The 115343-nt window shown below is 54.8% G+C and carries 111 protein-coding genes and 4 pseudogenes (2 of these 115 running past the window's edge); 66 read left to right on the top strand and 49 right to left on the bottom strand.

Features of this window, described 5'->3' with window-relative positions; genetic code table 11:
* The 14 genes and pseudogenes from CKA81_RS13300 to CKA81_RS13235 all read left to right on the top strand — a co-directional run.
* A protein-coding gene (locus CKA81_RS13300) for an acetyltransferase (protein ID WP_128355709.1) crosses the window boundary here: on the top strand, positions 1 to 622 show its 3' portion. It extends 38 nt beyond the left edge of the window; 622 of the gene's 660 nt are visible here — the last part of the coding sequence; its start codon lies off the left edge, out of view; it ends in the stop codon at positions 620 to 622.
* 13 nt (positions 623 to 635) lie between these two features.
* Entirely contained in the window at positions 636 to 1685 is a 1050-nt protein-coding gene (locus CKA81_RS13295) for a nucleotidyltransferase family protein (protein WP_128355708.1), read from the top strand.
* A complete protein-coding gene (locus CKA81_RS13290; protein WP_128355707.1) occupies positions 1682 to 2689 on the top strand; it encodes a Gfo/Idh/MocA family protein in 1008 nt (335 codons plus the stop codon). Before CKA81_RS13295 ends, CKA81_RS13290 begins: the two co-directional genes overlap by 4 nt.
* Complete coding sequence (locus CKA81_RS13285; protein ID WP_128355706.1) at positions 2686 to 3369, top strand: acylneuraminate cytidylyltransferase family protein; 684 nt, start codon at positions 2686 to 2688, stop codon at positions 3367 to 3369. The genes CKA81_RS13290 and CKA81_RS13285 overlap by 4 nt, the downstream gene beginning before the upstream one ends.
* Positions 3369 to 4130 (top strand): oxidoreductase, encoded by a 762-nt coding sequence (locus CKA81_RS13280; RefSeq protein WP_128355705.1) that lies wholly within the window; start codon positions 3369 to 3371, stop codon positions 4128 to 4130. Before CKA81_RS13285 ends, CKA81_RS13280 begins: the two co-directional genes overlap by 1 nt.
* Positions 4131 to 4227: 97 nt before the next feature.
* On the top strand, positions 4228 to 5070 hold the full coding sequence (locus CKA81_RS13275; RefSeq protein ID WP_128355704.1) for an aldolase/citrate lyase family protein: 843 nt from the start codon (positions 4228 to 4230) through the stop codon (positions 5068 to 5070).
* Positions 5054 to 6361 carry a lipid II flippase MurJ gene (locus CKA81_RS13270; protein WP_164878404.1) on the top strand — a complete coding sequence of 436 codons (1308 nt, stop codon included), beginning with the start codon at positions 5054 to 5056 and terminating at the stop codon, positions 6359 to 6361. The genes CKA81_RS13275 and CKA81_RS13270 overlap by 17 nt, the downstream gene beginning before the upstream one ends.
* Positions 6345 to 6899: a sugar transferase gene (locus tag CKA81_RS13265; protein WP_128355702.1), complete on the top strand. Its 555-nt coding sequence runs from the start codon at positions 6345 to 6347 to the stop codon at positions 6897 to 6899. Before CKA81_RS13270 ends, CKA81_RS13265 begins: the two co-directional genes overlap by 17 nt.
* A 1-nt stretch (position 6900) precedes the next feature.
* The gene (gene asnB / locus CKA81_RS13260; protein WP_128355701.1) at positions 6901 to 8682 is read left to right on the top strand and encodes an asparagine synthase (glutamine-hydrolyzing); all 1782 of its coding nucleotides are present in this window, start codon (positions 6901 to 6903) and stop codon (positions 8680 to 8682) included.
* 42 nt (positions 8683 to 8724) lie between these two features.
* On the top strand, positions 8725 to 9735 hold the full coding sequence (locus CKA81_RS13255) for a hypothetical protein (RefSeq protein WP_128355700.1): 1011 nt from the start codon (positions 8725 to 8727) through the stop codon (positions 9733 to 9735).
* Positions 9736 to 9862: 127 nt separating this feature from the next.
* On the top strand, positions 9863 to 11728 hold the full coding sequence (locus CKA81_RS13250; RefSeq protein WP_128355699.1) for a polysaccharide biosynthesis protein: 1866 nt from the start codon (positions 9863 to 9865) through the stop codon (positions 11726 to 11728).
* Positions 11729 to 11958: 230 nt separating this feature from the next.
* The gene (locus CKA81_RS13245) at positions 11959 to 13716 is read left to right on the top strand and encodes an NHL repeat-containing protein (RefSeq protein WP_128355698.1); all 1758 of its coding nucleotides are present in this window, start codon (positions 11959 to 11961) and stop codon (positions 13714 to 13716) included.
* Positions 13717 to 13991: 275 nt separating this feature from the next.
* Complete coding sequence (locus CKA81_RS13240; protein WP_128355697.1) at positions 13992 to 15635, top strand: hypothetical protein; 1644 nt, start codon at positions 13992 to 13994, stop codon at positions 15633 to 15635.
* A 101-nt stretch (positions 15636 to 15736) separates the two neighbouring features.
* Positions 15737 to 16119: pseudogene (locus tag CKA81_RS13235) on the top strand (transposase); the annotation flags it as partial.
* A 29-nt stretch (positions 16120 to 16148) separates the two neighbouring features.
* Here the strand turns inward: CKA81_RS13235 and CKA81_RS13230 are convergent.
* From CKA81_RS13230 to tnpA, 4 genes are all read right to left on the bottom strand, one after another.
* A complete protein-coding gene (locus tag CKA81_RS13230; RefSeq protein WP_128355696.1) occupies positions 16149 to 16766 on the bottom strand; it encodes a plasmid pRiA4b ORF-3 family protein in 618 nt (205 codons plus the stop codon).
* Positions 16721 to 18244, bottom strand: a complete 1524-nt coding sequence (gene tnpC, locus CKA81_RS13225) for an IS66 family transposase (protein ID WP_128355695.1) — start codon at positions 18242 to 18244, stop codon at positions 16721 to 16723. The genes CKA81_RS13230 and tnpC overlap by 46 nt, the downstream gene beginning before the upstream one ends.
* Positions 18245 to 18335: 91 nt before the next feature.
* Positions 18336 to 18680 carry an IS66 family insertion sequence element accessory protein TnpB gene (gene tnpB / locus CKA81_RS13220; protein ID WP_128355694.1) on the bottom strand — a complete coding sequence of 115 codons (345 nt, stop codon included), beginning with the start codon at positions 18678 to 18680 and terminating at the stop codon, positions 18336 to 18338.
* A complete protein-coding gene (gene tnpA / locus CKA81_RS13215; protein ID WP_128355693.1) occupies positions 18677 to 19081 on the bottom strand; it encodes an IS66-like element accessory protein TnpA in 405 nt (134 codons plus the stop codon). Before tnpA ends, tnpB begins: the two co-directional genes overlap by 4 nt.
* A gap of 612 nt (positions 19082 to 19693) precedes the next feature.
* Between tnpA and CKA81_RS13210 the strand changes: the two are divergent.
* Positions 19694 to 19951 (top strand): annotated as a pseudogene (locus CKA81_RS13210) (ATP-binding protein); the annotation flags it as partial.
* Positions 19952 to 20065: 114 nt separating this feature from the next.
* Here CKA81_RS13210 and CKA81_RS17365 read toward each other — a convergent pair.
* The 18 genes and pseudogenes from CKA81_RS17365 to CKA81_RS13125 form a co-directional block, all read right to left on the bottom strand.
* Positions 20066 to 20649: pseudogene (locus CKA81_RS17365) on the bottom strand (transposase); the annotation flags it as partial.
* A 103-nt stretch (positions 20650 to 20752) separates the two neighbouring features.
* A complete protein-coding gene (locus CKA81_RS13205) occupies positions 20753 to 21679 on the bottom strand; it encodes a hypothetical protein (protein WP_128355692.1) in 927 nt (308 codons plus the stop codon).
* 1196 nt (positions 21680 to 22875) lie between these two features.
* The gene (gene rffA / locus CKA81_RS13200; protein ID WP_128355691.1) at positions 22876 to 24045 is read right to left on the bottom strand and encodes a dTDP-4-amino-4,6-dideoxygalactose transaminase; all 1170 of its coding nucleotides are present in this window, start codon (positions 24043 to 24045) and stop codon (positions 22876 to 22878) included.
* A complete protein-coding gene (gene rfbA, locus CKA81_RS13195; protein ID WP_128355690.1) occupies positions 24042 to 24926 on the bottom strand; it encodes a glucose-1-phosphate thymidylyltransferase RfbA in 885 nt (294 codons plus the stop codon). The genes rffA and rfbA overlap by 4 nt, the downstream gene beginning before the upstream one ends.
* 115 nt (positions 24927 to 25041) lie before the next feature.
* Positions 25042 to 25662, bottom strand: coding sequence for a class I SAM-dependent methyltransferase (locus tag CKA81_RS13190; protein ID WP_128355689.1), 621 nt, complete (start codon positions 25660 to 25662; stop codon positions 25042 to 25044).
* Positions 25663 to 26553: a class I SAM-dependent methyltransferase gene (locus tag CKA81_RS13185; RefSeq protein ID WP_128355688.1), complete on the bottom strand. Its 891-nt coding sequence runs from the start codon at positions 26551 to 26553 to the stop codon at positions 25663 to 25665.
* A complete protein-coding gene (locus tag CKA81_RS13180; protein ID WP_128355687.1) occupies positions 26553 to 26918 on the bottom strand; it encodes a DMT family transporter in 366 nt (121 codons plus the stop codon). The genes CKA81_RS13185 and CKA81_RS13180 overlap by 1 nt, the downstream gene beginning before the upstream one ends.
* A gap of 62 nt (positions 26919 to 26980) precedes the next feature.
* Entirely contained in the window at positions 26981 to 27670 is a 690-nt protein-coding gene (locus CKA81_RS17575) for a metallophosphoesterase family protein (protein ID WP_128355686.1), read from the bottom strand.
* Positions 27651 to 28625: an ATP-grasp domain-containing protein gene (locus CKA81_RS13170; RefSeq protein ID WP_128355685.1), complete on the bottom strand. Its 975-nt coding sequence runs from the start codon at positions 28623 to 28625 to the stop codon at positions 27651 to 27653. Before CKA81_RS13170 ends, CKA81_RS17575 begins: the two co-directional genes overlap by 20 nt.
* Before the next feature lie 177 nt (positions 28626 to 28802).
* Complete coding sequence (locus CKA81_RS13165) at positions 28803 to 29738, bottom strand: glycosyltransferase family 2 protein (protein WP_128355684.1); 936 nt, start codon at positions 29736 to 29738, stop codon at positions 28803 to 28805.
* Positions 29735 to 30430, bottom strand: a complete 696-nt coding sequence (locus CKA81_RS13160; RefSeq protein WP_128355683.1) for a WbqC family protein — start codon at positions 30428 to 30430, stop codon at positions 29735 to 29737. Before CKA81_RS13160 ends, CKA81_RS13165 begins: the two co-directional genes overlap by 4 nt.
* A gap of 194 nt (positions 30431 to 30624) precedes the next feature.
* Positions 30625 to 31719, bottom strand: a complete 1095-nt coding sequence (locus CKA81_RS13155; RefSeq protein ID WP_164878402.1) for an LPS O-antigen chain length determinant protein WzzB — start codon at positions 31717 to 31719, stop codon at positions 30625 to 30627.
* Positions 31720 to 32273: 554 nt separating this feature from the next.
* A complete protein-coding gene (locus tag CKA81_RS13150; RefSeq protein ID WP_164878401.1) occupies positions 32274 to 33080 on the bottom strand; it encodes an NAD-dependent epimerase/dehydratase family protein in 807 nt (268 codons plus the stop codon).
* Positions 33081 to 33191: 111 nt separating this feature from the next.
* Positions 33192 to 33914: a class I SAM-dependent methyltransferase gene (locus tag CKA81_RS13145; protein ID WP_128355680.1), complete on the bottom strand. Its 723-nt coding sequence runs from the start codon at positions 33912 to 33914 to the stop codon at positions 33192 to 33194.
* A gap of 177 nt (positions 33915 to 34091) precedes the next feature.
* On the bottom strand, positions 34092 to 35006 hold the full coding sequence (locus tag CKA81_RS13140) for an SMP-30/gluconolactonase/LRE family protein (protein ID WP_128356798.1): 915 nt from the start codon (positions 35004 to 35006) through the stop codon (positions 34092 to 34094).
* A gap of 6 nt (positions 35007 to 35012) precedes the next feature.
* Complete coding sequence (locus CKA81_RS13135) at positions 35013 to 36320, bottom strand: TRAP transporter large permease (protein ID WP_128355679.1); 1308 nt, start codon at positions 36318 to 36320, stop codon at positions 35013 to 35015.
* Entirely contained in the window at positions 36317 to 36880 is a 564-nt protein-coding gene (locus tag CKA81_RS13130; RefSeq protein WP_128355678.1) for a TRAP transporter small permease subunit, read from the bottom strand. The genes CKA81_RS13135 and CKA81_RS13130 overlap by 4 nt, the downstream gene beginning before the upstream one ends.
* Positions 36867 to 37868, bottom strand: a complete 1002-nt coding sequence (locus tag CKA81_RS13125) for a TRAP transporter substrate-binding protein (RefSeq protein ID WP_128355677.1) — start codon at positions 37866 to 37868, stop codon at positions 36867 to 36869. Before CKA81_RS13125 ends, CKA81_RS13130 begins: the two co-directional genes overlap by 14 nt.
* A 172-nt stretch (positions 37869 to 38040) precedes the next feature.
* On the opposite strand from CKA81_RS13125, the gene CKA81_RS13120 reads away from it, so the two are divergent.
* From CKA81_RS13120 to CKA81_RS13110, 3 genes are read left to right on the top strand one after another with little or no spacing between them, the layout of a single operon-like run.
* On the top strand, positions 38041 to 39300 hold the full coding sequence (locus CKA81_RS13120) for a four-carbon acid sugar kinase family protein (RefSeq protein WP_128355676.1): 1260 nt from the start codon (positions 38041 to 38043) through the stop codon (positions 39298 to 39300).
* A gap of 19 nt (positions 39301 to 39319) precedes the next feature.
* Complete coding sequence (pdxA, locus tag CKA81_RS13115) at positions 39320 to 40327, top strand: 4-hydroxythreonine-4-phosphate dehydrogenase PdxA (protein WP_128355675.1); 1008 nt, start codon at positions 39320 to 39322, stop codon at positions 40325 to 40327.
* A gap of 7 nt (positions 40328 to 40334) precedes the next feature.
* Positions 40335 to 41105, top strand: coding sequence for a DeoR/GlpR family DNA-binding transcription regulator (locus CKA81_RS13110; protein WP_128355674.1), 771 nt, complete (start codon positions 40335 to 40337; stop codon positions 41103 to 41105).
* Here the strand turns inward: CKA81_RS13110 and CKA81_RS13105 are convergent.
* Positions 41069 to 41842 carry a FadR/GntR family transcriptional regulator gene (locus CKA81_RS13105; RefSeq protein WP_128355673.1) on the bottom strand — a complete coding sequence of 258 codons (774 nt, stop codon included), beginning with the start codon at positions 41840 to 41842 and terminating at the stop codon, positions 41069 to 41071. The two genes, CKA81_RS13110 and CKA81_RS13105, sit on opposite strands and share 37 nt — an antisense overlap.
* Positions 41843 to 41999: 157 nt before the next feature.
* Between CKA81_RS13105 and CKA81_RS13100 the strand changes: the two genes are divergently transcribed.
* The 12 genes from CKA81_RS13100 (at position 42000) to CKA81_RS13040 (ending at position 52424) form a co-directional block, all read left to right on the top strand.
* Positions 42000 to 42440, top strand: a complete 441-nt coding sequence (locus CKA81_RS13100; RefSeq protein ID WP_128355672.1) for a RidA family protein — start codon at positions 42000 to 42002, stop codon at positions 42438 to 42440.
* Between the two features lie 49 nt (positions 42441 to 42489).
* The gene (locus CKA81_RS13095; protein ID WP_128355671.1) at positions 42490 to 43548 is read left to right on the top strand and encodes an ABC transporter substrate-binding protein; all 1059 of its coding nucleotides are present in this window, start codon (positions 42490 to 42492) and stop codon (positions 43546 to 43548) included.
* On the top strand, positions 43545 to 44324 hold the full coding sequence (locus CKA81_RS13090; RefSeq protein WP_128355670.1) for an ABC transporter ATP-binding protein: 780 nt from the start codon (positions 43545 to 43547) through the stop codon (positions 44322 to 44324). The genes CKA81_RS13095 and CKA81_RS13090 overlap by 4 nt, the downstream gene beginning before the upstream one ends.
* Before the next feature lie 83 nt (positions 44325 to 44407).
* Positions 44408 to 45145 (top strand): ABC transporter permease, encoded by a 738-nt coding sequence (locus CKA81_RS13085; RefSeq protein ID WP_206750834.1) that lies wholly within the window; start codon positions 44408 to 44410, stop codon positions 45143 to 45145.
* Positions 45142 to 45927: an ABC transporter permease gene (locus tag CKA81_RS13080; protein ID WP_128355668.1), complete on the top strand. Its 786-nt coding sequence runs from the start codon at positions 45142 to 45144 to the stop codon at positions 45925 to 45927. The genes CKA81_RS13085 and CKA81_RS13080 overlap by 4 nt, the downstream gene beginning before the upstream one ends.
* A gap of 66 nt (positions 45928 to 45993) precedes the next feature.
* Entirely contained in the window at positions 45994 to 46779 is a 786-nt protein-coding gene (locus tag CKA81_RS13075; RefSeq protein ID WP_128355667.1) for a fumarylacetoacetate hydrolase family protein, read from the top strand.
* Between the two features lie 350 nt (positions 46780 to 47129).
* Positions 47130 to 48095: a C-terminal binding protein gene (locus CKA81_RS13065; RefSeq protein WP_128355666.1), complete on the top strand. Its 966-nt coding sequence runs from the start codon at positions 47130 to 47132 to the stop codon at positions 48093 to 48095.
* Positions 48096 to 48134: 39 nt separating this feature from the next.
* Positions 48135 to 49121 carry a TRAP transporter substrate-binding protein gene (locus tag CKA81_RS13060; RefSeq protein WP_128355665.1) on the top strand — a complete coding sequence of 329 codons (987 nt, stop codon included), beginning with the start codon at positions 48135 to 48137 and terminating at the stop codon, positions 49119 to 49121.
* Between the two features lie 21 nt (positions 49122 to 49142).
* Positions 49143 to 49628, top strand: coding sequence for a TRAP transporter small permease (locus tag CKA81_RS13055; RefSeq protein ID WP_128355664.1), 486 nt, complete (start codon positions 49143 to 49145; stop codon positions 49626 to 49628).
* Entirely contained in the window at positions 49621 to 50898 is a 1278-nt protein-coding gene (locus tag CKA81_RS13050; protein WP_128355663.1) for a TRAP transporter large permease, read from the top strand. Before CKA81_RS13055 ends, CKA81_RS13050 begins: the two co-directional genes overlap by 8 nt.
* Positions 50899 to 50905: 7 nt before the next feature.
* Complete coding sequence (locus tag CKA81_RS13045) at positions 50906 to 51661, top strand: FadR/GntR family transcriptional regulator (RefSeq protein WP_164878399.1); 756 nt, start codon at positions 50906 to 50908, stop codon at positions 51659 to 51661.
* Positions 51651 to 52424, top strand: coding sequence for an acetoacetate decarboxylase family protein (locus CKA81_RS13040; protein WP_128355661.1), 774 nt, complete (start codon positions 51651 to 51653; stop codon positions 52422 to 52424). The genes CKA81_RS13045 and CKA81_RS13040 overlap by 11 nt, the downstream gene beginning before the upstream one ends.
* A gap of 308 nt (positions 52425 to 52732) precedes the next feature.
* Here the strand turns inward: CKA81_RS13040 and CKA81_RS13035 are convergent, their stop codons facing one another.
* On the bottom strand, positions 52733 to 53596 hold the full coding sequence (locus CKA81_RS13035; protein WP_128355660.1) for an HpcH/HpaI aldolase/citrate lyase family protein: 864 nt from the start codon (positions 53594 to 53596) through the stop codon (positions 52733 to 52735).
* 149 nt (positions 53597 to 53745) lie between these two features.
* On the opposite strand from CKA81_RS13035, the gene CKA81_RS13030 reads away from it, so the two are divergent.
* Genes CKA81_RS13030 through CKA81_RS13000 form a run of 7 tightly spaced genes read left to right on the top strand, consistent with a single transcriptional unit; the run spans position 53746 to position 60233 of the window.
* Positions 53746 to 54726: a TRAP transporter substrate-binding protein gene (locus tag CKA81_RS13030; protein WP_128355659.1), complete on the top strand. Its 981-nt coding sequence runs from the start codon at positions 53746 to 53748 to the stop codon at positions 54724 to 54726.
* Positions 54723 to 55223, top strand: a complete 501-nt coding sequence (locus tag CKA81_RS13025; RefSeq protein WP_128355658.1) for a TRAP transporter small permease — start codon at positions 54723 to 54725, stop codon at positions 55221 to 55223. Before CKA81_RS13030 ends, CKA81_RS13025 begins: the two co-directional genes overlap by 4 nt.
* A 1-nt stretch (position 55224) precedes the next feature.
* Entirely contained in the window at positions 55225 to 56481 is a 1257-nt protein-coding gene (locus CKA81_RS13020) for a TRAP transporter large permease (RefSeq protein WP_128355657.1), read from the top strand.
* A gap of 12 nt (positions 56482 to 56493) precedes the next feature.
* Complete coding sequence (locus CKA81_RS13015; protein ID WP_128355656.1) at positions 56494 to 57531, top strand: cyclase family protein; 1038 nt, start codon at positions 56494 to 56496, stop codon at positions 57529 to 57531.
* A gap of 26 nt (positions 57532 to 57557) precedes the next feature.
* Positions 57558 to 58778, top strand: a complete 1221-nt coding sequence (locus CKA81_RS13010) for a CaiB/BaiF CoA transferase family protein (RefSeq protein WP_228255721.1) — start codon at positions 57558 to 57560, stop codon at positions 58776 to 58778.
* A 32-nt stretch (positions 58779 to 58810) separates the two neighbouring features.
* Positions 58811 to 59542 (top strand): cysteine hydrolase family protein, encoded by a 732-nt coding sequence (locus CKA81_RS13005; RefSeq protein ID WP_128355654.1) that lies wholly within the window; start codon positions 58811 to 58813, stop codon positions 59540 to 59542.
* A 1-nt stretch (position 59543) separates the two neighbouring features.
* The gene (locus CKA81_RS13000; protein ID WP_128355653.1) at positions 59544 to 60233 is read left to right on the top strand and encodes a GntR family transcriptional regulator; all 690 of its coding nucleotides are present in this window, start codon (positions 59544 to 59546) and stop codon (positions 60231 to 60233) included.
* A gap of 54 nt (positions 60234 to 60287) precedes the next feature.
* On the opposite strand, the gene CKA81_RS12995 is transcribed toward CKA81_RS13000, so the two are convergent.
* A complete protein-coding gene (locus CKA81_RS12995) occupies positions 60288 to 61559 on the bottom strand; it encodes a Zn-dependent hydrolase (protein WP_128355652.1) in 1272 nt (423 codons plus the stop codon).
* A gap of 109 nt (positions 61560 to 61668) precedes the next feature.
* On the opposite strand from CKA81_RS12995, the gene CKA81_RS12990 reads away from it, so the two are divergent.
* The 7 genes from CKA81_RS12990 to hutG all read left to right on the top strand — a co-directional run bounded on the left by CKA81_RS12990 (position 61669) and on the right by hutG (position 68138).
* Positions 61669 to 62577, top strand: a complete 909-nt coding sequence (locus CKA81_RS12990) for a LysR family transcriptional regulator (protein ID WP_128355651.1) — start codon at positions 61669 to 61671, stop codon at positions 62575 to 62577.
* 96 nt (positions 62578 to 62673) lie between these two features.
* Complete coding sequence (locus CKA81_RS12985; RefSeq protein WP_128355650.1) at positions 62674 to 63696, top strand: TRAP transporter substrate-binding protein; 1023 nt, start codon at positions 62674 to 62676, stop codon at positions 63694 to 63696.
* Entirely contained in the window at positions 63683 to 64294 is a 612-nt protein-coding gene (locus tag CKA81_RS12980; protein ID WP_128355649.1) for a TRAP transporter small permease, read from the top strand. The genes CKA81_RS12985 and CKA81_RS12980 overlap by 14 nt, the downstream gene beginning before the upstream one ends.
* Before the next feature lie 58 nt (positions 64295 to 64352).
* Entirely contained in the window at positions 64353 to 65654 is a 1302-nt protein-coding gene (locus CKA81_RS12975; protein WP_128355648.1) for a TRAP transporter large permease, read from the top strand.
* A gap of 80 nt (positions 65655 to 65734) precedes the next feature.
* Entirely contained in the window at positions 65735 to 66490 is a 756-nt protein-coding gene (locus CKA81_RS12970; RefSeq protein WP_164878398.1) for an alpha/beta fold hydrolase, read from the top strand.
* The gene (locus CKA81_RS12965) at positions 66459 to 67310 is read left to right on the top strand and encodes a 5-oxoprolinase subunit PxpA (RefSeq protein ID WP_128355646.1); all 852 of its coding nucleotides are present in this window, start codon (positions 66459 to 66461) and stop codon (positions 67308 to 67310) included. Before CKA81_RS12970 ends, CKA81_RS12965 begins: the two co-directional genes overlap by 32 nt.
* A 9-nt stretch (positions 67311 to 67319) precedes the next feature.
* A complete protein-coding gene (hutG, locus tag CKA81_RS12960; protein WP_128355645.1) occupies positions 67320 to 68138 on the top strand; it encodes an N-formylglutamate deformylase in 819 nt (272 codons plus the stop codon).
* Positions 68139 to 68209: 71 nt separating this feature from the next.
* On the opposite strand, the gene CKA81_RS12955 is transcribed toward hutG, so the two are convergent.
* From CKA81_RS12955 to CKA81_RS12935, 5 genes are read right to left on the bottom strand one after another with little or no spacing between them, the layout of a single operon-like run.
* The gene (locus CKA81_RS12955; RefSeq protein ID WP_128355644.1) at positions 68210 to 69505 is read right to left on the bottom strand and encodes a TRAP transporter large permease; all 1296 of its coding nucleotides are present in this window, start codon (positions 69503 to 69505) and stop codon (positions 68210 to 68212) included.
* The gene (locus tag CKA81_RS12950; protein ID WP_128355643.1) at positions 69505 to 70023 is read right to left on the bottom strand and encodes a TRAP transporter small permease subunit; all 519 of its coding nucleotides are present in this window, start codon (positions 70021 to 70023) and stop codon (positions 69505 to 69507) included. The genes CKA81_RS12955 and CKA81_RS12950 overlap by 1 nt, the downstream gene beginning before the upstream one ends.
* A gap of 8 nt (positions 70024 to 70031) precedes the next feature.
* Positions 70032 to 71051 carry a TRAP transporter substrate-binding protein gene (locus CKA81_RS12945; protein WP_128355642.1) on the bottom strand — a complete coding sequence of 340 codons (1020 nt, stop codon included), beginning with the start codon at positions 71049 to 71051 and terminating at the stop codon, positions 70032 to 70034.
* Positions 71052 to 71090: 39 nt separating this feature from the next.
* The gene (locus CKA81_RS12940; RefSeq protein ID WP_128355641.1) at positions 71091 to 72278 is read right to left on the bottom strand and encodes an alpha-amylase family protein; all 1188 of its coding nucleotides are present in this window, start codon (positions 72276 to 72278) and stop codon (positions 71091 to 71093) included.
* Positions 72275 to 73456 carry an alpha-hydroxy acid oxidase gene (locus CKA81_RS12935; protein ID WP_228255720.1) on the bottom strand — a complete coding sequence of 394 codons (1182 nt, stop codon included), beginning with the start codon at positions 73454 to 73456 and terminating at the stop codon, positions 72275 to 72277. The genes CKA81_RS12940 and CKA81_RS12935 overlap by 4 nt, the downstream gene beginning before the upstream one ends.
* Before the next feature lie 238 nt (positions 73457 to 73694).
* On the opposite strand from CKA81_RS12935, the gene CKA81_RS12930 reads away from it, so the two are divergent.
* From CKA81_RS12930 to CKA81_RS12870, 12 genes and pseudogenes are all read left to right on the top strand, one after another.
* Positions 73695 to 73997: a Dabb family protein gene (locus CKA81_RS12930; protein ID WP_128355639.1), complete on the top strand. Its 303-nt coding sequence runs from the start codon at positions 73695 to 73697 to the stop codon at positions 73995 to 73997.
* Between the two features lie 17 nt (positions 73998 to 74014).
* Positions 74015 to 74803 carry an IclR family transcriptional regulator gene (locus CKA81_RS12925; protein ID WP_128355638.1) on the top strand — a complete coding sequence of 263 codons (789 nt, stop codon included), beginning with the start codon at positions 74015 to 74017 and terminating at the stop codon, positions 74801 to 74803.
* A gap of 285 nt (positions 74804 to 75088) precedes the next feature.
* Positions 75089 to 75769, top strand: coding sequence for an ABC transporter ATP-binding protein (locus CKA81_RS12920; RefSeq protein WP_128356796.1), 681 nt, complete (start codon positions 75089 to 75091; stop codon positions 75767 to 75769).
* A 42-nt stretch (positions 75770 to 75811) separates the two neighbouring features.
* Positions 75812 to 76951, top strand: coding sequence for an ABC transporter substrate-binding protein (locus CKA81_RS12915; protein WP_128355637.1), 1140 nt, complete (start codon positions 75812 to 75814; stop codon positions 76949 to 76951).
* Between the two features lie 106 nt (positions 76952 to 77057).
* Positions 77058 to 77858, top strand: coding sequence for a branched-chain amino acid ABC transporter permease (locus CKA81_RS12910; RefSeq protein ID WP_237183390.1), 801 nt, complete (start codon positions 77058 to 77060; stop codon positions 77856 to 77858).
* Complete coding sequence (locus CKA81_RS12905) at positions 77855 to 78841, top strand: branched-chain amino acid ABC transporter permease (protein WP_128355635.1); 987 nt, start codon at positions 77855 to 77857, stop codon at positions 78839 to 78841. Before CKA81_RS12910 ends, CKA81_RS12905 begins: the two co-directional genes overlap by 4 nt.
* A complete protein-coding gene (locus tag CKA81_RS12900; protein ID WP_128355634.1) occupies positions 78838 to 79620 on the top strand; it encodes an ABC transporter ATP-binding protein in 783 nt (260 codons plus the stop codon). Before CKA81_RS12905 ends, CKA81_RS12900 begins: the two co-directional genes overlap by 4 nt.
* A gap of 39 nt (positions 79621 to 79659) precedes the next feature.
* On the top strand, positions 79660 to 81696 hold the full coding sequence (locus tag CKA81_RS12895; protein WP_128355633.1) for a hydantoinase/oxoprolinase family protein: 2037 nt from the start codon (positions 79660 to 79662) through the stop codon (positions 81694 to 81696).
* Positions 81663 to 83341: pseudogene (locus tag CKA81_RS12885) on the top strand (hydantoinase B/oxoprolinase family protein). Before CKA81_RS12895 ends, CKA81_RS12885 begins: the two are co-directional and overlap by 34 nt.
* Before the next feature lie 23 nt (positions 83342 to 83364).
* The gene (locus CKA81_RS12880) at positions 83365 to 83775 is read left to right on the top strand and encodes a hotdog fold domain-containing protein (protein ID WP_128355630.1); all 411 of its coding nucleotides are present in this window, start codon (positions 83365 to 83367) and stop codon (positions 83773 to 83775) included.
* 42 nt (positions 83776 to 83817) lie between these two features.
* Positions 83818 to 85458, top strand: coding sequence for a class I adenylate-forming enzyme family protein (locus CKA81_RS12875; protein ID WP_128355629.1), 1641 nt, complete (start codon positions 83818 to 83820; stop codon positions 85456 to 85458).
* Between the two features lie 98 nt (positions 85459 to 85556).
* On the top strand, positions 85557 to 86381 hold the full coding sequence (locus tag CKA81_RS12870; protein WP_237183389.1) for a MurR/RpiR family transcriptional regulator: 825 nt from the start codon (positions 85557 to 85559) through the stop codon (positions 86379 to 86381).
* Between the two features lie 105 nt (positions 86382 to 86486).
* On the opposite strand, the gene CKA81_RS12865 is transcribed toward CKA81_RS12870, so the two are convergent.
* From CKA81_RS12865 to dctP, 7 genes are read right to left on the bottom strand one after another with little or no spacing between them, the layout of a single operon-like run.
* Entirely contained in the window at positions 86487 to 86828 is a 342-nt protein-coding gene (locus tag CKA81_RS12865) for a carboxymuconolactone decarboxylase family protein (RefSeq protein WP_128355627.1), read from the bottom strand.
* 2 nt (positions 86829 to 86830) lie between these two features.
* On the bottom strand, positions 86831 to 88516 hold the full coding sequence (locus CKA81_RS12860) for an AMP-binding protein (RefSeq protein WP_128355626.1): 1686 nt from the start codon (positions 88514 to 88516) through the stop codon (positions 86831 to 86833).
* A gap of 10 nt (positions 88517 to 88526) precedes the next feature.
* On the bottom strand, positions 88527 to 89258 hold the full coding sequence (locus CKA81_RS12855) for an enoyl-CoA hydratase/isomerase family protein (protein WP_128355625.1): 732 nt from the start codon (positions 89256 to 89258) through the stop codon (positions 88527 to 88529).
* Positions 89255 to 90406 carry a CaiB/BaiF CoA transferase family protein gene (locus CKA81_RS12850; RefSeq protein WP_128355624.1) on the bottom strand — a complete coding sequence of 384 codons (1152 nt, stop codon included), beginning with the start codon at positions 90404 to 90406 and terminating at the stop codon, positions 89255 to 89257. The genes CKA81_RS12855 and CKA81_RS12850 overlap by 4 nt, the downstream gene beginning before the upstream one ends.
* A gap of 20 nt (positions 90407 to 90426) precedes the next feature.
* Entirely contained in the window at positions 90427 to 91803 is a 1377-nt protein-coding gene (locus CKA81_RS12845; protein ID WP_128355623.1) for a TRAP transporter large permease, read from the bottom strand.
* Positions 91804 to 91834: 31 nt separating this feature from the next.
* The gene (locus tag CKA81_RS12840) at positions 91835 to 92320 is read right to left on the bottom strand and encodes a TRAP transporter small permease subunit (protein ID WP_128355622.1); all 486 of its coding nucleotides are present in this window, start codon (positions 92318 to 92320) and stop codon (positions 91835 to 91837) included.
* A gap of 41 nt (positions 92321 to 92361) precedes the next feature.
* On the bottom strand, positions 92362 to 93501 hold the full coding sequence (dctP, locus tag CKA81_RS12835) for a TRAP transporter substrate-binding protein DctP (RefSeq protein WP_128355621.1): 1140 nt from the start codon (positions 93499 to 93501) through the stop codon (positions 92362 to 92364).
* 206 nt (positions 93502 to 93707) lie between these two features.
* Here dctP and CKA81_RS12830 point away from each other — a divergent pair, with 206 nt between their 5' ends.
* On the top strand, positions 93708 to 94271 hold the full coding sequence (locus CKA81_RS12830) for a TetR/AcrR family transcriptional regulator (RefSeq protein WP_128355620.1): 564 nt from the start codon (positions 93708 to 93710) through the stop codon (positions 94269 to 94271).
* Here the strand turns inward: CKA81_RS12830 and CKA81_RS12825 are convergent.
* Genes CKA81_RS12825 through CKA81_RS12800 form a run of 6 tightly spaced genes read right to left on the bottom strand, consistent with a single transcriptional unit; the run spans position 94259 to position 100420 of the window.
* Positions 94259 to 95167 carry a LysR family transcriptional regulator gene (locus tag CKA81_RS12825; protein WP_128355619.1) on the bottom strand — a complete coding sequence of 303 codons (909 nt, stop codon included), beginning with the start codon at positions 95165 to 95167 and terminating at the stop codon, positions 94259 to 94261. The genes CKA81_RS12830 and CKA81_RS12825 overlap by 13 nt on opposite strands.
* 51 nt (positions 95168 to 95218) lie before the next feature.
* Positions 95219 to 96862: an AMP-binding protein gene (locus CKA81_RS12820; protein ID WP_128355618.1), complete on the bottom strand. Its 1644-nt coding sequence runs from the start codon at positions 96860 to 96862 to the stop codon at positions 95219 to 95221.
* Complete coding sequence (locus tag CKA81_RS12815; protein ID WP_128355617.1) at positions 96859 to 97347, bottom strand: Zn-ribbon domain-containing OB-fold protein; 489 nt, start codon at positions 97345 to 97347, stop codon at positions 96859 to 96861. Before CKA81_RS12815 ends, CKA81_RS12820 begins: the two co-directional genes overlap by 4 nt.
* A complete protein-coding gene (locus CKA81_RS12810; protein ID WP_128355616.1) occupies positions 97348 to 98571 on the bottom strand; it encodes a thiolase C-terminal domain-containing protein in 1224 nt (407 codons plus the stop codon).
* Positions 98568 to 99395, bottom strand: coding sequence for a TauD/TfdA dioxygenase family protein (locus CKA81_RS12805; protein ID WP_128355615.1), 828 nt, complete (start codon positions 99393 to 99395; stop codon positions 98568 to 98570). Before CKA81_RS12805 ends, CKA81_RS12810 begins: the two co-directional genes overlap by 4 nt.
* Before the next feature lie 32 nt (positions 99396 to 99427).
* Positions 99428 to 100420, bottom strand: coding sequence for a Bug family tripartite tricarboxylate transporter substrate binding protein (locus CKA81_RS12800; protein ID WP_128355614.1), 993 nt, complete (start codon positions 100418 to 100420; stop codon positions 99428 to 99430).
* 397 nt (positions 100421 to 100817) lie between these two features.
* On the opposite strand from CKA81_RS12800, the gene CKA81_RS12795 reads away from it, so the two are divergent.
* Positions 100818 to 101585, top strand: coding sequence for an SDR family NAD(P)-dependent oxidoreductase (locus CKA81_RS12795; RefSeq protein WP_128355613.1), 768 nt, complete (start codon positions 100818 to 100820; stop codon positions 101583 to 101585).
* 110 nt (positions 101586 to 101695) lie between these two features.
* Here CKA81_RS12795 and CKA81_RS12790 read toward each other — a convergent pair whose 3' ends face one another.
* On the bottom strand, positions 101696 to 102520 hold the full coding sequence (locus CKA81_RS12790; RefSeq protein WP_128355612.1) for an enoyl-CoA hydratase/isomerase family protein: 825 nt from the start codon (positions 102518 to 102520) through the stop codon (positions 101696 to 101698).
* 124 nt (positions 102521 to 102644) lie between these two features.
* Here CKA81_RS12790 and CKA81_RS12785 point away from each other — a divergent pair, with 124 nt between their 5' ends.
* The 8 genes from CKA81_RS12785 to CKA81_RS12750 are packed head-to-tail and all read left to right on the top strand — an operon-like array spanning position 102645 to position 110847.
* Positions 102645 to 103088, top strand: a complete 444-nt coding sequence (locus CKA81_RS12785) for a PaaI family thioesterase (protein ID WP_164878396.1) — start codon at positions 102645 to 102647, stop codon at positions 103086 to 103088.
* Between the two features lie 15 nt (positions 103089 to 103103).
* Positions 103104 to 104198 carry a thiolase C-terminal domain-containing protein gene (locus CKA81_RS12780; RefSeq protein ID WP_128355610.1) on the top strand — a complete coding sequence of 365 codons (1095 nt, stop codon included), beginning with the start codon at positions 103104 to 103106 and terminating at the stop codon, positions 104196 to 104198.
* Positions 104195 to 105397 carry a thiolase family protein gene (locus tag CKA81_RS12775; RefSeq protein WP_128355609.1) on the top strand — a complete coding sequence of 401 codons (1203 nt, stop codon included), beginning with the start codon at positions 104195 to 104197 and terminating at the stop codon, positions 105395 to 105397. Before CKA81_RS12780 ends, CKA81_RS12775 begins: the two co-directional genes overlap by 4 nt.
* A 16-nt stretch (positions 105398 to 105413) precedes the next feature.
* Positions 105414 to 105884, top strand: a complete 471-nt coding sequence (locus tag CKA81_RS12770; protein WP_128355608.1) for a Zn-ribbon domain-containing OB-fold protein — start codon at positions 105414 to 105416, stop codon at positions 105882 to 105884.
* 6 nt (positions 105885 to 105890) lie between these two features.
* Positions 105891 to 107489: an acyl-CoA carboxylase subunit beta gene (locus CKA81_RS12765; protein ID WP_128355607.1), complete on the top strand. Its 1599-nt coding sequence runs from the start codon at positions 105891 to 105893 to the stop codon at positions 107487 to 107489.
* A 12-nt stretch (positions 107490 to 107501) separates the two neighbouring features.
* Positions 107502 to 109535, top strand: coding sequence for an ATP-binding protein (locus CKA81_RS12760; RefSeq protein WP_128355606.1), 2034 nt, complete (start codon positions 107502 to 107504; stop codon positions 109533 to 109535).
* A gap of 44 nt (positions 109536 to 109579) precedes the next feature.
* Complete coding sequence (locus CKA81_RS12755) at positions 109580 to 109996, top strand: MaoC family dehydratase (protein ID WP_237183388.1); 417 nt, start codon at positions 109580 to 109582, stop codon at positions 109994 to 109996.
* Positions 109996 to 110847 carry an HpcH/HpaI aldolase/citrate lyase family protein gene (locus tag CKA81_RS12750; protein WP_228255718.1) on the top strand — a complete coding sequence of 284 codons (852 nt, stop codon included), beginning with the start codon at positions 109996 to 109998 and terminating at the stop codon, positions 110845 to 110847. The genes CKA81_RS12755 and CKA81_RS12750 overlap by 1 nt, the downstream gene beginning before the upstream one ends.
* A 46-nt stretch (positions 110848 to 110893) precedes the next feature.
* Here CKA81_RS12750 and CKA81_RS12745 read toward each other — a convergent pair whose 3' ends face one another.
* The 5 genes in view from CKA81_RS12745 to CKA81_RS12725 are tightly spaced (at most 4 nt apart) and all read right to left on the bottom strand, a layout consistent with a single transcriptional unit that may run on beyond the window.
* Positions 110894 to 112528 carry an AMP-binding protein gene (locus CKA81_RS12745; RefSeq protein WP_228255717.1) on the bottom strand — a complete coding sequence of 545 codons (1635 nt, stop codon included), beginning with the start codon at positions 112526 to 112528 and terminating at the stop codon, positions 110894 to 110896.
* Positions 112529 to 112532: 4 nt separating this feature from the next.
* A complete protein-coding gene (locus tag CKA81_RS12740) occupies positions 112533 to 113237 on the bottom strand; it encodes an ABC transporter ATP-binding protein (protein ID WP_128355603.1) in 705 nt (234 codons plus the stop codon).
* Positions 113230 to 114012, bottom strand: coding sequence for an ABC transporter ATP-binding protein (locus tag CKA81_RS12735; protein WP_128355602.1), 783 nt, complete (start codon positions 114010 to 114012; stop codon positions 113230 to 113232). Before CKA81_RS12735 ends, CKA81_RS12740 begins: the two co-directional genes overlap by 8 nt.
* The gene (locus CKA81_RS12730) at positions 114009 to 114959 is read right to left on the bottom strand and encodes a branched-chain amino acid ABC transporter permease (protein WP_228255716.1); all 951 of its coding nucleotides are present in this window, start codon (positions 114957 to 114959) and stop codon (positions 114009 to 114011) included. The genes CKA81_RS12735 and CKA81_RS12730 overlap by 4 nt, the downstream gene beginning before the upstream one ends.
* A gap of 2 nt (positions 114960 to 114961) precedes the next feature.
* On the bottom strand, positions 114962 to 115343 hold the 3' portion of the coding sequence (locus tag CKA81_RS12725) for a branched-chain amino acid ABC transporter permease (RefSeq protein WP_128355600.1). The gene runs 491 nt beyond the window's last position; the window shows 382 of its 873 coding nt (coding positions 492–873); its start codon lies off the right edge, out of view — the gene reads right to left on this strand; the stop codon is at positions 114962 to 114964.

The following is a 115343-nucleotide window of genomic DNA, read 5'->3' as shown; positions in this document are numbered from 1 at the left end:
CGGACACGCTAAGGTATTGTTGTCCCTGATGGTTAGCCTTGGCCGTGAGATCATAGGGGTTTGCGATCCTGACCTGGTAAAACGAGGAACGTCAAAATGGCGCGGTATTCCTGTTTTAGGCGACGATTCTGCGCTCGAGAGCATTGATTGTTGCGCAGTGGACGCCGTGAATGGAATTGGATGCTTGCCAGGCAGCGTAGCTCGTCGAGCACTCTACCTGCATACCGTAGGCCGAGGGTTTCGATTCGCGACTCTTGTGCACCCAAGCGCCTACGTCGACTCGACCGCCATACTAGGGCCAGGAACCCAGGTAATGGCAGGGGCCGTCGTTCAAGCCGACGCCGCCTTAGGTGAGAACTGTATCGTGAACACTGGAGCAATTATCGATCACGATTGCTTGGTGGGAGACCACGTTCATATCGCGCCTGGCGTCACGCTAGCGGGCGGCGTCAGCATCGGTAGTGGGGCTTTCATTGGTGCTGGTGCTACCGTAATTCAAGGTGTCGAGATCGGCAGTGGTGCGATCATCGGCGCGGGCACAGTGGTGTTGAAAAGAGTAGACGCTAATCAAGTGTTTGTTGGGCGTCGCTCCGACGGTGGCGCTGTACTGGAACGGTCTTAGTTGGATTGAAGTCATGAATTCGTGGAAATCAATTTTAGTGCCACCTGATCAGAGCCTTGAAGCGGCGATTGCGATACTTGATCGCGAGGCGCTCCGAATAGTGCTGGTGGTCGATGAGAATCGGAAGTTATTGGGAACCCTGACCGACGGTGATGTACGTCGTGCTTTACTGAAACGATTACCGCTTACTACCCCGTTACGAGCCGTGATGTGTGATAAGCCACAGGTGGCCCAGGAAGGCTGGAGTAAAGATCGGATACTCGCGCTGATGGACAGCACGCAGCTTTTACAATTGCCCGTTATAGATGCATCCGGACGTGTTGTGGGCCTACAAACCCTGCAGGGACTCGTAAATCGGCCTCAAAGGAATAATCCTGTATTTCTCATGGCTGGCGGATTCGGCACCCGATTGCATCCATTGACGAGTGAATGTCCGAAGCCACTGCTCAAAATAGGTGAAAAACCTATTTTGGAAATTATTCTGGAAAGATTCATATCGGCTGGTTTTCATCGTTTCTTCATTTCGACTCATTACTTACCGCATATGATTGAGGAATACTTTGGCGATGGAAGTCGCTGGGGAGTGTCCATCCGTTATGTTCACGAAGAATCTCCTCTAGGAACCGGCGGCGCGATCGGGCTATTACCGCATGAAGAAATTGATAGTCCCATGTTCATGATGAATGGTGATTTATTGACCACGCTGAACTATCAAAGACTATTAGAGTTTCATAATACTCAAGATGGCGTCGCTACAATGTGCGTGCGAGAATACGAGTACCAGGTTCCTTACGGTGTAATACAAAGTAAGGGGCTTCGCATCACATCGATGGTCGAAAAACCCGTGCAGCGATTTTTCATTAATGCGGGAATTTATCTTTTAGACCCGGAAGTGGTCAAAAGCATTAAACCCCATACCCGGATTGACATGCCGGCCCTGCTGGAAAGCCTTATCGCAAAGGGAGACGAGGTGAACGTCTTTCCAGTACACGAATACTGGCTGGACATTGGGCGTATTGAGGACTTCAAGCGTGCCCAATATGAGGTAGGCAACCTGCTATGACCCCAAGGCGCTTTTTAGTTGTGGGAAGTGGTAGCATCGCCCGGCGACATATTGATAATTTGCGTCTTTTTTTTCCTGGATCATCGGTCGGCTGTGTTTCCGCGTCGGGACGACAGCTTAGCGGCGCGGATGTCGGCGTTGAGACGGTCCGGTATGTTTCAGTTGCTGAGGCCGTAAAGTCAAGGCCAAGTTTCGCTATTGTGGCATCTCCCGCACCCCTTCACGGCCTACATGCAGCTGAACTCTTACGTAACGATATTCCAGTCCTTATCGAGAAGCCCTTATCGAGTTCGGTTGAGACGCTCAAAGATCAGCTAAACGTATTGTACGAGAATGAGCATAGAGTCGATATAGCTTATAACCTTCGCAATCTGCTAGCTGCGCAAAAAGTTAAAACTATTATCGAATCGCAACAGTTAGGACGAATTTACAGCGTATTGGCCGAAGTAGGCCAATACCTGCCGGATTGGCGTCCCAAAAGTGACTACCGGAAAAATGTCTCGGCGCGCAAAGAGCTCGGAGGCGGGGTGTTATTAGAGCTGAGCCACGAGTTAGATTATATTAGCTGGTTGTTCGGCGAGGTCGAGCGCGTATATTGCGTAGCCTCAACTAGCGGAGCATTGGAAATAGATGTTGAAGACAACGTAGACGCAATATTAAATTTAAAGAGCGGCTTGATAGTCAATCTTCATATGGATTTCTTGCAGCGATCGCCCGAGCGTCGCTGCAAAATTATCGGACAGAACGGAACTGTTATCTGGGACGTACTGCACAACAGCATTATTCTATCGAGCGGAGGACGGTCCGAAGAGCTGTTTCGTGACGAATGTTACGACCGAAACGATATGTACATGGAAGAAATAGTGCATTTTGACAAAGTAGCGTCGGGGAACGCAAATCCTAAGGTGGGGCTGCGACATGCTTTGGCGGTGTTGTCGGTCGTCGACGCGCTTCATTTGTCATCGCAAACAAAAATGCCAGTAGAAATCGGTACTGTCGAATGAAAGTATTCGCGTTCGTATTCGCTCGTGGCGGTTCAAAAGGGCTACCTGGAAAGAACATCAGACCCCTTGGAGGTGTGCCGCTAATCGCTCACAGTATCCGTCTCGCTGCTGAGCTCAGCACGGTGTTAAAAACTTATGTGTCCACGGATTCGGAAGAAATCGCAGCTGTCGCGAAGAGTTATGGGGCGGAAGTTATTATGCGGCCTGAGCACCTAGCGACGGATTTTGCGAGCGAATGGCATGCATGGCAGCACGCCATAGCATTCCTACATGAGAGAGGGGAGCAGTTCGACGTTTTCTTAAGTTTACCGGCAACAAGTCCACTTCGTGCTCGGGAGGACATTGAGAACTGCCTTACGGCCTTGGACGATACATCGGATGTAGTCATAACGGTGACGCCAGCTTCGCGAAGTCCTTATTTCAATATGGTCACGCGTAAAGCTAACGGTGATACTCACATCGCGATTAGTGGGGCAAGTATCACTCGACGACAAGACGCTCCGGAGGTTTTCGATCTTACTACCGTCGCATATCTGGCGCGCCCCAAATTCATTTTGGAAAGTGCAGGCATTTTTGATGGAAGGGTGAAATCGGTCATAGTGCCAAAAAGTAGAGCAGTAGATATCGATGACGAGTTAGATTTTGCATTTGCTGAGGCGTTGTATAAAGGAAAGCAGTAATGGACTTGACAGGGAAGGTCGTCATAGTAGTTGGAGCATGCGGCCGCTTGGGTCGGGAAGTGGTTCTGAGCGCGTGGCAGAGCGGCGCGACCGTTCTCGCTGCCGATACGGATAGAGATCAATTAGAGGAGATGAAGAAGCAGTTCATCGATAGAATTTCGGTCTATGTGTGTGACATCACGAGTACCGCTTCAGTGCAAGAATTGCTCTCCTTCGGTGTGGCCACCTACGGGCGCCTTGATGGCGCCGTCAATGCGGCCTACCCTCGAAATACCTCATATGGGCGTCACTTTTTCGATGTGAGCATCGAAGATTTTTGTGAAAACGTTTCCCTTCACCTAGGTGGCTATTTTCTGTTCATGCAACAGTGCGCTAAGTACGCTGTAGACGGCGGTGTTAAATTTTCACTCGTAAATATCTCGTCCGTGTATGGAGTAATATCTCCGCGATTCGACGTGTACCAGGGTACGGAAATGACCATGCCTGTGGAGTATGCCGCGATCAAGTCCGCCTTGCAGCATATCTCGAGATACACAACCTCTTACACCAAGGGATCGCAATTCCGTGTCAACTGTGTCAGCCCCGGTGGCATCGAGGCGGGGCAAGATCCTACCTTCTTGCAGCGCTATCGCCAGCTTTCCGGTAGTAAGGGAATGCTTGATTCTCGCGATGTGGTCGGAGCCGTACGCTTTCTATTGTCTGATGCATCTGAATATGTGTGCGGGCAAAATATAGTGGTTGATGACGGCTTTTCCACGTGACTCGTTTCTTGATGCTTTATGCCTTGACCGCTAAGCGTTTCGTGCTTCACCGCGACGCGTCGCGCAACTACTACATATTAGCCTCAGTACGGACACCATGAATTTTTACTTCATCACAAACTCGGCATCAGTAGCCGCCTATGCCGCGAAGAATGGTGTGGATCGCCTCTTTGTTGATCTGGAAATATTAGGGAAAGATGAACGGCAAGGCCATCTCAATACGGTTATCAGCCGCCATACCTTCGAAGATCTCGAGAGAGTGCGCGCGGCCGCGCCTAGCACTGAGCTTGTGGCTCGTTTAAATCCGATCAATCCGGACACTAGAGCAGAAGTAGATCGTGCCGTCCGGTGTGGCGCCAATACGCTTATGCTGCCCATGTTTCACTCCGCCAGCGAAGTGGAGCTGTTTAGCTCTTACGTTGCAGGACGGGCGAAAATCTGCTTGCTAGTGGAAACCATAGGAGCGATGGATACACTTCGGGATTGCGTGGCGGTGCCGGGGGTGATCGAGGTCCATATCGGCTTAAACGATCTTCACTTAGCGATGAGACACGCATTTATGTTCGAACCTCTGACAAATGGATGCGTCGAGGAGATGGCGAGACAGTTGAGAGAGGCGAACATCCCATTCGGCATAGGGGGAGTTGCGAGGGTAGGTGAGGGAATGCTACCTGCGGAGCTCATACTGTCGGAGCATGCAAGGTTGGGCTCTACTGCGGCAATCCTGTCACGTACATTCCACAGGGACGCGAAATCAGTTGAAGAGATCGAGGCGGATATGGATTTCTGCGGAGAGGTAGAAAAGCTTCGCGGCGCGTATCTCCGGCACTGCGAGTCCGATGTTGCTCAACTGCTTAGAAATCAAAAAGAAGTGAAGCGCTTGGTAGAAGAGATTGTCCGACATCTCCAGGCGAAAACTCGTAGTGATAGTAACTCGTAAGCTTCTCGGCTCCACCACGCTCATATTGGGCCTCGCACTGCTTGCTGGGCGGGCATCAGGCTTTGTGCGGGAAGTCTTAATCGCGCGCGAATTGGGCTTGAGTGCGCAAGCAGATATTGCTGTCATTTTGCTCACGCTGCCCGATCTTTTTGTCAATATACTCCTCGCGGGAGGCCTGACGGCGGCGCTTGTGCCACGGCTTAGCGTTCTTTCGTCCTCCGCTCGGTCAAAGCTATTTTGGCAAAGCACAGTGTTCGCCGCTGCCGTCTTCACGATCATTGCTTTGATAGTCGGGGCCGCGCCAGACTCCGTATTGGCTCTAATTGCCCCGGGTTATGTCGGCGCTCTCGACGAGCAGGCCAGATTCTTGTTTGCTGTCGTGTGTATTGCGATTCCCTTCACGGCTTTATCAGGGATTTCGACTGCTCTACTCAACAGCCAGGGTCGGTTTTTCTTGGCAGGAACGGGTACTCTCATATTCAACGTCATCGTAATCGGCGGCGTGGTCATTGGCTCTTCGCGCGGACAAACACTTGTATGGCTTGCTTGCGCTATTGCAATGGGTGCGTTCGTGCGTTATGGCTCCCAACTGCTAGGAATTATTGACAAAGTGGAGTTTAGGATTGGGCGCGCCTTGTACTTTGATAGACGATTGGGTGCCAGCTTTACTTACGCACTTATCGCCACATCGGCAACATTATTGGTGCCAGTGCTCATGCGTTCATTGGCTACACTGCTTGGTAGTGGTAGCCTAGCTGGGTTTAGCTATGCAACAAAAATTGTTGAGCTCCCTATTGGAATATTGATTACAACCTTCGGAACCGTCGCGCTCCCCAGACTATCTAGGATGGTGGACGCCGCTGATACCGGTGCCGCTGTTGCGTTCTACAATAGAAGCTGTGCTAAGGCGACGGGATTGGCAATTGCAATCGCTATACCGGCCATCATTGTGAGTCGGACCATAGTGGGGCTGGTGTTAGGTGAGGATTCATTCTCCGCAGCGGATCTCAACTTGATCTCCGAGTTGGTACGAATCGGGCTCATTGGTTTGCCTCTGGTTGCTGTTAGCAGCATGGCGACTGCCGCGCTGAACGCTCAAGGACGGCAAAATTTGTTGCTTAAGCGCACCGCTCTAAGTGCCATGTTTTTGCCATTTCTCGTTGTTCCTGGTTTGGTACTGGACGATATACGTCTATTGATGGTTGCGCTAGTTGCCTTCCAGGCTATCTTGGCATTCAGCTTATGGAAACTGGTAAAACAAAAAAAGTTTGAACATGAAAAGATTGTTTGACGTAACTGCGGCGATTACCACACTGCTTTGTAGTGCACCATTGCTTTTAGCAGTCGCAATAATAATTTATGCAGGTGACCGTGGCCCAGTCATTTATCGGCAGACTAGGGTGGGACAAGCTGGGCGTACTTTCTCGATGCTGAAGTTCAGGAGTATGGTTATAAATGCGGAGAACCTAGGCGGCTATGCTACGGCACATCGCGATCCGCGTATCACGCGATTCGGAAGAGTTATACGGCGGACCAGCATCGACGAATTGCCACAGCTGCTGAATGTATTGATGGGGCACATGAGCATAGTGGGTCCACGGCCCGATGTACCGCAACAGCGACCTCTTTATTCCGATGAAGAGTGGCAGCTCAGAACGAGCGTACGTCCCGGGCTTACTGGCCTAGCGCAGGTGTCAGGCCGATCCCAGGCAACTGAGGACGAGCGTAAGCGTCTGGACCTCGAGTATGCAAGAACTAACTCATTTAAGCTGGACATGAAAATTATTGCAATGACAGTTAAACAGGTTGTAGCCAAAGGCGGAAACTGATATGTGTGGAATATTTGGCTACTACAACCGACAAGGAAGATCTGTAGATTCCAGTACGCTTATCAGTATGGGGGATGCTATTAGGTACCGAGGCCCTGATGATCGCGGCTTGTACGAGGGTGATAGCTGGGCTCTAGGCAATCAGAGGCTTGCTATTATCGACATCGCAGGGGGCCATCAACCCTTCATCTCTGACGACGGTCGTATTGTAGTGGTACAGAATGGGGAAATATTTAACCATGTCGAACTTTCTAAAGAGGCTAGTCGCCGGGGTAATCCCTGTCGAACCCAGTCGGACACGGAGGTAATACTTCGCCTATATGAGCTCGAGGGCATAAACTGCCTACATAGACTGAACGGAATGTTTGCAATCGCTATCCACGATGCAAGCCAAAATATAATGTTCTTAGCTCGCGACAGAGTGGGCGTGAAGCCACTATACTTCCATGATGATGGAAGGCAGTTAACCTTCGCATCAGAAATAAAGTCTATTCTCCAGGATCGCCATATTGACAGTTCGCTGGACGAGGAAGCTCTTCATCATTACTTGACATTCAATTACGTACCGCCGCCCCATACGATATACCGTGGGATCAGGCACCTGATGCCTGGTCATTACATGAAGATAGGCTCAAGACGAACTGACGTAAAAAAATGGTGGGATTTAGCCGATGTAGAGCCGGTATATGGCCGTACCGAAGAGCAATGGATAGAGGAATTTAATTTCACCTTAGATGATGCCGTCCGATTGCGTTTACGCAGCGACGTTCCGTTTGGCGCGTTTCTATCCGGGGGGGTGGACTCCAGCTCCGTGGTGGGCTTAATGGCTCGCCATATGACTGAGCCGGTCAAGACCTTCTGTATCGGGTTTGATGATCCTCGCTATGATGAATCCAGCTTCGCGCAGGAGGCCGCTGAACGTTTCTCTACGGAACACGTTATGAAGAGGGTGTCGCCAGACATGCTCGACATTTGGCCGTTCGCGACCCATCATTGTGATCAACCGCACGGAGATATCTCGTTTCTTCCTACCTATCGCGTTTCGCAGCTCGCGGCCGAACACGTTAAGGTGGTGTTGACCGGAGACGGTGGCGATGAATTGTTCGCTGGATACGACAAATACCAGTCTTTCTTCTCACGCCCGGGGATCAATAGTATGACGGATGCTGAGTTTGAACGAGAATATTTTGCCAGCATCTCATTGTTCTCCGACCAGGCCAAAGCATCTGTAATGGCCCCAGCATTTCGGGAACGCATGACAGGGAATAACTCGTTTGAGGTCGTGCGCCCTTATTTTGCTGAGCTAAAGCATCAAGATCGGATAAACCAAGCTTTGTATGTAGATATGCAGTTGCTATTGAGCGGTAATAATCTTGTGAAGCCGGATCGTATGGGCATGGCGATGTCTTTGGAGGCGCGCACACCATTTTTAGACTACCGCATGATGGAACTTGCCTTTCGAATGCCCGGCCATTTGAAGCTAAAAGACGGCGTAACCAAATATATATACAAAAAGGCGGTCGCTCCGTTGATTGGTGCAAAGCTCGCTTATAGAAAGAAACAGATGTTCACGGTACCTGTCGGCGACTGGTTCAGAACGACTAAGCTTGCTTATTGCCAAGAGAAGCTTAAGACGCTCGACAGCCAAGGCGGTCTATTTTCCACCCCGTATATTACGGACATATTGAACCGGCATGTCGCAGGCGAGGACTTTACCCGGCAGTTGCGCGCGTTAATAGCTTTTGCAATATGGCATGATGTGAACAAGCCGACTTTAGCATGATGCCCGGGTCGACCATTCTTTTATACGCATGGACGGCTATTGATGCGCCTCGTTGTCGATAAAAAGGTGTTTGTCTGGGTAATGCTAGCCGCGATTTGTGCAGCCTGCAACATGTTGGTCTTTAAACACCAATACGTTGACTTTTATAGCATTTTTCAAGGCATCGACTCAACGGATGGGTTTAACAATCAGCTGGTCGATGCTTATCGAGCGATCAGAAGCGGCTTCGACTTTACTCCATACGGTAAGGACGAATGGCTAGGATATGTCCACGTTGTTAGGTTGATTACTACTACGCCGTTCTTCGTTCTGGAAAAGCTCTTCGGGGCCCCAGGTCAAACCATCGCGATGTATTATGTAGTTTGCGTCAGCATATTTACAATTCGTCGCAGCGCTAATATTTACTATTTTCTACCGCTACTGATTTTCCCTCTGGTAATGTCCTGGCGTTCTGCGCTAGTGTTTCTTTCGATCATAGTGTTTCTCTCATATTATGTTGATAAACATTCTGGTGTGCTCCGATTGATAATGGGCGCTACGCTAGCCTCGCTGAGCTCCGCCTCGTTGGTATTTATATTTATTGCCACATTGTATTTGGCTTACGGGCGTGCGCGCCGATTGGGCGCTTTGGGTTTGATTTTTATCTTGTACTTGGGTTTCATGGTATGGGCAGTGGTGGAGGCAAAGATATATGGTTTCTACAGCGGATCAGTGGGGTATTCGTTGAATGATGCGGGACCGCTCCAGTCCATAATCATGAGGTCGACAGTAGTCGTAAAAATCGGTCAAGGCGCTCCCTTGAAGGCTGCAATATTTGCGTTATTTGCGCTTTTTCTGATGTTTAAAGCCTTGAAGGTCCTATTCCCCAGACGGCGTACCATTGTAAATCGCTTATTATTATTCTCAATGTTTGGCGTTCTCGTGGAAGGCCTAGGCGTGATGGTCATTGGCGCTATGCTGTTGCTGAGCTACTCGGGCTTTCGTATCGAACCCGATATGGGCCGGTTGCCCCGTCGAACCGGTGGTAGCTCTCAACTTGAGTTGACGAATTAATGGAGCGGGCTTCGCGGGGAAGGCGTGTACCCTTTGTCAACGCTATGTTTTAAGAGTGAATGAGAAATGTTGAGGAAAGAATTATCTGCGATCTATGACGCAGGCCGTCTAGGACTGGCCAACTGAGATGGACAGACGCTCCACGCTACGTTCATGGTTCGCTATCCTGTTTGATTTGGCTGCGGTGCCGGTCGCCTGGATAGGAGCATTCTTAATCCGCTTTAACTTTGCGTGGCCGTTCGGGTACGAGAAGGAGATATGGATCGGGCTGGCATTGTTAATGGCGATTCATTCTTTTGTACGTCGATGGGCAGGGCTACACCGCGGAATGTGGATATTCGCGGGTGTTTCAGACCTCCGCCGGGTGGTGGTGGCAGTATCGATCTCCACTGCAGTGCTGCTGCTGTTTGTTGTTCTTGCTCGGCATCAGTTGGAAGTGCCGCGATCTGTCGTGCTTCTGTATCCCATCTTGTTGGTATTGTTGATGGGCGGAGGGCGCATTGCATGGCGGATTTGGAGTGAATATCTTTTGTACGGTAAGCGGCATCCCAACGCGCTACCGGTGATAGTCGTAGGGGCGGGAACGGCTGGCGCGATGTTGGTTCGAGAGTTGGACCGAAGCGCAGACTGGCAAGTCGTTGCGCTAGTCGATGACGACAGAGGTAAGTGGGGGCTGGAACTTTCTGGGCGAAGAGTAGAGGGTGGAACTGACATGCTTCCGTCGATACTGGAACGCTACGGCGTGAAGCACGTGATTTTAGCCATGCCATCAGCGAAAGCGGAGTCTCTTCAAAGGGTTAGCGTCGTTGCGGCGCAGGCCGGCGCCAATCTGTTCACCGTACCCGGCTTGGGCGAACTTATGAGTGGCCGAGTGGCTATCAATGTGATGCGTCCGGTGAAAGTTGAAGACTTGCTCGGTCGCAAATCGGTCCGAATAGATAGTGGCGATGTAGAGACTATGCTGAGTGGCAAGTATGTCCTTGTTACCGGCGCGGGCGGGTCAATTGGTAGTGAACTGTGCCGTCAATTAGCACGATTTTCGCCTGCTGCAATTATCCTATTAGAGGCAAGCGAATTCGCACTTTACATGGTCGAGCAGTGGTTTGGTGAGCACCGGCCTGAGATTGATGTCATTGCCTTAGCTGGCGATGTAAAAGACGACTCGTGCATGCAACAGATATTTCGCACGTATAAGCCGGCGATTGTCTTTCATGCGGCTGCTTATAAGCACGTTCCTTTGATGGAAGTGAGGAACGCATGGCAAGCCGTACGCAATAATGCGAAGGGTACGCTGGTTGTGGCCAATTGCGCAAAGCAATATGGGTCCGAACGGTTCGTACTAATCTCAACAGATAAAGCTGTAAACCCAACCAATGTGATGGGTGCTTCGAAACGACTGGCCGAAATGATCTGCGAAGTATTGCATTGCACCGGCGGCGCCACCCGTTTCCAAATGGTCCGCTTTGGTAATGTACTGGGCAGTACTGGTAGTGTCATACCCAAGTTTAGATCGCAGATAGCGCAAGGCGGACCTGTAACCGTAACTCATCCCGAAATTACTCGGTTCTTCATGTCAATACCCGAAGCGGCTCAACTCGTGCTGCAGGCCGCCGCCATGGGAAAAGGCGGCGAGGTTTTCGTCCTCGACATGGGAGAGCCTGTGAAGATTGTGGACCTAGCCCGAAATATGATTCGTCTGTCCGGGTTCACTGAACAGGAGATTCCGATACAGTTTACTGGTTTGCGTCCCGGTGAGAAGCTGTTCGAGGAGTTGCTAGCAGACTCTGAAGAGACCCTTCCGACTCCACACGAAAAACTCCGTATAGCGCGTTCGAGGCCCGTCCCAGAGGGATTCTTTGTCGATATTTCGGAATGGCTCCAGCACTCTCAACCTGTTACGGATAGCCAAGTACGCGCAAAGCTGAAGGAGTGGATTCCTGAGTATCAACCCCGGTGCTTTGAATCCGAGGTGTCAGAGGATACGATCGTCTGACTTGAGGTCAAGGGCTGTAAGTCAGTTGCGCCACTCCATTCCGCCTCTTGCATTGGTGACCCGTCTGCGATGATTGTTATAGTAGCGGCTAATACAAACTGTCATAGGCTGCAAAAGAATGAAATTCAAGGTGCTGAAGTGGGCCTTCGGCCTTGGCGTTGTGGGCGCTATATACTTCCTAGTCATCGTATTCCAAGTTCCCTTGGTGCATCACATCCCCCAGATTGTGTTTGGCTCCACCAGATGACGAACACTCTTATCTCGCGGCAAATCTGGCGCTTCCTGAAGACGCTATTGAATTGACTCCAGGTTTCTACGTGGTGGCGGACACTCAGAATAGCTATATACGCCGTGTCGAGAACAATACCGTATCTGTCCTCGCCGGAAACGGTGCAGATGTACCAAGTGAGAAGTTGCTGGAACTCCCGACCCCCCAAAAAGCTTTTCCAGTTCTCGCACTAGCGCCTTACCGGAACGGATTCCTTTCCTTTTCTTCGCGCGGCGCCGGCGTTAACTTTCACTACCAAAATGAAGTAAAATTCATCGGAAACAGCTACATGCTCGGAGGCGAGAAGGTAGGCCTGAATTTCGTAAAATTCGCGCAGCGGCGCGGTGATGACGTAATAGCGCTCGACGGTACAGACGCAAGGAATGTCTTCGTTCGTGTCTCCGAAGATGGTATCGAACCCATGCTGCTCCGTCCGGATATTGCTGTTCTCGATATCATGGGCTTTGACTTCTGCGGCGATGATCTAATAGTCGCATACTCTCGCCCGGCCGGCGATGTAGCTTTCGAGAAGATTAATGCAGCAGGTCGACAGCTACTATTCACTGATCGACCATATTCCAACGCTATATTTTGCTTCGGAACAGATGACTTCGCCTATGGTGCGCGATGGGAATTAAAACGCTATACGGCAGAAGGCGTGAAAGTAGTAGCGGGGGATTTTGTTCACATTGCGTCGATCCGCACGACTTTGGATGGCCTCGGGTTATTGATAACAGACTCTGACCAAGAGACAGTGTCCCGCCTAACGCTGAGCGGCGAAAGAACGACGATCGTCGCCACGACCGGGCAGATCCTTTCCGACACCATAATTAAGATGCAGAACGTTGGCAAAAGCGTCCTAGCCATAACTCCCGACGGTACAATGGTCGAACTTAAGCCCGACGAAGGCTCCATCGAACTGATATTCGACTCCAGCGGGGGCGGTAAATGGGGCCACTATCTCAACGGCCATAGCTTTACAACGTTGAGGGCATTCGCCTTTGACGATGTAGGATCTAGGTTATTTCTAGGTTCCAACCATGGCATCTTCCTGTTAAACCTGGCGACTGAAGAATTCGACTTGTATGCCGGCTCTGAAGACGAGTATGGCGACTTGGACGGGACGGCGGTCGATGCGAGGTTTGCTGTAATTAGAGATTTGAAGTTTCATGCCGGTATGTTGTATGTTGCAGACGCATGGAATGACAAGGTTCGCGTCATCGATACAAATACTAAGCTGGTGTCGACCCATGTTGGGTCCGGCCGTAATGAATTAAACTATCGAAACTCTATGTGTGCGCCAAATAGGTCTTACAACCTCAATAGACCTGTCGCATTGGAAATATTCGCGAAGAAGTTAATTATTGTCAACGGCTACAGCCATGACCTAATCGCGAGCCCTCTCAAAGGAGATGGAGAAACCTGCCTCTTCGCGGGCATACCGGATCCCCAGGAGGGCCAGTACGGCGGTGGCTACGTGGACGGCCGTCGTGGAAAGTCGCGATTCAGCGGTCCCGCCCACTTATTTGCAACGGACCGTGGGCTAATCGTTGCTGATATGTGGAACAACGCGTTGCGGCTGGTATCTGACAAAGGACATGTGTCGACAGTTTTCTCCCATCCCGATATAGGGCGCATGATGACATCAGCGGTAGTGAATGGGAGCAAAATCTACTTCGCGTCGGCTGATGCGACCGTAAAGGCCATCCCGTTTCCATGAGCCGACTACGCATTTAAAGATCACTCACCCAATATTTCGAAGCGCCTAATCAATCCTGATATGCCAAAGATTGTATCTTCGGTTTGCTGAGAGGATGTGGCGCAACTCACGCCTAAATGCTTCGCGAAGTCGGTGGCTGCCTTTCCTCTGTCGGGCTCTGCGCCGGTGTTGTCCAGTGAGCTAGCGGGCCGCTCCAATCGCTCGCTACTATAACTGTATAGCCTACGCTACGAGAATCCAGTGGCCCGCTACCGCGATATTTTGCAAGAGCACCAATGCCAGACTATTCAATGAAGCTTGAGTCCTTAAAAACTATCCCAACAACCCACGTATTGGCTATATCGCTAGCCTATATGTTGTGCCACCTTCCGATGCTTTTTCTTGGGGACCAAGTGAGTTGGGACGACTGGATTATTTATCGGGAAACTCCACAAAATCTTGCGGTTTTAGCTCAGAAAATTGGGGCGCCATGGTTGACTGAATATTTTGAACTGATGAGCTATTCGAGGCCTGAGATAGTAAGGTTGGCGCAATTCTTGATCTTCCTCTGGTGTTCAATATTTATCTACGGAACGTCTTCCAACATTGGTAGTGGTAAGCAGCATGCATTCATGGTCGCTATTGTATTTGCGGTCGCACCACTAAATAGTTCTAGATTTCTATTAATCACTTTCTTTTACTCGATTTCTACGTTATTTTTCTTTTTGTTTTTTTATCGGGCATCAATTCGATTGTCGAAAATCACCGGCCTCGGTCATTTAGTCAATACTTTTATCCTTATAATTGCATTCCAGACAAAATCATATCTGGTTCTGTTCTACGCTTACTTCGCATACGTAGTGTTTATAGGATATTCGAGCACGGAAAACTCCAAGGGTAGAGAGTTTCTTTTAAAATACAAGTATTATCTTTTCCTTCCCATCCTATACTACATTCTATTGCAGGTTTTCTCATTGCCTGCCAAGGAATATGCTGATTATTATGAAGTAAAAATCTCTCCTACGTTATGGCTGCAACGGTTTCTAGATAGTTTGGTGGGGTTGCTTAGAGCTGTTTATCAGCGAGATCCTCAAGCGGTAGTTGTCACGCTGATAGTTTGCATTTCATTGATTGTCTTCACGCTCCATAGCCTATCTTCTGTGATTTCGGTAAATCTACATAGACGGAAACTTATGCAGCCTATGACAGCTGGCCAGCCGGCTGTCCGTCCGTGCGTGGGGCCTGTAGTCGGCATAGCTCTTATCGCTGCAGGGCTTTTTCCGTATCTGGCAATTGGCGTCATACCGGAGTTTGGTCACTATAGTTCACGGCACCAGCTGGGCTTGATGCTTGGGTTTTCTGTTCTAACTGCTGGACTACTTTCCTCAGCCATATCGCCTCTCCGGAGATACATAATAGTCATAATCGTGCTTAGTTCGATCCTTTCGTGGTGGACGCATTATTTCGACGCACATGTCATGTATAGCAAGCAACGATCAATTATCGCGCAAATCCGGTCTTTAGAGCCCTTACAGTTTACGGACGTGATTGTGCATGACGATACGGAACATCTGAATCTTTGGGAGACGCCTTTTAACACCAATGAGTGGCATGGTATGTTCGCCGCTGCGACGGGCCTTAGGAACTTGTGTATCAAGCGCTTCGGACCTTCCGCTTGGGAAGATGATAATTACATACTAAGAAATCAGCCAGAGATTTTCGCAGATTGTGACGGTAGCGTGTACGCCAAGATGGACCAATACAAGCCACGCGGTAATCTCGGGCGCATTTACATCACAAGCGAACATGAGCGGGAGAGTTATCGTCCCAAGCTACAAGCGTTTCTTATTGATCTCCTAACGTCCTCCCGAGTACCACTGTCGTTAGAGCTTCGTAAGAGGGTAATTATCGCAGATGCGCCTATGGATCGGCCGCACTAGTAAGCATCACAGCCGGATCGCGCGCATAGTGGGCAATCCTCCCGAAAAAGGAGCGGTCTTAAAGGTAGAATTTTCTAACAGCAGTATTTAGGGAATTTTGCATGAAGACCTCACGCTTTACCGACAGCCAAATCATTGCCATCCTGAAGCAAGCCGAAGCGGGTACGCCCGTGCCAGAGCTTTGTCGTGAGCATGGCATGAGTAGCGCCTCGTTCTATAAATGGCGCGCCAAGTACGGCGGCATGGATGCCGGTCTGATGTCACGTATGAAAGAACTCGAAGCGGAGAATGCCCGCTTAAAGAAGATGTATGCAGAGGAACGGCTGAAGGCAGAAATCCTGAAGGAAGCCATTGAAAAAAAGTGGTGAAGCCATCTCACCGTCGTGAGATGGCGCAACGAGCCGTCCAGCAATATGCAGCCAGTATTCGCCTGACCTGCGATGCGTTTAGCATCAGCGAGAAATGCTATCGCTATCAGGCCAAGTGTAAGCGTCCGCTCAGCACCGTCTTGCGCTACAGCTGGATTTCCCTCAGGCGCTGATTTACCTCGTGCAGATCGAAGGCTGCTGGGTCGAATTGACCGCCGCACCACTGCCTCATATATGCATACTCGGGGTGTGAGGGGTTCGCCATGACCTCAAGGAAGTCTTCATAGCCGGGTATGCCGCCCACATCCTCGGGCGGACAAGCGTTAGCGCCATCCAAGCACCATGGTGAGTCCAGAGGACCTTCGAACTGGGTTCGCTCTACCAGCGTAACGCGATGCCACCAGGCATCGCCATAATCGTAGAGATAGTCGAAGGTACGCGCACCTCCCAATGCTTTTTCCAGGCGTACCCGTTGCTCGTTTTTTAGATCGTGCTCGGGGTAGTCAGGGTCGGGCTCACCGTAGTGCGTGCCGTTGATGATGAACTCATGCAAATGCCCACCTTGCCACCCCATTGCCCAGAGTAAGGTCACGTGCAACTTACGCAAGGTAATGTTGGCCGGCACCAGAATCGTTCGGTAGATCAGCGGAGCGCTGTCACGCAGTTCAATGCGTAAGACTAGAGCCTCACCGCCTAAGACTGTGAGCTTGTCAGAGGTTACGCGGCGCAAGCCAGAGCGGTGCAGTGTGAGTTTAGATTCCATGGCAACAATTCGTCGATTCGATTCACGGGATGCTCGGCGATACGGGCCAGCACCTCACGCAAGTAAGCCATGGGTTCAATGCCGTTCAGAGCCGCGCTACCAAGCAGGCTATAAATAGACGCAGCGCTGTGGCCGCCTGCATCGGATCCGGCAAATAGATAATTCTTACGTCCAAGGGCGACCACGCGCAGTGCCCGCTCAGCTGCGTTATTATCGATGTCGATGCGGCCATCGTCTACATAACGCGTCAAGGCAGCCCAGCGAGTGAGCGCATAGCGGATAGCCCCGGCTAAGTCGGACTTGCGTGAGACGGATCGTAAGGTGTTATGCAGCCAGTCGTGCAGTGCGTCCAGTCGGGGGCCCGCACGTGCCTGACGCGCCTGGCGTCGCACCTCGGGTAATCCGCCCCGCACTTGTGCTTCGATCGCATAAAGTTCAGCAATGCGTCCGAGAACATGCAAGGCCTCGGGGCTGCTTTGTTGCTCGGCAATATCGTAGAACTTGCGTCGAACATGGGCCCAGCAAGCCGCTTCTTTGACCCGGCCACTGTCGTACAGGGCATTGAACCCGGCATACCCATCGGCCTGAACGATGCCCTGGAAGTCTTTAAGGTGACGCTGGGGATGTTCACCTTTGCGATCCGGTGAGTATCCGAACCACACTGCCGCCGGTTGCTCGCTAGCTGCGGCTCGGTCATCGCGCACATACGTCCACAAACGCCCGGTGCGGGTCTTGCCACGGCCTGGCGCCAACACAGGCACCGGGGTGTCGTCGGCATGCACCTTGTTGCCACCCATGACATAGCGATGCAGCGCCTGCACCAATGGGCGCAGCAATTGACTGCTGCCAGCCACCCAATCGGCCAAGGTCGAGCGCGACAGCGTTACACCGTGCCGGGCATAGATCGCGCTTTGGCGATACAGCGGTTGATGGTCGCAGTACTTGACTACGAGCACCTGAGCCAGCAAGCCCGGGCCCGCCAAGCCGCGAGCAATCGGCCGAGACGGTGCACCCGCTTGCACAATGGTGTCGCAACGCCCGCACGCTAGCTTAGGCCGCACGGTGCGAACGACCTTAAAGCTGGCGGGAATGAATTCGAGGGTTTCGCTGACATCTTCACCCAGGAACTTGAGCGCACCGCCGCATGCCGGGCAGTCGCATGAATCATTCGCAGCAAGCACATGCTCTTCGCGAGGTAAAAACTCGGGCAAGCTATGACGCTGAGAAGGGCGAGTCTGCTTCTTGGGTGTGGGCTTATGGAGATCGACGACATGGGCTGGAGATTCTGCTACGGTCACGTCATCGAGCGACAACGGCAACTGAGCCAATAGATCGCCAGCCCGTTCACTACTACGCCCGAAGCGTTCACGTCGAGCTTTGGCCAACTGCAAGCGCAAGTAGTCGTTCTCTTGCTTCAACGCCTTGATCACCGCCAACAAGGCAGTGGTGTCAGTAGCGGTGTTAGTGGCGTTTTGCATGGCGGCTATTTTATCAAACAACGGCCACCAGAAGTATGCTTTACAAGCTTAGAGCCCAATAAATATGCGGGTTTGCGAGCTTATGGAGGCGTCAAACGCGGGCCGGGCGATGGGTGCGTTGGGGCCTGCGCCAATCAATGCCTTCAAGCAGCATCGACAACTGTGCCGGCGTTAAACACACCGAGCCTGATTCGGCTTGAGGCCAGACGAAATGGCCTTGCTCCAGGCGCTTGGCCAGCAGGCACATGCCATCGCCGCTCCACCAGAGCACCTTGATGCGATCCCCTTTGCGGCCACGGAACACAAACACGTGACCACTGAAGGGATACTCTGCAAGCTTGGACTGCACAATGGCCGCCAGGCCATCGAAGCCTCGGCGCATGTCCGTGACACCGGCCGCCAGCCAGACGCGAGTTCCCGCCGGTAAGCCAATCATTCTCGTAGCGCCTGAACGAGGCAACGTAACGTAGGCAGATCGGCCGCCCCATGGACCACCACGCGTGCGTCGGGGAAGATCAGCTCAATGTGCCCTGAGCTGACGCCGCGATCTTGGCCGTCAATTATCTTGGCCGGTTGAGGCTTCGCTTGCGCCGACACGGCTTTAATCTGCACTGGCAGCAAGACCGGACCTTCGGTGATGGGCCCAAAGTCGCCGCGCCGAGATTGCCAGCGCCAGTTATGCAGTTGGTTGGCATTGAGCCCATGGGCCATGGCAACACCGGCAATGGATGCACCGCTGGCCATCGATTCCTGCACGACGTGCCGCTTGAAATCGACTGTGTACCGACGCCGATAGCTACTCGGCACAGATGCAAGAGAAGGAGAGAATTCGCTCATTAAAATAAATGTCCATTTACCCAAATTAATGGACACTTATTTTGATGAGACTCCAACGAGAGCGCTAGACGGTACTGGGCGTACGCTTACGCTTCAAACGCAAAACGTCTTTTATCTTACGCATAGTGATCCTTGATACCGGCACGCTGTCTCCAAGCAAAAGCTGGCAGCGTACCCGGTTGGTTGCTATATGCGTAACATCACTCGGGCGCGGTACGACGTCATTCCGGTATCGTGACCACGGATTCCGGCATCGTGACCGCCGATTCCGGTGGCCCCCGAAATCGGTCACGATAGACCGGAATGGCTGGTCACGATGGACCAGAACGACCGGTCACGATAGACCGGAATCACTGGTCACGTCAGGCCGGAATACCCACTCAAGCAATCAACGATGATGGCAAACAGGTCAGACCGTGGTTGGCAAAGCCCGGAATCCCCCCAGCGCAGTAAGCGCGTAAAAACGATTGGGGCACCAACCAGCACATTCCATCAGGGACAAAGGCTTAGGCTTTAGCGAAAGTCCGAATGTACGGGTGCAATCTTTACCTTAAACCATTACGAATTGAGAGCTTGGCAAACTGGGAGCGTCCATGTAAGGGAGGATTACCGGGCATGGGCGCCATCGACAGCATGACGCGCTCGGACCTGCTGGAGATCATTGATGACCGGGCCGGCAACAAAGCGACGATCATTACCAGCCAACTACCGGTCGAACACTGGCATGCGTGGATCGGAGACGCCACCATTGCCGACGCCATTCTGGACCGCATCATGCAGTGCAATCACCGACTCACACTGACCGGCGATTCTCTACGAGCTGAACCGCCTAAATTAAGCAAAAAGGAGAAAACCAGCGACCTATCGTGACCGCAACCTATACAATCTGAACGCGTAACATCATCGAATGCGCAGCGGTCACGATAGACCGGAATCGGCGGTCATCTTCACCGGAATACGCAGTTCAATATAGGCATTTTGCTGAGCTTGGCGGTTATAGTCATTAATGGCGTTGAACGATCGGATGCTGCGGCCATCGCCTAACTGGTCGTGCATAAAATCCATGGGCCATATTTCATTGATGGACTAGCACGGTTACAGGTTTTGGCTGCGCGGACCAGACGTTAACGCGGCTTGATGCGCATGTTCAGCTCCAGCTCTCGGTAGATACGGTATATGCGCTTGTGGTTCCGTTTCAAGCCTCTGATGCTACGGAGGTACAAATAACAGAGGCCAAAGCCTTAGTTCCGTTAGTTGTGGGTCAGCCGAAGCAGCCAGTCTGCAATCTGCTGATTGACGGCTCGTTGTGCTATCTCACTACGGTGAGATGGCGTCACCACTTTTTCCAATGGCCTCCATTAGGATTTGGGCCTTCAGTCGCTCTCCCGTATACATCTTCGCTAGGCGGGCATTCTCCGTTTCCCGTTCCTTCATACGCGACATCAAACCGACATCCCTGTCGCCGTACTTGGCGTGCCATTTTTAATATGTGGCGCTACTCTGGCCATACTCGCGACAAATCTCTGGCACGGGGTACCCGCTTCCGCTCGCTTCAAGATGAGGTTGATTTAGCTTTCCGTAAAGCGCGAGGTTTTCATGCAAAACTCGCTAAAATACTGCTTCTAGAGAATTCTACCTTCAAGGCCGCTCGTTTCTATGGATGATTACCATTCACTGTAGTAATGCTTCTGTGTCGATGTCTATTGACTGTACGCCTAATACAAATTGCGGGAACATAGAATTGCAGGAGTTCACGCACATCTCTTCCTTATGTTGTGTGATGTCGACCAAGAGTGTGCTGACATTTCCGTTTCGTGCAAACCCGGCGGCTTTGTAGTGCGCCGAAAAAAAATCATCATACTCACCGCTTTGATATGCGATTAAGTAAGATGGCTCCATTACAAATCGACCCTGATTGCCATAGGCTTGTTCAAAAATACCGTTCCATTCATAAAAGGCATAGGTGCGATTTCTGGCATTCAAATACTTAGTCCTGTCGTTGATTATAACTAACGTCGCTTTCGCTATCTTCGGATTTCGAGCTAAGGCGGCGACTAGTGCCTTCTGTTTGTTCCAGTCAATAAAGTATGAAATATACGTCGTTATATTGTAGCTCAACGCACTGCCTATAATAACTGAAAACGCCAAACGCCTCATTCCGCTATTTTTCGAAAAGAACACAGCGGCTATTGTCAGGGCAACACCTAATGGCAGCAGCAGCTGGTGGCGCGACCCCCACTCTTTAAATACTGGAACATGTCCCACAATAAGGTATGGAAAGCTCCCGAGTATGATAGCTAAATTTCCAATCAAAAAGGCCGAGATTCTGACAGTACCCCTTGTATGGGGCATATTGCGAGGAGGCTTTGTTATCAAGAAAGTAAATACAATTAAGGTGATACATGTTGGCCAATGGATCTCGAGCATAAACTCTTTCAGGTCTGCGAGAATCCATAATATCTTGAAATATAGGTCGTCTAAATTATAGCTTTGGTTATAGCCTTCGTAGAGTCCATAAGGCTTAAAGAAATTAGTCTTAATGGTAAAATAGACTAGCGGACAAAGGATGAAGGCTACATTATTTCTTGCGAATCGCATGATTAGCCTCCAGTTCTGGAGATACCCATTACGATAGGCTAGATCGAGCATTGGGAGAGCATAAAAAAGCAGTAGCGAGTTTGTGTTGAAACTGAAGAAAAAAAGCATTAGTGCTGGATATCTTCGAGTATCAATCCACTTCCAAGCAAGGAAAAACGCAAAGTAGCATAGCGCATAAGGTAAAGTTATTAAGGCGACGCGCGCGGAGTTTAGTGGTAAAACAAGAAATAAAACTACAACGTAAAATATGAACTCACTATTGAGACTGGCGTTTCTCACCAATATCGCGTGTAGTAAGAGGCCCGATATAAGCATTACAAATAATGTAAGAACTCGATAGGCCTCAGGTCCAATATATAACATGCCCAGGTGTAAATAGCCGGCCCAGTTGAACATTACTCCAGCTTGGTTGAAGGTGTCTAAAAGTACTGCAGGTTCGCTTCTATACAGTACCCAATCATCCCAGTAAATCGAAGGCAACAGTGCTAAGATTCCTCCATGTGCTAGGAGATAGAACAGGCCGTATAAGGCAATCTGTCTTATGGGAAAAATCGTTCTGGTCGTTGGAGAAGGGCTGTTTGCCATTTTATAGGTTGGTCATTCTCTAGCATTGGGTGGTGCGCACGATGAGGAATATTAGACTAACAGCGCTACCACTATATTCGAAATTAGGTGTGTAAGGCTTAGGGGAACATTTGGTCGCTCAATATTGCAGAGTACTAAGGCTGACCGCCCGAGGGCGGCCACCTTTTCAAAAGGCTGGGAGTGACGAAGCGATGGTCCGCGTAGACTGTCGCATTCGGCCTTCCCAGATACCCAAATGGGAAAAGGTAGTATGGATTTAGTGTGGTTTACTGATTTAAGTTAGATCTCTGCGGTGTTAATTCCGTGATTATTATCCGCATATTGGGCGTAAGATTTTGGCCATCGGGCACAACTCAAGTGCGTTGCCAATGAAACCCTAGAGCCGGCTACCTTCGACGGTGGTTTCCCCGGAATAGTCTCGAGCGCCAGAGTGCGCTTATGCTTAGGTGTCTTTCGTGGGACTTCACCCGCGTCTTCGTGCTCTTGGCAAATTTTTAAGCTATCGGCCAATTCAATGAGTCGACGCTCGCAAAGCTCCAGTCGGCGCAAGACCGCCTATTCAAATTGCCCTGAGTCGCAGCTGCTAGGTGAGGAGGCGAAGTCAAGCAATTCTACATAACCCGAGCTTGTCGCCAGTTGCTTCTGCCCAAGACCTTCGCTAATTGACCAACGACATAGTCCTGCTCAGCGTGGCTCAATCCGACCCATAACGGCAAGCGAATAATGCGCTCTGCTTGCATATCCGTGATTTCCATACCCCCAGCAATGCGGCCGTAGCGCAGCCCTCCAGGCGACGAATGAAGCGGCACATAATGAAAAACTGAGTAGACTCCGTTCTCTTTAAGCTGGTGCAGGACGGATTGACGATCAAAATCCGATGACAGCAGAACGTAGTACATATGTGCATTATGTTCGCAGTCGCTCGGGACGATGGGTCGGCGGATGACCCCTTGCCGTTCGAGAGTGGCCAGGGAGGCATGATAGTACTCCCAGGAGGCCACGCGACGTTGCGTAATGTTGGCAGCTTGTTCAATCTGTGCCCATAGAAAGGCAGCGATGATCTCCCCGGGCAAGAAAGAGGAGCCCACTTCTTGCCAAGTATACTTATCCACCTCACCTCGGAAAAAGCGGCTGCGATCTGTTCCCTTTTCTCGAATTATTTCCGCCCTTACCGCAAGGCCGGGTTCATTAACGAGCAAGGCTCCACCCTCACCAGAGATTATGTTCTTAGTCTCATGGAAGCTGTATGCGCCTAGATCCCCCAGACTCCCTAGAACCTTCCCTTTATATTTGGCCATCACCCCTTGAGCGGCATCCTCCACAACACTCAGTTTGTGCTTAGCGGCTATCCTCATAATCGAATCCATCTCGCATGCGACACCGGCATAGTGAACGGGTACGATAGCCTTGGTTCTGGAAGTAATGGCCGCTTCCAGAAGCGATTCATCAAGATTTAACGTATCTTCCCGAATATCCACGAATACGGGTACACCACCTCTAAGGACGAAAGCATTAGCCGTCGAGACGAATGTAAACGATGGCATGATGATTTCATCGCCCGGCTGAATGTTTAGAAGTAAAGCTGCAATTTCCAATGCTGCTGTGCAGGAATGAGTAAGTAACGCCTTGGTGCTACCTGTGTGTTTTTCGAGCCAGCCGTGGCATCGTTTAGTGAAAGGGCCATCGCCGGCTAGCATATTTCCGTGCTGAGCCTCGGCAATAAACCCGAACTCGTCGCCTGTTAAATAAGGGCGATTGAAGGGGATACTCTTCGGGTTCACTTTACTCCTCCAAGCCTTCGGCTCTCGGCCGCTACATTTTTCAGGTAGGTACGATATTCGCAATCCGGCATATTCTGGAGTAAGGCTTCAAACTGCTCAATTCCTATAAAACCGCGCACCAATGCCGCCTCCTCTGGGCACCCGATCTTTATACCCTGTCGACGTTCAATAGCCTCCACGTACGCAGATGCTTCTTGCAGCGCCGTGCTCGTACCGGCGTCCAACCAAGCGAAGCCTCGGCTCAACCGGTGCACCCGGAGTTGATTGCGCCGTAGATACTCGAGGTTAACGTCGGTAATTTCGAGCTCCCCGCGAGGCGACGGTCGAAGAGCGCGGGCTATCTCCACAACTTGGTTATCGTAAATATAGATACCGGGCACAGCAAATCCGCTTCTTGGACGGGCTGGCTTTTCCTCCAGTGTCAAGGCCAAACCGTTTTGATCGAACTCAACCACCCCGTAGCGTTCTGGGTCACTCACGTGATACGCAAAAATTGCCGCGCCCTCTTGTAGTTGAGAAAGTGCTCGCGGGAAGTCATCACTTCCGGAGAAAATATTGTCTCCTAGCATCAATACAACACGGTCTTTCCCAATGAAGTCTTCAGCGATCAGAAAGGCTTGAGCGATTCCACCAGGATGCGGCTGCTCGCGGTAGTCAAAACTGACGCCCCATCTTGCGCCATTGCCAAGTAATTGACGGAATCTCGGTAGATCCTGCGGAGTCGAAATAAGACAAATCTCTTGGATTCCGGCGGCAAGGAGGACCGTGATCGGATAGTAGATCATTGGTTTATCAAAGACCGCCTGCAGCTGTTTGCTAGAAACTTGGGTCAGCGGGTACAAGCGCGAACCGTTCCCTCCTGCCAGTACGATTGCTTTCATGTGCGTAAATGGAAACTAGTTGAAGTCGGGCTTACCGCGCGACGGAGACCAGCAAAGGTCGCACGGCCAGCGCGCCAATTGAGTTTGGGAATTGAACGTTTAGAGGCATGGGTATTCATGGAGCTCTGGTGGCCTCTATGAAACAGTGCGTGTACGGCACCCAGCGCCTATGGCGCACCGCTATTTCGTAGATGCTGAACGAGGGTCGGATTAAGGCTTCGTATCCTTGTTTAGTGCGCACGTTCTGTCCTCGATCACGTCGAATTAAGTAATGTGCCAGTGGGCTTTGGCCGACTTCAAAGCATGGATCGAACGTCAGCAAACGCCCTCCTGGCCGTAGCGCTTTGCAAGCCATTGCGATCAGGCTTCGCGCTGTGTCATCATCAAGATGGTGGATGAGGCCCATCGCCAATACAACGTCGAAGGAAGGCTTGTCTTCAAAATCGGACGTTCGGAGCTCTTTGCAAAAGAAATTCCCCTTGGGGCCGAAGGTTGTCTTTGCATGTGCGATGTACGCTTCGCTCGTGTCGAACCCCCAATATTCGACTCCGTCCATATGGTTCAAGACGTCAGCGGGTCCACAGCCAATATCCAGAATCTTCATGCCGCTATACGGCCTGATATGATTTTGTATAAATTCTTTCCTGAACGCTTCAGCGCCCAGTAGGTTCTGAAAGGCAGAATACACTCGGGGATTGGAAAGAGCTGCCCGGAGGCCGTGCGTAATTTGTCCCATTTAGCGACTCCCGTCTTTCTTAATAGTGCAATCAATGATAGGTTGAACTGCAGCAGGTACTAGCATGAGAGAATGGTGAAGGCGTAGCCGTACAACTAATCTAATCAGCATTCGCATCCAAGCAGAACGGCGTGCGGCAAAAGCTTTATCATCATTTACCCGTTCAAGCGTTTGAGTCAGAAAGCCACGATTGAATGTGGCGCGCAACGTTTTGCTACGCCGAGTGCATTTCTTGATCTGCAAGACGTTAATCCAGTTCAGAGAGCGCCAAGTTCCCGAGGGATCAGTCAGGTGGGAGGCGTTGAAAATATAGCCGTTTAGCAATCTCTCGGTTAGCGACTTAGAAAACAACGTCGGCATATTAAAGTGCGGTTCGTAGGGAAATAGATAATTTGGACAAGTAAAGCGGTACTTGCCTCCCAGCCTAAGGCTGCGGCCTATATTCTCGATAGAAGATTCGACGCTATCAACATGCTCCATTACATTCACTGAAAAAGCAAATGAAAATTCCTCTGACATTACGAGGGCTTCTGCGGGGAGTTCGATGATATTCGGGCGGCAATCCAGTTGATCCGCGCAGTATAAGGCCAAGCTACGCAAACAAGAGAAATGAGAAAAGCCCGCCCCAGTAGGCTCAAGCGCTGTGATGTTAAAGCCCTCTCTCGCCAACTGGCAACTAAGAAGCATTGCACCGGCGCCAACTTCCAGCACGTTGTCGCCTGGGTCGAGCAGCTGTAGTTCTTCGTCAATATACCTACGCCCGAAGCGCGCTTCGTCGGCATAAATATTATATATGGGCAACAAAGCGGGAGCCTGTTCCTGAACTTGAAGATAGACCAGATCTAGCCACTCATTCATATGGGCGATAGTGCGGGCGTCCGGCTCTAGCATTAGGGGCGAATTCCAAGCGCAACGCCTACTAGAATCAAAAATGCCGCAATGATCTTCGTCACCGTGAGCACCTCCCCAAGAAATAGCCAGCCCCCAGCCAGCACCATCAAGAAAGTTACACCGATATAGACCGGGAATGCGGTGGTAAGAGGCAGCTTGGTTACTACGAAAAGCCATGCAAACGAGGCGATGAGAGCGGCGCAATAGGCAGATATAATCCAAGGGTCTGAAATGAATGAGAGCAACCGATTAGCGCTGCCTCCTTGTGTCATCGTGAGGCTGTTTTGCTGGCTCTGAAGCTTCACGATCAATTGACTATACGCAATTAAAAATGCTACCGGAAGGATGAGTAGATAAGATCGCATAAATTCATTCAGGAATACTGTGCTCGTCCGGAGCATTACGGTGCGTTTTCAAGTCGGAAAGGCTAAAGTTCGATTTGCAATCTATCGATTCGTCCTCCAATACGTGCGCCGATCGCAAGATTCTCATAGAAATACGCTGAGAACCCCGCCGCTGCCATCAACTTCTGCATCTTGGCGTAGTCATACTCAACGCGGTAGAGGGAAAAGATGCCATCACATAGTACGGCAAAGGAGGCTCGCGGGTCGCCGTCGCGGGGTTGGCCAACTGAACCCGGATTGCAATACACCTGACGACCATTGGACCAGATGCATGGAACATGCGTATGCCCTGACGCGAAATGAGTCCCCGAGAGAAGTCCAAAGTACTCCGAGGACGGCCTGATATATTCGTCTAGAGGGTCGTTCCAGCCCCCATGGACTATATTGAGCTCCCCGACTTTTGCTTGAGGCCGCAAGGAGCTAAGCCACTGCTTGTTTTCTTCCGTGATTACTGTGCGCTGGTATTCGAGGCAGGCATTGGCACTACTGGATCGTGGGCAACCTTCATCGGTTGCGAGATACCAGTCATGGTTACCCATTAGCGAAAATATTCGGCGCGACCGCAATTCCTCACAGCATTCATTAACTTGGCAATAATACCCCCCTATATCTCCTAAGCAAATAATCCTAGTGACGCCCATTTCATCAAGTCGCGACAGTACTCGTGAAAGCGCAACATAATTGCCGTGAATATCAGATATGATTCCGATCATACACTATATAATCCTCGATATAACGAACGGCAAAGCCTTGCTTGATCGGAGGCTGAGAGGGCAACTGGCCGTTTAAGTAAAAGTCTACAGTCATCGCAGCTTCGTTGTAACCAAAAGCTGTTCGCAGCGAACTAGTTGAAGAAATCCTCGGATTGATCTCGAGAAGCTTCCAGCCCGATTGATCCTTGCGGAATTGAAGATTGGTGGGGCCGAGTGGTTTAAAGAGCGCACACAAGCGCATTACTGTCTCGTCAAGGCTGGCATGATGTCTGATCCACGCTTTAGCGGTGGAGCCATCATTAGCGAGCCGGCGTTGCATACTAATAGAAGCGCAGATATGCCCTTGTCCGTCACCAAACACGCCTACGGTAAATTCATTATCATCCGAGCCGACAATCGGTTGCGCAATTAAGTGCTCGCCCAACTGATGCTCGTAGGCACTAAAGTCATGCTCGTTATGCACCTGTACTATCCCTTTGGAGGCGTAACTTCTTCGCGGTTTAAGGAGGAACGGCAAGCCGAGCAATTCCGATAAAGTCGTAAAGGTGCCGCCGTAAAAACTAGGAATCCGCGCCGGCTCTGCGAATTCTAACAGCGCTCGGTCCAGATGCCATTTATCGCGCGACAGATCAATGAGCTCCTTGCGATTAATTGCTAACTTGCCCCTCCCTTCTGAGAAATAATCGCGGTTATCAGATAGCCTATGAACGTCCTGTTCGATTCCTGGAACTATTAGGTCTACTTGGTGCCTTCTCGTTGTATCCAGTAGCCATTCTAAATAGTTTGGACTTGAAGTCAACGGCGCTTGTTCAAAAAAATCACACCACGCCCTTCCCACCGCTTCAGGATAAATGTCGGTCCCGATTAGTATTATTTCGGGATCGGCCGCTCGAATCGAGCGTAGCAATCCATATCCCATGATTGCACCGACTCCAGTAATCAAGACTGTTGTCATAAGTTAACCGTCCGGGTGCGCCTGCAACGCGTTCTAGTATGTTTAGCTAAGACTGCTGCACTTGGTCCGCCCTTGCTAATATTCCGAAAAACGTCCGTGTGCAAACAAGCGTTCTGCAGCCTGGTTGGCGCGAGCACTTCGAGGCATTCGTAGGGGCTCTTCAGGCTATTACTCATATCAATCTTTGGAGAAATGATTGCGAACTAAGTATAGAGGTCGCCGCTTTACTTCCTGGAAAATTTTGGCCAGATATAAGCCCAGGATTCCAAGAAATAAAATAATAGTTCCACCGATAAACCAAAGAGAGAGCATAACTGCAGTGAAGCCCGACAGAATTAGATCTGGATAAATAGCCTTTTCTATTAAGAGAGCAGCCGCAAAAAGCAGAGAGCCCAACCAGACCGTAAGTCCTACAAAAAATATCAAGGTAAGAGGGGCTATGCTGAACGAAGCAAAGGAGTCAACTACCTGAACAAGCTTGCGGGATAGACTATATGATGACTTATACTCTTTAGGACGGGGGCTCTTCTTAAGAGGTATAGCGGTTTGCTTAAAGCCAGCCCAAGCAAATGCCCCAGCCAAGTAAAGCACTCTATCACCGATCTCTAACAGAGATTCCACATATTGCTTAGTCATTAATCTACATGTCATGGGACTATGTGGAATACTGACGCTCGACATCAAGTTCAGAGCGGACCAGAACAGCTCGCCAAAAAAATTGGAGTTCCGTGACGATACCCTTTCGGCTTGGACGCCGAATACGACGTCACTTTGTGTCTCAATCTGTGTTTTGTAGAATAGGGACAACCATTCAGGTTGCTCTTCTAGGTCGCAGTCTATTAAGAACACTTGATCGCCTTGACAGTGGGATAAACCCGCGATGATGGCCGCGTGATGACCAAAGTTCCTTGACAGTTCTATAACGTGAACTTTCGGATCGCTTGCCTGGATTTCGAGCGCAAGCGACAGAGCGTTATCAGGAGAGCCGTCAACTACAAAAATTAACTCGTATTCTTCGTTAGCTTTCTGAGAGGCCGTGCGACTGATTCGGTTATAAAATTCTTGGATGAACGGCTCGGAATTATACAAAGTGGTGATAATAGAAAGCTTCATGCCTTTGTGTACCTCATGTAGCTGGACGAGTCTCTTCCGCAGTTAAATAGCAGATCTAAGATTGATACTTCGTGAACGAAAGTTCCCCAAAGCTGCGGATACTCGGGATAGCGACCATAGTCGAACCATGTCAATCGTATGTTTCTACTGGAAAAAAGGCTCTCATCGATATATGCCTTAGCTGCTGGTCCGGATATATATTCGTTGCCGTCCGCTTGGGTGCATAAATCAACGAGGCGCTCGGTCTGGCCTTCAGACAGTTCATAGTCCCATGAGTTTCTTATTCGTGTCTTAATTTTCAAATACCAACAGATCGTCTCGATAAAATGTCGATTAAGTTGAGATAGGTGAGAATATCTTTGCTCAGTATATAGAGGCTTCAGCCAGGCTGAAACTTCCTTGAAGTGATGTGCTTTCGTATAGTTACGCTCGAGCGTACCCCAATGCTTCGTTAGCCATGATTGATCATCAATAGTGACATCCCGAATTCGGCGTTTTATGTTTTGACCCACTGGTATTGTTAGCCAAGTAGAGCCTTGAGACGTTTTTATCTTGTTTCTGTTACGCCAATCATTTTTTGTAAACTGGACGTCGTCATAGAGAATAAACTCATCTACCGCTGCAATGAGGTCGAAATAGCCCTTCCAGGGGATATAGTTAGACTGGAGTATCGCTATCTTTTTGTTTTTCATGTCACTGAGTCAGCTAGGATCGATTCCTCACTTAAAAGGATTTCGCGTCATCGTTGCTGTGCGGGTGGACGCGTGTTTTGTCCGTACGCCTTCTTCGTGCACCGATACCTACCGCAAGCTATGTTAATTGTTACCGAGCTGCTGATTATAGAGGTATTGTAGTTGCTTCCGCATCAGCGCAAGCTTATTGGATATTAAGTTACGGGCTTGCGGAGTCTAAATAGATAGCTTGAGATCACTAAAAACGCTCCGAACGACAGGCCCAGTAGCATTCCGGCTAGCACTATTCGCTTTTTACGTGGCTCAACAGGGCTCTTCGGGGTGGTCGCTTCTGTCTCTAAACTTGCAACCTCAATGCTTACTTCTGAGGGATTCAAGGTGGCCAATAAAGTCTTGTTTGTTAGTAGCAACGGCAGTTCAGGGATATAAGCGTCATCCTGCTCCCTGTGCTCGAGTTGTTCTAATTCTGCGTTCAGCGCGCTGGCGCCACGCAGGTATAGTGCAGGTGTTGCCCCAGTTGAGTCTCCGGTCGTAAAAACAATTGGCCACTCTGGGGGCGGTTTGATCAACCCAATCGACTCCGCAATAGCAAGCGCGTCGTGAAGGCGTGTGATACGGTAAAGTCGAGCCTTTCGAGCAACTTCGCGTACTGCCTCAATTTGGCGGTCTATTGCTTGCACTTTGCCATCCACTTTGCTGGTCAAACTCGCGAGCACTAATGCATTTGTCTCAGATATAGTAAATTTGACAAAGCGATTCGCCCATTCCGCAAGCGAGCTTGGGTCTGCTCCTCGCATCGTTACCGTGGTGACACGGCCGCCTGTAACGATCGGTGTCTCGACTACTAAGCTGGAGTTAAAGGTCTGCCATGCAGCATCAGGGGTACCGGAATCAGCTTGGCTGCTTAACGAGGGAAAATAATGCTTTTCGAAAAACTTGCGACGTATCGCGTGAGAGGATAGCTGCTCTACGAAATGGCCATACGCTAGGTCAGGAGTGATATGGTTAACGTCCCCGAGCTCAAACGGTCCGGTAGGGGGACCGGCCTGAAATACACTCGGGTAAGCGCTTACGAATAAGTTGTATTCCTTGACTGCCATCGTCGCAGGTGGCGTTGCGTGAGCTGATGCTTCATATGTCGGACTTACGAGCAGCGCGTACCCGAGCGCCGCGCCTGTCAAAAAGACCGTGCATACGAGAACGAATAGCTTGCGCGCCCACAGTTCTGTTACTAACTCCCGTATATCCACCTCGTCCGAGAGAGAGGCTTTCGATTGATTCTGTTCCACAGTCGCTCCGGACATATTTGGGGGACAAATGGAGATGTTACCATTAGGCGCCCATGTAATAACGACTCAGGTGATTCGCGGCCGCATTTATAGGCGGTCCCCGGACACAGTTTGGCTGATCATGTTCGGGCTACTTGCGGGCATGACGAACCGAATGCCACTATGACGCTGCTCGTTCTTGTACCAGACGATCAATGTTGCTCTGGGCACTTGCTTAACTCGGGCAGCGAAGCCCGCGGATGGCAGGTGTGTACCTCACCGCCCCGTACGCAGCAGCTTCGCGTTACCCTACATCAATTCTTTCCATAGCCTTCGGGACAGCATTGTGTATATCTACTGGGCGCATGCCAGAATGAGGTGATCAGCGCTCGGCATACTGCCGTGAATACGAGGCGCCTGTCTGATCAGGTGCAACCCACGACGGAGCGTAAAGAGAGTCTCCAATTGGACAGAAAGTACCTGCCGAGTCCAAGCGAGCTTTATCCCTCCATCGTTGAACTGGCGTGGTTTCTGGCGCATAGCAGGAAGGTCCCGCCGCCCGGCTGTTGGGAGAGTCAGCGAGAGTTCTCCCTCTCTTTTCTTCGGCGTGCTGCCTCTTTCTGCATGCCGGCCAGCAATGAGATCTGCGGATAAAAATGCAGTATGCGGTAGATATCGTCGTTGAGTTGGAACGCGACATCCGGCACATTTGGCTTGGCTTCGAGAAACTTGACTTCACTAGGACTGTTGAACGCTTCAATTGCAGCGTTCGCGATCTCCGTTAGACGTACATTCTGGATGCTGGCACAGATGTACTTTCCTAGCGTTCGGCTCTGAATTACGAGCGCAATTATCTGGGCAACGTCCTCCGTGTGGATGAAATTGCGCAGTGCGTCGTTCTTTCCGTAAATAAGCACATCCTTACCCTGCTCCACATTATCAATCAAACTGTAGAGAAATCCTTGATGCTTACGCTGCGAGTCGCCGACAGCATAGAGCTGCGATGGGCGTAAAATTGTGAGCGGCAAGTTAAATTGTGCGGCATGTAGTTCGGCCATCTCTTCCGAATGTCGCTTGGTCAACGAATATGCGCCGTAAAGGTGTGACGTTGTGTCGAGCTCAGCGAAGATGCTAGATATCTGTACAAGGTGCTTGGCGTTCGACCGAGTGGCAGCTTCACACAATTTCATCAAGCCCATCACGTTAACACTCTGAGCCTGGGCAATGTCCTCATAGCTCTTGCCGCCGAAATAGCTCGCCACGTTCACGATAGCATCTAAGTCAGCCGGAATTCGAAAGTCCTCTAACGGACTTCTGAGGTCTAGTCCAATGTCGCAGTGGGAGCGGCCCGCCGTCACCACGTTGGCAAATTTCTCCAACACGGCTTCAACGTCCGCGCCAAAGACGAGGTGCCGCCTACAATCATAATCTTCATCTGTAAACCTATATGTTCTTGTTAGATTACAAGGCTGGTTGCAGCTTCCGTCCACATGTCAGCGCAGTCTGGCTTCAGCCAACAGCCCGCAACTAAGTTCGGGATAATGGACTCCGAGCTGGCATAAGGCGTCGGTGATCGCTGAGGACAACTCCAACTTTTGAAGTTGTACTGTCGTGAAAGGCTTTAGAAAGATCCCTTCCATCGCGCACACATCATAGCCGGCGTCACTTAGCTGCGCATGAAGGGTTGCTTTCGAGTACAGGCGTTTATGCCCAAGCTCCAGATCTCCCTGACCGAGCGACATCATGTCATCAAGCAGTCCTGCAGAGTGTCCGAGCCGTCGGTGCATAGATTCGCCGTTTGGGACGCCGACAAAGACGCGACCTCCGGGGGCCAGGAAACGCTTGAACCGCTCTAATATCAGCGCCGGGTAATTCACGTGCTCGAGAATAAAGCCCATGACGATTACATCAAAGCGCTCATCTGTATTGAAGTCTTCAAAGTAGCTTTCGACTATAGTTGCTCGGCATGTCGGATGCTCCTGTCGAAACTTTTCAATGACGGCAGCGGAGCCATCGACGACGACTGTCCGCGCGAAATGTTGAGCGAATCGTAGGGTGGTGAACCCATGACCCACACCTAATTCGAGCACGTGTGCTTCGGGTACGACTCTGTCGATTATGCGCTTCGGATACCAGTTCAGAAGAAGATTGTTGTCGAAGCTATACGCGAACGTATCTTTGTATGCACCGATATATGTGTCCAAATGGTCTGACATGAAAGAGGCCCGAGTAAATTTAAGTTCAAGGCCACCATTCTAATTGCAGGCAGGTCACTAGAGCTAACGGCCGAATTGAGCTTGTTTGGAGCAGCAGGGACCCATTGGGGGCCACCTCGGCGCCTAAAAGTTCTGACAGGGAAAACGAGTGGGCAGATAACCCCCTATTGCCTCCCGCTACACCCCCGAGTAAAGCTCCATCCCCGCCTCGGGGGTTTGAGCCTGCAGTATCTGTCCGCTTTCCGACTCAGTGATGTACAGCGTCCTGCCGTCCGGGCCGCCGTACGCAATATTCGTGGTGTGATCGCCAACCGTCGACTGAACCTGGCCGATAGGCACGCCGCGGCGATCGAACAGCCAGACGATGCCCAGGCCGATATGCGCCACCGCCAAGCCCCCGGAGCGATCGACTGCCAGGCCATCAGGCCCGCCACCGCCGGATAGCTGGATGAAGTTGGCCACTTTGGCGATGGTGCCATCTACCATCAAAGGCACTCGCCACACCGCATTGGCGCGGGTTACGGCTACATAAAGCACGGTGCCGCTGGGGTCCAGGGCAATACCATTAGGGCTGGGGATATTATCCAGCAGGCAGTCTATGCGGCCGTCGGCACTGACCCGGAACACCCGTCCCGTCGGGTCATGCAGTCCAGTCAGCCCTTGGTCGGTGAAGTACAGGTCGCCATTGCGTGAAAAGGTCAGGTCATTGACCGCCTTCAGGCGCTCGAGCCGAACGCGGGTGACGAAGGGCGCGATCTTGCCAGTGCTCGGGTCGAACACCATGATGCCGTGCGCGTAGTCGGCGATAAAGATGCGGCCATCTTGGTGAATGGCCAGGCCATTGGGTTCTCCGTCATACTCCAGCGCGACAGAGAACTCTCCGTCAGGCGACACTTTGAAGATCCGGCCGTACGGGATATCTACACACCATAGTGTGCCGGCCCTATCGAACGCCGGGCCCTCTAGTAGGGAGTGCTCGGGCAGCGCGCCAGGCTGGCCATGATGCCACTCGGTGTCTTTGCCGGTTCGGCGCAGGTCATCGGGTAGCCGGGCGAAGACGCGGGTGGGAATAATGGGCGGTGCCGCGAACATCACGGATCAAGCTCCTTTCATGGCCGAGGGAAGCCACAATGCCAACTGCGGAAAGAAATACATCAAGAAGGCGAAGGCCACGATGATCAACGCGAATGGCATGGACGCCCAGGCCACTTTGCCCAGGCTGGTATCGCTGGCAATCGACTGTACCGCAAACAGGTTCAAGCCCATAGGCGGCGTCAATGCTCCCAGCTCTATGAAGATCACAATAATGACGCCTGACCATACGCCGTCGAAGCCCATGGCCATGAACGACGAGTACAGAAGCGGTACGGTCAGTAGCATGATGGACAGGCCATCGATGAACATGCCGACGATCAGGTAGATAACCAGCAAGAGCACAAAGAACATGAAGGGCGACAGGCCCATGTCTACCATGCTGCCGGCCAGGCCCTGGCCGATGCCCGATGTGACGACGGCGAAGTTCAATATTTGCGCGTTGATGGTAATGAACATGACGACGCCGCTGGTGATCGCTGCGTTGACCAGGGCTTGCTTGAGGCGAGCGCGTGTCAGCTCTCGGTACGCGCTTGCAAGCATCAGCGCAAAAAGACAGCCTAGCGCGGCAGCCTCGGTAGGGGTGACGATGCCGAAGTACATGCTGCCGATGACGGCCGCGATCAGCCCGATGACGGGCATCGAGTCCAGCGCCGCTCGAACCAATTGCTGATTTGAGGGCTGCGCTGTAATACGAGGCGCCAATTCGGAGTTGAAGCCGACGCGCACGGCAACATACAGCATAAAAATGCCGGCCAGCGTCAGGCCGGGGATGACGCCCGCCATGAACAAATCCAGAAGCGATACTTGCGTCATGGAGGCATAGACGATCATGGGTATGGACGGCGGGATAAGAATTCCCAAAGAGCCGCCACCCGTCAGTGTTCCCAAGGTAAGGCTGTCGGCGTAGCCGCGTTTGCGCATCTCGGGAATCGCGACGGACCCTACCGTCATGGCGGTAGCGACGGATGAGCCGGCAATTGCCGAGAAGATGGCGCAGCCGACGATATTGGTTTGGGCCAAGCCACCCGGCAGCCAGCGGAGTAAAATGGCGACGCCGGAATAGAAACGCCCGGCGATACCACTGCGCAAAATGATTTCGCCCATCAGAACGAACAGCGGTATGGACACCAGCGTAAAGTTATTAGTGGTGTTCCAGACGATGTCGCCCAGAGACAGCCAAAGGTCGGTGCCGGCCACCAAGGTGATGCCCAGGATGCCAACCAGCCCGATGCTGGTCCCGATGCCCACGCCGCCCAGCAAACAGGCAAGCAGCATGACACCATAGATGCTAAGGGCCAGTTGCCAGCTCATTCGTGTAGTGCCTGTCCGTAGTCGTCGTCCAGCTGCAGCGGTGTTGGTACAGGGCCTCGGCCCAAGGCCGCCCGCGTTTGCATGATGGCCGTATGCAGGAAGGCGATGGCCAGCAAGGCGAACCCCACGGGCATGACGATCTGCGGCAGGTAGAGAGGCGTTTCGGAATATTGCATGGAAGTCGTTTCAAAGACGATGCTGCTGTAGAAGGTGTCCCAGGTGGCTTCCAGCAGTATCAAAGACAAGATCGCCCCGGCCAAGGATGCAAGCCCGTCTATGGCTGCACGGGTGCGTACGGACAGGATGTTGCGCAAGGCATCGACCCTTAGAAAGCGGTCGGCCCGCTGGGCATACAGGAAGCCGCCCATGCTTACCCAGGTAAACAGATAGCCGCTGTATTCCTCGGAGATTTGGATGGAGGTCTTGAAGAACAGGCGTGCAGCAATTTCGGCGCACATCAAGACCATCATCAGCAGCAGCATATAGGCAGAGACCGACAGCGCCCCACGCCCCAGCTTATCCAGCCACCGTCCCACCCGGTAGTGCTTAGAGGCAGGCATCTACCGCACCCGCCAGCATCTTGCTGGCCATCTCGCCGTTCTTGGCTGCCCATGCTTCGCCTATTGGCTTGGCGGCGGCACGAAGTTTTTCCAGGTCGGCCGGGCTTACGTCCATCAGCGTCATGCCTTTCTCTTGCAATTGCTTGCGGGCGTCGCGATCGGCTTGGATCATGGCGGCGCGGTACTTGGGCGCCCATTCGGCAGCCTTGTCGACCAGTAGCTTTTTCAGGTCTTCCGGCAGCTCGCTCAGTGCTTTTTGATTAACGACCATCGCCTGGTGTGCGAGCGTGAGGTTAAGCATATAGCCCATCTTGGTCACTTCGTTAAACTTCCAGTCCAGTGCGGGAACTGCCGCCGTGAAGGCGCCATCAACCACTCCGCGTTGCAAGGCGGGTATGACTTCGGCGGGTGTGACCGTGACGCCGGCTCCGCCAAGCGCGGCCATAATATCGACTTGCTCGCGGTTCCACGCCCGCACCTTCAGGTTCTTCAGGTCGTCTATGCCCGTTATGGGCTTCACTAGCCAAAGCTGCTGAGGCGGCATGACCCACTGCATGATGGACTGCGTCTTGAACTTGTCGCCCAGCACTTGGTTGATGTCTTGCTCCATGGCTGGGGCGGCGTTGTCGTAGAACTTGTCGATAGACGTGCACGAGAACGGCATGGACAAGGCGTTCAGCTGCGGGACATCGCCGGCCACAAAACCGAAAGCCACATCGCCTATTTGCACCTGATTGCGCGCCACGGTGCGCAGCACATCGGAAGCTTTGTAGGGAAGCTCGCCGGATGCAAACACTTGGATGTTAAGGCGGTCTTGGCTGGCCTTGCTGACGTCCTCCGCAAAGGCCTTATGCAGGAGCGTGGGCTTGTCGTTGGCCGCGAAGTAGGTATAGAACTTCCAGTCGAATTGCGCTGCTGCCGCAGACACGGAAAAACCTAGCGCCGCTGTAGCGGCGATCAGCGATAGAAGGCGCGGTTTGGTATTCATGCTTGTCTCCTGAAAAGCCAGGGTAAGTGGCGTTCTGTGGCTTGATTTTTTGCCATCGTCGCACGCGGAATTCTTAGTGTCAACGCTTTATTGCTCGATTCGATCAATAAAGACTAGGATTATTGTGTTGATATGCCATAGAATTGAGTAAATCAGGCAATAACAGGAGATAGTGCTCGTTGTGGTCAAGAAAGAGACTGTCGAGACTTCGCCGCAGCTTCTTATCGTGGCGGATGATCTTTCGGGCGCAGCCGATTGCGCCAATGCGTGTCGGCAGGCTGGCTTGAACGCAAGCGTAAGGCTGGATGCGCTTGGTCCTGGCGGTGCCACCGAGTCGTCAGTAGCGGCCCTTTCCCTTGATGCCGATACGCGGGCGTGGGCAAGCGATCGGGCGGCGGAAGTGCACGCTCGCATTCTGCAGCGACATCTGCGCAAGGGTGGCCACCTATACAAGAAATTGGATTCGACCTTGCGTGGAAACATCGGCGCGGAGCTCGCGGCGGCCGTCGAGGTGGCCGGGATGGCCATCGTCGCCCCCGCTTTTCCGACCATGGGCCGCACCACCGTCAACGGCCACCAACTGCTTAATGGCGTGGCGCTTCAGCACACCGAGGTGTGGCGCCATGAGGGCCTGCAAGGTACGTCTGACTTGGTCGGCATCATGCGCGCGCAGAACTTAAACACGCTTGCAGTGGGTCTGTCTGACATCCGGGGCCCGGCAGATCTTCTGCGCAGTTTGTTCATCGACAGCGCTCGGCAAGGCAGGCAGGTGCTCGTGTGCGATGCTGAACGGGACGATGACCTTGCCCGTATAGCGCAAGCATCCTGGCAACTTCCGCTTCCTTGCTTCTGGGCAGGGTCCGCTGGCCTGGTCGGGCATTTGGCTACGGCGATCTCAACCGACCCCAGCGTCGCAAGCCTGCCTGTGCCGCCAGTTACCGGTCGCTGCCTGGTCGTCGTTGGAAGCATGTCTGGCATCAGTGCCGCACAGGTCGATCAACTGCGTCGCAAGCGTGCGATGCCGCTGATATCGGTATCCGCCGATGCACTGATGGGCGCAGAAGCCGATGCAGGTTGGCAGCAGGCGCGCAATGCCCTGGCGGCAGCGCTGTCTTGCGGTGATGCGCTTGTAGTAGTGTCGTCCGCCAGCCGGGCGGATCGAACGGCTGGCCCTGCCATCAGCAAGGCATTGGGTCGTCTGGCGGCGACACAAGCCAGCCACATTGGCGCAGTTATCGCAACCGGAGGCGAAACCGCCAGGGCGGTACTGCAAGCGCTGGGCATCAGCTCATTAAACCTGGCGGCTGAAGTAGAGCCCGGCGTACCGATTTCGGTCGCGAGCGGCGCTCGGACATTGCCCGTCATTACCAAAGCCGGAGCGTTTGGCACAGCGATGACCTTGGTCCGCTGCTATGACGCCCTAAGACCCTGAAATTCACCTGAGGAAGCTTATGTACCGCCCGATTATCGCTATCACTATGGGAGACGCCGCCGGCATCGGACCCGAGATCATTGTCCAGAGCCTGGCGCACCGTGACCTCTACGACCTGTGCCGACCCTTGGTCATTGGCAGCGTCCAGCGCTTGCAGGAAGCCGCGCGCCTGGTTGGAGCAAGCTCAAGCTTTCGCGCCGTAGCGCAAGTGGCTGACGCCGCTTTCGTCCCCGGCGAAGTCGACTGCTTCGACTTGGGCTCGATACCCGCCGGGCATCCCTTTGGCGAGCTATCCGCAGCTTGCGGGGACGCCGCTTATCAGTGCATCGCGCGCGCTGTTGACTTGGCTATGCGCCACGAGATCGACGCCATCTGCACCGCGCCCTTGAACAAAGAGGCACTGCACGCCGCCGGCCATCTCTATCCCGGGCACACCGAACTGTTGGCGCTGCTTACCGGCACGCCCGAAGTGTCGATGATGCTGGTCGCACCCAACTTGCGTGTAATCCATGTGACCACGCACATCGGATTGCTTGATGCCATCCACAAGATCGAACCCGGCTTGGTCGAGCGCACCATTGCCCGCGGCTACGACACGTTGCGCAGCGCCGGCATCGACGCGCCCCGAATAGGCGTATGCGGGATCAACCCGCATGCTGGCGAAAACGGCCTATTCGGCAACGGCGAGGAAGAGCTGAAGATCATCCCCGCCGTGCTGGCGCAACAAGCCCTGGGTCGCAAGGTGGAAGGGCCTTTGCCGGCCGACGCCTTGTTCTTTCGGGCTGCCCGCGGCGACTTCGACCTGGTGGTGGCGATGTATCATGATCAAGGCCATGCGCCAGTCAAAGTCATGGGGCTGGAGGCTGGCGTAAACGTAACAGTCGGCCTGCCTGTCATCCGCACATCCGTTGATCACGGCACGGCGTTCGACATTGCGGGCAAGGGCGTCGCCGACGAACGCAGTATGCTCGAGGCGTTGCGTATTGCCACCCAATTGGCCGGCCACAAGGCCGCCGTCCCTCAATAACCTGCCTATGTCATCGTTCAAAACCCGCGAGCGCCAACAGCGCATACTCAATCTGGTTCACAAAGGCGTTGCCGATGTCGAAGAGCTGAGCAGGCAGTTGGATGTGTCCCTATCGACCATTAGGCGCGATCTGAACCGGCTGGCTACCGAAGGCAGGCTTGTTCGCACCTACGGGGGGGCGGCGTTTGTAAGTCACGATCGCCGAGAGCAAACAGTGAACGAACGCATGCTTATGCAGCGTCAACAGAAGGAAGCTATTGCTGCCCTTGCAGCCCAACAGATTCAGGAAGGGGACACGCTCATTTTGGATGCGGGCACGACGACTGCGGCCTTGGCCCGATTGCTGTGTGGGCGGGGCGACCTGCATGTGATCACGAACAATATCGAGGCGCTCACCATACTGGCCAGCGACCCTGATATACGCATCACCTTGCTGGGCGGGGATGTGCGCAAGCTAAGCATGGGGTCAGTCGGGCCGCTTACCGAGTTGGCGCTGGCGCGGCTAAGCGCCGACAAGGTGTTTCTGGGCGCCGATGGCATCGTGGCCAGCCGAGGCCTGTGCGAGGCCAGCTCCGACCAGGCTTACCTGAAAGACAAGATGATGGAGCAAGCGGACGCGGTTTTTGTGCTGGCCGATTCGTCCAAGCTAGGCTTTGCCGGCCAGCAAGCCTGGACGCCGATGAACCGGCCTTGGACGTTGATTACTGATGGGGACGCAAGCGCGGATAAGCTTGGGCCTTTTCAGCAGTTGGGGAATCTTACGGTGCTGGTGGCTTGAGGTGTTGTGAATCCCTCCGGCTCCCGCTGTTCATGTCCGTGCGCAATACGCTGCTGGATGCTTTCGATGTGGTTGTACATCAGACGCCATGCCTCGTTGGAATCACGAGAGCGTATCGCTTCGAATATCGCGCTATGTTCTTTCCAGACCGCGATCAGTTCTTCCGTGGTCGCGGCCGCTGGTCTTAAGCGCCCCCACGAAGTTAGCGCTCTGACGCGGAAGACAGTTTCAAACACCGCAAACAGCAGGCTATTCCCAGCCGCGCGAGCCACCGCGTAGTGAAATTCATCCCCGATGGCCTGCGCTGCGGTTTCAGTAACGCTGTTATCCAGTGGGATGCAGGCGGCGATCTCCGTGAAGTCGGCCTCTGTCCCACGCAGCGCAGCCAATGCAGCAAGTCTGGGCTCTAGCGCCAGGCGCGCCTCGATGACTTCCGATGGGTGGGATTTGCGAGATAGTTGGTAAGCCATTTCGTCAGGGTTGGTGGCGTGCGGTCGCCCCAGAAATGTGCCTTTACCCACGTGCCGCCATATCTCGCCAGTGGACTCAAGCACGGCCAATGCCTGACGCAGTGCGCCTCGCGAAATCCCAAGCAATGTCGCAAGGTCTCGTTCTGCGGGAAGCTGTTCTCCTACTTTGAGACTGGTGGACTGCAGATACGCTCGCACGCGCTCAGCGTTGCTTATCCCGGCGTTCCCGCCGCGCGATCGGTGTGTCACGATGCGAACGATGCTCATATGGTCGGAGATGATTGGTCTATACCGGTACGTTAAACTGGCCTAATGATAAACCAGTTTCGCTCAGAGATCCGGCATCCATACAATCAGGCTATTAATTGGTCCAAAAATTGGTCTTGATTGGTCCACACGAACTTTCTCATTAAAGGAGCCCGGAATGACAGTTCAGGCTATTCATCACGTACCGCTACGCCCCGAGTTCAACAGTCCTTTTTCCGCGGCATACGCGGTGGAAGGCAGCCGCTTGTTGTTCCTCTCGGGTGCCGCGTGTATTCCGCCGTATCACATGCATCCACACGATCCGGTCGAAGAAGAGAAGTGGCTGTCGGGTGATTTTCGCCAACAGACCGAGGAGACCTTTAAGAATATCGAAGAGGTCTTGCGTGCTGATGGTGCCAGCTTCAAGGATGTCGTCAAAATGACGATCTACTTCACCGATGTCGGTCACCAAAACACGTTCAACGAAATTTCAAGCCGGATTTTTGGTAAAGAGAATCCGCCTGCGCGTACGTCAGTGGGCGTTGCCACGCTTGCGCATCCCAATCTGCTGATTGAGGTTGATGTGATCGCCGCAATCCCGCCGAAGCAAGCTAAGTAAAGCCATCAGGCCGACCAGCCATACAAGCATAACCAGGAGATAACTCATCATGACCAAAAGCCGTATATTGCCCGCGCACTCGCGCCGTACGTTCCTGACAGGGGCAGCCTCCGTCCTTACGCTGAGCGCCCTAGGTATGGTGCCTCCCCTGCGCGCACAGGGTGCGCCCACGACAATTCGGTACGCCACGGGTGGTGCGACTGGTCCGAACGAGATGGAAACCCTGATCTTCACCGACTGGATGCAGAAGAACGTATTGCAGGGATACGGACGAGACTACCTGGTGGATATGACCTATACGCGCGGCACCCCCGAAGCAGGAACCCTGTTGGCAGCCGGAGAGGCCGATATGGGCACGCTGTCGTTCTCGGTGTTCGCGAACTCCATCATTAAGGAAACCGTGCCGGGTGGCATAAAGGTGGTGGCCGACAGCAGCCGTGAAGGGCAGCCTGGCTATCACGCGGCCTCGTTCTATGTTCTTGAAGGCTCACCCATCAAGACCACTGAAGACCTGCGCGGCAAGCGCATCGGCATTAATGCATTTGGATCGGCTGTCGACCTGATGCTGCGGGCCAAACTGGCAAAGGACGGCATAGACCCCCGCAAGGATGTCCAGATCGTAGAGGTTACTTTCGCAAACCACGCCGCCGCGCTGCGTGCCGGGCGCATCGATTTGGGCGTCATCATATTGCCATTTTGGGCTGATGAGATTCCGACGGGCGATTTCAGATTGCTGTTTGACAGCAGCGATGCCTTTGGCACGTTCGCCACGATCTTCCACGTGGCAACCAATAAGTTCCTGGCGGAGCATCCCGCAGCAGTGCGCGCTTTCCTGGCCGACTACGTCCGTGGTTTGCAGTGGTTCTATGACCCCGCGAACCGCGAGAAAGCGATTGCATTGTGTGCCGAACTGACTCGCGCCTCACCCGAGAAGCTCAGCTATTTCATGACGAATCACGATTACTACCGCGACCCGAACGCTTGTGTTTCGGCCGAACTGATCCAGCGACCCATAGACGGCATGGTTGAGCATGGCTTTCTTGCGCAGAACATCAATGTTGCGGATCACTTCGACGCCAGCTATCTGCCCGGAGCCTGCACTGCATGAGCCAGATCTCAATCGCTCAAGTCGAAAAGTCCTACCAGACTCGTCATGGCTCTGTACTGGCCCTAGCGGACGTGAACCTATCTATTGCAGAGGGTGAGTTCGTGTCGTTGGTAGGGCCGTCTGGCTGCGGGAAATCCACCTTGCTGTATATGGTGGGTGGATTTCTCAAGCCAGATAGCGGCAGGATCGAGGTGGATGGCAAGCTGGTGCAAAAGCCGGGGCTGGATCGAGGGCTGGTGTTTCAGCAGTATGCGCTATTCCCATGGCTGACCGTGTTGCAGAACATCGCCTACGGACTGGAGGCGGCTGGCACGCCGCGCAAGCAACGCCTGGCCGTCGCCGCGGAGTTCGTCAGCATGGTCGGGCTGAAGGGTTTCGAGCATCGTTATCCGCGAGAGCTTTCCGGAGGTATGCAGCAACGCGTGGCACTGGCCCGCACGCTTTCCTACGATCCGAAGATCTTGTTGCTGGACGAACCTTTTGGCGCCTTGGATTCACAGACGCGTGAGTCCATGCAGGATGAGCTGCTGCGAATTTGCGCTTCCATGCGCAAGACGGTGCTTATGGTCACTCACGATGTGAACGAAGCCGTGTACTTGTCTAAGCGCGTCGTTGTCATGTCGCGCCGGCCCGGAACTATCGTAGACGAGTTTCCGGTCGATATTGACCGGAGCCAGGGCCGTGAAGAAATCATGCTTTCCGACTCGTTCAACGACATCCGGAACAAGGTGTGGCTGGCGGTCAGGCATCAGGCATCACCAGAGTCAGTGCTATGAAGGCAGACGTCCGGCCGCGGCCAATGTCTTATCCCGCATGGGGCCTCACATCCCTCATGCGTTCTCTGGGAAGAGCACTGCCCTTGATAATCGTCTTCCTGCTGTGGGAAGTGCTCGTCATGGGCAATTGGGTGGATCGCAAATTTCTTCCGCCGCCGCATGATGTCATGGCGGCCTTGTGGGAAATCAGCGTGCAAGGAGAGTTGCTGGTCAATCTTTGGGCGACCTTGTTCTGTGCACTGCTGGGCTTGGCCCTGGCAACCGTGGTAGGTGTCGTGCTGGGGGCGTCGATGGCTACGCGCTGGTGGATCAACGGCTTCTTCGGCCCCTTGGTTGCAGCTACATATTCGCTCCCCAAGTCTGCCTTGATTCCATTGTTCATTCTTTGGTTTGGCATTGGCGATGTAACCAACACCCTGGTCGTATTTTTGGGCTGCCTGCTGCCGGTATTGGTCTCTACTTACCACGGCATTGCCAGCGTACCGAAAGCCATGATCTGGAGCGCTCAGGGGATGGAAACGTCGTCGGGCAAGATCTTGCGTCGCATACTGCTGCCTGCCGCCATGGCGCCGATTTTGAACGGCATCCGCATCGCTTTGGGTTACTGCTTTGTGCTGGTGCTCTCCGCAGAGATGATCGCCACCAAGAATGGTATGGGGAAGCTCATTTTCTTGTACGGCGAAGGCGGCCTGTATAGCTACATGCTAGGCGGCATCATGGCTGTGGTGCTTGTCGCCTTTGTTTGCGACCGAGCCTTCATCCGCATGACGACACGCCTGCTGCACTGGGACGACACCTATGCGTCGGGAGCTGCAAAATGAATAATCTCCAGACCACCAATTATGCGGCGGCCTTCCTGCGTGGCCTCTTATATTTATTTCCGTTGGTGTTGCTGCTTGCGGTATGGGAGTTTACCGCCAGCATGGGCTATGTTCGGCCTTTGTTTCTACCCCGCCTGGGCGCTGTCATCACACAGTTTTTTGTCTTACTGGATAACGGCGAAGTCATACAGCCGTTGGCGGTAAGCCTGTACCGCGCCTTTGCGGGGCTTGCGATAGCGGCCGTTATCGGCACGGTTATTGGCATGATGATGGCGCGCTTGCGATGGGCTAACTGGTTCTTTGATCCGCTGGTCTCCTTGGGCTTTCCTTCGCCCAAGATTGTCTTTATTCCGCTGTTCATTTTGTACTTCGGTATAGACCACACGTCGAAGATCTTGCTTGTTGTCCTGACCTGCGTATTTCCCATGATTATCGCCGTCCAACAAGGCGCGTCGTCGGTGAACCGCATGATCATTTGGTCTGCAGAAAGCATGGCAACCAGCGAACGCAGCCTGTTTTATCGCGTCATTCTCCCGGCTTCAATGCCTGCCGTCTTTACAGGCGTCAGAATCACGATGCCGGTCGCCCTAATTACTGCATTCACCTGCGAGATGGTCGCCGGAGGCGGGGGCGTTGGTGCAGCGCTGATCTACGCGCAGCGGTTCTTCGAAACCCCTACCGTCTTTGTCTACATTGTTCTGATGCTGATCGTTGGCATCGCGCTGGATAAATTATTCCTGTACGCGCGCCGCTGGTTGATTCCATGGCAGCAAGATGATTAAAGCTAACACGCGTTCCGCGCAAACTTCCGGCCGCCGTTGCCGTCATTACCAAGGAAAACTACTGCCATGAAAATTGTTCGTTGTTCTAACGAAAGCCAGCCCATGCCCTTCTGGGGCATTATCGAAGGCGACGATGTCGTTGGCCTGCGAGGCGCTCCGTTCGAGAGCATACAGCCGTCCGGTGTGCGTGTATCCCTCAGTGATGTCACCTTGCTGGCACCTTGCGAGCCGTCGAAGATCGTGGCTGGTGGCGCGAACTATCGCAGCCACCTGGCAGAGTTGGGCTTGCCGATTCCCAAGCACCCCATGTTCTTTCTAAAGGCACCCAACACGCTGATCGGACATGGTCAACTGGTCGAGCATACCGAACAAACCAGCCAGCTGGAATTCGAGGCCGAACTGGCGATTGTATTGAAAAAGCCGCTGCGCAAGGCCTCTCCTCAGGAAGCCAAGGCCGCAATTTTTGGCTATACCTGCGCCAACGACGTAACCGCAAGAGATATCCAATTCCGTGACAACAGTTTGATGCACATGCCTCACGCCAAGTCCTTCGATACCTTCTGCCCTGTCGGGCCCTGGATAGAAACAGACATTGCCGACCCTAGCCAGCTAGCGATCAGCTCTATGCTTAATGGCTCCGTGGAGCAGATAAGCAGCACCAGCGATATGATCTTTCCCGTCGAGGAAATGATTAGTTATTTTTCCCATATCATGACGCTCTTGCCCGGCGACCTCATCCTGACCGGCACGCCGACAACTTCGGGCAGTTTGAGCGTTGACGATCAGATCGAGATCACGATCGAAGGGATAGGGACCTTGAGCAATAAAGTGGTTGCCTCGGTTACGGCGTAAGCGGGTCCTTAAGGATTGCTGGGAGGTGGCGTTCGTGAACGTACGCCGCCTTCTTGAGTCAGGGCAGCGAAGGTGCAGGTGGCGTGTCGCCAATTGGTCCGGGCATCCGGGTGCACAAACGCCCTGGACCGGGCAGCTGTTGATTGTGATTGATCCGGCCAAGGGGGCGGACACAATTTTGCCGAGCGCGCAGACCGACTGGTCGCCGCCTTGCATGGCGCCGGCCAGCAGCGTCTTCCAGGTGGCAGGCGCCATAGTCAGCGGAACGAGTCCTTTGGGGTTTCTCCCTATATTCGGTTTTGGGCTGATCAATATAATGGTCAGGCCAATTTACCATCACCGGAGAAGCAATGAAGCGGGTAGTAGTAACGGATTACACCTTTCCTGATTTGAATAGGGAGCGGGCTGCGGCAGTTAGCAACGGCGCCGGTTTCGATACCTTCCAATGCAAAACCGAGGACGAGGTTTTAAAGGCGGCCCGCGGTGCCGATGTGCTGGTGGTCCAGTTCGCACCGGTAACGGCCCGTGTGATCGACGCACTGGCTCCGAATGCCGTGATCCTCAGGTACGGCGTGGGTTACGACAATATCGATGTGACTCACGCGATCGCAAAGAACAAGCGAATTTGCTACGTACCGGACTATTGCCTAAACGAGGTTGCCGATCATTCCGTCAGCTTGCTGCTTTCGCTCTTGCGGCGGTTGAAGGATCTGGATGCTTCACTCAGGCGTCAGGAATGGCAAGGGGTGAAAGTCGCCGGCAACATGAAGTCCTTTGAGCAAACCAATATCGGTTTCGTCGGCCTGGGTCGGATCGGCAGGGCGGCGCTTGCTCGATTGCAACCTTTCGGCTTTCGCATCAGCGCTTTTGATCCGAAGCTAGATGAAGGGGAGGCCCACGGTCTGGGGGTTGCCGCTGCATCGCTGGATCACATACTGCAGCATTCGGACGCCATCATGCTGCATGCCCCGTTAACGCCACAGACCCGGCACATTATCAATGCAGATAGCATTGCGGCAATGAAACCAGGCGCGGTCGTTATTAACTGTTCGCGTGGTGATTTGATACATGAGCCATCGTTGGGCAAGGCGTTGAGATCCGGTCGGATAAGAGCTGGTCTTGATGTGTTTGCAACCGAGCCACTGTTGCCGGACACCCCCCTGATTGATGCTGCCGAGAGTATCTTGACGCCGCATATCGCATGGTATTCGGAAAGTGCCATTTCGAATTTACAGAATCTTGCCGCCGAGGAGATCAGCCGAGCGCTGCTGAATCGTGCCCCACGTTGCTTGATCCCAGAATTTGCCGCTGTGTAACGCTATTACAACTAAAACATATCCAAAGGAGCTATCCAGATGTCATTCACTCGCAGAAGCTTTATTACGTCTACCTTAGCCGCTGGGGCGGTTGTTGCCTTACCGCGTTTTGCGGCAGCGGCACAAACTTTCCACATGTCGCATATCTTCAACCTCGAAGATCCTAAGCATATTGCGGCTGACCAGTTTGCCAAGAAGGTCGCGGAGCAGACGGGGGGCGAGATTATCATCAAGATCCATCCATTGAGCCAAATTGCAGGTTTGCGCGATGGTGTTGAAGGTACGCGCTTGGGCACCATCGACATGACTCTGGCCGACACGGCGACCTTGGGTTCCTGGGCGCCTGAGCTGGGCCTGTGGTCTTTGCCATTCGTATTTCGTGACTACGATCAAGTGCTTAAAGTCATGCAGGGGCCCGTTGAAGAGTGGCGTGTCGATGTCATTAAGAACAAGGTGGGCCTGGTGTCCATTGGGCACGCGGTCACTGCTTTCCGGGTCATTATTAATACCGAACGTCCGCTTACCAAAGCGGAAGACATCGTCGGCCTGAAGATGCGGGTTCCCGAAATACCGGTATATGTATCGACTTTCCGAGCGCTTCAGTCTAATCCGACACCAATACCATGGGGTGAAACCTATTCGGCGCTGCAGACGGGAACTGTAGAAGGCGTTGAAAGTGATCCCATTGGGTTAAGCCTCGCGAAATTCACCGAAGTTACGAAGTTCGCTTCTAAAACTAATCACATTCTCCTCGATGCAGGCCTGCTGGTGAACTCGGCCAAGTTCGGGAAACTCTCCAAAAAGAACCAGGAAATTCTGACTAGCCTGGGCAACGAACTTGTATCGCAGGACCTTTCCAAGAGCAGCATCGTCGCGCAGAACAAAACCTGGGAAGAGTTTGGAAGCAAGCTTCAGGTCAATGACGTGGATGTGGAGAGCTTCCAGCAAAAGTTGGCCCCTATGGTTGATGAGTTCGCGAAAACTCATAAAACTCAGCACATCATCAAGATGATCAACGCGACCTGAACATTAATACAAGGTTTAGTGATGGCCACAAGCATTCCAGGCAAAATCGTGAATGTGCTCAGGCACATGGTAGAAGGCGCCACGGCGGTTTTATTTGTCAGCTTTTCTGTACTTATCGTTGTTCAGGTCATTTTCCGGTATGCCCTGAATGACAGCATATTTTGGGCAGAGGAGTTCAGCCGATTGGCGTTCTTTGGCGTACTGATGTTGACCATGCCGATAATTTGCGACAGAAAGGCGCATATTGTCATGGACCTGCTTGAGGCCATGCTGCCGCCGCGTCGACGGCGCAAGCTGGAAAAAGTTAACGCTGTCATCATGATTGTGTTCTTTGCCATATTCGCCTGGACGGGTGTCGAACTGGTGCTGCAATCGCAGTTCATGATGACAAGCGCGACCAATCTTCCGATGGCGTATGTCTACGCGCTTGTCCCGATCGGTGCACTGCTCTCCATCGTGTTCGTCATAAATAACTGGTGCACTCACCGCGGGAACGAGAATGATTAGTGCATACATGATGGTGCTGGCCTTCACAGTATTGCTGGTACTTGGTACGCCTATTGCCTTCGCTATGAGCTTGGCAGCAGTCTTTGCAATAACGTTGTTTGATCCTGCGCCTCTCGTGTTGTTGCCCCAACTATTCTTTACTTCTACCAATAACTTCTCTTTGTTGGCCATACCGCTGTTCATCTTCGCTGGAGCGTTGATGGCAAAAGGAGGCATTACTGACCTTTTGGTGAACTTTTCGCGAGCTGTACTGGGGCATTTTAAAGGCGGTCTTGCGCAGGCCAACATATTATCCAACACCTGCATGGCGGCCGTGTCGGGTTCGGCTACGGCTGATGTTGCCGCAGTCGGTTCTATCATGATTCCCGCCATGACGCGTTCAGGCTACCCGCCCACCTTTGCGGTGTCGGTTACCAGTTGCGCGGCGATGCTCGCTACGATTATCCCGCCATCGGTAGTGGCCATTATTTACGCCACGATTACGGGAGTATCGGTAGGCCAGCTGTTCTTAGCTGGCGCTGTCCCCGGTCTGTTGTCCGCTGCCGGCATGATGCTGCTGACACGCATGTATGCCGTGAGGTTTAACATGCCATCGGACGAGAAAGCCAATTGGACGGAAAGGCTGCGTCTGTTTATCTTGGCGGTACCCGCCTTGATGATGCCAGTCATTATCGTTGGTGGAATTCTTGGCGGCATTTTTACGGCCACCGAAGCGGGTGCGGTAGCTTGCGCCTATGCGCTTGTTTATACGATCTATAAGGGCAAGGCTCGGCCTCGTGCGCTATACGAAACGGTACTGGAGGCAGCTGTGATAACTGGCGCGGCACTTATTGTCGTGGGTGGTTGTGCTTTGTTCTCGTGGGAGCTCGTACGGTCTGGCGCCACCGAGGCTGTAACGGATGCCATCATGACCTTCTCCGACAATCCCCATGTCGTGGCGGCCCTGATTATCGGGTTCCTGTTGCTTCTTGGAACGGTCATGGAACCGGTCCCGGCACTAATCCTGTCCGGTCCACTGATCGTCACTGCTGTCAGTACCTTCGGCCTGGATCCTTTGTCGTTTGGCGTGGCATGTTTGATGGCGCTGATCCTGGGTGCCGTAACGCCGCCTGTCGGCATCCTCGCAATGGTGGCCTGCCGCATTGCGCGCATACCGTACTCATCCACGTTCCGCCCCATTATGCCCTTTGTCTTACTATGGCTGGGTTTGATCGTGCTCATACTGTATGTGCCGATCATCTCTAACTTCCTTCCCAGTTTCATTAAATAAGAGCCCTATGACCGAATCATCTTTGGGTCTGAATGGCCCGATAGAAAGAGTCTCCGTTGCCGAGCATGTCGCCAATCACATCTTGAATCTGATCAAGACAGGTGGGCTGACGTCTGGGCAAAAGCTGCCCACAGAACGAGACTTGGCTACAAATTTACAAGTATCGCGTCCAACGGTTCGCGAAGCCTTACGAGGGCTGCAGATACTGGGAGTGATCAACATTAGGCAAGGGGGCGGCGTATATGTATCGTCCCTGAAGCCGGTTGATCTTCTCCAGCCGCTGCACTTTTTTCTTAGTTTATCGGGCGAGAACTCCGCGAACCTGCACGAGGCGCGCGTGATAGTCGAGGGAGGGCTTGCCAAGCATATTATCAGGACGCTTGAAGCAGATCCGGAGGCACAAGTAACAGTTAAGCAGTTGCGAGACAGCCTCAACCGTCAAGAAAAGTTGGTTAATGATCCCTTGACGTTTCGCATTGTGGATATGGAGTTCCATCGATTGGTCAGATCGCTGGTGCGTAACCCGTATCTCGATCGGATGTCGCTTTCTTTATACACCCTGGGTGCTGAGTACCGGCGTATCTCATGGGAATCCAGCGGTGTTTTAAGTCAATCCTATGCCGACCACATTCTTATCGTCGAAGCGCTAGAGCGACGTGACGAAGAGGGCCTGCGCCAGGCACTTACCAAGCACATGGAAACTGTACACGACTCCATGCAATTTAATTCGAATCAAAAGCAGGATGTTAGCGATGACAAATGAACAACGCGCCAAGGGCTTGACGGTTGAGGCGCTATGCGCCGATGGCTTTTCGACGCCATGGGATGCGCCGATGAACCCTCCGTTCCCGTTTGAGTTCAGAAACGTCGAATTCTTGACGTTTGCCTGGCGCACGCACCGCGAGAATATCGAAGCCCTGCTTCCGCCGGGGTTGGAAGCAACTTCCGATGTAGTATTAACCCATGTGGCCCGCATGAACGATACCGATTGGGTGGGCCCGTTTAGCGAGGCCAACACTATGGTCGGGTGCCGCCATACCGCCTCCGGCCAAGAAGGCGGTTACTCGTTGTACTTATTTTTGTCGTCAGACGTGGGTATTACGCAGGGAAGGGAAGTGCATGGTCAACCCAAGAAATATGGCGTGGCGTCTGTAGAGCGCCGTGGCGATGCCTGGGTGGGAACAGTCAACCGCAATGGTATTGATTTTTTCACAGGCACCATGGCTTACAAACAGAAAAAGTGTGATTCCGCTCTACTTGGTAAATACTTCAATTTCCAGACGAACATCAATCTGAAAGCCATTAATCATATCGATGGAAGCGCAGCTATCAGGCAACTGACTGCTCGTAAGTTGGCCTCGGTAGAGGTGCTTGAGTCATGGACGGGTCCATGCACCGTAGAGCTGAGGCCCAACATTCAGGCGCCCTTGTTCCGTCTTCCGGCGGTGGAAATGCTGGAAGGCTTTTACTGGCGTACCAACTTCGAATTGGTTCCCGGTTACATCCTGCACGATTATCTGGCCTGAAACGTCGTGTCGATGCGGCTTCCTTGTCTGCTGCCAACCTGCAGAGGCTCAGGGCGCTTGATCTGGAGTCTCTGCTGGTCGTTGAGAACATTGGCCGCATTGGCACTTCGTACGCGGGAGCCGAGAAGTTCATCTGTGTCGGTCTCGGCTGTAGTGTCATGCCGCTGAAACCGGCGCAGCCGCGCCCCCGTTTGTGGTCAGGCACATGTATTTCATGCACAAGCAGAGCACGCCGGCAGGCGCGGCATATTGGGAGCCAAGAGGCGGCGAATGTTGGCACAGCCTGGCCCTCGGGGGGGGCGGCCAGACTAAACCAGCCCCAGCTTGCGGGCTCGCTCTACTAACCTATACGCCTCATCAATAAACGGGCCGTCGACCAGCCGTCCGTTTACGACAAACGCACCAACGCCTCGGTCTTTTTCCAGTTCTGCTGCTGTGATCACTTCCAGCGCGTGCTTAATGGCTTGATCCGTTGGCCGGAAAACTTCATTGGCCAGCACGATCTGCGAGGGATGAATGCAGCTCTTTCCTGCGTACCCCAGCGCGTACGCGGCCTGCGCATCACGTCGATAGCCATCAGGGTTGGCGATATCCACGTATGCTCCGTCGTAGGCGGCAATGCCGGCCATGGCAGCGGCCAGCTTCACGGCCACCCGCACATGCTGCGTGGCAAATGGCTCGCCGGACGTAATTCCTAGCGGCGCAAATAAATCCCCATATCCAATCTGAAGACCCACGACTCTGGAGTCGGCCGCTGCTATCTCGCTTGCGCGGTGCAGGCCTAGTGGGGATTCAATGTTGGCCAATATACCTATCTGCCGTCCCAATCCGCGTTTGGCTTCAGTGGCTTGCAGCAAGTCTGCTACATGACGCAGGTCGTCGGCGCTTTCGACCTTGGGGATATTGATGATGTCGAGCGCATCAACGGCAATGGCGTCCAGATCGCTTGGGAAGTGAGCCGAATCCACTGGGTTCACCCGAACAATCAACGTCTTACCTGACGGATTGCGTTTGGCCTGCAACAAATAACTTGCGAGCGCACTTCGTGCTACGCCTTTTTTACTTTCCTCGACAGCGTCTTCCAAATCGAAAGATAGGGCGTCGGCCTGACTCGACTCAGCCTTGGGAAAGAGCTCCGGACGAGAAGCGGGTACAAAAAGTTTGCTGCGCATGATGGCCTCGCTAGTTTTGAATAAACGATATTGTAGACAAAATAATCAGTTTCCTGTATCTTGCTATTCAATCTGCCATCACAACCTTTCGATTGAGGCGACATAAACCTCAAGGACATCAATCTGGGGCGTAGCCCAAGGAGACAGCAATGCAACACTTGAAGCGATACATCAAATACTCGGTAGCGGCTTTAGCCATCTTTGGGGTCACGGCACCTGTTGCGCTGGCTCAGCAGACAGTACGCATTGCCTATGTAACCAGTGAGGTTTCGCCCCAGCACAATCAGTCGAAGCGGTTCGCCGAAATGATCGAAGAGCGCCTGCCGGGCCAGTTCACTTTTCGGTTCTATCCGAACGGCCAATTGGGCAGCGAGAAAACCAGTTTGGAGCAGCTCCAATTGGGAGAGCTCGAGATGGCGAACATCGTTACGCCCATCATGGAAGCCGATCGCAGCCTCGAAATTTTTGATTTACCCTTTCTCTTCAAAGACAGGGACCATGCAAGGCGCGCTCTGACGCCCGAACTGCGCGCACATATGCGTGCTTCGATTGAGAAGAAAGCCGACGTAGAGGTCTTGGGAATTTACGAGAACGGCTTCAGGCATACGATGTCTCGCCGCGAGATCCGCGTGCCCGACGACATGAAGGGCATGAAGGTACGAATTGCCGGTGGAAAGCTGCGACAGGAAGTTTTCCGTGCAATGGGCGCGAACCCCACGCCGATTGATTGGACTGAAGTGTTTACTGCCCTGCAGACCGGCGTCGTCGACGGAGCGGAAGCAGCCATCTACGGTCTTTACGAGGCCAAGCTCTATCAGATCACGCCGCATCTTTCCTTGACCAACCATGCCTATGCGCCGAGTTTCTTGGTCGCATCACAGGACTTCTGGAAGAAGCTGAACGCTGAACAAAAGAAGGCATTTGAAGAGGCCGGGCAGGAACTCGTCACCTGGTCGTTTGACTTCTCCGAGCGTAGCGAGGCCCAACAGCTCGAGGAGATGGCCAAGTACGCCAAAATCAATAAGGTGGAGTTCGAGAAATTCCAAGCTGTGACGGCGCCAGTACACGATACCTACGCGAAGCAGCATGGCTCAGAGTGGCTTGATGTCATCCGTGGAGCCGTACGATGATTCCATCGTCAGGCAACACACAACCGCGCGACCCGGTGCTAGGCCGGATCGACGCGGTAGTGGATGCCGTCCTGGCAACGATACTGGTCGCAACGACGGTCATATTGGTCGTTGGAGTGTTCTTTCGGTATGTCTTGAATGATTCCTTGGCATGGACCGATGAAATCGGCGGCAATTTGCTGGGGTGGATCAGCTTCCTTGGGGCTTACGCATGCTTCCGCAAGCACTTGCATCTGGACTTCGACATGGTGGTCCACAAGCTGTCGCCCAAGGTGCGGCGGCTGGTACAGGTCGCAAGCAATCTGTTGATGTTGGTGTTCCTGGTCGCAATGGCCTGGATGTCATGGATAGTGGTTAACCGCGTGGGCGGCAGCTACATCAGTTCGGTAGACATCCCTCGTGGCCTATTCCTGTCTGTGCTACCGATAGCCTTCGTCTTGATGGCGATGGCAGTGGTCCGCGTTGTGTTGAACCTGATCAAATCGGATGGCCGTTGACATGACCTGGATACTTTTCGGCGGCTTGGCAGTATTACTCATTATGGGCATGCCTATAGGCTTCGCACTGATGATTGCATCGGTAGGAGCCATGTTGTTTATCGACATGGGGCTGAAATCGGTTCCGCTTACTTTGTTCCATGGCACCACCAGTTTTGTGGTGCTTGCGGTGCCGCTGTTCATACTGATGGGCGAGCTGATGAGCGCCACATCGATAGCGCGCCGCATTGTGGATTTCGCGAGCGCGCTAGTGGGTTGGATGCGTGGAGGCTTGGCCAATGTCAATGTGTTGGCCAACATGTTCATGGCGGAGATCAGCGGAAGCGCTGTGGCTGACGCCGCCGCATTGGGAAAAATATTCGTTCCTCAAATGGCCAGGGTGGGATACCCCAAAGCTTTTGCGGTAACGGTTACCGCCGCTGCAGCCATTATTGGCATTATCATTCCGCCCTCGATTCCTATGGTGCTGTACGGCGCCGTAACGAACACGTCGATCCGGGATATTTTCATTGCGGGGATCGTGCCAGGCGTCATGCTGGTGCTTGCTTTCATAATCACCAATTACATTTTTGCCCGTAAGGAAGGCCACCCGGTAGATAGAGAGTTTGACTTACCTTCCGTGGTTCGTACTGCTCATGGGGCGATCGTGCCGTTGCTGCTACCTGTAGTCGTGGTCGGTGGCCTGATAAGCGGGATCTTTACACCAACCGAAGCGGCTGCGGTCGGGGTAGTACTGGCCTTGGTCTTTGGGTTGGCTCGTCGCGAGCTTAGCTGGAAGACCGGTTACAGGCTGCTTGTAGACAGTACTCATCAAACGGCCTCAGTCATGATGATATTGGCGGGCTCTGCTGTTTTAGGCCAGGTATTGGCTAACGAGCAGATACCCCAGCAGATGGTCGAAGCCATGGGCGGCATAACCAATACTGCCTTTGGTTTCTTGTTGCTTGTTAACGCCATACTTTTGGTCGCGGGCATGTTCCTTCAGGCCCCCGCTGCCATCATCGTGATTGTCCCGGTATTGCTTCCTATGGCCCTTCAACTGGGTATAGATCCTGTGCATTTTGGGGTCATCGTCTGCGTGAACCTGGCGTTGGGCCAGCAAACGCCGCCAGTAGCCACCGTGTTGCTTACGGTTTGTAGTATCAGCGGCGTCCGCATGCATGAGACTTTCCGATACATGAATTGGTACATCCTGGCCATGCTTGTCGTGCTGGCCCTAGTGACCTATGTGCCTTACCTAACCCTCTGGTTCAAGTAGAGCGAACAGAAAATGAGTAATCCGAGATGGAAGTGCCGGCCGCCTGGTTCGAACTGGGGCGACTTTGGTCCCAATGACCAATTGGGTCGATTGAACCTGCTCACCCCTGAAAAGGTCAAGCAAGGCGTCGCGGAGGTGAAGACAGGCGAACGTTTCTGCCTAAGCCTGCCCCTGGATCTGCCGGGCGGCAATCGCCTGAACCCCCGTCGTCATGCCCCACGTTTGCAGCCGGTGTCAGACGGAAAGAATGACTACTACAACTATCCATTATGCTGCGAACACCCGGGAGCGACGGACGTTATTTCCGATGATTGCGTCGTGCTGTATACGCAATACTCGACGCAGTGGGATAGCCTGGCGCATGTGGGTGGTTTGTTCGATGTGGATGGCGACGGTACGCCGCAGCGGGTCTACTACAACGGATACCGTGCTGGTAGCCACGTGGTGGGCGAGACCCGGCCAGTTAACACGGTTGACCGCCAGACGGTAAACGCCGGCGCCCTTGGCGTGGAGAACATGGCCGTTGCTGCGATCCAGGGCAGGGCTGTCTTGGTGAATCTCCATAAGCATTACGGCGATGATCGGGTTGAAGTCGACTACGCGCTCTTGAAGAGCGTGCTGGCGGCCGACCGCATCACAGTTGAGCCGGGCGACATGCTTTGCCTGTATACCGGTTTTGCCGACCGGGTTGTGCAAATGGCGGGCGATCCGGACCCGGCGGTCCTGCATGGGGCTTGCGCCGTCCTGGATGGCCGCGATCCCGAGCTTCGTGACTGGATAACTTCCAGCGGCATCGCGGCGTTGATTGCAGACAATTATGCGGTCGAGAGGCGGCCAACTACCAAGCAGCCGCCTTCAGATGGCCCCTTCATGCCTTTGCACGAGCTGTGTTTATTCAAGCTTGGCTTGCCGCTGGGCGAACTATGGTATTTGGCAGAACTCGCCAGCGCACTTGAGTCGCAAGGCAGATCGCGCTTCTTGCTTACGGCGCCTCCGTTGCGCCTGCCTGGCGCAGTGGGCTCTCCGGTAACTCCGGTTGCCACCATCTAGCAATGACAGATTTAAAAGGAAGCGATGTGAAGCTAGCAGTATCTACGGAAGCGGTACGGTCAGATGATACTTGTCAGGCCGGGCCTTTAAGCGGCATTCGCGTTCTGGACCTCAGCGCCTACATTGCAGGCCCGTATGGTTGCACCCTCCTGGCTGACCAGGGTGCGGAAGTAATCAAGATCGAGCCACCCAAGGGCGATAACCTCCGGAAATACCCCTCCACGCTCGAAGCTGAAGGACGCGCCTTTCTTGGGGTGAACCGCGGAAAGCTCGGTATGGTTCTGGATTTGAAGTCCGACGAGGGCTACGCCGTTCTACTCGACCTGGTCCGCTCCGCCGACGTGCTGGTACATAATTTTCGTCCCGAGGTCGCGCCGCGCCTGCGCATCGATTTTGAAACACTGGAGCAGATCAATCCAAAACTGATCTACTGCGCACTGAGTGGATACGGCGAGACAGGCCCGTTAAGGAACAAGGCGGGCTACGATCAGGTGCTGCAAAGCATGTCGGGCATCTGCAGTTTGCAGGGAAGCCTGGAAGATCCCCAGATCGTTTATGGATCGGTGGTCGATTACTACGCTGCGTCGCTGTTGGCGGGCGGGGTGGCATCAGCTTTGTACGCACGCGAGCGCACCGGGAAGTCACAGTACGTCGGTATATCTTTGCTGCGCAGCGCGCTAGCCATGCAATCAGCCCGCTTGGTATGGGCGCAAGGCGAGCCGCGTGATGTGAATCGCGATATGCGTTCCGGTGGAATCACCGGTTTGCATCCCACGCGCGCCGGAACCTTGTATATATCAGCCAACACGCCGCACTTCTGGCTCGCCTTGTGCGAGCTGACTGGGCTTAGCCGCTTGGCTGAAGACCCTCGCTACGACACCGTCCGTAAACGTGCGCAGCATGTGGACGAGGTTGTACCGCAACTTCGTGCGGCGCTTCGCGAACGTACAGCTAAAGAATGGGAGGAGATCTTCGGTGAACGCGTGCCCTGTGCAGCAGTGTTGCAGGTAGAAGATATGTTCGATCATCCGCAAGTTGCGGCGGAGAATATGGTGGCCACTTACGAACATCCGCTGGTGGGCAGTTATCGCGGCATGGCCAGGCCCATCAAGTTCGGCGAACAATATACCGCAGACACCCTCCCGGCAGCGCCCACCTTTGGGCAGCATAGTGACCTGATCTTATCCAGGCTTGGGTATTCGGCTGAGCAATCTGCCGAACTAAAAAAAGCCGGCGTAATCAGCTAGGCCGCCGCAGCAAATCGCATCATGGAGACTTTATGAGCAAGCAAGCCCAGCCCACGGATCGGCCGTGGGATGCCTATCTTGGCGAAGCCGATAGCGCCGTGGTTACCAAGGGGAAGTTCGGGCGTCGTATGGGGTTTGGGCAGCGTCCTGCCGTGGTAGTCATCGACGCCCAGAAGTATATGGTGGGCGTGGCTGATGACGATGCGGCATGGCCGTCCAGTTGTGGTGAAAGCGGCCGCGAGGCGGTCCGGCAAATCGGCCGTCTGGTCGAACAGGCGCAGCAAGTCAGCGTACCGTGCTTCTTTACGCTATTCGAGATCAACCCAAATGGTACCGATATGGGAGTCTATCGGCTTAAGCGCGACCTGCTGGATAGCGACAGATGGTGTCTGGCGGGGACCTTGGGTGCCCAAATGGTGCCTGAACTGACACCCAGTGATAACGATGTCGTCTTCGTAAAGAAAAAGCCCAGCGGATTTCTCGGAACACCGCTATTGGGATACCTGGTAGATCGTAAGATCGACACGGTGATTGTGGTGGGTGGGGCAACCAGCAATTGCATCCGTGCTACCGTTTTTGATTCTTCATCTTACAATTTCAGAACCATCGTGCCTCAAGAGGGCGTCTTCGATCGGATACCGATATCTCACGCTATCAGTTTGTTCGATATGGACCGCCAGTTTGCCGACGTGATTCCGATGGAAGAAGTCATCGAGTATTTACGGACGCTGCCCGCCGGGCAGCCCGCTAGCGAAGGAAGTTGATATGGATGGGAAAGCTCCGGGAACAATACCTTATTTCCTTCGCGAGCAGATCCGGCAATTGATTATCGATGGTTCGTTAAGTCCGGGTCAGCCCGTGCGCGAACAAGACCTTGAGAGCCGTTTTAGCACCAGCCGCAGCCCAATACGCGAAGCGCTTCGCATGCTTGAGCAAAGCGGCTTGGTCACGCACACACAACGTCGCGGGTTCAAGGTCACGGTATACACCGAGAAAGAAATTATCGACCAGTACAAACTTCGAGCCGAGCTCGAGGCCTACGCCATTATGGAGCTCGCGGAGGTAGGCGAGTTGGACGAGCTGATCGAGAGGCTTAAGGACTGTCATGCGCGTTTGGGGCAGGCTTATGCCGCGCATGATGCATTGGCTTATCTGACCGAAATCAAGAACTTCTACAACGAAATCGTCACTTGTACGAATAACAAACCGTTGACTGAAGCTTTATCGAAGCTTAGCGAGAAGGCGCAACCCTTGCGCTACAACTTGATATCGCGGCGCTTGGACCAGAGTAAATCCCTGGAATACACGTATCAAATCATTGGAGCGCTGGCCGAGCGGGACTTTACGCGGGCCGCTACCTTGAAGCGTGAGCATGTGATGATCAACCTACCGGCCATCTTGCAGGCCTACGCCGAAGCGCGCAGCAAGCGTAAGCGCCTGGCTGCCGAGACGTGAACAACCCCGTTTCCGCATGTCGGCCTCCATGATTTGAGGGTTGGGCTCCAGTGCCTAGGCAGCCAATATCCTATCCAGTTCCACAATAGTTTGAAGCAGTACGTCGGTGCCCTTCAGCAATTGCTCTGGCTCTATCCATTCCTCCGCGCTGTGGCTCCTGCCCTGCAAGCAAGGAATGAAGATCATTCCCACTGGGCCGGTTTTCGCCACATACACAGCATCGTGGCCAGCGCCGCTGGGCAAGCGCATGCTTTGGTGACCCAAAGACGTTGCGCTACGCTCGATGGCCGCCATGATCGTGTCTGAACAAGTGGTCACCCCCGAATGGCTAAGGTCGTCAATCGTGACGGTGACGCGTACATCTTCCAGCCGATCTATGTTGCGCTCGGATAGTAGTTCCGGGAAGTGTTTCAGAACTTCTTCATCGTCGCTGCGCACCTCCAGGATCATGTCCACCTTTGCCGGCACGGCGTTGGACATGTTTGGCGTCATGGTCAGACGCCCCACCGTCGCCACTACGTAGCGCTGGGCACTTCCCAGTTCCCGCGCAAGTGCGCAGGCAGCGTCGATCAGCCGTGCCGCGCCTACCAGCGCGTCCTGGCGTAGGTTCATCGGAGTAGTGCCCGCATGGTCGGCGCGACCGTGGACGGATATTGCTACTCTACGTATGCCCACGATATGTGTGACCACGCCGATGGGCAGGTCGCGACTTTCAAGGACGGGTCCTTGCTCAATATGTAGCTCTACGAAGGCGCCGGTGCTACCGGCATCGCGCAACGGACGACGGAGCGCCTCTGGGTTCCCTCCTATGCGTCGAATACCTTCAGACAAAGATTCGCCGTCTGGGCGGCGGGTGGCAAGCATTTTGGCATCGAGCAGCCCTGAAAACGCTCGACTACCCACACAAGAGATGCCGTAATCGCTGGGCTCCTCCGAAAGAAAATCTATGACTTCAAAGGGATGCGCCAATTCAATGCCTTGTTCGCTCATTGATTGCGCTACTTCGATGCCGGCCAATACGCCGATGATGCCGTCGAACCGCCCGCCTTCCAAGACTGTGTCGGTGTGCGAACCAGTGATGATGGGTAATGCGTCGCGGTCTCGCCCGTCGCGCCGACCTATCATGTTGCCGCCCTGGTCCAGATGGACGTTCAATCCCGCCTGTTCCATCTGCTCTTGCAGCCATCGGCGAGCGTGGGAATAGCGATCGGTGAAGGCGCGCCTAGTCCAGGGCATATGGGGATCAGTAAAGGAGGAGAGCGTCTCAACGCGTTTCCAGAGCCGCTCAATATTGTTAAGCGGGCCGGCTGTAGGAACTGTTTGCATGAGGTTTGGCTTTTGATGATACACAGGCTTGCCAGTGTAGAGAGCTTTCGTCATGCGGTCTTATGCTAATTTATTGTCAAGCCATAACGTTTAATTAAGGAGTAGGCCTGTGTCCCTGAACCTTAGACAGATCGAGGTCTTCCGCGCGATCATGCTGACGCAGTCCATTACCGGCGCCTCTCAGTTGCTCCATGTGTCTCAGCCCGCAGTTAGCCGCTTGCTGTCTTACATTGAGACCAGGGTTGGTTTCGTGCTTTTCGAGCGCATCAAAGGTCGTCTCTATGCGACGCCGGAGGCGCGCCAGCTTTTTCAGGAAGTCGAGACAGTCTATAAGGGCGTGCAGCGCATCAATCAGTCCATCAATGACCTCGTGGAGAAGCGGTCTTTGGCCTTACGCCTGTGTTGCAGCCCGAGCCTCAGCCAAACGCTCGCGCCCAAGGCGCTTGCGATGTTGGGAAGTCGTTACCCCGAAGCGCGGATCTTGCTCGATACGAAAAATATGGCGGATATGATCAACGCACTGCTTACCCAGGAGTTCGAGTTCGGCATAAGTATCCAGCCCATAGAGCACCCCAATCTGGAGTGTTTGCCCATCTATGAAAGCCCGCTCAATGTGGCGGTGCCGCCCGGCCATAAGCTCGCCGAAAGCTCTATGCTTACGGTCGAAGACATAGCCCAGGAACGGTACATTGCCTATGGGCTCGATACGCCACTAGGCATACTGCTCGATATGGTATTTCGCAGTCAGGGTATAGAAATCAGGCCGGCTGTAGAGGTGCGCCATACGCACACGGCGTGCGCGCTGGTTCAAAACGGTGCCGGCGTGGCAATTATCGATGGCCTATCGGTCAATGGGCGCAGTTGGCCCAGTATTGTGACCCGGCCTTTGGCGCCGCATACGGTGATCACTATATGCGCCGTTTACTCCAAGTTCCATCCACTGTCCATGATAGGACGTGAGCTTCTCGCACTTCTGCTTGGAAACACGACGTATAAGGAACTCGTCAGCGCGCGCTGACCATTAACCTCATGTTATGCAAAGGCGATACAAAAGCATGTGATTTATGGAGAGGGCGTATATAGAATTACCTTGTTACGCCGGCTCCCCGAGCTGATGGTTCCTCTTTTAACAACTTCTGGAAGAAAGCTCATGCGCAAACTTCTCATCGCTTTAGCGTGTACCTTACTGACTAGTGGGGCGGCGGCTACCGAAACTTGGGACATGGCAACGCCTTACCCTGATTTTGAATTCCATACCCGCAATATTCGTCAGTTCGCACAAGACGTTTCGGACCTGTCCGGCAAGAAACTCGAAATTAAGGTCCATAGCGGCCAGTCCCTGATCCGACATCCGGAAATCAAGAACGCGATACGTGGCCGACAAATTCCGGTCGGCGAGTTTCTGATGGCTCGGTTAGCTAACGAACACCCCATTTACGAGCTTGATGCCCTGCCTTTCTTTGCATCGTCTTATAGCGAGGCGCTGGCATTGTGGGAGGCACAGCGCGACTTTGTGCAGCAGCACCTTGGAAAGCAAGGCCTTCGAGTCCTTTTTGCCGTGCCCTGGCCTCCTCAAGGACTGTTTACCAAACAGGAAGTGACGGAAGTGGACCAGTTAAAAGGCTTGCGTTTCCGCACCTACAACACGGTTACCGAGCGCATGGCAAGGCAGATTGGCATGGTGCCGACACAGACCGAGGCTACCGAGATGGCCACCGCTTTCATCACCGGTCGCATTGATGCCATGATGACATCGCCGTCGGGGGGCGCAAAGAACAAGGCATGGGATTGGAGCACGCATTTTTATCATGTTCAGGCTTGGCTGCCGAAGAACCTGATCGTCGTTAATCAGCGCGTCTTTGACGGCTTGGACAAAGACGTGCAGGAAGCAGTAATGCAAGCGGCTGCAAAGGCAGAGAAGCGCGGATGGGAGATGAGCGAGATCGATACGAAAGAGGGCGTTGATCTTCTCGTCCAAGGCGGCATGAAAGGCATCACCCCGTCTGCTGAGCTAGTCAAAGGGTTCAAAGAGGTCGGTAAGACCTTGACCGACGAATGGTTGCAGAATGCTGGTGAAGAAGGCAAGGCCGTGGTCGATGCCTACGAAAAGAAGCTGACCGGTAATGGCGCCCAATAAACCTCAAGTGCCTGGCTGGGAAGGGAACGCGCCTTTCTTGCGGCGCTTCCTGGATGGTCTTTACCTGCAGAGCGGTCGACTTGCCGCTGTATTTCTGGTGGCCATATGCCTGATCGTTTCGGTGCAGGTACTTGGAAATGCCCTCGACCGCCTGCTTCTGCTGACAACTGGCCAGCAGTTGGGCATTGTTATTCCGGGGTATGCGGACATCGCGGGGTTATTTTTGTCTGCCTCTACATTCTTGGCCTTGGCCTACACGCTGACTTCCGGTGAGCTCATCCGCGTGCGCCTGTTGCTGGCAAGATTACCAGTGAGGTGGCAAATTCCCGTCGAGCTCTGGTGCTCTGGGGTGGCCACGCTCATCATGGGGGCCACCACTTGGTACACCTTGGCATTGGTCATGGAGTCGAAGGAGTACGGCGATACTTTGCCTGGGATGGTGGCCATCCCCTTGTTCATTCCACAATCGGCCATGCTGATCGGGCTCTCAATCCTTACTATTGCCTTTGCGGACGCATTCTGTGCGGTCTGCCAAGGGAAACCGGCTCATTACGATCGGCCGGCTGCGGATAAGCTCGGAAATTTGCAGAGCAACTAGTCCGGATGGGCACTCCCGCTGAGCAACCCTCACCAAATTGGCATTACAGGGAATTTCGATGATCGACGTGTTCTTGTCGCTTGGCTTGCTGATTCTGCTCCTTGCGCTCTTGGCCAGTGGTCTGTGGATTGCGTTATCTATTGCAGGCGTGGGTTTCATCACAATACTGATGACTAGCGGTGCCCCGCCCGGCCAAGTTCTTGCCTCGACATTCTGGGGCGCAAGTTACTCGTGGGAGCTTGCCGCGCTGCCTCTGTTTATCTGGATGGGCGAGATACTGATGCGCTCGCGATTGTCGGACGATTTGTTTGCCGGTTTGGCTCCATGGCTGAACCGTGTGCCTGGTCGTCTACTCCACATTAATGTACTGGGCTGTGGATTGTTCTCAGCCGTGTCCGGCTCTTCAGCAGCCACGGCCGCAACGGTCGGAAAAATTGCGCTACCCGAGCTGAGAAAAAGGGGCTACGACGAAGACGTAGCGATAGGTACGCTTGCAGGTGCCGGCACACTTGGACTGCTGATACCACCCTCCATTATTCTTATTGTCTACGGGATTGCCAGTGGACAGTCTGTTATCCACCTGTTTATGGCCGGCATTCTTCCCGGCATCATGGTCGCTGGAATTTTCATGGGCTACGTGATGATCTGGGCCCTGTTAAATCCGTCCAAAATGCCTCCTCGCGAGGCGTCCATGCCGTTTTTTCAGAAAGTGCATCAAAGCCGCAGGCTGTTCCCATTATTGCTGTTGATAGGCGCCGTGATAGGTTCTATTTACTTGGGGCTTGCTTCGCCTACGGATGCAGCGGCAGTCGGCGTGGCGCTTTCGTTGCTGATGGCATATTCATCACGTACTTTGACGTGGGCCAGTTTTGTGGAGGGGGCGCTCGCGGCGACCCGTACGTCGTGCATGATCGCGATCTTGCTGCTCGGGTCTGCTTTCTTGACGGTTGCAATGGGTTTTGCCGGCATCCCAAGCGACCTGGCACGCTGGATAGGCGACATGAACTTGTCTCCTCATATATTAATCCTCGCCTTGACTCTTTTCTTCATCGTTGTGGGGTGCTTCCTAGACGGCATATCGATTGTGGTATTGACCACTTCCATCATCTTGCCAATGGTCGAGCAGGCGGGAATAGACCTTATCTGGTTCGGTATCTACGTGGTTATCGTAGTCGAGATGTCGTCAATCACACCGCCCGTCGGGTTCAATCTGTTCGTTATTCAGGGACTTACTCGCCATGACATGTTTCGTGTTGCGAAAGCGTCTCTTCCTTTCTTTGGCGGTTTAGTGCTCGCGGTGTTCCTTCTTACGGCGTTCCCGGAGATAGCCACTTACTTGCCGCAGAAGCTGTCCAACTAGGGGGCACCTTAATGCAAATTTCTATAAATGGGCTATCCACAAGGGTGGAACTCGACGGAGCTGCGAATAAGCCAGTCGTGATGTTCAGCCATTCTCTGGCACAAGATCTGTGCATGTGGGATCCGCAGGTGCGACTCTTGGCTCCCCGCTATCGTATCCTCCGATACGACGCGCGTGGCCATGGTGGCACCCACCGTCCGACCTCATCTTTCTCAGTTGAGGATCTCGCCGACGACGTGGCCGCGATCCTCGCGTCGCTGGATATTCCCCGTGTGCACTTTGTGGGGCTGTCCATGGGGGGCATGATTGGGCAGGCACTCGCACTGAAGTATCCGCAGTTGGTCGACAAACTGGTATTGTCCAACACGCTAAGTGCTTACGGGCCAGAGTCTGCGCCGATGTGGCAAGAGCGCATTGACGCGGCCAGCGGCCCTGGCGGGATGGAGCCGCTGGTGGAGCCCACGGTTACGCGTTGGTTTACAGAACCTTTTCGCAGAACTGAGAGCGAAGTGATCGAATGGGTACGCAGCCTGATACGCCGCACCTCCGTGGAGGGCTTCACTCAGTGCTGCAGAGCCCTGATGAAGTTGGGCCTGACTGACCAGCTCCCAGCCATACAAGCGCCCACCTTGGTTATTGCCGGTCGCCAGGATCCCACCACTACCGTTGTCGGCGCGCAAATCATTGCAGCCGGTATTCCGGCGGCCAGGCTGGAAGTGATCGAGAACGCCGCACACATATCGAATATTGAACAGCCCCAAATCTTTGGTGGTCTGCTACTGGACTTTTTGGCGCAGGAAAGTATTGCGCAGGGGAATCGCAGCTATGAACGCTAATACTAAAAGCATCGACTTCAATGCCGATATCGGGGAGGGTTATGGCGTTTGGCCGGCGCCTAATCAGATTTGGCGCGCAGACCTCGAGCGCGGCGGGAGTATCGACAGTGTTGATGCACCGCTTTCGGTCGAACGGATTATGGCGCTGGTGTCGTCTGTTAATTTGGCCTGCGGATTCCACGCGGGCGATCCCTATCTGATTAAGCGGTACGTTGCTACGGCAAAGAAGGCCGGATGCCGAGTCGGCGCGCACCCATCGTATCCCGACCGCTCGGGCTTTGGTTTGCGCTATATGGACGTCAGCAAGGACGAGCTGAAGGCAATCATCCAGTATCAACTGGGGGCACTTGATGGGTTCCTTCGCATGGAGGGTATGGCGGTCAGCCATGTGAAGTGCCATGGCGCGCTTTATAACCGCAGCGGGCACGATACTGTGGTTGCTGCAGCGGTGGCAGAGGCCGTTGCAGAGTATCGTGACGGTTTACCACTGTACGGCCTTCCTTTTTCGTGCATGGAAGAGGCAGCAAAGAAGGCGGGCGTTCCTTTTGTGCGTGAAGCGTTCTCTGATCGGGCCTATCACGATAATGGTGCTTTGGTAGATCGCCGGCGCGTTGATGCCATGGTGACTGAGCCCGAGAGTGTGTCGGAACGCGTAAAGCAAATGGGGGTGCAAGGTACAGTCCGTAGCGTTGAAGGCAACGATGTCGTATTGCAACCTGGGACGATTTGCTTCCATGCCGATACCCCGCGGGTGTTGCATTTTCTTGAAGAAGCGCATCGCAAGCTGCAAGAGCACAACGTTCATATCAGCGCTTCATAAGTTGGATAGATGATGCAATTGAACGAACATCCGGGCTTTATTTTCCGCCAAGGCAGCGCACCATTGCTGCTTTCCATGCCTCATGTCGGGACGTATATACCTCCAGATATTGCCGATCGAATGACCGACGAAGCTCGCAAGGTGCCCGATACTGACTGGCACCTTGAGCAACTCTACAACTTCGCTGACGAGCTTGGTGCGTCGGTGTTGGCTGCGACGCATTCGCGATACGTCATAGATTTGAACCGACCCCCTGATGGCGCCAGTCTCTACCCTGGGCAGAGCGTAACCGGCCTATGTCCGGTAGACACGTTCGACGACACGCCCATTTATCTTCCCGGAGGCGCTCCTGACGACGCCGAAATAGCGGCGAGGCGTGAGGCTCTATGGTGTCCCTACCATGAGAGGTTGGCGGAGGAACTCGATCGAATCAAATCCATGCATGGCGTGGCGGGCTTGTGGGAGGCACATTCGATCCGTTCAGTTTTGCCACGATTCTTCGATGGCAAACTGCCCGACCTGAATCTAGGCACCGCGCAAGGGCTAAGTTGCGACACGGCCTTGGCCGACGATATATTTGCGATCGCGAAGTCAGCAAGTGAGGATGGGTTCACCTCAGTCCTGAACGGCCGCTATACCGGGGGTTACATTACCCGGAGATATGGAAACCCGGCTGAGAAAGTGCATGCCGTGCAGTTGGAGATGACGCAAAGCAGTTATATGCAAGAGTCTTTTCCGTTTCATTATCTGGATTCCGTCGCTGTACGTGTTCAACCCTATGTGCGCCGAATGCTAGAGCTAATGATCGGCTATTGCCGTTCAAGCTAGCACTTGGTAAACATCTGAGTAGCCAAATGGCCGGACCTGCTCGGCGAACCCTCCGCCGAGAAGTTGTGGAGCTAAAGCTTCCCAGGCAGCCACAAGGCGATTTCCGGCCAGATGGCAAGCAGCAGCACTCCGGCTAAAAGCAACCCGACGAATGGCAGTGAGCCTAGCGCTACCTCTCGTAGCGGCCTTCCTCCGACCCGTTGAAGTACGAATAGATTCAACCCCACCGGTGGCGTAATAAGTCCGATCTCCATCAGCAGTACAAGCACCACGCCCAGCCAGACCGAATCAAACCCCAGCTCCATCATGACTGGATAGATCAGTGGCAGTGTCATCACCATCATGGAGATAGCGTCTAGAAAGCAGCCCAACACCAGGTAAAGCACGACAACGATCAACAGCATCGTCCAGGGCGAGACATTTTGATTTACGACGAAATCGGTGAGCTCGCGCGTGATCCCCAGGCGTGCGAAGGCGAATGCAATGATCTGAGCGCTTAAGATAATGAACATCAACATGCAGGTGGATGCCACCGTGGCCTCCAACGCGCGTTTCAGCATGGGCCAGTTTAGTTTCTTGAAGCTGCCGGCAACCAACAGCGCGCCCAGGACACCTACCGCGGCTGCCTCTGTCGGGGTGACCATGCCGGTATAAAGGCTGCCGATCACGGCCACCATGAGCAAAATCAAGGGCAATGCGCCGGGGACTGATTGAAGCAGTTCGCCCAGAGAAGGCAGGCCGGTTTGCGCCGGCGCTAATCGGCGATTGAAAACGGTGGCTAGAACGATATAGGCAATGCATAGCCCTACGATCATCACCCCCGGTACGATTCCCGCGATGAACAGCTTGGCAATGTTCTCGTTGACCATGCTGCCGTATATGATCATGGCCGAGCTCGGTGGTATCAGAATACCTAGCGTTCCGCCCACGGCAAGTGTGCCGAAACTCATTCTGTCGTTGTAGCCGGCTTTGCGTAGCTCGGGGATGGCAACGGTTCCTACCGCGGCGGCTGTAGCAACGCTAGATCCACACACCGACGAGAACAAGGCGCTCGCCACGATATTGCTGTTGTAAAGTTGGCCCGGCAGGAAGCGGGCCCAGGGGGTGATTGAACGATAAAACCGACTGCTTACGCCGCTTGCCAGCACGATCTCGCCCATGAAGATAAACATCGGGATCGCAAGCAGCACGAAACTGCTGCCTTGGTTCCAGAATACCGAGCCGATGGATTCCAGCATGCGGCCGTCGCCATTTGCGATCAGAAGAGTGAGGCCGCTGATACCAAGCGCTGCGGGCATCCATGTGCCGATCAGTAGCAAGGCCGTCAACGTGCCCACGAATAGCCCTAAGGCGGTGAAAACTTCCATTATTCGGTCCCGTGCTGTTTATGCCCGTGGAAGGCATCACGCCATGCGAGCAGGCAACTTCTGATCAATTCCACCGTCAGCAGCGCCAAGCCAAGCACCATGAATAATTGGGGAAGATATTGAGGTGTCCGGAGTAGCGACGACGAGACCTGGTCCAAGGTATACGAGCGCCAGGTAAAGATGCTTACGTACCACAGCGCGATGCTTGCGTAGGCGAGCATTGCGGTATGCCGCAATGCATCTGCCCAGGCCCGCTTGCGCGGCGACAAGGCACCAAAGAGCACATCCACATGAATCATTTGTCCTGACCTCTGGGTGTATGCGAGACCAAGAAAAGTAATGACGATGAGCAGATAACTGGAGAACTCCACGCTTATCATGGTCGATGTGTGGAAGATGGACCGAGCGACAACTTCAGCCAGCACCAGTATGGTGCTTAGCACGACAGCGGCGGCGGCGATGACCGCTCCGCTATTTGCCATTTTTCCTGTCCACCCGCCGGTGATCTTTGGGGCCATGCTGCCTCCTATCGTTTCATACTCGAACGTACGGCATCCAGGGTCGCCTTGGCGGTGTCGCCGCGCGACTCATGCCACTGCTGCCATAAGGGCTCAACTTGCTTGACCAGGGCTTCGATCTCTTCATCGGGCGCCTCTACCAGCACGAGCCCGCTGTCGGCCAGTTCCTTTTGCAGCCTGGCTTCGTCAGCTTCAATGAAGTCCAGCATCTTTTCCTGGTGCTTGGCGGCTACGGTTACCAGAGTCTGACGAATATCTTCAGGCAGAGCGTCGAAGTCTTTTTGATTCACGACGATGTAACTGGGAGTAGGTGCCAGGTTAACGATGTAGCCCCATTTGATCAGGCTGTCCCACTTTGCTGAAGTCAGTCCGAAGGCGGACGTAATCGCAGTGTTGATTGTGCCGTACTGTAGGCCGGTCATCACTTCTGGAGTTGCGATGGTTGCTGGCGCTGCATTCAGCATCGCGATCAGTGCGGAGTGTTCTGGCGTGAGCCCGCGTATTTTGAGGCCTGCGAACTCCTGCAGGCTTTGAGGAGCCGAACCCGTCCCCCAGAAGTTCGCTACCGGAAAGCTGTACCAGAACAGCGGTTTTGCCCCGAATCGCTCCAATTCTTTGTCGATGCCCGGCTGGGCTGCCTGCATGGCTGTACGCAGTTCAGTGAAGTTGCGCACTAACAGCGGTAGGGTTAAAGCACCAGCCGAAGGGATGTCGCCCGCTATCCACGCGGTGTCGGCCATTTGAATGGATCCATTGCCAACCACGCGATGGTATTCCGGGGGCGAGTAGGGCAATTCGCCCACAGGGCGGACTGAGATCAGCAGCTTGCCATCAGTGGCCGCTTTGACCTCGGCAGCAAACTCGTTCAGTAACTTGGTGGGCGGCGTGCCCATGCCGTAGTAGCCGGCAAGGTCCCACTTAATGGGTTTATCTGCCGCTGTAGTGATGCCTGGCAGGGCCATGGCCAGAGTACTGGCCGCGATAATGGTCAGCCGCTTGAGGCGCTTGCCAAAAAATTTTTGATTCATTGTTGTGTCTCCTGAAAAGTGAAATTACTGCTGTAAAAATCATGCCGTATCAAGGGACTGTGCAATCTCTATCATGCGGCGCATTTGTCCGGCGCGCACCAATCCATAGTTATAGAAAGCCACGCTATCGACTGGTAAGGAATAAGCGGTCTCCAGCTCGTGTCGCAGCTCTGGCGAATCGGCGCCATGGGGCCACCCACAAGCCTGGAAATGAGTAAGATGAACATCGTGACCGGATGCTTGGGTTGCGGTCCGAATCTGGCGGGCCTCATCGAAACGCTTGGAAGGCTCCCAGACCAGCACGGAACCAATCACATCCATGACCCGATCCAACTTAACGCCCGCCGATCCATCGACTTCGATAGGGCTCCAGACTCCTATGCGGCACTGCGGCCTGACGCGATGGACGGCGTCCGCTATCTCTCTGATAAGTTGAACGACAGCATCTTCTCGCAGCGAGATGAACATCGCGAAATCTTCGTCTGTCTGTAGCCATTCGCTATAGCGTTGGCTCAGTGGCGCCGCCTGATCGGTGTCGCCCGGCGCTTCAAAGCACTTGTCCAGTTCGTGAAGAATCCGGGCCCGCAACGCTTCGACGTCGGCTCCTTTTTCACTGGCGCGAGCGCAACAGCTAGGGCAGAAGCAAAGGCTCATCAGGAAATTCGTCCAGGGCGCTACATCGATAAGAATGCGCGGCCTGACCCAGCCGTAGTTATAGTGATGAAAAGAGATGCCTTCCAGGTGTATGCCTTCGATGGGATATTGCTCGGCAAGATCGGCGCACATGGATGTGAAAAAGGTCCGGACGTCCGGATTGGCCGGGCACGTCATCGACGGAATGGCATCTCCGCAGGGCGTGACGCGGGCCGTCTCAGGAAGCTGGTGGGTGACCCAAGGCTGGAACATGCCGATGGTCCAGGCGCTCATGGACATTCCATAACGAGCTACGCGCTCGGCAACCTGTGGCCATACGTTTAGCACTTCCTTCTCGGGCCAGCATTGCGGACGGATACGGCCGTAACGCTCGGCGCGGGCAGGAAAAAACACCCCACCCCTTTCTGTGTACAACACCCGCCTGCTTGTCGATCGGGGCGACAATGTGCCGATAGGATGGTAGTTGCTGGCGACTCGTACGCCCTTCAGTCCCAGATCGCGCATCTCCGATAGCATGGCATCCGCGCCGGATGAAGCAATATCCCAGGGATACACCCAAGTTTCCAACTTCATTTAAAGGCCTCCAAGCCGAACATCATCGGATCCAGGTGCACGTGCCGGCGCTCCAGCTTGCGTATGTCGTTGACGCCCATGAAGGCCAGGACGCGGTCTATTTCATCCCGGTAGAAATTAAGGCTTTCCAGTGCGCCCGCCTCGCCGCCGGTAGCCAAGCCGTACAAGGGGCAGCGCCCCACCATGACAGCCTTGGCCCCTAGCGCCAGGGCCTTGACGACATCGCTGCCGCGTGTGAAACCACTGTCCGCGATCACGTCGACTCGGTCGCCGACCCTGTTCGCGATATCTTCGAGCACTTCAAGTGGAGAGCGTACGCAATCAAGGTTGCGTCCCCCGTGGTTGGAAACCACAATGCCATCTACGCCGCGCCTCGCCGCCTCGTCGGCATCTTCGACATCAAGGATGCCCTTGATGACCAATGATCCCTTCCAGCGATCGCGCAGTCGGCTCAAGTCGTCCCAGTTTAGAGTTTCGGATTTTTTGGTCACGACCCACTTTCCGGATCGATTACCGGTCATGGACATGCGCATTGCATCGGGATAATTTTCGAACTGCGGCATACCGCTGTTTAGCAGGTACTTTAAGAAAACCCGTATCAGCCATAGAGGATGACGGCACACATCCAAGGTGTTGCGCGCATTGAAGCGGATGGGCACATTGAAACTGTTGCGCGAGTTGTACTCGCGATTCGGATTCACGATAGTGTCCACAGTAACCATCAGGGTGTCGTAACCCGCCGCTTCGGCGCGGCCAATAAGCTCTTCCGCCATAGCGAAGTCTGGCCAGATGTAAAGCTGAAACCACAGGCGCGCCTGGCTTGCTTGTGCGATTTTCTCCATTGAGGTAATCGCCGATGTCGACACCGTGAAGGGAACTCCCGCTTGCTGCGCCGCACGTGCAAGGGCGATTTCTCCTTGGTACCACATCAATCCGGCAGCACCAGTGGGCGCGATAATTAGTGGCGAAGCCTGCTCTTTGCCAAGTACAGTGGTTTTCTGATTGCGCCCCGCCACATTGACGAATACTTTCGGACGGAACTTTATGGCGTCGAGCGCGCGCCGATTTCTGCCAAGCGCAGTTTCATCTTCGCTGCCCCGGGCAATGTACTCGTAAAGCCCGCGTGGCAATGCCCGCTTGGCTGCGAGCCGGAGGTCTTCATTGTTATAAGCCTTCAAGCCTTTTCCTTGATGAGAGGTGCAATGTTCTGATGGCGTTCGCGGACCGGAGTGTTTGAGCCTTGGGCAATCCGGGCCTGCCCGACTGCGCTGTTCCTTAATACGGTACGACATGCCGTAATAAGGTACATGATATCATTCGTTCTGGACTTTATTCAATGGAATTAAGGCTATGGTTCTTGATTCTTGGGAGATAAACAGTGTTTGTACCGTATAGCGGTACGGTAAGGAGGTCGATATGATCAAGCACACCCTATTTTTTCGCTTCAAGCCCGAAGCGACTGAAGCTCAACGCAAAGCATTGCTTGCCGAGTATCAGGGCTTTCCTAACGTGTTCCCATGGATGAGAAATTTTTCCATTGGCCGAAACATCAGCGAGCGGGATTCCTCCTTCGAGTACGCGTTCTCTATAGAATTCGACAATCGGGAGGATCTGGATCGCTATCTGCTCAGTGAAGAGCACGAGCGTCATGTGGTTGAACGATTCCGACCTTTAGTGGCTACGCGCGCTATCGTCAGCTTTGTTCCCGACGAACTTTGAGATCTTTAGGAGACGTTGTGAAAGACGACAAGCCGGCATCCGCTATTAAATCGGTCCATGTGACTCTGGATATTCTGGAAGCGATCTCCCAGACCAAGGACGGTATTGGCGTTTCCGAGCTTGCCGACAAGCTGGGCTCTACAAAGGCCACCATATTTCGTCATTTGCGCACGTTGCTTGATCGCGGTTATTTGTCTCAAGATTTCGCCAGCTCACGTTACCGCTTGGGCGTACGAGTGCATTTGTTAGGCCGGGCTGCGGCGCAGCGTGTGGATTTGTTAACCCAGTCACAGCAAGCCATCGCGGAACTTCGGGAAGAAACCGGCGAGTCCGTGACGATATCAGCGGTTGGCACACGCGGCGTCATTGTTCTTGAAACTGTTTTTGGCACGTCGGTGTTCGAGATTGGGGTTCGCCCAGGCACGGAGATGCAGTTTCATTCTTCGGCGCAGGGCAAAGTTGCGCTGGCTTTCAGTCGTCAACCGTTGATGCAATGGGTGCGTGGTCGCGACCTGGAGCGCTTTACTGAACACACCATGTGTGATCACGACAAGTTGGAAGCCGAGATCGAAGAGGTGAGAGAACTGGGCTGGGCGACGGCTCCCCAAGAGATGATATTGGGGCTGAACGCGATTGCAGTGCCTATCTTCGATGAGAGCGGCGACTGCATCGGAACATTGGGCTTGGTGGGCTTTGTCCAGTTCATCGGACGTCAGCCGCCACCGGGACATCTGCTTGCGCTTAAGCGCGCTGGTGAGCGAATCTCTGCGAATCTTGGCTATCGGCGGCCTGCAAGTTCTAAGTAGTTAGCTCCTCCATAGGGCCAGTCCGAGGGTCTCGTTCTCAACGCAGTAATCAGGGCTGTCATGTGTTGCATAGGTGCGATCCTCTAGCAAGGATTAAGCCTTTTAACGCCGATAAATAAAACAAGAAGATTCAAATAAATAGCCTTTGACAGAATACGTTTTTCCATCTATCATCTGCCAAATCAAGAATTATTCGAGACAACTTTTTTTGGTGAAAGCGTGAACACAGTCACTAAGAGTGAAGCGAGACTGCGCCTGAGCGAGGTTTCATCCGGCTACGGTTCGATGAATGTTCTTAATGGGGTCTCGCTTGAAGTCGGTAATGCCGAGGTCGTTGCCATCATCGGCCCGAATGGCGCCGGAAAAACGACCTTGATCAAGACAGTGTGTAGCCAGGTGCGTCAAACGGGTGGGAAGGTGTGGCTGGACGATCGCGACATCAGCGAGACACCTGTTAAAGAAACACCCTCGTTGGGAATCGCGGTTGTGCCAGAAGGCCGCGGGATCTTTCCAAGTCTGTCGGTTCTTGAGAACTTGAAGTTGGGTCTGTATTGGAGACGAAAGGTCGCTTCCATAGACGATGAAATCGAAGAGGTAGTGCAGCGGTTTCCGCGCTTACGTGAACGTTTTGGCCAGGCAGCGGGGTCGTTGTCGGGTGGAGAACAGCAAATGTTGGCTATTGGTAGGGCGTTGCTGTCCAAGCCTAAAGTGCTGCTTTTAGACGAGCCGTCTATGGGCCTATCCCCCCTATTTGCCCAGGTCGTCTTCAAGGTCATCAAAGAGTTGAAGGCTTCAGGTGTTTCCGTGTTGCTGGTAGAGCAAAACGCAGAGGCGGCGTTGCGTATCTCTGATCGGGCATACGTATTAGAGCGAGGTCATATTGCCCTAAGCGGAAAGTCGCAGGTATTGCGGGAAGATCCGCGTGTAAGGAACGCGTATCTAGGCGGGGAAGCCTCACAGCATTGATGCACATTTCAATAATTCAACAATGATATCTAGGAGACAAGTATGAACATCCTCACGGGAACAAAACTGGTGAAGTTGCTCGCATTTAGCGCTGTGGCATTAACGGCATCGGCCAGTGCCGAAATCAAAATAGGGCTAATCGGCCCCATGTCGGGCGCGGCGGCGGTATACGGGACAGAGGCAAAGAAAGGGGCGGAATTTGCGCTGGAGCAGTTGGAAGAAGCCGGCAACAAGGCGGCCAAGGCAATAAAATTAATTTCAGCTGACAGTGCCGGCAACCCGGGCCTCGCAGCTCAGGCAGCAGAACGCATGGTGTCCAGCGACAAGGTCACTGCGATTATTGGCGGGATGACCAGTGCCGAGACGCAGGCAATTATCGAAGTTACACGTAAAGCCGAGGTCGTGCAGCTGTCGCCGCTGGCACAAGACAACTCGCTTACGCAGCAGGGTAATCCGTGGTTCTTCAGGATCGCTCAGAGCGCAGATGATTTTGGAGCAAAGGCGGCCCAATGGATGATGAATGATCATGGCGCGAAGCGGGTCTTCATTCTCGCCCGTAACGATAACTACGGCATCTCCAACGCTGACGGATTCGCAGCGGGCTTGAAGGAGCAAGGGGGGACGGAAGTGGGCAGAGCTACCTACGAGCCCACGGCCAAGGACTTTCGACCGATCTTGCGCACTGTCGCACAGGCCAAGCCTGACTTTGTAGCAATAATGGGCTTTTACACCGATGCCGCTCTGATCGTGAAACAGATGGGTGAGATGAAAATCGACGTGTCGGTTTATGCAAACACTGCACCGGGTCTGCCGCAGTTCTCACAGATTGCCGGGCCGGCCGCAATAGGAACTTACGGGGCGCTGTACTACTTCGCGGGTTCGGTGGACACCGAACGCGGCAAGCAGTTCGTAGATCAATGGAAGGCCGAATACAAGCGGACGCCCAGTCAGTATGAGGCCATGGGATATGACGCCATGCTGCTGCTGGCGCATACGCTAAATAGCTTGCCGGATGTGGACACCGCTACGTCGGACCAGTTGAAGGATGCGCTTCTTAAAGTCTCGGGCTTTCAGGGCGGCGCCGGCCCCATCTCAATCAAGCCCAATGGTGATGTAGAGCGTCCGCTTCCCTTCGTCCGGCTGGGCAAGAATGGCCTCGAACTGGATAGCCTCGTTCAGTAAGGTAGGCCCCCCTCCATCTACAACGGTTGAATAGAACGTGATTACTGCTCTTATTAGCGGGCTGGCCGTCGGCTGCGTGTATGCACTGGTCGCTATTGGCTTTAGCATGATATTCCGCGCAATGGCTTTGGTGAACTTTGCTCAGGGCGACATTATGATGCTCGGGGCATTCGTGGGGTACACCATACTGCTTTTCGTGCCGGGTGCACCGTACCCACTGCTGCTGCTGGGCGCCGTCGTAGCGGGCGGCGTCATAGGCTTCCTGCTAGAAAGACTGATCCTCCGTCCGGCGGTAAAGCGCAATGCAAACCAGATCTACCTGGTGCTGCTTACCTTGGGTATAGGCATGGTTCTGAGCAACGGTGCCCGGCTCATATGGGGCGCCAATCCAGTGGTGTATGACTTGCCGCTGCGATTCGAAATCGTGGAGTTCGGTCAGGAAACTGTGCCTCTAGCCTATTTCTATATAGCCGGTGGCATGGTGATTATTCTCCTGCTGCTGCATTATTTTTTCACGCGCACCTGGACGGGTTTGACTCTGAGGGCCGTTGCTGATGATCCCAATTCCGCGAGTTTGATGGGTATCTCCGTAACGAGGGCCTCGTCCATTGCGTTCGTGGTCGCTTCTATGCTTGGGACGGTGGCCGGTGTGTTCTATGCGCCGCTCTATTTCGTGTCGTTTGACATGGGTTTGATCGGCATCAAGGCTTTCGCCGCGGCAGCGGTAGGCGGTTTTGGAAATGTGCAAGGGGCAGTGATAGGCGGCCTGGTGATAGGCGTTGCCGAAGCAGTGGGCGGCTCGATCCTTGGTACGGAGTTCCAGGACAGCATTGCGTTCGCAGCAATGATAATTCTGCTTTTGATTCGTCCCAAGGGGCTGCTTGGAAAAGGGATTCTAGCGTCATGACACAAACAACAAGTAAGAGTACGCACGAATATCAAGTGCGCGACCGCAGGAACTGGCAAGCCTATGGTGTTGTGATGTTGGCCTTAATTATCGTGCCCCCTTTGGCCGGCGATTTCGGGCTTTACCTGGGTTGCGTCGTGATTTGCTACGCTATGGCCGCGATAGGTTTGCAAGTGATGGTTGGCGTCGCTGGTCAGCTCTCGTTGGGCCACGCGGCCTTCATGGGTATCGGCGCGTACGCCACCGTGCTTCTGCAAATGAGGCTGGGCTTTCACTTTATGACTGCCGCAATAGCAGGCATTGCCCTTACAGCGCTCTTTGGCCTTCTCATGGCGCAGTTGATTCGCCTATCTGGAATCTACTTCAAGATCGCGACTTTCGGTTTCGGCGTCATTGTTTATCAGACACTGGCCAACTCGTCTTCTTTAACTGGCGGCCACACTGGGCTGACCGGTATCCCAAAAATTGAATTGTTCGGCGCAGTGGTCGAGACGCGAGTGCAGTTGTTCGTGGTGCTGCTTGTCGTGTTCGCTATCGCTTATGCGCTCGCGGTCCGCATGATCCAGGGACGTGCAGGACGGGCCTTTGCTGCAATAGGGCAGAACGAGGCTGCCGCGCTGTCCTTAGGCGTGAATGTGCCTGGCTACAAGGTGGGGGTGATCGTAATTGGATGCTGCTTCGCAGGACTCGGCGGGCTTTTTATCCCTCAGCTGCACGGTTTCGTCAATCCCGATCATTTCACTTGGCTTGAGTCATTGTTGTTGTTGATCATGATCTCGGTGGGAGGCTTGGGCAGCCTTGCAGGTGCTGTTGCTGGCGCCGCGTTGTTGGTCGTTGTTCCGGAATACTTAAGGGCATTTGCCGAGTACAAGATGCTGATCTTCGGCCTGATTCTGATCGTGTCACTTACCTTGATGCCCAAAGGCTTGGCCGGCGCAGCAACGTTATTTCTTAACAAGCGGACGGAGGGCATGGGGAAATGACAGTCAGTACCGAGCTCGTCCTGCTGGAATTGGTCAATGTAGGCAAGTCATTCGGCGGACTGCGGGCTGTGCATAACGTGTCGATGCAAGTTTCTGCCGGAGCCATACATGCGCTGATAGGACCCAACGGTGCGGGCAAGACCACCACCTTCAATCTGATCAATGGCATAGCGCCCGTTTCAACCGGAAAGATCATCTTTCAGGGCAAAGACATCACTGGTTGGCCAGTGCACAAGCTGGCTGCGGCCGGCATTGCAAGAACTTTTCAGACGCCGCAGTTGTTCGATGAAATGACGGTTATCGAGACCGTGATGGCTGGGTGCCATCTGCGGGGGCGCCTAGGTCCGCTTCGCTCCATGTTCGCGTTCCGTAGAAAACGTCACGAGGAACAAGCCATTCTAGATCAAGCTTCGAACTTACTGAGGCGTGTAGGTTTGGAGGGCCTGATGGACGAGAAGGCTGCCAACCTTTCATATGGTCATCGCCGAGTACTTGAGGTGGCGCGCGCGTTGGGGACTAACCCCAAGCTGCTGCTGTTGGACGAGGTCGCAGCGGGTTTGAACCCCACTGAAACGCAGTATATCGCCACTCTGATTCGTCAGTTTGCCGCAGAAGGAATGGCCATCCTGTTGGTTGAGCATGATATGCATTTTGTCATGGATATGAGCCACAAGGTCACTGTCTTGAACTTTGGCGAAGTATTGGCCGAGGGCTTGCCAAATGAAGTGGCGTCCGATCCGTCAGTCATTGAAGCCTACATCGGCAGTTGGGAAGACTAATAAAGCTGTCTGCCGCCGTTAACACTATTGGAGAGAAACTTGGCGCACATCGTAGGAGTTGATATTGGAGGGACCAATACGGACCTCGTCTATGTAGACACGGTAACTGGCGAATTGAGAACCGCTAAAGTGCCAACGACTAGCCATGACCAGGCCTTTGGCTTGATGAACGGCATCGAAGCCTTGGGCCTCAATGCCAAAGATATAACGTTAATCACGCACGGTACTACTGTGGCTACCAATGCAACGATCGAGCGCAAGGGGGCTAAATGCGGCTTGCTGACGACTCGGGGCTTTCGTGATGTCCTGGAGCTACGGCGGCGGGACAGGCCCAAGACTTACGGCCTTATCGGGGAATTCACGCCTTTGATTGAAAGGCGTTACCGGATGGAAGTCGACGAGCGCATTGGCGCTGATGGCGAAGTTATTGCCGAACTGAACGAAGCCGAGGTGGTGAGTCAGGCGGAGCGACTGCGAGATTTAGGCTGCGAAGTCCTGGTTATCAGCTTCATGCATTCGTATGTCGATGCACGGCACGAACAACGCGCTCGTGAACTGGTCAAGCAGGTCTGGCCCAATGACTACATTGTGATCAGCAGCGATGTCCTTCCAGTCATGCGCGAATTCGAGCGTACTAGTACGACTGTTATTGCGGGTTACGTCCGGCCTTTGCTTGAGCGGTATCTCTCCTCCCTGACTGACAAGCTAAGCGCAAGCGGGTATCACGAAGATCTGCTGGTAGTGCAATCCAATGGGGGACTGGTGTCGGCTCCCATGGTCCCTCAGTTTGCTGCCAATACCATTCTTTCCGGGCCGGCAGCCGGCGTCACCGCAGCGGTTTCTATTGCCAAGACCGCAGGCCTTCAAAATGTCGTCTCCTGCGATATGGGGGGTACGAGCCTGGACATTTGCGTTATTAACGGTTTAGTCCCAGCGGGAACTCATCAGCAACATCTGGACTTCGGCATGCCGTTATGTGTCCCCATGATCGATGTGCATGCTATCGGATCCGGAGGCGGCAGTATTGCTCGCATCGACTCGACTGGCATCTTGCAGGTTGGGCCACAGAGCGCAGGCGCTGACCCAGGGCCGGCATGCTTCGGAAAGGGTGGAACCCAGCCCACTGTTACAGATGCCAAGCTGGTTCTCGGCATGCTAGGAAAAAGCTTGGCTATTGGGAAGAATACGGGCCTGGGCTTCAATTTAGACTTAGCAAGGGCAGCCATCGCCGATGCCATCGCAGGCCCGCTGGGTTTGTCGGTAGAGGATGCTGCAGAAGCCATACTGAAGGTTACCGGCGCGCAGATGGGGGCATACATTCGAAAGAAGTTGTTCGAGCGTGGCCTCGATCCTCGCGACTTCAGCATTCTTGCCTTTGGCGGGGCGGGCCCCTTGCATGCCAACCGTATCATGCGGGAGACCGGGTGCGAGCGAATGGTTATTCCGCCGTACCCTGGCATTACCTCGGCAATGGGGTGCCTGCTCGGATCGTTAAGACACGATTTCATACAAGCCTTTAATCAAGCGATTCCAGCTCTGGACGTACGTTCTCTAGGGGCCGTCTATGGCGAGCATATTGAAAAAGGCTCCGAACTGTTGATTCACGAAGGCGTGCCCAAAGATAAGATCACCCCGGTGCTGGGCGCAGACATGTGCTACCTGGGCCAGACCCACAGCATCTATGTAGAGTTTGATCCTAACGCGGAATTGAGCCAGGCGTATCTGCAGCGGGCCTTCGAAGAGGCATATCACCGCCAATACTCGCAGTTGCTGGACGGGTACGAGGTGCTGTTGGTCAATCTAAGAACGTCGCTGATGGGAGATCCGGCGGTCGACGATATGAGCAAGTTTCACAAATTGCCGACCACGCCGACCCCAGCGTCTGATACGTGCTTGGTTTACTTCAATGGCAAGCCGCAATCCACATCGGTTTACGAACGCCACTCGTTGCCGTTCGATTTCGAGATCGTCGGTCCAGCCTTGCTGCTGCAGCAAGACTCGACCTCTTTTATTGAGCCAGGTTACTGCGGCATTGTGCAGAAATGCGGCAGCATATTTGTAGAGAGGACAGCATGAGCGTAGATCCAATCACCCTTGCCGTTATGCGTGGCAATCTGGAGCAGATCGCCGACGATATGGATACGGTGCTTGGCGCATCGGCGATATCCTCAATTATTGCCGATGCGTGGGACTTGGCCAGCGGCGTGTTCCATCCTGAAACCGGGGAGGTCATCGCCCAGGGACCTAATGGCCTACCCATATTTATTGTGGTCATGCAGCACACGGTCCAGCATGTGCTGGCGGCGTTCCCGCCGGAAACCATGAGGCCCGGAGACGTGTTTATTGTCAACGACCCATACTCGGGGGCACGCACACCATGGACGTAAAGCTGGTGAAGCCTTACTTCCGGGATGGCAAACTCACAATGCTTGTGGGCAATACCGGGCACTGGCCAGATGTGGGCGGGATGACGCCAGGTGGCTTCACGCCCGCGTCAACCGATGTCTATCAGGAAGGCTTCAGGATGCCGCCTGTACGGTTGATGAGCGCCGGCGTGATGAATGAAGACCTGCTCAATGTCATGCTTCTGAATATGCGTTCAGCGAATGACCGGCGGGGGGATCTGGCGGCCCAGATCAACTCATTGGATGTGGGTACCGCTGGCCTGGAAAGGCTGTTTGACCATTACCCTCGAGACACAGTCTTCAGATGCGTAGAAGAACTGAAGCTGCGCTCGGAGCAACTGATGCGCGACTGCATTGAGCAGCTTCCTGACGGTAAATATTCATTCGAGGACTCCTTCGACAATGACGGCGTTGTGGATCTGCCGCTGAAGATTGCGCTGGACATCACTATTGAAGGGTCTGAGATGACCTTCGATGTGTCTCGAAGCTCCGGAGAGTGCCGAGGCCCTTTTAACTGCCCGCTAAGTAGCACCATCAGTGCGTTACTGATCGGAATGAAGCATATTTTTCCCGACATACCTGTGAACTCCGGTTGTTTCGTGCCCTTTCACTTTGTGATTCCGGAAGGAAACATGTATAACCCGCGGCCGCCCAAGCCCGTGTCAGCGACGACCACAGAAACCGCCCAGCGGTTGATTGGTGCGGTGCTAGGCGCCCTCGCACCGATAGCGCCACAGAGCATTCCGGCGGGGACCTTCTGCACCGGTACGAATATCGGTATCGGCGGCACCAGCCCTAGTCGCGGAGAATACGTGAACATGTTCTTCTTCGGCGGTGGTTACGGCGGCTCTATTTCTTGTGATGGCCTAACTAATGGATCGACTCTCGTCTCCACAGCTCGCAATACATCGATTGAAGTTTTGGAGCATGCGACACCTTTGCTATTCACCCAGTATGCGATACGTGAGCAGTCCGCAGGGGCTGGCAAGCATCGCGGCGGCTACGGAATAGAGGTGGCGTTCAGGCTGCGCGATGGCGAAGCCTACGTGACCTTGGTGGGAGACCGTGGAACGACCAGGCCTCATGGTTTGTTCGGCGGAAATCCCGGGCAGCCGGCCGACCACAGCTTCCATGTGGCTGGCAAGTCGTTTAAAGCGCCTTTCCTGACGAAAATCGACAGGCTATACATCCAGCCGGGAGACGGAGTGGTGCTGCGTACCCCAGGGGGTGGCGGCTACGGGGCTATAGAACAGCGGGATCCATCATTAATCGATCAGGACGTCGCCAACGAACTCGAGAAGGCGGTAGTGGCGTGAGAGCATCACAAGGAATAAGAACCATGACACAGACAGAATCAAATATGCCGCAGTCAACTATCGAATTGCGCGTGGACAGCCACTATGCCAATCAAGTCGTATCGCTTGGGACCATCATGGAACTGTTTGGTATGGCCGGAGGCAAGCTGTCCATGATGTTCGACGGCGACGCAGGCTTCATGAAAGCATTTGACGAAGTAGAGTTCGTAGCTCCTGCATATGAGGGTGACTACCTGCGGGTCACGGCAACGCAGCTGTCCGCTGGAAATACGTCGCGCCGACGCAAGTATGAAGCTTATGTTGTCGCCAGGACCTATGGCATAGGGCAAAGCCCCTCTCATGGAGAAGTGCTCGATCCACCAATTCTCGTCGCGAGAGCAACCGGCACGATCGTTGTGCCCAAAGAGCTCCAGCGCTACGAGCACAGCAACTGACGCATCAGGCCTATACAACTGATTAAGGAAATTTCTGCCGCTATGTCACGTGCACGGATGTTGTCGCTCGATCGCCCACCTTATATAGAGCGAAAGAAGAAGATTGAGAATGAACCTTTACCAAAGAACATTGGAAGCTTGCTGGAAAGTATGGCGCGGGCGCACGGAGATAAATTGGCGCTTCACTTTTTCGAGTCTGATTCGGCACCCCTGACCTATGGGGATGTGCTGTTGCAGGTCAACCGGCTGGCGAACGGACTGAAGAGCAAAGGTATCACTAAGGGGTCCCATGTTGCGGTCATGCTCCCCAACATTGTCCAGTTCCCAATCACCTGGCTAGCTCTAGCACGTCTTGGGGCGGTGATGGTGCCGATAAACATTGCCTACACTGGCCGGGAATTGAAGTACGTGGTTGACGATTCCCGCGCACAGTGCTTGATTATCCATGATGATTGTCTGGCGGCTTGGCGAGATATCGGCAAAGGACAAAGTGCTTTACTCGGTGCGAGCAAGATATTCGTTGTGGATTCGTCCGATAGCGGATATGCGTCTTGGAATAGTCTGCTCGAAGGCCAGGATGCCGCCTTCGAGCCGGAATCGCAAGTCGAACAGGACGATTTGATGAACATTCAATATACGTCCGGTACCACTGGCTTTCCCAAAGGCTGCATGTTGACACACAGGTACTGGTTGATCGCGGGAAAACAGAATGCTTTCCGCGATGGCCTCGCGTACCGACGGGTTCTGGCATCTACGCCGTTCTTCTATATGGATCCGCAGTGGCAATTTATAATGTCGATGTATAGCGGTGCGTGCCTTTTTGTTGCCAAACGGCAGAGTGCCAGCCGCTTCATGTCGTGGATCCGCGATTACCGTATCAACTTCGCCTTGATGCCGGACGTGGTGCTCAAGCAGCCTGTATCCGATCATGATCGCGATCACGAGCTGATGCGGGTGAACGTATACGGCCTTAGTAAAGACAACCACATGTTGCTGGAGGAACGCTTCGATGTTTGCGCGCGCGAGGCCTTCGGCATGACGGAGATTGGCACTGGTCTATTCATGCCTTTAGAGGCCGCTGACATGGTAGGTTCAGGCTCTTGTGGTGTTCCTGTTCCCTTCCGAGAGGCCCGGGTCGCCGACCCGGAAGGCAACACCGTCCCGGACGGTGAGATCGGTGAATTGCTGGTTCGTGGTCCCGGCATTATGAAGGGCTATTTCAATAGGCCGGAAGCAACAGCCGCGTCGTTTCATGGCGATTGGTTCCGCACTGGCGACCTGTTTCGGCGCGATCATAACGGATATTTCTATATTATCGGCCGAATCAAGGAAATGATCCGACGGGCTGGAGAAAACATTTCTGTACACGAGCTGGAGTCCGTGCTGCTCGCTTATCCCGAGGTTTGTGAAGCGGCGGTGGTGGGCGTCAAGGACGACACCCGAGGAGAGGAGGTGAAAGCCTACGTTGTGCCTCAGCAAGGAGTGCGTCCCGATATGATGCTCGATCCTTTGATCATTTATTGCAAAGACAATCTTGCCTCGTTCAAGGTTCCCCGATATTTCGAGTTTCGCGATGCGCTTCCCAAGACGGCATCCGGCAAAATAGCGAAGCCTGCTTTATTGTCCGAAAAGGTCGATCTTCGGGCAGGCAGTTATGATCGTGTAGTAGGCTCTTGGCAATGATCATATAAGAATCGGAAATGACAAGAACAAAGCGACCCCTTACGGTAATCGACATCCAACAACGGATCGAAGCTGAGTATCCCAACCTGAGCCCAGGCATGCAGAAGTTCAGTCGCTTTGTTCTGAAAGAGCCATCGCGCATCGCACTGCTGCCTATTCGTCAGGTATCTGAATTGGCAGGTGTCAGCACATCCACCGTCGTACGGTTCATCAACCTGTTGGGGTTCCAGGGCTACCAGGGGTTCCGAGACGTGTACCGGGTCGGCCTATCGCTCACTGGGCCTTCGCGTTATGGGGTTCACACGAAGCGCATGATAGGCAGTGGGAACAAAGATGAGAATGGAGATTTTTGGAGCCGCACGACCGGCAATTTGGTGAACCATCTGGTCGACACCCATAAGTCGATAGCCTCAGAAGAACTCAAGCGTATTTCGGCTTTATTGTTAGGTGCGCGTCGTGTTGGCGTTGTAGGCACTAGCGGTGTCTTTCCCGCAGCGTTTTATCTTCGGTATGTGCTCAGCCTAATTCTGGAGGATGTACGCCTTTTCGAAGGCCGGTTTTCGACCTTCGACGAAGACCTTGTGTCCTTTAACCGGGACGATATTGTATTTATCATCAGCTTCGACCCTTATGCAGCTGACGCAGTTCAGATAGCGCAATATTGTGCTCAGCACTCTATCCCGGTTGTGGCGCTTACAGACAGTTCCGTCTCACCAGTCGCTTTGAAGGCGAAGAGAAAGATCATTGTGCCCACGGCGAGCACGAATTTTTACCAAACCCTGGTGCCCACTTTCTCGGTGTTCGAGGGACTGTTGTCTAATCTCGTGGCCGAGCTTGGTAAAGAGGCGGTGAACAGAGTCAGCGCGAAGTTCAAGCGCAAGGAGGAACTGGGCATGTACTGGAAGAAGCCGTCTCGTCATTGACGCGAGTACAGGTTGATTGTGGAAGACCGGCTACGAGCCATTAATTGCCTTGAACTCCGCTCTTCCATGCCACTAGGCACGGCCCGGTCGGGGCCGTCGTTATAATTAACCGCCCAGTTGATCAAACGCTTCCAGGGCGCGGGTCGAGTACACAAAGGCTGCGCCGGCGTTCAATGCAATCGCGACTCCCAGTGCTTCGGCAAGCTCTTCTTTCGAGGCGCCTGCCTTGTGGGCTGCCGCTGCATGGGCGGAGATGCAGCCGTCGCAACGGGTAGTGACGGCAACCGCCATCGAGATCAGCTCTCGCGTCTTGGCGTCGAGCACCTTCCCTTGATCTACGGCTGCGTTAAGGTTGCCAAACGCGGTAATGACGTCCGGAATTTCTTTGGCCAGTTTGGCGCCGCCCTTGCCGAGATTGTTCAGTGTTTCAGGCCAGTTGTTGCTCATGCTTATTCCTTAGTTAATGAGGTGGGTGGTGAAAAGTCGTGTGGGTGGGTACTGTCCCAAGTTGCTTCGGTAAGTCCGCAGTTGCCTTCTTGACGGAGTATGTGTTTTTCTACTTTTTCGTTCGGCGTCTTGGGAAGCTGCGTTTTGTACTCAAGGTAGCGAGGCACCATGAAGTCGGGAAGCTCGCGACCGAGAAATTCGTTTAAGTCTTCATAGGCCAGTTGCGCGCCTTCCTTCAGGACGACAACGGCTTTTACCTCGTCGTCCACCAGGCCGGAGGGCACGGCGATGACGGCCGACTCGAGAACGCTTGGGTGCGCGTTGATGATGCGCTCCACTTCGTAGGAACTGATGTTTTCTCCGCGGCGACGGAGGGCGTCTTTTTTTCTGTCATAGAAGAATAGATAGCCGTCTGGGTCTATTGCACCGGTGTCGCCGGAATGGAACCAGAGATTGCGATAGGCCTCGGCGGTAGCGTCGGGGCGATTCAGGTAGCCCGACATCATGCTGTAAGGATCGCGGGGGCGGACCAGTATTTCACCGCGCTGTCCGTAAGGCACCGGGTCGTCCAGTTCGTCAACGATGCATACTTCGAATGCTTCGCGGTTTATTAGCCCGCAGGATCCCGGCGGTGGCGTAGTTCCGCTCCGTGTAAAAGCCACCATGCCTGTTTCAGTCGCTCCATAGGCTTCGCCAATGCCGCAACCAAACCGTTGCCTGAAACTTGCCGCCTCGCTACTGGTCCCGTTGTAGAACAAGCGGGCCTTGTGTTGGCGGTCCCACGGCGATGTCGGCTGATTAAGCAGCATAGGCACCATGCTGTGGATGCCGTGCACGACGGTGGCCTGGGTTTGCGCAGCTCGCTTCCAGTAGTTGGATGCGCTGAACTTCGCATCGAAACAGATACGGGCGCCCAGAGCTACAGAAGGCACCAGACCCAAACTATGTGCGATGGTATGGAACAGAGGCAAGGGGCTGTAGATGATGTCGTCGGCGGTGAAGTCGACTGCCCGTATCCAGTCTCTTGCGTAGGTCAATGTATGCGAATGGCTTACCAGCACGCCCTTGGAGGGCCCTGTGGTGCCCGAGGTATAGAGGACGGCATGGACCTCAAAGTAGTTGCCCTGATGGATATCAGGCTCTGACAATGCAGGCCCCGAAAGTAGTTCGCCCCAAGGGCGCAACAGGCTTGCCGGCAAGCCCGTCGCCTGCGTTGTTGGGGGCGGCGCCTCGGGGGCCGACACCGAGTCGACGATGAATATGCCTTGCAGTGGGATGTCTTTGCCCGTCTCGTAGAGCTCAGCAAAGGCCGGGACAAAACTAGGGTGCACCACGGCGATTTTTGCCGCGGAATCTTGCAATACATGCTGCAGCATGGACTTCTTGTAGCGCGTGTTGATGGGTACTTCGATAGCACCCAGGCAAGATAACGCATACACCGCCAGCACGAAGTCATAGCTGTTGGGCAGCATGATGGCGACCTTGTCGCCCGGTGCCACCCCATGGGCACGCAGCCCTTGGGCCAGTTTCCTGACATCGCTCCAAAGCTGCCGGTAGGTGTAGGCATCGTCCCCAAACACGAGCGCGCAGCGATCAGGGTGGCGCCGGGCAGACTTTTGCAGCGTGGCGTGCAGGCATTGCCGCGTGTCCAGGAAGCCTCGAAGGTCTTGTTCTGTTTCGGGATGCATGGCCGTCTCTTTACTTATGTTTGGCAAGAATGCTGGTCATGACACTGTCGACGATCTTAGGCGCGCCGTAGTCGTGAGCGGCGGGCATAAGGGCTGCGGCCAAGCGGATAAGATCCTTCTTCATGGTCTTCAATGCGTCGCCGGTTCCGTTGTCCAGCCGCTTGATCAGCGATTCCACAGTGGCCGGCAAGGCATCGGCGTCAACGCACTCGCTGATCAGGCCGCGCTGTATCGCCCATGCCGCGTCATACCTCCTGCCGGTGAAGGCAAGCTCGCGCGTGGCACTGAATCCGATCTCGCGCACCAAGGGGGATAGCCCCGTCCAGAGCACAGGTACATTGAAATTGACTTCTGGCAGGCAAAGCTTGATGGACGGCGTACCGATGCGTATATCGCACGCTGCGGCCAGCAGCAAGCCGCCACCGATGACGGCGCCTTCCAGCGCTGCCACCGTCACTGCCGGGCATTGCTGAACAGCCTCTATCATTTCTTGCCCGCGCTGATTCAGCAGCAGGGCTTCGTCTGGAGTGCTTACTGCATGAGAAACGTCCCAGCCAGAGCAAAAATGCCCTTCCGCGCCTTGCAACACTACGACGTCGATGTCGTCCCGCTGCGCCAGATCGCGAAAGACCGAACTGATGGCGTCGAGCATGTCCCAATTCATGGCGTTGGCTTGTGAAGGCCGATGCAAGGTGATGGTGACACTGCGCCCAGTGAACTCGGTGAACAGGATGTCGCTCATTCTTCGCCTCCGGATACAGCGGCTGACTGCAGCAGTTCATCGATCTTTTCGATGCCGTAACCCAGTTCTTCGAGTATGTCGCGCGTATGTTGGCCGGAGGCCGGAGCTGCCAAGGTTTCTGCCGCGGAAAAAGAAAAACGTGGAGAGGGCGCGGGCTCGGACAAGCCTTGGCGCTCGCGGAAGGTATTTCGGTCAGCCAGGCCCGGGTCGTCGCGGGCTTCCAGCAAACTTAGTACAGGCGTGGCGCAACAATCGCTGTCTTCCAGGATGGTTGCCCAGGCATCACGATCTTTCAAAAGAAAAGCCTGTTCGAGGCGCTGTTCTATGGTCTTTAGCGCTGCAGGATCATGAAGATCCAACTGCTTGAGATCGTCCTCGCCCATCCGGTCGAACAGGACGTTTGCAAACCTGGACTCGAGTGCCCCGACAGCCATGTAGTCGCCGCAGCGACATTCATAGACCCGATACAGCGGATGCGAGCCATCAAGCAGATTCACACTACGCTGATCCTTCCAGGCATCTTGTGCCAGCAAGCCATACTGAAATGACAGCAGGTACGACACCCCTTCGGCCATGGCAGAGTCCACTACTTGGCATTTGGCGCCTTTTGCGACATTCAGCAATGCGGCCATGATTCCGCCGAAGGCCAGGGCCGAGCCGCCGGCATAGTCGCCTATGATATTCAGTGGAACCACCGGACGTGTTTCGCCTATGGCATGCAAAGCGCCCGTCGCGGCAATGTAGTTGATGTCATGCCCCGCCAGTTGCGAGCGCCTGCCGCTTTGTCCCCAGCCGGTCAGTCGGGCGTAAACGAGTTCAGGATTAAGCGCATGGCACACATCGGGGCCCACGCCGAGTCGCTCGGCAACACCGGGGCGGTATCCTTCGATAAGCACGTGCGACTTTTTCACCAGGTCACGAAACACTGAGGCGCCGCCTTCGGACTTCAGGTCGATGACGATGGACCGGCGCCCACGATTGACGATCGGATTGTCTGGAACGACAGCGCCTGGCGCATCTTTGCGGTCAACGCGTATCACGTTGGCGCCCAGGTCGGCCATCATCATGGTGCAAAACGGCACGGGACCCATGCCTTGCAGTTCAAGAATGTTCACGCCATGCAGCGGACGTTGTGTTACGGGGTTCATGCAAGCTTTCCAGGTTAACGTTAGCCGTACATCATGTCGGGCAGAGCAGTCGCTATACCGGGGAAGACGATCAGTAGGGCAATGACGATAAGATCGGCGATGACCATGGGCCAGATGGCTTTGAATACCGCGCTGGGCTCCAGCCCGGGCACGGCGGCCGAGACCACGTACACATTCAAGCCGACTGGCGGGGTGACGAGACCGATTTCAATGGCTTTTACGGCCAGGATTCCCAGCAAAATGCCATCGATGCCCAGGCTATTCAATACGGGGTAGGCCAGCGGAATCGTGATGACCAGGATGGATAAAGAGTCCAGGAAGCATCCGAGAACCAGCATCGCCAGCAAGACCAGCAGCAGTACCGTCATGGCCGACACATCGGCCGACGTGACGGCTTGGACCAGTATCATCGGCAACCTGCTTGCTACGAGGAAGTAGGTGAAGACCGCCCCGCCGATCAGTAGTGCGAAGATCATGCTGCTAAGTTGGGCAGTCTCTGAAACGGCCTCGCGAAAGCGCCCCAGGAAAAGTGCAGGTGTTCTGACCGTGCGAACGAAGAGCACAACCACCGCCAAGGCCGCGGCGATGGCGCCAGATTCGGTCGCCGTGAAGAGCCCCGAGTACAGTCCTCCGATGACTACGAAGAACAGTGCGCCGATATAGGCGGTGCCTACGTAATTGCTGGAGGTCAGCCTCCGTGGAGCAATCGCGTTGCTCGATGTAGTGGCAAGCGCCGGGCTTTCCGGCTGTTGTCCTTGATGGCCGGCGGCGCGCTCGGTAAAGAAACCGCGCTTGTATAGAACGACTATGGTGACGATGTATACAGCGATGGACAGTAGGCCCGGCCCTATGCCGGCAAGAAGGAGGCGGCCTATGGATTCGCCAGTGAGAATGCCGTAGACGACCAGAATGATGCTCGGCGGAATCAGTACGCCCAGCGTGCCACCGCTAGCTACGATGGACGCCGCAGCGGCTACGCGGTAGCCATGCTTCTTCATCTCGTCGATCGCGATGCGGCCTATGGTCGCAACTGTGGCAACACTGGATCCGGTCACCGCCGCAAAGCCTCCGCAGGCAAGAATCGTTGCGATCGCTAAACCGCCGGGAAGCCGCCGCGAGAACTTCTCGGCAACCGCGTAGACGTCTTCGGCCAATCTGGCCTTGCTGGCTACCACCCCCATGAGCACGAACATGGGAATAATCAGAAAGGAATACTTCGATGTAGCCGAGAACGGTAGTGTCCCCAGAGACGACATCAATACACCATTACCTTTCAGCAAGTAGATGCCGACACCGCCGGAGATAACCAACGCCAGCCAGATGGGTTGTTCTGCCAGCACAATGTAGACGAGTAGGCCGATCACCAGCGTCACAACGAAGATTGTCTCTAAAGACATGATTAATGCTCCAGTGGCATTCCCTTACGGGTTATAGATTCTGAAGGGGATCTTGCGGGCTGGCTTTGCGGATATTGACCAGATACTCCACAAGCATCAGAACGAGACCTATCGTCAATGCGACACGGGCAGGCCAGATGGCCACGCGTATCAGGCCAAAGCGAGACTCGGCGCGTATGAATGAGTCGTACGCACTGAAACTGGTGGCATAGATAAGCATCAGCATGAATACGATGCATGCCACGAGGGCAGGCAAGACAAAAAGGCGCCGGCTTGTACGCGAAAGTTGCGAGGTGATCATGTTGGTCTTAACGTTGGCGCCGGATCGTTCGGCCGCCGCGAACCCCAGGAACACGCAGGCCGCCAGTATCACTTCGCTATACTCCAGCGCGCCGGGAACCCCTTGGCCGGTGAACTTGCGCATAAGCACGTCCACCACCGTCAGGAACATGAGAATGACGATCCCGATGCCGGCAATAACGGCTGCCCAAGCTGTCGGAGAGTTGTTTCTGGCCATGAGGTTCCCCTTTTGTTTGCTGGATATTCAGGGTGCCGGGCTTAGCCGCGCCTGGAGCGGGCGCTGCACAGGAATTCCCCAGGGGTATAGTTGGGTACATTGGCGTGCGCCAATAGTTTCTGCTTATAGTCGGCCTCTACAGAAGCAATGGCTTCAGCGCTGACGCGGCTGCGTTGCGCATTGCTTCGCCACACCTCGAATACCGAATCACCCACCCCGTCGACCCAGTCCTTGGCTACCGGGTTGGTCAGGTCATAGACAATGGTGCCCCCGCCAGCTGCAAGCAGTTGGTCGCAGGCCGCTTTTTCGGATGCCGCCAAGATGTTCGGAAGCTGGCGATAGTAGTCGTCTGCCACTTCCATCATGACTTTTTGCAAGTCTGCAGGAAGATTCTCCCAAGTGTTCAGGCCAATGATGACGCCCAGTGATGACGCATAGTTGCCGATAGGCAGGTAGTGCATCCACGGGGCAACCTCGTGCCAGCCGCTACCGACAACCGATTCTATCGATGTGCCGCCGATGCCATCGATCAGCCCACGCTCCATCGCTTCGTATATATCTTCGGCCGCGATGCTAGCCGGGTTGGCGCCGAGCTTCTGTATGGCCGTGGTGACCGGCCCGACAAAGCGCACCTTCTTGCCCTTGAACTGCGCCAGGTCGTCCTGCGGCTGCTTGGTGACAATGTTGGATGTACTGGCAACGCCGTTAAAGATCAGAACTTTGACGCCTGCGGCGCGGGCTTCTGCTTGCAGCGCTTCGTTCTCCTCCATCAGTTCACGCCACGCGCGTGCATTTCCTACGCTATTGCTACCTGGCATCGGTACAAAGCCGATGTCCATCAAGGGAAAGCGCGAGGGATCGTAAACGGAAGCGAAGTAGGCGACATCGGCTCGACCGTCGGCTACGCCGCTGACGGTATCCACTGATGAAAGCAGCGAGGCAGCGTAGAACTCGTCCCATTGGACTTGCCCGCCGCTACGCTTGGCCACTTCGTCCATATACCACTTGGCTTGCTTGTTGACTGCTGTGTCGGGGCCCAGCGCACTGGAAAAAGAAAGTCGGACTTTTGCAGCACTTGCCGCTTGCGCGTTAGCAAGGGCGCCGAAGCTGCCTAGTGCTACCAAGGTTGTTGTAATTATTGCCTTCGCAATGAAGCGGGCGGGTTTGCGTGAAACTTGCATGTGTCTCCTCCTGTTTGGATTTTCTAACCGAACGTTCTGTCAGAAAGATCGGGTAGATTAGAGCAGGAGAATTTTGAAGTCAACTGTTTTGTTAACCGAACGATCGGTATATACTGTTTTCACTATATCGATATTTATATCGCCGACACTGGCACTTAGGTCATGTCAGTCAATGCAAGGATAAGCACCATGCGAAGGTTTATGTGATGACGGCTTCTATCGCTTCCAGAGATGAAGTGCTGGATCGTCTAGCCAAGGTTTTCAGAGATGAAGGCTACGAGGCGGCGTCGCTAACCAGGCTGGCGCAGGCTTCAGGGCTAGGTAAAGCCAGCTTGTACTATCATTTTCCCAATGGAAAGCAAGAGATGGCGCTGGCTGTCATTGATCGCGCCAACACGCTTTTCACCCAGCAGATAGTTCAGCCCTTGCAAAAGGAAGGCGACGGCAAGCGCCGCATTGTCAAGTTCATCAGTAATCTCGACACGTACTACCGCAAAGGCGAGGAATCCTGCCTGCTGGGTGTGTTGGCCCTCGGTACGGTACCCAAAGAGTTTGACCGACACATCATGGGTGGCTTACGGTGCTGGATCGATGTGCTGGCGGCCGCGCTCGAGCAAGCCGGCCACAGTCGCCCTGTGGCTCGAAGTCGGGCCGAGGCCGCAGTGTGTTGGGTGGAAGGGGCGCTGGTGCTGTCCAGGGGTCTGGAAAGCACCGCTCCGTTCAAGCGGATGCTGGCGCAATTAAAGGCGTTTTTGCTTCAGGATTTGTAAGCAGGCTGCGCCGCCGGCCAGGCCGTCTTAGCCGCAGCCATAAATGCTTTGATCAAGGGATCTTCGTGGCGCCTGGCGGCAAAAGCCATCACCAACGGGAAAGTCACCCGGGCTATCGGCGATCGCGCCAGTACGCCCTCTTGCTCACCGCGCAGCGCGTGTTCCTCTCTAACCAGCATCATTCCGACCTTTTGCCGCATCAGGGCGCGTCCGATAGCTTCGTTGTCGAACTGCACAACGGAGTTCAGCTCGAGATCGCGCTGGTCAAACATTTCATTAAGCATGATTGCGTACGCCATACGCTGATCTACAGGTGTTATCCACGGTAGCCGGGCCAAGTCGGCCCAGTCTGCTGTGGCGATACGCTCTTTCCAGGCGGCTGGACCCGCAACCACGAAGCAGGCGTTATCCAGCAATTCATACGACAGTTGCGGGTCTATAGGGCGTCCAAGGAAAATGCCAATATCCAGTTCGCCGGTTTTAAGTCCTTCCCTGGCTCCCGAGCTAGGGCGCGCGCGCAGCTCCACGTTGATGTAAGGGTGTTGCTCGCGCAGGGTCGCTACGACGATGCCGATTCGGCTTGCAGACGGATCGCTGCTTGATCCGATAACCAGTCGTCCTTCTGTTTTGCCGCGAATTTCGCGAGCCAAAGAGGTGAACACGCTGGCCCGTTGCAGGAGCTCCTTCGCGTCGCTAAGCAAGTAGTTGCCTGCATGAGTGAGTTCCAGGTTGCGGTTAGTACGCGTGAACAGGACCGTATCCAGCGCTTCTTCCAGTGACCTGATATGCGCGCTGGCAGCAGATAGGCTGACGTGGATACGTTCGGCCCCTCTGGTAAGGTGCTGTTCCTCGGCAACCGCCACGAAGGTTCGCAAGTGGACCAGATCAATACGCATCGTAAACTCCGCAGAGCGCCCTTTAGTGGTCTGGGCGGTAACGACGCGATATTAGCATTGCAGTTTCGCGGCCTGACCGGCTTTGGTAGCGCTGATACCCGCTGCCTCGCAATCCCATACGGTCTGCTGCATAACCTGTTTTGCAAGTCCTTCCTTTGCGATCTTGCCTGTGGGCGTTTGCGGCAGTTCATCCACGAACGCGATGAAGCGTGGAACCATGAACGAAGGAAGGCGCTCGTTGGCGTGGGCGAAGATTTCAGCCTCAGTTATGACGCTGCCATTCTTGCGCACAACCACAGCCAGGATCTCATCTTCGGAAAGCGCGGACGGGGCGGCTACGACTGCCACCAACAACACGTCCGCATGGGTGATAAGCGCGCGCTCCACCTCGAAGGCCGATACATTCTCGCCGCGCCGGCGCAAAGCGTCTTTCTTGCGGCCTGCAAAGTAAACAAAGCCGTCGCTGTCTTGCCATGCCAGGTCGCCGGTGTACCACCATCCGTTGCGTAGGCTCTCCAACGTTGCGTCGGGGCGGTTCAGGTAACCCAGTGTCAGGATGCCCGGCTCTTTGGGGCGGTATGCCAGTTCTCCGACGGTTCCTATGGGTGCTGGCCAGCCTTGAGCATCATGGATTTCGACGGTGCTACTGGGCGTGGGCAGTCCGGCAGAGCCTATCCGACGCCGGTAATGAAGGTTGCTTAGTATCCGTTTGGTTTCTGTGGTTCCGAATGTTTCCAGCAATGGAAAGCCAAAACGTCTTTCAAAAGCAACCATCACGTCGGGCGGGCAGGGTACCGAGGTGCCGATACGTACACGATGACTGCGGTCGGCCTCGCTTTCCGGCTGCCCCATCAGGATGTGCAGCATGGTTCCCAGGAAGGCGATTTGCGTCGCTCCTGCTTTCCGGACTTGTTCCCAGAAGCGGCTTGCTGAGAAACGCTTCGAGACGGCAACGCTTGCGCCCGCGCTTAGCGCGCACAATACGGTTGCCCACTCGGCATTGCCATGGAATAGCGGCAAGCAGGTGTACATGACATCAGCGGATGTCATGCCGTACGCTTGCGCCGCCTCGCGGCCATGGTAAATGCAATGCTTGTCACTGACCATGACGCCTTTCGAGACGCCGGTGGTGCCCGAAGTAAGCAGTATCGCACCCAGGTCACCAGGCAGACGCTTGCGAAACTCCTTGGGTGTTGCGGCCGTGCCAGCCTCTACGAATTCGGACCAGGCGATGATACGCACATCCGTATACGCTATTGCGTCGGGCGCCGTTCCCAGGACAACAATGGTCCGCATGCCATGTTGGCTCTCTTTCATGACCGCCAGCACGTTGGACAGCAGATAATCTTCGCAGATTAATATTGTTGCCGTAATGTCCGAGAGAACGTGCCGCAGGATGTCGCCCCGGTATTCAAGGTTAATGGGCACGTGCACACCGCCGGCCAATGCTGTGCCGAACCAGGCGGAGATGAACTCAGGCCGGTTCTCTACCATCATGGCGACCCGCGCGCCGCGTTCGCAGCCCAGTTCCATCAAAGATCGGGCTGTCGTTTCGGCGTTTGCCAGCGTTTGGGCGTAAGACCACTGAACGTCGCCAAATGCGATGAAGGGAAGATTGCGCAGCGTAGCGGCACGGTGCGCAAGCAGGCCGTAGATCGTATTGAGTTCGTCGCGGTGGTTGGATTGCTGCGTCATGGATTATCTTTGCGGTTAGGCAGCAAGCGGAAGACAGGTAGCTGAAAGCCGCTGTGGATGCTGCGAAATTCCAGATGAGCCCGGGTACCGATTGCTGGCTCTTGTCCGGATTCCGGTTCAAGGGTGGAAAGAATTCGTGGGCCTTCGTCCAGTTCAATCAGGCACAGTGTGTACGGCACCCAGCCCTGGACTATGGGGTGGACGGCATGGTGCACGACGGTATAGGAGTAGAGCGAACCTGTGCCGGTACTGGGAAACCATTCGACGTCAAAAGACTGGCAAGCGCCGCACACATCGCTCAAGGGATGCCAGCAGTTGCTGCAACGACAGCAGCGCTGCAGCAGCAACTTTTTTTCCTGGGCGCCCTGCCAGTACTCCGCGACAAGGCCGGGCCGGTCCGGAAGGATGGCAGAGCCATGCCCCACGCCTGCGCCGGTCAGGATTGCGGCAGAGTCGTCCTTGGCATTGTGATCGTTGGAATTCATTTATACGGCTCCCAGCAGGACGGATCCGTAGCCGACCGAAAATAGGCCAAGGCGGGCGCCAGCCACCTGGTTTGCTGCCTCGCCCCGGATCTGGCGGACCACCTCCAGCGCGTTGTTCATGCCGTGAAGATAGCCTTCGGAAAGCATGCCCCCATGTGTGTTGGTCGGCAGCATGCCATCGATTTTAGTTTCTCCGCTCAGGATGAAATCGGCCGCCTCGCCGCGGCTACAGAAGCCCAGGTCTTCCAGCAGCATGGGGACCATGACGCTGGTTGCGTCGTAAAGCGCGGCCACATTGATGTCAGCGGGCTCGATGCCTGCTACGGCGAAGATGTCGCGCGCAGCGCTTGGCGCGTGCCGCTCGATTGAGTCGCTGTACAGTGCGGGTGTGTCGCCCTGTGGCTTCAGTGCCTGGTTGGCTGCCAGAATTTCCACCGGCTTGCGCGAGGCGTCCCTGGCCAGGTCCATGGCGGTCACGATAATAGCTACCCCGCCGTCGATCTCAATGCAAAAATCATTCAGGCGTAGCGGGCTGGCGATCATTCGGCTGCTCATATAGTCGTCCAAGCTAAGGGGCTTTTGACCGAGCACCGCATTCTCGTTTCGATGTGAGTACTCGCGCTGCACGATGGCCACTTCTGCGAGCGTACGTGTTAATTTTTCATGACTTATAGCGAACGTATGAGCATACCTGTGCGCCCACATGCCCATTAGTTGACTCGGTGACAGCAGCCCATAAGGCCCGGTGAGGGCGCTTCCGAATGTGCGCTCGCCGTCGGCATAGGCGATCTGGTCGTCCTCTGCTCGCAGCGTGCGCTCGCCCCGCCCAAACCGCAACCCGGACCTGCCATTCATCGCCCTGAAACAGACGACGCAGCGGGCTTGCCCCGAAGCGACGGCGGCCCGGGCTACCGCTATGCTGCCTGCGGCCGCCATTCCGCCATAGCCGACCTCTGCGAAGAAGCGCAGATCGGGCAGGCCCAAGGCGTTGACCAAGGTTGATTCCTTGTTGGAATCGGCGGTAAAGCGCACGATGCCATCGATCGAGCCCAGATCTAGGCCCGCATCTTGCATGGCGTTTGTGATGGCCTGCACGGCAAGCTGAAGCTCGCTTAGCCCGGAGGAGCGAGAGAACTTGGTGGTGCCGATGCCGGCAATGGCAACGCGCTGCATGCCGCGGCTTTGCGGTCGCCGCAAGTCCAAGCCGTCCGGGTAGCGGCTCATTCGTCGACGGGGCCGCGGTTGGGTTCGCCGTTAATCGTCATGCGATACATGTCGCGCGGCAGGTCGGCATAGTCGTGCACGGCGTAATGCATGGTGCAGCGATTGTCCCAAACCACGATGTCGCCCAGTTGCCAGTGATGGCGGTAGGTGTTGTCCGGCTGGGAGGCCCGATCATATAGGTACCGTATCAGCGGAGCGCTTTCTTCCGGCGTCATTCCATCGAAGCAATTGCAGGTCTCCGGGTTGCCGATATACAGCGACAGACGCCCCGTCTCGGGGTGGCGGCGTACAGCAGGGTGAACCGCCGACATGACTTCCAACTGATACTTGCGACTGCTGCGATGCGATTCGCAGCGTACACGCAGTCGCCCCAACAGGTCTTTCATGCCGTCCGAAAGACTGTCGTAGGCGACATACTGGTTGGACCACATTGTGTCGCCGCCATACTCGGGCAAGCGCACGGGCGCCAGGATGCCGATTGCCGGCGGCGCATCGTAGTAGGTTCCATCGAAATGCCAGTTTTCGGTAATAACCTTTTCCTTACCGTCATTGGAAAAGTGAAACATGCCTTCCGGAAGGTCTTTGCGATATGTTTTCTCAAAGCCTTTATAGACCATGACATCACCGAATCGACGAGCGAATGCAACGTGCTGATCAGGGTCGAGAAACTGCCCACGAAACACAATCACACCGTGGTCAAGGAAGGCTTGGTGTATGTCCTGGAACTCTTCTTGCGACAGATCCTTCAGGTCGACGCCGGAAATCTCGGCACCGATGGTGCCCGCCAGCTTACGGATTTCAACGCAGGTATTAGTGGTGTTCATTTGAGTCCTTGCAATGTCAGAGGCAGATATCGCTACTGAGCTTTAATTCCCATCTCTTTCAGCACGGGAACCCATTTCGCCGTATCGGCTTGCAGCAGCTTGGCAAAATCTTCCGGTGTGGCATCGACTTCCAGCGTAGCGCCAGCGCTTTCATAGACCGGCTGTAATACACCGCTACGTGCGACGGTATTGGCAGCCTCGTTCAAGACCTTTACGATCTCTGGCGGCGTGCCGGCCGGCGCGAACAGGCCGCTCCAAACCACCATCTCCATTTCCGGCATGCCGACTTCGTTAAATGTGGGTGTGTCGGGCAACAAGGAATAGCGCTCGCTGGAGGCGATAGCCAAGGCCTTCAGCGTGCCGGCTTTTACCTGGGGCAAGATGACATTGATGTTGCCAAAGACGAAGTCGATGCGCCCGGCCAACACTTCATTGACGGCTGCCGGGGTGCCCTTGTAGTTGACGCCGGTCAGCTTCACGCCCGCCAGCCGCTCGAACTGGCCAGCCGCGATATGAGAGGTCGTGCCATTGCCGGCGGTGCTGTAAAGCAAAGGCTCGCTTGCGCTCTTGGACTTGGCCAGTGCAATCAACTCTTCGACTGTGTTAACGCCCAGTTTGGATGAGACAACCAGCACGTTAGGAAAGGACACAATGCGCGAGACCGGCTCGAAGTCCTTCACAGGATCGTAGTTGGTCGAGCTATTGATGACGGGATTGAAAACATGCGTGCCAATCGCTCCCACCAGCAATGTGTAGCCGTCAGGCGCTGCTGTGGCGCCCGCGTTGGTGCCTATTAGCCCACCAGCGCCTGGCTTGTTGATGACCACGACTGGCTGCTTGATGGCTTTTGAGAATTCGTCGGCAAATAGCCGCGCCGTTACATCGGAAGCGCTGCCTGCGGGGTAAGGGTTGATCCAGGTAACCGCCCGCTCGGGGAATGTCTGCGCATGGGCGGACGCCGCCGAGAACATCAGGGCCAGGCCCAGCAGGGCTGTGCGGACACAGGGCAAGAATGCAGATTTCAAAATGGGTCTCCTTTGTTTTTGGACTGCCGGCTCGCGCTGCAGTGCAAGCCAGCGCGGCCCCTATATGTTCAAGGGGAAGCCGGCGTTTGGTCCATGCTTTTTTTAGGAGCCCGGTGTTCGGGTTTTGCGAAAACGAGATTTCTGTTCTACAAGTTCATCCAGACCGCTTTGTTCAGATCCGCCACGTCATTGATAGCTTTATTTGCAAGGACGGATGCTTCGTCAGCCGACGCGAGATGATTTCCGGCTGGTAGGACGCTCCGGATTTATTGCTTGGCATATTGCTCAAAGCACATCGAAAGCGTTGTGGATGACCACGCAATACAGTACCCTAACCAAAGGGTCAGTAGTAAAACTGATCGGTTACCTGGTTCATATAAACTGAGAAGAGTGGACAATGACAAACGAATGGACTGCTGTAGTGTGTGGTGGAACCGCAGGCATTGGCCTTGCGTGCGCAGAGGCCTTGCTGGCAGCAGGTGCTGTGAGCGTTGTAATTAATGGTCGCGATATCGAACGCGCAGAACGGGCACGTATTCAGTTACTGGAAAGGTACCCGCACGCCAAGGTACACAGCGTGATAGGGGACGCATCGCGGCCGGACATGGCGGCGCGTGTAATGCAGACGGCTGCTGACGCTATGGGACGCATAGACGTCCTCGTCAATTCAACGGGTGGAAACGACCTTCCCAGGTTACTGAATGAAGTAACGACCCAAGAGATCCCCGCCATACTGGAGCGCTGTCTTTTTGCGCAGATCCTATGCAGCCATGCGGCGCTTCCGTTTATGCGCGAGCAGGGCGGTGGAGCCATAATCAACATCGCATCGGACGCTGCAAAGATCCCAACACCCGGAGAAAGCGTGATTGGGGCGGCTATGGCCGGAATCGTAATGTTTACTCGCGGTTTAGCCATTGAGGAGAAGAGGCACGGTATTCGCGCGAACATTGTGACTCCATCTATAACGACTGGAACTGACCACTATGAGCGTGTGATGGCTGACCCCTTCGCCGGACGGATGTTCGCAAAAGCGCATGATCGGGCGAAGCTTGGCGTAGTCGCCAAAGAAGAGCTCGCGGACCTAGTTGCTTTTCTCGCTTCGCCTGCTGCAAAAAAAATCACCGGTCAAGCCATAAGCATCACGGGCGGCATTTCCGCACTCTGATCTCCATTCGACAATGCGCGTGACCAGACTGCAACCACATACGGCATGCACAACCGCCGTATGTGGTTGCAGTCCATCCGCATTCGCGGTTGGTCTGGTCTGCATGACAATTACCAATTATCAAAGCCGGGTGTACGTTTCTCGGTGAATGCGGACATGCCTTCCTTCCACTCGTCGCCGCCTACAAGCATGGCGATGGCTTCCAGGCCATAGCGGCGCGCAGTACGCAAGTCTGCATCTTCGCTGACATAAATGGCGCGCTTGGATTGAGCAATGGCGCGCGGGCCCAGTTTGCGCAGCTCCAGTGCAATGTTCAAGGCGGTATCCAACAGTTCGGATGCGGGGACGACTTCAGAGCATAGCCCGTATCGGTCGGCAGTAGCGGCGTCAAGGTGAGTAGCTCGAAGTATCCAGTCCAGCGCGCGGCTGCGGCCGACGTGACGAATGAGTTTTTGTACACCACCGGCTGCGGCGACCGCGCCCAGCTTGGTTTCCGGAAGGCCGATTTTTGCATGCTCTGCCAGTACCCGGATGTCGCAGGATAGGGCCAGCTCGCACCCACCGCCCATGGCGTAGCCATTGATTGCTGCAATAGTAGGGAAGTGCAGTTCTTCAAGGCGGTCGAACAACACTGCAATGTCCGTCAGGTAGCGATCCCTGGCGTCGAACGAGTTGACAAATGTTGCCTCGGGGCCGGCAAAGTAACGTAGATGAGCTCCGCAGCAGAAGGCGCGATCCTGTCCCGTAACGATCATGGCGCGCGTGCCTTCAACGTCTATCAGGTCCAGTGCCCGGTTGAATTCCCGTATGAACTCCAGTGACAGCGTGTTCATCTGCTTGGGTCGCGTCAAGGTTATCAGCGCAACGGCGCGCTCTATCCAGCTAAGGCTGACCGCCACGCCTTCAAATGTGGGGCCTTCAAAAGTTTGAGTCATCGGGAAAATCTCCAGGAGGTTCGGTGAGGTAGTGCACACGGTGCTATACGGGTCGGTTAATGAGCTGTCTGACCCGTCGGTTAGTCAATTGACTGGATGGAATGGTGAGTATAGAATGCCTTTCATGGAGACACAACCGGTCCGCTGGACACTCGAGTACTGGAACCAACAGCTCTATGTTGGTTGGGTGGGCGCGCGCATGGTTGCTTTAGAGAAGGGCCTTAGTCGGATCGAGCTTGACGTCGGGGTGCATCATCGCGGCGGGGCAGGGACGCCTGCAGTAAACGGCGCAATGCTCGCTTACCTGCACGACATCGTCCAGGGCGCTGCAGTGGGTTCCTTGGTCCATGCGGATAGGGCGATTGCGACCTTGAACCTGAATATTTCTTATCTGTCGCTTGCCGCAGTTGGCCACGTGCTTCGTGGCGAGGGGCGAGTAATCCGTTATGGAAGCGCAGTTGCTTTCGCGGAAAGCGAGTTCCGTAGTGAAAGCGGTGAAGTGTGTTGCAAGGCTACCGGAACGTTCCGCATATTGCGGGCACGGCCGGAACCATGCTTGGGCAATTAAAGCCGAGGACATGAAATGGATGTTTTTGTAATAGGAATGGGGCTTCTGCCTGCACAGCAAGCGATAGATGGCTTGCGGTTGGAGGAGATGGCCTACCAGACTGCCCGGGCGGCGCTGGATCATGCTGGTGTGAAGCGAGAGCAAATCGATCACGTCACCTTGGCAGCCAGCGACGAGATCGATGCGCGGGGCATCAGCAGCATGCTGCTTGCGGCTCCTTCGGGCGCCTATCTGAAAGATGAAATGCGCGTGACCGACTCGGCCATGACGGGCTTGCAACTGGGCGCCATGCGTGCCGCCTCGGGCGAGCTGCATCTTGGCTTGGTGGTCAGCACCGTACAGGTCTCGGCCAGCCCACTGCAGGACATTGCCCGCATGCGCGCAGAGCCCTTTTTCTTGCGCCCTATAGGGATGAACCTGGCGATCGCTGACGGTTTGCTTGCTGGCGCACTGATGCAGCGTGACGGTCTGACAGAGCAAGCGGTTGCCGCCCAAGTGCATAAGCGGCTGGCGGCTGCGCAGGAGAACTCGCGCGCTGTAAAGCGTGCCATCAAGACGCAATCGGAAATCGCCGACTCTGCCTATGTTGCCCATCCGTTGCGAGCCGACCACTGCGCTCCGTTGACCGATGGCGCCGTCGCCATGGTGCTGGCGTCGGGCGAGTGGGTGCGTGCCCATCCAGAGTGTCGGCCCCTAGCCCGGATAGCCGGAATCAGTTCGACCGTGGATCGGTATCAGCTTGATGCCAGCCGCCTGACACTGGAAGCCTTTGAAAAGGCGATGCTTGAAGCTGTGAAGCGGGCGGGTCTGGAATCGCCACAGGCCCTGGATGTCGTGGAGCTTGAGGCGCAGACAGGATGGGCGGATCTGGCCATGACCGAGGCGGTGGGCCGGGTGAGCCAGGCCGCGGTCAGTCCATCTGGCGGCGCGTGGGCGCAGAACCCTTATTTTTGTACCAGCATGATCAACGCCGCGGAGGCCGTACTGCAGGTATGCGGATCGGCGGGAACCCAGCAGGTCGCTGGCGCCAAGTACGCAATGGCGCACGGTATCTCTGGCTTTGCGCAGCAGGCGCATAACTTTATGGTGTTTGAAGGAGTGCAATCATGAGGGCGCAAAACGTTGCCATCATAGGTGTCGGCGAAACGCCATTCAAAGCGCGATTCGACGAAAAGACGTATCCGGAGCTGGCTCAGGATGCCGTTGCACTGGCATTGCAGGATTCGGGACTGGAGCCCGATCAGATCGATGCGGTGGTGTTTTCCATGGCGCCCACGACCTTCATGGGCGTCGGCGATGCGGACAAGTGGTCGGTTGACTATGTCTGGGCGCGAGGCAAGCCCTTCATGCGCGTGCATACTGGCGGTGCAACGGGTGGTTCCGCCCTGCAGGCGGCGTATTCGCATGTGGCTTCAGGGCAATATGAAACCGTGCTGGTAGTCGGTGCTGATCGCCTGACGGAAACGCCGGACGCGCAGTTTATTCTGAATTTGATCTGGGACCCGTTCTACGAGCAGGATTTTGCCCTCAATACGGTAACCATGACGGCGCTGGCGACCCAGCGTTATATGCATAAGTACGGGACGACCGAAGAGCAATACGCCAATGTGGTCGTCAGGGCGCGGCGCAATGCAATGAACAACCCGTCCGCGCACCTGAAAGGACTGATCGATATTGATGCCGTGATGGCATCCAAGCGCATCTCCTGGCCTTATAAGTTGTTTGATATTTGCCCGCGTTCCGCAGGTGCAGCGGCGCTGGTGGTTACCAGCGAAAGGTTCGCTCGCGAACATTGCACCAAGCCTGCATTCATTACGGGCACCTCGGGTGTGTCCAATACGGTATTCATGGGCGACAGGATGGTGCCCACTGCAGATACCGATTTTGCGGACTTTTCCGAACTGAGTCGCGCCGCTGCCGAGTGTTATCGGCAGGCGGGGATTACCGACGTGGCTACGCAGGTCCAAGCGGTTGAAATATACGACCCCTTCAGCTCTTTCCAGTTTCCGCAACTGGAGTCGCTGGGCTTTTGTCCCCGTGGCACCGCGCAGCATTTAAGCGATGAAGGTGCCTTCGACATGGATGGCAAAGTTGCCGTCAATCCGTCGGGCGGAACGCTCTGCACCAACCCGATTGGTGTTACCGGTCTCGTACGTGCGGCAGACGCCGCAAAGCAGATCATGGGTAAGGCGGGCGACATGCAGGTGGCCAATGTCAACAATGTCATCGCAACCGCCATAGGCGGGTCGACCCAATTTTTCACTGTCACGATGTTAAGCGACGAGCCCCGCGCAATCGTCGCTGCATGAACCGAGAATCAAGCATATGAGCAAGAAAGAAATGACTCCAGCCAACCACATGGTTAACAGCGAGTGGCATGTTCGCTACCAGTATCCGCTTGGTGAAGTGGGTGCGCGGTTTTTTGATGGCTTGAAAGAAAAGAAGATCCTCGCCACGCGTTGCACCAGCTCGGGCATCAGCTATTTGCCCCCCAGAGCGTATTGCGAACGTAGCTTCGAGGTTTGCGATGCATGGGTGGAAGCCGGACAAAGCGGCGTGATTGAAGCGGCAACCATCGTTACGGCAGCGTTCGACAACTTGCCCCCGCCGCCTTATGCGATCGCCTTTGTAAGGCTGGACGGCGTCGATACCGCCATGGTCAATTTCGTGCGCGACATTGATCTAAGCGACATTCAATCGGCCGCGCAGCGCCTGAAGCCGGGCACGCGCGTCAAGGTCGTCTTCAACGATACGCCCGAAGGGAAAATCACCGACTTTCATTATGTGTTGGAGTAAGGGGCGATGAGCATTATCAAGTCCCGTGTAGATGCACGGACGGACGCCTTTGCGCGCAACGCACAGCATAATGAAGCACTTCTTGCCAAGCTTCGGTCCCGTCACACCACGGTGTTGCAAGGCGGCGGGCCCAAATTGGTCGAGCGCCATCATGCGCGCAACAAGATGCTGGCCCGGGAACGTATCGATCTGCTGCTTGACCCGCAATCCAGCTTTCTGGAGCTTTCGCCGTTAGCCGCATGGGGCATGTACGGCAATGCCGTGCCCTCTGCCGGCATTGTGACGGGAATCGGCTTGATCGCCGGTACGCCGTGCATGGTGATTGCCAATGATGCAACGGTGAAAGGTGGGTCGTTCTTCGCCGAAACGGTAAAAAAGCACGTCCGGGCGCAAGACATCGCCGAACAGCACAAGCTGCCGGTGATTTATCTGGTGGACTGCGGTGGTGCCTATTTGCCAGAGCAAGACAAGGTGTTTCCCGACAAAGACCATTTTGGCAATACGTTTTACCGTCAATGTCAGATGTCTGCTGCCGGCATTCCGCAGATAGCGGCGGTGTTTGGCGGCTGCACGGCCGGGGGCGCTTACATACCTGCCTTGTCCGACGAAACCGTTATGGTCCGCGGACAAGCTCGCATCCATTTGGGCGGCCCCCAGATCGTGAAGGCTGCAATCAATGAGATTGTGGATGGCGAAACCCTGGGCGGCGCCGAGATGCATGTAAGAACTTCCGGTGTTGCGGACTACCTGGCCGAGAATGAGGCGCAAGCCTTGGCCAGGGTGCGCGACATCGTGTCCAAGCTTAACCGCGACAGGCCCATGCACGGGGCAATCAAAGCGCCGCAAGCGCCGCGTTACGACATTAACGAGTTAAGCGGTATCTTGCCGCCTAACTTGAAAGAGCCCTACGACGTGCGCGAAGTGATCGCCCGTATGGTGGACGATTCAGACTTCCAGGAGTTCAAGCCCGAGTTTGGCGCCACCCTGGTGTGCGGAACCGCACACTGGTGTGGTTATCCGGTAGGCATACTGGCCAACAATGGCGTGTTGTTCTCTGATGCGGCCGTCAAGGGCGCGCATTTTATTGAGCTATGCAATCAGCGCAACATACCGCTATTGTTCCTGCAGAATATCACTGGGTTTATGGTGGGCACAGAAGCAGAACGCGGCGGTATTGCCCGGCACAGCGCGAAGCTGGTGTATGCCATGGCAACTGCCCGGGTGCCGCGCTTGACGGTGATCATCGGTGGCTCATTCGGTGCCGGAAACTACGGCATGTGCGGTCGTGGGTTTGACCCCCGCTTCCTGTTCGCCTGGCCGAACTCGCAGATAGCGACCATGAGCGCCGACATCGCCACCACGGTATTGACTGACCTGCGACGCAGCAGCCTTAAATCGCCTGCCTCGGATGAGGAGATCGCCGAGATCGAGCGGGCCACTCGCGAGCAGTTCACCGAGCAAAGCGATCCCTTCTACGCCACGGCCCGCTTGTGGGACGACGGCATCATTGAACCGACAGAAACACGTGAAGTTATTGGTATGTGCCTGGCGCTTGCTGCGGCCGAGGCACCGACCTTGGGCGCGTCACCTGTGTACCGCATGTAAGGGGCGAGCAAGATGTTTGAATCTGTACTAATAGCCAATCGCGGAGAAATCGCCTGTCGTGTAATCCGCACTTGCCGACGTCTCGGTATCCGTTCCATCGCGGTCTATTCAACTGCCGATGCCAGTGCCCGTCACGTGCGCGAAGCAGATGAAGCCGTATGCATAGGCGATCCGGAGGTAGGTAAAAGTTACCTCAACGCCGACGCCATTATCAAAGCGGCGATGCAGACCGGAGCCCAGGCGATCCACCCTGGCTATGGCTTCCTCTCGGAAAGCACCAGCCTGGTGGATGCCTGCAAAGCACACGGCATCACCTGGGTAGGCCCACGCGCCGATGTCATACGTTCCATGGGCTCCAAGATAGAGTCCAAGCGCATCGCGACTGCGGCAGGCGTGCCTTGCGTTCCTGGCTATCACGGCGACAATCAAGATCCCGACTTCCTGTACGAGCAGGCCAAGGCTATCGGCGTGCCATTGCTGATCAAGGCCAGTGCAGGAGGCGGCGGCAAGGGTATGCGCCGCGTCGACAAGCTTGACGATTTCCTGGCACAGTTGGAACTGGCCAAGCACGAGGCAGAACGCGCCTTTGGCGACGCTACGGTATTGATCGAGAAACTGGTGTTGCGGCCACGTCACCTCGAAGTGCAACTGGCCGGCGACCATCATGGCAACCTGGTGCACGTTTTTGAGCGCGAGTGCTCGATCCAACGAAATTACCAGAAGGTCATCGAAGAGGCGCCTGCGCCGCGTCTATCGGCCGCCGTGCGGCAGAAGCTCTTCGACGCCGCGTTGAGCCTTGGCAAGGAGATTCGTTATGACTCTCTCGGTACGGTCGAGTTTGTGCTGGGAGAGGAATCTGAGGAGCCTTATTTCCTCGAAATGAATACGCGCTTGCAGGTCGAGCACCCGGTTACAGAAACGATCACCGGGCTTGACCTTGTGGAATGGCAACTACGCATCGCTTTCGGAGAAACACTGCCTCTGGCGCAAGAGCAAATACAGTACAGTGGGTGGGCAATTGAAGCTCGTATCAATTGCGAAGACCCTGGCAATGGCTACCGGCCCTTATTGGGCGAAGTCAGCCGCTATGCCGAGTCATCGACCGCCGGCGTGCGCGTGGATAGCGGAATCGGCAAAGGGTCCATGGTGACCCCGTACTACGATTCCATGGTTGCGAAAATCATCGGGCATGGCGCCACGCGATCTCAGGCTACAGAGCGTTTGATTCAGGGCCTGCGCAGTTTCGATGCGGAGGGCATAGGAACAAACCAGGCGTTTCTGATTTCGGTGGTCGAGCATAGTCTGTTCTCTGCAGGACGCCTGACTACAGGCTATCTGGCCGAGGCCTTCCCACAAGGATGGCATGCAGATCCCGGTGCCGTACTGGGAGCCCAGATCGTGGCTGCCTTCGCGGCCTTGAAGCTCCCGGTAGCTTGTAGTGATCAAGCACGCGACTATTGGCAACAGCGGCAAGGGTACCGATTTATGTCGGCAGCCGGCAGACGCGCCATAACCGGGGCCAGGCTTATTGCCGATGGTGCCGAGATCGTGCTGGCTTTCGAGCGCCTCGAGAACGGCTGGAAGGCCCAGGTCGACGGAGAAGAAAAACGATTTCGCATCGAGCTCCTGTCCGAAGGGTTCTTCCGCTACACCCCGATACACGGGACGCCACGCGATTACCGCGTGAGTTTAGAGGGCGATACAACCGTCGTCAGTTCGGTGGGTATGCAATGGCGCATGCAGGCGCTGTCAGAGCTTCAGGCGCTGGCTCGTGCGGACGCTGCGGCGGGTGCGGACGAGAGGGAAGTCAAGGCAGAGATGCCGGGCAGTGTCACTGCTGTCAATGTTGCCCCTGGCGATGAAGTCCTCGCCGGCGATGTCCTGGTCGTTATGGAAGCGATGAAATTGATCTTCTCATTAGTGGCTCCCCGCGATGGCAAAGTGGAAGCGACGCTCTGCACGATAGGCGAGGTGGTTGCCAGTGGCCAAGTGCTGGTGCAACTGGAAGAAACCGAAACGCAAGCACTGGCTTGCGACCTGAATTAGGAGGCAGCATGCGAGGCTTATACTTTGAGGAGTTCAGCGTAGGTATGCTTTTCAAGCATACGCTGACGCGCACGGTTACCGAGTGGGACAACGTCCAGTTCTCCACCATGACCATGAATCCGCAACCCCTGCATATCGATGCACACTATTCGGCTAAGACCGAGTTTGGCCGTCCCTTGGTGAACAGCCTCTTTACGCTGGGCTTGATGATAGGAATCTCGGTTGCGGACACCACGTTGCGCACGACGATCGCCAATTTGGGGATGCGCGAAGTTGCCTTCCCCGCCCCGGTTTTCCAAGGCGATACGCTGTCTGTGACGACGGAAGTATTGTCCACGCGGGTCAGTGCATCGCGGCCCGAGGCGGGCATTGTCGAGTTTCTGCATCGGGCCTACAACCAGGACGGCATAGAAGTTGCCCGCTGCACCCGTTCCGCGTTTATGCACAAAGAGCCAGCTTGATGATGCCGCGTTCCTGGTTATTCGTGCCGGGTGATAGCACTCGCAAGATCGAAGCCGCATTAAAGGGCAATGCCGACGCGCTGATATTCGACTGGGAGGATGCCGTCAGCCCTGCTAACAAAGGCCTGGGCCGCTCGACGACCAAGGCGTCTTTGGCAGCGGCGAGTTGCGACATCGAGCGCATATGGATACGTGTCAATGGACTAGATACGCGCTGGTTTGCTGACGACTTATCCGCTTTGCCTGCAGACCGTATTGCCGGTGTTGTGATTCCCAAGTGCTGCGGTCCCTCAGATCTAACCAGGCTCGATCGAGAATTAGCGCGATGCGAAGCTGCGTCGGGCATTGCCGCCGGCACCATGAAAGTGGTGGCCATCGCCACAGAAACGGCGGCGTCGGTTCTGGCATTGTCCGAGTTTCGCCGACCCGTCCCCAGGCTAAGCGGCATTCTTTGGGGCGGAGAAGATCTGGCCGGCGACCTGGGCGTAATGGCGAATCGCGACGCTAGCGGGCGATATCGTGCTGCTTTTCAGCATGCGCGCACCATGGTTCTGTATGCAGCGGCTGCAACGCAAAGCCTGGCCATCGATGCGGTCAATGTGGATTTCCGGAACTTACAGAGCCTTGAGGACGAGTGCGCGGAGGCACGTACGGACGGTTTCGTCTCCAAGGCGGCAATCCATCCCGCCCAGGTCGAGGTTATTAACGCGGCTTTTTCCGCAACGGCGGAAGAGCTTGCATGGGCGAGGCGCGTCGTCCAGGCATTGCCTGATGGCGGCGTAGCCGTCGTGGATGGCAAGATGGTGGATGCACCGCATTTACGGATTGCCAGGCGGATACTGGCTCGTTAAGTCAGGCGGGTTCTCCGAAGCGGCACAGAGCCGCCCCTTCGATGCATTATCGGCTTACGCTGATGCCTGCCTTCTCCCGATCCCAAAGCTCCGCACGTCGTAATTCGGCGTCTTTCTTGAGCTTGTACTTTTCCAGCTTCGAGCTGGCGGTCTTGGGGAGCTCTTCGATGAACTCCACAAACCTGGGCACCATGAAATAGCTCATATGCTCTACGGCGAAGTGCACGACTTCCGCATGGCTAAGTGTTTCGCCCGGCTTCAACACGACATAGACCATCACGTCGTCTTCACTCAGTTCGGAGCTGACCGGCACAGCAGCGACTTCCAGGATCGATGGGTGGCGCGACAGAATTAACTCAACCTCGTAAGCTGAAATGTTTTCGCCGCGCCGCCTGATGGCCTCTTTCTTTCGGTCAACAAAAAAGAGGTAGCCATCGGCATCGAGATAGCCGCGGTCGCCGGTGCGGAACCAGCCGTCAACGAATTCCTTATCGGTTTCTGCCGGCATCTTGTAATAGCCCAGCATCATGGAGCCAGACTCAAGGGCACGCATCCATATTTCACCGACTTCGCCAGCCGGCAAATCGTTTTGCTCGTCGTCGACAATGCGCAGTGCGCAGTCGCTGCCAGGCCGCCCCGCAGAGCCTGCTTTCTCGGCGGGATCATCCGGCCGGAAACGGGTCATGGCGAAGTTTTCGGTCATGGCGTAGACCGACGTTAGCGTAATGCCGTAGCGCTCTTGCATTTCGCCGTAGATTTCTTTGGGGACGGGGACGGTCATGCATAGCCGCAGCTTGTGGTCTCTATCTTGCGGTCCGGGGGGAAGCTTCCAGATGATGTTGGTCATCGCGCCCAGGGTATTGAACTGGGTGGCTTCGCTGCTGCGGATTTCGTCCCAGAAGCGGCTTGCTGAGAACCGCGGTGAAAGCGCAATGGCGGCATCGGCCCATAGCGCTGCATAGCAGGTGTACCAGATTGCGTTGCCATGAAAAAGCGGCAAGCAGGTATACAGGACGTCATCCTGCGTATAGCCATAATCGATAGCCAGTGCGCGCCCAACGGCATGGCCTTGCGAATGAGGGCACAGCACGCCTTTTGACGGCCCTGTGGTGCCCGACGTGTACATGATGAGGTGTACGTCGTCGTGTTTCACTTTATCGACGGGCGGGGCTGATTCGTCGGCGACAGGCAGGTCTTCCAGCTTGTGTATCGGTACGGCACAGTTGTCCAGCCCACAGGCATCCACTGGCTTGTCGCCGCGATAGAAAATCTGCTTAACTTTCGGAATGTTGTCGGCGATGGCGTTGATCCGATCGGCCCACTCATCGTCGACAATCAGCACCGACGCATCCGAGTGATCGATGAAGTAGCGCAGCATCTCGCCTTTGGCGGCTGTGTTCAGCGGGACTGCCACAGCGCCGATCTTTCCCAGGCCCCAGACGGTCCAGAAAAATTCCGGGCAATTGGGCAGCATGACGGCAACGTGGTCGCCGAAACCGATGCTTCGTGCTGTGTATCCGTTGGCGTATCGGTTCGTCAGGCGCTCCAGTTGGGCGTATGTGTAGTCAGTTCCTTGAAACCGCAGGAACGTCCGATCAGGTATGCGGTTTGCCTTTTCTGCGAGTATGCGGCCTATTGTGCGCTGCTCTAGTGGATAGTCGTGAATTGCCGACTTTTCCATAGCCTTATTCTCCCAAGTATGCATCGGTCAGGTCTTTGTTGGCGGCGAGCTCTTGTGCCGTGCCCTGGAGGACGATCTGCCCATGCTTTAAAACATAAATATAGTCGGCGTTTTTCATCACCAGGTTGGCATTTTGCTCGACCAACATGACGGTAATGCCACGTTCGCGCAGCGCCTTGAGATGTTCGAATACTTGTTGCGTGATCACGGGGGCGAGCCCCAAGCTGATCTCGTCCGCCAGCAACAGGGTGGGCCTGGCCATAAGGGCACGGGCCAGGGCCAGCATTTGCTGTTCGCCTCCGCTAAGCATCGAGCCGTCTTGTCGCTCACGGCGCGCCAGCGAGGGGAACATTTCCAGCATGCTGGCATAGTCGGCGTGAACCTCTGAACGGCTGCGACGCGTGTAGGCCCCAACGATGAGATTCTCGCGCACGGTGAGGTCTGGAAATATGCCTCGGCCTTCAGGGACGTGTGCAATACCCAGGCGGACGATGTCGTCGGCCTTACGTTGCGTGATATTGCTGCCGTTAAGCGAGATGGTTCCGCCCGTTGGGTCTACTATGCCGCTGATGGTTCTTAGCAAGGTGGTCTTGCCCGCGCCATTTGCGCCCAGTATTCCAACCAGCTGCCCTTGGCCGATGCGCAGGGATACGCCCGTCAGCGCCTGGATAGCCCCGTACTTAACTGTTAGATCCGATATCTCAAGCATTTTCTGGTACCTCTCCCAGGTAGGCTAGAAGGACCTGAGGGTCGTTGAGCACTTCCTCGGGCGTTCCTGTTGCAATGACGCGTCCAGTGTCCAGCACGACGACATGATCGCAAAGTTTGCGGACCAGGCCCATATTGTGTTCGACCAATAGCACCGTCATTTTCTGGTGTTCACGAAGTTCCAGAACCAGGTTTCCGAGTTGTTCGGTTTCCGCGTCGTTAAGGCCGGCTATGGGCTCATCCAGAAGTAGGTAGCTGGCTTCCAGCAGCATGACGCGTCCCAGTTCTAGAAGCTTGCGGTGTCCATAAGGCAGGCTGCCGGTTTCCATGTCCAGGTAATCAGCCAACCCTATGCGTTTGGCCACGGCCTGAACCGCGGCGCGCGCCTCTTCTTCAGCTTGGCGTACTGCAGGCAGGTTTAGCATCTCCGATATCACCGAGTACCCAAACTTGCGGTGCCTGGCGATCATCAGGTTGTCCAGGACCGTCATGCCGGCGACGACTTGAGGGTGCTGGAACACCCGGCCCAATCCTAGCTTGGCGATCTGGTCCGGCCTTAGATTGCGCAGCTCCTGGTCTCCCAGTGCTACGCGCCCCGATGTGGGCCGCAACAAGCCCGACACGACATTAAGCAACGTGCTTTTACCAGCGCCGTTAGGACCAATCAGGCCAACGATGCTTCCGGGCGCGACGTCCATTGTTACGTCCTGCACGGCATGGATGCCGCCAAAGCTGACGCTTACATCGACGACGTGTAGTGAAGAACCCGCACTCATGTTGCCACCTTCTTTTGACGCGCCTTGAACAGGCTTGTAAGACCGCCGGGCAGCAGTATGACGACCAACATCAGCGACAGCCCAAATATCAGGCCAGGCGCATCCTTGAAACCGCGGACAGCCTCCGGCATCAGTACATAGAAGGCCGCACCGAGAATCGCGCCGCGCACGCTGCCCATCCCGCCAATCACTATCATCGCGAGGAACATGATGGACATGTTGACATTGAAGCTTTCCGGATTAATGTAGCGCACCAGGTTTGCGTATAGGCCACCGGCCACCGCGGTGTAGAAGGCGCTGACTGCGAAGGCGATCACTTTATATCGCGCAACATCGATACCCAAACATCCTGCAGCCAGCTCGCTTTCGCTAAGCATCGTGAGGGCCCTGCCGGTCCGGCCATTGACGATCCGGTACGCCGCTACCGTGGCGACTGCCAGGACAGCTGCTATCACCCAGGTCATCCTGCTGCCGTCGGCCAGCGAAATGCCGAAGAAAAAAGGTATGGGCACTTCCAGACCAGCGCCGCCGCCGGTTACCTCGCGCCATTCAAAGATCATCTTCTGAGCGACGATGCCGAAACCCAAGGTCGCGATGGCCAGGTAAAGGTTCTTCAAGCGCAGCGCGGGCAAGGCGATAAGCGCGCCGATGAATGTCGTGAGGATGCTGGCTATCGGTATGGCCAGCCAGAAAGGGACGCCAAATTTCGAAGACAGCAGCGCTGCCGCGTAGGCGCCGATGGCAAAGAAGCCCGCGTGTCCCAAGCTGATTTGTCCCGATGATCCTGTCAGGACATTCAGTCCGATCGCAACAAGGGCAAAGATGCCGACCAGATTGAGTAAATAGACGAAATAGCCGCCGCCAAAGACTGTGATCCCTGCAATGAATGCAACGGTGATTACAGCGAAGCCCAAACGTTGGGGAGTGAATCTGGATGTCTGGGTCACGTTTATACCTTGGTTGATTTGACTTTGCCAAAGATTCCCTGGGGCGCAATGATAAGAACGCTAATGATCAGGATGAAAGACAGGGCCTCGCCAAAGCTTCCCGATACATATGCGCCCATGAGGTTTTCTATGACCCCCAGCATCAGTCCTCCGATAAAGACCCCCATCAGGCTAGACAGGCCGCCTAGCACTGCGCCTGCAAAGCCTTTGATCAGAAGGGTGCCCATAATGTTGACGTCCAGGAACAGGATGGGAGCAACCAGCAGGCCGGCAATGGCCCCTGCCACTGAGCCCATGCCCCACGCCAGCGCGAAGCTGCGGCTGATGGGGATGCCCATCAGCTTGGCGACGGTTTGATTTTGGCTGGCTGCGCGCAAGGCTATA

Origin of the sequence: Pollutimonas thiosulfatoxidans, from assembly GCF_004022565.1 — a bacterium.
GTDB lineage: Bacteria > Pseudomonadota > Gammaproteobacteria > Burkholderiales > Burkholderiaceae_B > Pusillimonas_D > Pusillimonas_D thiosulfatoxidans.
This window is presented reverse-complemented; position numbering and strand designations above follow the sequence as displayed.

Bases quoted from the DNA above. Each gene is read 5' to 3' on its own strand.
- tnpC (WP_128355695.1), bottom strand. From the start codon at position 18,244: ATGCAAAACGCCACTAACACCGCTACTGACACCACTGCCTTGTTGGCG.
- CKA81_RS12750 (WP_228255718.1), top strand. From the start codon at position 109,996: ATGATGCCGCGTTCCTGGTTATTCGTGCCGGGTGATAGCACTCGCAAG.
- CKA81_RS13020 (WP_128355657.1), top strand. From the start codon at position 55,225: ATGACCTGGATACTTTTCGGCGGCTTGGCAGTATTACTCATTATGGGC.
- CKA81_RS13055 (WP_128355664.1), top strand. From the start codon at position 49,143: ATGGCCACAAGCATTCCAGGCAAAATCGTGAATGTGCTCAGGCACATG.
- CKA81_RS12970 (WP_164878398.1), top strand. From the start codon at position 65,735: ATGTTCAGCCATTCTCTGGCACAAGATCTGTGCATGTGGGATCCGCAG.
- CKA81_RS17575 (WP_128355686.1), bottom strand. From the start codon at position 27,670: ATGATCGGAATCATATCTGATATTCACGGCAATTATGTTGCGCTTTCA.
- CKA81_RS13135 (WP_128355679.1), bottom strand. From the start codon at position 36,320: ATGAGCTGGCAACTGGCCCTTAGCATCTATGGTGTCATGCTGCTTGCC.
- CKA81_RS13005 (WP_128355654.1), top strand. From the start codon at position 58,811: ATGAGCAAGCAAGCCCAGCCCACGGATCGGCCGTGGGATGCCTATCTT.
- CKA81_RS12930 (WP_128355639.1), top strand. From the start codon at position 73,695: ATGATCAAGCACACCCTATTTTTTCGCTTCAAGCCCGAAGCGACTGAA.
- CKA81_RS12870 (WP_237183389.1), top strand. From the start codon at position 85,557: ATGCAGAAGTTCAGTCGCTTTGTTCTGAAAGAGCCATCGCGCATCGCA.
- CKA81_RS13185 (WP_128355688.1), bottom strand. From the start codon at position 26,553: ATGCTAGAGCCGGACGCCCGCACTATCGCCCATATGAATGAGTGGCTA.
- CKA81_RS12745 (WP_228255717.1), bottom strand. From the start codon at position 112,528: ATGGAAAAGTCGGCAATTCACGACTATCCACTAGAGCAGCGCACAATA.
- asnB (WP_128355701.1), top strand. From the start codon at position 6,901: ATGTGTGGAATATTTGGCTACTACAACCGACAAGGAAGATCTGTAGAT.
- CKA81_RS13110 (WP_128355674.1), top strand. From the start codon at position 40,335: ATGTCATCGTTCAAAACCCGCGAGCGCCAACAGCGCATACTCAATCTG.
- CKA81_RS12755 (WP_237183388.1), top strand. From the start codon at position 109,580: ATGCTTTTCAAGCATACGCTGACGCGCACGGTTACCGAGTGGGACAAC.
- dctP (WP_128355621.1), bottom strand. From the start codon at position 93,501: ATGCAAGTTTCACGCAAACCCGCCCGCTTCATTGCGAAGGCAATAATT.
- CKA81_RS12950 (WP_128355643.1), bottom strand. From the start codon at position 70,023: ATGGCCCCAAAGATCACCGGCGGGTGGACAGGAAAAATGGCAAATAGC.
- CKA81_RS12865 (WP_128355627.1), bottom strand. From the start codon at position 86,828: ATGAGCAACAACTGGCCTGAAACACTGAACAATCTCGGCAAGGGCGGC.
- pdxA (WP_128355675.1), top strand. From the start codon at position 39,320: ATGTACCGCCCGATTATCGCTATCACTATGGGAGACGCCGCCGGCATC.
- CKA81_RS13105 (WP_128355673.1), bottom strand. From the start codon at position 41,842: ATGAGCATCGTTCGCATCGTGACACACCGATCGCGCGGCGGGAACGCC.
- CKA81_RS12980 (WP_128355649.1), top strand. From the start codon at position 63,683: ATGGCGCCCAATAAACCTCAAGTGCCTGGCTGGGAAGGGAACGCGCCT.
- CKA81_RS12860 (WP_128355626.1), bottom strand. From the start codon at position 88,516: ATGCATCCCGAAACAGAACAAGACCTTCGAGGCTTCCTGGACACGCGG.
- tnpB (WP_128355694.1), bottom strand. From the start codon at position 18,680: ATGATTGGCTTACCGGCGGGAACTCGCGTCTGGCTGGCGGCCGGTGTC.
- CKA81_RS12830 (WP_128355620.1), top strand. From the start codon at position 93,708: ATGACGGCTTCTATCGCTTCCAGAGATGAAGTGCTGGATCGTCTAGCC.
- CKA81_RS12765 (WP_128355607.1), top strand. From the start codon at position 105,891: ATGAGCATTATCAAGTCCCGTGTAGATGCACGGACGGACGCCTTTGCG.
- CKA81_RS13025 (WP_128355658.1), top strand. From the start codon at position 54,723: ATGATTCCATCGTCAGGCAACACACAACCGCGCGACCCGGTGCTAGGC.
- CKA81_RS13125 (WP_128355677.1), bottom strand. From the start codon at position 37,868: ATGAATACCAAACCGCGCCTTCTATCGCTGATCGCCGCTACAGCGGCG.
- CKA81_RS13190 (WP_128355689.1), bottom strand. From the start codon at position 25,662: ATGGGACAAATTACGCACGGCCTCCGGGCAGCTCTTTCCAATCCCCGA.
- CKA81_RS12810 (WP_128355616.1), bottom strand. From the start codon at position 98,571: ATGAGCCGCTACCCGGACGGCTTGGACTTGCGGCGACCGCAAAGCCGC.
- CKA81_RS13290 (WP_128355707.1), top strand. From the start codon at position 1,682: ATGACCCCAAGGCGCTTTTTAGTTGTGGGAAGTGGTAGCATCGCCCGG.
- CKA81_RS12775 (WP_128355609.1), top strand. From the start codon at position 104,195: ATGAGGGCGCAAAACGTTGCCATCATAGGTGTCGGCGAAACGCCATTC.
- CKA81_RS13145 (WP_128355680.1), bottom strand. From the start codon at position 33,914: ATGTCAGACCATTTGGACACATATATCGGTGCATACAAAGATACGTTC.
- CKA81_RS12790 (WP_128355612.1), bottom strand. From the start codon at position 102,520: ATGACTCAAACTTTTGAAGGCCCCACATTTGAAGGCGTGGCGGTCAGC.
- CKA81_RS12975 (WP_128355648.1), top strand. From the start codon at position 64,353: ATGATCGACGTGTTCTTGTCGCTTGGCTTGCTGATTCTGCTCCTTGCG.
- CKA81_RS12910 (WP_237183390.1), top strand. From the start codon at position 77,058: ATGATATTCCGCGCAATGGCTTTGGTGAACTTTGCTCAGGGCGACATT.
- CKA81_RS12795 (WP_128355613.1), top strand. From the start codon at position 100,818: ATGACAAACGAATGGACTGCTGTAGTGTGTGGTGGAACCGCAGGCATT.
- CKA81_RS13205 (WP_128355692.1), bottom strand. From the start codon at position 21,679: ATGCGATTCGCAAGAAATAATGTAGCCTTCATCCTTTGTCCGCTAGTC.
- CKA81_RS12760 (WP_128355606.1), top strand. From the start codon at position 107,502: ATGTTTGAATCTGTACTAATAGCCAATCGCGGAGAAATCGCCTGTCGT.
- CKA81_RS13275 (WP_128355704.1), top strand. From the start codon at position 4,228: ATGAATTTTTACTTCATCACAAACTCGGCATCAGTAGCCGCCTATGCC.
- CKA81_RS13230 (WP_128355696.1), bottom strand. From the start codon at position 16,766: ATGGAATCTAAACTCACACTGCACCGCTCTGGCTTGCGCCGCGTAACC.
- CKA81_RS12825 (WP_128355619.1), bottom strand. From the start codon at position 95,167: ATGCGTATTGATCTGGTCCACTTGCGAACCTTCGTGGCGGTTGCCGAG.
- CKA81_RS13295 (WP_128355708.1), top strand. From the start codon at position 636: ATGAATTCGTGGAAATCAATTTTAGTGCCACCTGATCAGAGCCTTGAA.
- CKA81_RS12845 (WP_128355623.1), bottom strand. From the start codon at position 91,803: ATGTCTTTAGAGACAATCTTCGTTGTGACGCTGGTGATCGGCCTACTC.
- CKA81_RS13040 (WP_128355661.1), top strand. From the start codon at position 51,651: ATGACAAATGAACAACGCGCCAAGGGCTTGACGGTTGAGGCGCTATGC.
- CKA81_RS13095 (WP_128355671.1), top strand. From the start codon at position 42,490: ATGACCAAAAGCCGTATATTGCCCGCGCACTCGCGCCGTACGTTCCTG.
- CKA81_RS12995 (WP_128355652.1), bottom strand. From the start codon at position 61,559: ATGCAAACAGTTCCTACAGCCGGCCCGCTTAACAATATTGAGCGGCTC.
- CKA81_RS13080 (WP_128355668.1), top strand. From the start codon at position 45,142: ATGAATAATCTCCAGACCACCAATTATGCGGCGGCCTTCCTGCGTGGC.
- CKA81_RS12815 (WP_128355617.1), bottom strand. From the start codon at position 97,347: ATGAATTCCAACGATCACAATGCCAAGGACGACTCTGCCGCAATCCTG.
- CKA81_RS12740 (WP_128355603.1), bottom strand. From the start codon at position 113,237: ATGCTTGAGATATCGGATCTAACAGTTAAGTACGGGGCTATCCAGGCG.
- CKA81_RS13265 (WP_128355702.1), top strand. From the start codon at position 6,345: ATGAAAAGATTGTTTGACGTAACTGCGGCGATTACCACACTGCTTTGT.
- CKA81_RS12880 (WP_128355630.1), top strand. From the start codon at position 83,365: ATGACACAGACAGAATCAAATATGCCGCAGTCAACTATCGAATTGCGC.
- CKA81_RS12905 (WP_128355635.1), top strand. From the start codon at position 77,855: ATGACACAAACAACAAGTAAGAGTACGCACGAATATCAAGTGCGCGAC.
- CKA81_RS12805 (WP_128355615.1), bottom strand. From the start codon at position 99,395: ATGAACACCACTAATACCTGCGTTGAAATCCGTAAGCTGGCGGGCACC.
- CKA81_RS13035 (WP_128355660.1), bottom strand. From the start codon at position 53,596: ATGCGCAGCAAACTTTTTGTACCCGCTTCTCGTCCGGAGCTCTTTCCC.
- CKA81_RS12900 (WP_128355634.1), top strand. From the start codon at position 78,838: ATGACAGTCAGTACCGAGCTCGTCCTGCTGGAATTGGTCAATGTAGGC.
- CKA81_RS13045 (WP_164878399.1), top strand. From the start codon at position 50,906: ATGACCGAATCATCTTTGGGTCTGAATGGCCCGATAGAAAGAGTCTCC.
- CKA81_RS12820 (WP_128355618.1), bottom strand. From the start codon at position 96,862: ATGACGCAGCAATCCAACCACCGCGACGAACTCAATACGATCTACGGC.
- CKA81_RS13160 (WP_128355683.1), bottom strand. From the start codon at position 30,430: ATGAAAAACAAAAAGATAGCGATACTCCAGTCTAACTATATCCCCTGG.
- CKA81_RS12770 (WP_128355608.1), top strand. From the start codon at position 105,414: ATGAGCAAGAAAGAAATGACTCCAGCCAACCACATGGTTAACAGCGAG.
- CKA81_RS13000 (WP_128355653.1), top strand. From the start codon at position 59,544: ATGGATGGGAAAGCTCCGGGAACAATACCTTATTTCCTTCGCGAGCAG.
- CKA81_RS12840 (WP_128355622.1), bottom strand. From the start codon at position 92,320: ATGGCCAGAAACAACTCTCCGACAGCTTGGGCAGCCGTTATTGCCGGC.
- CKA81_RS12785 (WP_164878396.1), top strand. From the start codon at position 102,645: ATGGAGACACAACCGGTCCGCTGGACACTCGAGTACTGGAACCAACAG.
- CKA81_RS12940 (WP_128355641.1), bottom strand. From the start codon at position 72,278: ATGAAGTTGGAAACTTGGGTGTATCCCTGGGATATTGCTTCATCCGGC.
- CKA81_RS13060 (WP_128355665.1), top strand. From the start codon at position 48,135: ATGTCATTCACTCGCAGAAGCTTTATTACGTCTACCTTAGCCGCTGGG.
- hutG (WP_128355645.1), top strand. From the start codon at position 67,320: ATGATGCAATTGAACGAACATCCGGGCTTTATTTTCCGCCAAGGCAGC.
- CKA81_RS12780 (WP_128355610.1), top strand. From the start codon at position 103,104: ATGGATGTTTTTGTAATAGGAATGGGGCTTCTGCCTGCACAGCAAGCG.
- CKA81_RS13130 (WP_128355678.1), bottom strand. From the start codon at position 36,880: ATGCCTGCCTCTAAGCACTACCGGGTGGGACGGTGGCTGGATAAGCTG.
- CKA81_RS13075 (WP_128355667.1), top strand. From the start codon at position 45,994: ATGAAAATTGTTCGTTGTTCTAACGAAAGCCAGCCCATGCCCTTCTGG.
- CKA81_RS13170 (WP_128355685.1), bottom strand. From the start codon at position 28,625: ATGACAACAGTCTTGATTACTGGAGTCGGTGCAATCATGGGATATGGA.
- tnpA (WP_128355693.1), bottom strand. From the start codon at position 19,081: ATGAGCGAATTCTCTCCTTCTCTTGCATCTGTGCCGAGTAGCTATCGG.
- CKA81_RS13090 (WP_128355670.1), top strand. From the start codon at position 43,545: ATGAGCCAGATCTCAATCGCTCAAGTCGAAAAGTCCTACCAGACTCGT.
- CKA81_RS13180 (WP_128355687.1), bottom strand. From the start codon at position 26,918: ATGCGATCTTATCTACTCATCCTTCCGGTAGCATTTTTAATTGCGTAT.
- CKA81_RS12920 (WP_128356796.1), top strand. From the start codon at position 75,089: ATGAATGTTCTTAATGGGGTCTCGCTTGAAGTCGGTAATGCCGAGGTC.
- CKA81_RS13240 (WP_128355697.1), top strand. From the start codon at position 13,992: ATGCCAGACTATTCAATGAAGCTTGAGTCCTTAAAAACTATCCCAACA.
- CKA81_RS13065 (WP_128355666.1), top strand. From the start codon at position 47,130: ATGAAGCGGGTAGTAGTAACGGATTACACCTTTCCTGATTTGAATAGG.
- CKA81_RS13280 (WP_128355705.1), top strand. From the start codon at position 3,369: ATGGACTTGACAGGGAAGGTCGTCATAGTAGTTGGAGCATGCGGCCGC.
- CKA81_RS12875 (WP_128355629.1), top strand. From the start codon at position 83,818: ATGTCACGTGCACGGATGTTGTCGCTCGATCGCCCACCTTATATAGAG.
- CKA81_RS12985 (WP_128355650.1), top strand. From the start codon at position 62,674: ATGGTTCCTCTTTTAACAACTTCTGGAAGAAAGCTCATGCGCAAACTT.
- CKA81_RS13050 (WP_128355663.1), top strand. From the start codon at position 49,621: ATGATTAGTGCATACATGATGGTGCTGGCCTTCACAGTATTGCTGGTA.
- CKA81_RS12855 (WP_128355625.1), bottom strand. From the start codon at position 89,258: ATGAGCGACATCCTGTTCACCGAGTTCACTGGGCGCAGTGTCACCATC.
- CKA81_RS13285 (WP_128355706.1), top strand. From the start codon at position 2,686: ATGAAAGTATTCGCGTTCGTATTCGCTCGTGGCGGTTCAAAAGGGCTA.
- CKA81_RS13100 (WP_128355672.1), top strand. From the start codon at position 42,000: ATGACAGTTCAGGCTATTCATCACGTACCGCTACGCCCCGAGTTCAAC.
- CKA81_RS13250 (WP_128355699.1), top strand. From the start codon at position 9,863: ATGGACAGACGCTCCACGCTACGTTCATGGTTCGCTATCCTGTTTGAT.
- CKA81_RS13255 (WP_128355700.1), top strand. From the start codon at position 8,725: ATGCGCCTCGTTGTCGATAAAAAGGTGTTTGTCTGGGTAATGCTAGCC.
- CKA81_RS12850 (WP_128355624.1), bottom strand. From the start codon at position 90,406: ATGAACCCCGTAACACAACGTCCGCTGCATGGCGTGAACATTCTTGAA.
- CKA81_RS12915 (WP_128355637.1), top strand. From the start codon at position 75,812: ATGAACATCCTCACGGGAACAAAACTGGTGAAGTTGCTCGCATTTAGC.
- CKA81_RS12945 (WP_128355642.1), bottom strand. From the start codon at position 71,051: ATGAATCAAAAATTTTTTGGCAAGCGCCTCAAGCGGCTGACCATTATC.
- CKA81_RS13140 (WP_128356798.1), bottom strand. From the start codon at position 35,006: ATGTTCGCGGCACCGCCCATTATTCCCACCCGCGTCTTCGCCCGGCTA.
- CKA81_RS12955 (WP_128355644.1), bottom strand. From the start codon at position 69,505: ATGGAAGTTTTCACCGCCTTAGGGCTATTCGTGGGCACGTTGACGGCC.
- CKA81_RS13030 (WP_128355659.1), top strand. From the start codon at position 53,746: ATGCAACACTTGAAGCGATACATCAAATACTCGGTAGCGGCTTTAGCC.
- CKA81_RS13015 (WP_128355656.1), top strand. From the start codon at position 56,494: ATGAGTAATCCGAGATGGAAGTGCCGGCCGCCTGGTTCGAACTGGGGC.
- CKA81_RS13165 (WP_128355684.1), bottom strand. From the start codon at position 29,738: ATGAAGCTTTCTATTATCACCACTTTGTATAATTCCGAGCCGTTCATC.
- CKA81_RS12735 (WP_128355602.1), bottom strand. From the start codon at position 114,012: ATGAGTGCGGGTTCTTCACTACACGTCGTCGATGTAAGCGTCAGCTTT.
- rfbA (WP_128355690.1), bottom strand. From the start codon at position 24,926: ATGAAAGCAATCGTACTGGCAGGAGGGAACGGTTCGCGCTTGTACCCG.